At 40.5% G+C, this 96,305-nt stretch carries 77 protein-coding genes, 2 pseudogenes and 1 riboswitch; of the genes and pseudogenes, 59 read left to right on the top strand and 20 right to left on the bottom strand.

Annotation, left to right across the window (positions count from 1 at the left end; all coding sequences use genetic code 11):
• From N3I35_00845 to N3I35_00805, 9 genes are all read left to right on the top strand, one after another.
• Positions 1-1,404, top strand: a 1,404-nt coding sequence (locus N3I35_00845) for a hypothetical protein (GenBank protein MCX8128633.1), incomplete at its 5' end; no start/stop codon positions are given.
• Between the two features lie 12 nt (positions 1,405-1,416).
• On the top strand, positions 1,417-1,791 hold the full coding sequence (locus N3I35_00840; GenBank protein ID MCX8128632.1) for a hypothetical protein: 375 nt from the start codon (positions 1,417-1,419) through the stop codon (positions 1,789-1,791).
• Between the two features lie 74 nt (positions 1,792-1,865).
• The gene (locus N3I35_00835) at positions 1,866-2,306 is read left to right on the top strand and encodes a permease-like cell division protein FtsX (GenBank protein MCX8128631.1); all 441 of its coding nucleotides are present in this window, start codon (positions 1,866-1,868) and stop codon (positions 2,304-2,306) included.
• A gap of 562 nt (positions 2,307-2,868) precedes the next feature.
• Positions 2,869-3,105, top strand: coding sequence for a hypothetical protein (locus tag N3I35_00830; protein ID MCX8128630.1), 237 nt, complete (start codon positions 2,869-2,871; stop codon positions 3,103-3,105).
• On the top strand, positions 3,084-3,251 hold the full coding sequence (locus N3I35_00825; GenBank protein MCX8128629.1) for a hypothetical protein: 168 nt from the start codon (positions 3,084-3,086) through the stop codon (positions 3,249-3,251). Before N3I35_00830 ends, N3I35_00825 begins: the two co-directional genes overlap by 22 nt.
• A 167-nt stretch (positions 3,252-3,418) precedes the next feature.
• Positions 3,419-3,682 carry a PqqD family protein gene (locus N3I35_00820; GenBank protein ID MCX8128628.1) on the top strand — a complete coding sequence of 88 codons (264 nt, stop codon included), beginning with the start codon at positions 3,419-3,421 and terminating at the stop codon, positions 3,680-3,682.
• Complete coding sequence (locus tag N3I35_00815) at positions 3,682-4,803, top strand: radical SAM protein (GenBank protein MCX8128627.1); 1,122 nt, start codon at positions 3,682-3,684, stop codon at positions 4,801-4,803. Before N3I35_00820 ends, N3I35_00815 begins: the two co-directional genes overlap by 1 nt.
• Before the next feature lie 2 nt (positions 4,804-4,805).
• On the top strand, positions 4,806-4,955 hold the full coding sequence (locus tag N3I35_00810; protein ID MCX8128626.1) for a hypothetical protein: 150 nt from the start codon (positions 4,806-4,808) through the stop codon (positions 4,953-4,955).
• Between the two features lie 135 nt (positions 4,956-5,090).
• Complete coding sequence (locus N3I35_00805; protein MCX8128625.1) at positions 5,091-5,939, top strand: hypothetical protein; 849 nt, start codon at positions 5,091-5,093, stop codon at positions 5,937-5,939.
• Between the two features lie 46 nt (positions 5,940-5,985).
• On the opposite strand, the gene N3I35_00800 is transcribed toward N3I35_00805, so the two are convergent.
• Entirely contained in the window at positions 5,986-7,062 is a 1,077-nt protein-coding gene (locus N3I35_00800; protein MCX8128624.1) for a mannose-1-phosphate guanylyltransferase, read from the bottom strand.
• A 524-nt stretch (positions 7,063-7,586) separates the two neighbouring features.
• Between N3I35_00800 and N3I35_00795 the strand changes: the two genes are divergently transcribed.
• The 7 genes from N3I35_00795 (at position 7,587) to N3I35_00765 (ending at position 12,625) form a co-directional block, all read left to right on the top strand.
• A complete protein-coding gene (locus tag N3I35_00795; protein MCX8128623.1) occupies positions 7,587-7,850 on the top strand; it encodes a PqqD family protein in 264 nt (87 codons plus the stop codon).
• Entirely contained in the window at positions 7,851-8,987 is a 1,137-nt protein-coding gene (locus tag N3I35_00790; GenBank protein ID MCX8128622.1) for a radical SAM protein, read from the top strand. It begins immediately after the preceding gene.
• A 150-nt stretch (positions 8,988-9,137) separates the two neighbouring features.
• Entirely contained in the window at positions 9,138-9,281 is a 144-nt protein-coding gene (locus N3I35_00785; GenBank protein ID MCX8128621.1) for a hypothetical protein, read from the top strand.
• 76 nt (positions 9,282-9,357) lie between these two features.
• Complete coding sequence (locus N3I35_00780) at positions 9,358-9,507, top strand: hypothetical protein (protein MCX8128620.1); 150 nt, start codon at positions 9,358-9,360, stop codon at positions 9,505-9,507.
• Positions 9,508-9,588: 81 nt separating this feature from the next.
• Positions 9,589-10,464, top strand: coding sequence for a hypothetical protein (locus N3I35_00775; GenBank protein MCX8128619.1), 876 nt, complete (start codon positions 9,589-9,591; stop codon positions 10,462-10,464).
• A complete protein-coding gene (locus N3I35_00770) occupies positions 10,452-10,913 on the top strand; it encodes a S24/S26 family peptidase (protein ID MCX8128618.1) in 462 nt (153 codons plus the stop codon). Before N3I35_00775 ends, N3I35_00770 begins: the two co-directional genes overlap by 13 nt.
• Positions 10,910-12,625: an ABC transporter ATP-binding protein/permease gene (locus N3I35_00765; GenBank protein MCX8128617.1), complete on the top strand. Its 1,716-nt coding sequence runs from the start codon at positions 10,910-10,912 to the stop codon at positions 12,623-12,625. The genes N3I35_00770 and N3I35_00765 overlap by 4 nt, the downstream gene beginning before the upstream one ends.
• Here the strand turns inward: N3I35_00765 and N3I35_00760 are convergent.
• The 8 genes from N3I35_00760 to N3I35_00725 form a co-directional block, all read right to left on the bottom strand.
• Positions 12,594-13,808 (bottom strand): nucleotidyltransferase family protein, encoded by a 1,215-nt coding sequence (locus N3I35_00760; protein ID MCX8128616.1) that lies wholly within the window; start codon positions 13,806-13,808, stop codon positions 12,594-12,596. The two genes, N3I35_00765 and N3I35_00760, sit on opposite strands and share 32 nt — an antisense overlap.
• A 17-nt stretch (positions 13,809-13,825) precedes the next feature.
• Positions 13,826-14,842: a glycosyltransferase gene (locus N3I35_00755; GenBank protein MCX8128615.1), complete on the bottom strand. Its 1,017-nt coding sequence runs from the start codon at positions 14,840-14,842 to the stop codon at positions 13,826-13,828.
• Positions 14,843-14,874: 32 nt separating this feature from the next.
• Positions 14,875-15,738, bottom strand: a complete 864-nt coding sequence (rfbA, locus tag N3I35_00750) for a glucose-1-phosphate thymidylyltransferase RfbA (GenBank protein ID MCX8128614.1) — start codon at positions 15,736-15,738, stop codon at positions 14,875-14,877.
• On the bottom strand, positions 15,735-16,574 hold the full coding sequence (locus N3I35_00745) for a glycosyltransferase family 2 protein (GenBank protein MCX8128613.1): 840 nt from the start codon (positions 16,572-16,574) through the stop codon (positions 15,735-15,737). The genes rfbA and N3I35_00745 overlap by 4 nt, the downstream gene beginning before the upstream one ends.
• Complete coding sequence (locus N3I35_00740; protein MCX8128612.1) at positions 16,543-17,658, bottom strand: glycoside hydrolase family 99-like domain-containing protein; 1,116 nt, start codon at positions 17,656-17,658, stop codon at positions 16,543-16,545. The genes N3I35_00745 and N3I35_00740 overlap by 32 nt, the downstream gene beginning before the upstream one ends.
• Positions 17,659-17,820: 162 nt before the next feature.
• Complete coding sequence (locus tag N3I35_00735) at positions 17,821-18,987, bottom strand: glycosyltransferase family 4 protein (GenBank protein MCX8128611.1); 1,167 nt, start codon at positions 18,985-18,987, stop codon at positions 17,821-17,823.
• Between the two features lie 13 nt (positions 18,988-19,000).
• Entirely contained in the window at positions 19,001-19,912 is a 912-nt protein-coding gene (locus tag N3I35_00730) for a glycosyltransferase family 2 protein (GenBank protein ID MCX8128610.1), read from the bottom strand.
• Between the two features lie 29 nt (positions 19,913-19,941).
• Complete coding sequence (locus N3I35_00725; protein MCX8128609.1) at positions 19,942-21,069, bottom strand: glycosyltransferase family 4 protein; 1,128 nt, start codon at positions 21,067-21,069, stop codon at positions 19,942-19,944.
• A gap of 230 nt (positions 21,070-21,299) precedes the next feature.
• Here N3I35_00725 and N3I35_00720 point away from each other — a divergent pair, with 230 nt between their 5' ends.
• From N3I35_00720 to N3I35_00630, 19 genes are all read left to right on the top strand, one after another.
• The gene (locus N3I35_00720; GenBank protein ID MCX8128608.1) at positions 21,300-22,187 is read left to right on the top strand and encodes a metallophosphoesterase; all 888 of its coding nucleotides are present in this window, start codon (positions 21,300-21,302) and stop codon (positions 22,185-22,187) included.
• A 57-nt stretch (positions 22,188-22,244) separates the two neighbouring features.
• Positions 22,245-23,585 (top strand): biotin/lipoyl-binding protein, encoded by a 1,341-nt coding sequence (locus N3I35_00715; GenBank protein MCX8128607.1) that lies wholly within the window; start codon positions 22,245-22,247, stop codon positions 23,583-23,585.
• A 26-nt stretch (positions 23,586-23,611) separates the two neighbouring features.
• Positions 23,612-24,286 carry a Wzz/FepE/Etk N-terminal domain-containing protein gene (locus tag N3I35_00710; GenBank protein MCX8128606.1) on the top strand — a complete coding sequence of 225 codons (675 nt, stop codon included), beginning with the start codon at positions 23,612-23,614 and terminating at the stop codon, positions 24,284-24,286.
• 15 nt (positions 24,287-24,301) lie between these two features.
• Positions 24,302-25,009, top strand: a complete 708-nt coding sequence (locus N3I35_00705) for a CpsD/CapB family tyrosine-protein kinase (GenBank protein ID MCX8128605.1) — start codon at positions 24,302-24,304, stop codon at positions 25,007-25,009.
• Positions 25,006-25,848, top strand: a complete 843-nt coding sequence (gene rfbD / locus N3I35_00700; protein ID MCX8128604.1) for a dTDP-4-dehydrorhamnose reductase — start codon at positions 25,006-25,008, stop codon at positions 25,846-25,848. The genes N3I35_00705 and rfbD overlap by 4 nt, the downstream gene beginning before the upstream one ends.
• Before the next feature lie 74 nt (positions 25,849-25,922).
• Positions 25,923-26,978 carry a dTDP-glucose 4,6-dehydratase gene (gene rfbB, locus N3I35_00695; GenBank protein ID MCX8128603.1) on the top strand — a complete coding sequence of 352 codons (1,056 nt, stop codon included), beginning with the start codon at positions 25,923-25,925 and terminating at the stop codon, positions 26,976-26,978.
• Positions 26,979-27,197: 219 nt separating this feature from the next.
• Positions 27,198-27,752, top strand: a complete 555-nt coding sequence (rfbC, locus tag N3I35_00690; GenBank protein MCX8128602.1) for a dTDP-4-dehydrorhamnose 3,5-epimerase — start codon at positions 27,198-27,200, stop codon at positions 27,750-27,752.
• Between the two features lie 25 nt (positions 27,753-27,777).
• Positions 27,778-29,223, top strand: coding sequence for an oligosaccharide flippase family protein (locus N3I35_00685; protein ID MCX8128601.1), 1,446 nt, complete (start codon positions 27,778-27,780; stop codon positions 29,221-29,223).
• 33 nt (positions 29,224-29,256) lie between these two features.
• Positions 29,257-30,375: a glycosyltransferase family 4 protein gene (locus N3I35_00680; protein MCX8128600.1), complete on the top strand. Its 1,119-nt coding sequence runs from the start codon at positions 29,257-29,259 to the stop codon at positions 30,373-30,375.
• Positions 30,356-31,465: a glycosyltransferase family 4 protein gene (locus tag N3I35_00675; protein MCX8128599.1), complete on the top strand. Its 1,110-nt coding sequence runs from the start codon at positions 30,356-30,358 to the stop codon at positions 31,463-31,465. The genes N3I35_00680 and N3I35_00675 overlap by 20 nt, the downstream gene beginning before the upstream one ends.
• Positions 31,466-31,526: 61 nt before the next feature.
• Entirely contained in the window at positions 31,527-32,855 is a 1,329-nt protein-coding gene (locus tag N3I35_00670; protein MCX8128598.1) for an O-antigen ligase family protein, read from the top strand.
• Between the two features lie 138 nt (positions 32,856-32,993).
• Entirely contained in the window at positions 32,994-34,319 is a 1,326-nt protein-coding gene (locus tag N3I35_00665) for a UDP-glucose/GDP-mannose dehydrogenase family protein (GenBank protein ID MCX8128597.1), read from the top strand.
• Positions 34,320-34,391: 72 nt separating this feature from the next.
• Entirely contained in the window at positions 34,392-34,994 is a 603-nt protein-coding gene (locus tag N3I35_00660; GenBank protein ID MCX8128596.1) for a serine acetyltransferase, read from the top strand.
• A 26-nt stretch (positions 34,995-35,020) separates the two neighbouring features.
• Positions 35,021-36,742 (top strand): DUF4038 domain-containing protein, encoded by a 1,722-nt coding sequence (locus N3I35_00655; GenBank protein MCX8128595.1) that lies wholly within the window; start codon positions 35,021-35,023, stop codon positions 36,740-36,742.
• 265 nt (positions 36,743-37,007) lie between these two features.
• Positions 37,008-38,294: an MBL fold metallo-hydrolase gene (locus N3I35_00650; GenBank protein ID MCX8128594.1), complete on the top strand. Its 1,287-nt coding sequence runs from the start codon at positions 37,008-37,010 to the stop codon at positions 38,292-38,294.
• A gap of 356 nt (positions 38,295-38,650) precedes the next feature.
• Positions 38,651-40,732, top strand: a complete 2,082-nt coding sequence (locus N3I35_00645) for an Ig-like domain-containing protein (GenBank protein MCX8128593.1) — start codon at positions 38,651-38,653, stop codon at positions 40,730-40,732.
• An 87-nt stretch (positions 40,733-40,819) separates the two neighbouring features.
• Positions 40,820-41,527 (top strand): class D sortase, encoded by a 708-nt coding sequence (locus tag N3I35_00640; protein MCX8128592.1) that lies wholly within the window; start codon positions 40,820-40,822, stop codon positions 41,525-41,527.
• A 119-nt stretch (positions 41,528-41,646) separates the two neighbouring features.
• A riboswitch (cyclic di-GMP riboswitch) is annotated at positions 41,647-41,751 on the top strand.
• Positions 41,752-41,755: 4 nt separating this feature from the next.
• On the top strand, positions 41,756-42,571 hold the full coding sequence (locus N3I35_00635; protein MCX8128591.1) for a transglutaminase-like domain-containing protein: 816 nt from the start codon (positions 41,756-41,758) through the stop codon (positions 42,569-42,571).
• Between the two features lie 15 nt (positions 42,572-42,586).
• Positions 42,587-43,285 carry a tyrosine protein phosphatase gene (locus N3I35_00630; GenBank protein ID MCX8128590.1) on the top strand — a complete coding sequence of 233 codons (699 nt, stop codon included), beginning with the start codon at positions 42,587-42,589 and terminating at the stop codon, positions 43,283-43,285.
• Positions 43,286-43,292: 7 nt separating this feature from the next.
• On the opposite strand, the gene N3I35_00625 is transcribed toward N3I35_00630, so the two are convergent.
• Both N3I35_00625 and N3I35_00620 read right to left on the bottom strand, forming a co-directional pair.
• Positions 43,293-43,424, bottom strand: coding sequence for a hypothetical protein (locus N3I35_00625; GenBank protein ID MCX8128589.1), 132 nt, complete (start codon positions 43,422-43,424; stop codon positions 43,293-43,295).
• Positions 43,425-43,625: 201 nt separating this feature from the next.
• The gene (locus N3I35_00620; GenBank protein MCX8128588.1) at positions 43,626-45,020 is read right to left on the bottom strand and encodes a sugar transferase; all 1,395 of its coding nucleotides are present in this window, start codon (positions 45,018-45,020) and stop codon (positions 43,626-43,628) included.
• Positions 45,021-45,256: 236 nt separating this feature from the next.
• Between N3I35_00620 and N3I35_00615 the strand changes: the two genes are divergently transcribed.
• The 5 genes from N3I35_00615 to N3I35_00595 all read left to right on the top strand — a co-directional run bounded on the left by N3I35_00615 (position 45,257) and on the right by N3I35_00595 (position 50,282).
• Positions 45,257-46,510 (top strand): MFS transporter, encoded by a 1,254-nt coding sequence (locus N3I35_00615; protein ID MCX8128587.1) that lies wholly within the window; start codon positions 45,257-45,259, stop codon positions 46,508-46,510.
• 62 nt (positions 46,511-46,572) lie between these two features.
• Positions 46,573-48,357, top strand: a complete 1,785-nt coding sequence (gene hflX, locus N3I35_00610; GenBank protein MCX8128586.1) for a GTPase HflX — start codon at positions 46,573-46,575, stop codon at positions 48,355-48,357.
• A gap of 353 nt (positions 48,358-48,710) precedes the next feature.
• Positions 48,711-49,124, top strand: coding sequence for an NUDIX hydrolase (locus N3I35_00605; GenBank protein MCX8128585.1), 414 nt, complete (start codon positions 48,711-48,713; stop codon positions 49,122-49,124).
• 113 nt (positions 49,125-49,237) lie between these two features.
• A complete protein-coding gene (locus tag N3I35_00600) occupies positions 49,238-49,891 on the top strand; it encodes a YigZ family protein (protein ID MCX8128584.1) in 654 nt (217 codons plus the stop codon).
• A 16-nt stretch (positions 49,892-49,907) separates the two neighbouring features.
• On the top strand, positions 49,908-50,282 hold the full coding sequence (locus N3I35_00595; GenBank protein MCX8128583.1) for a CoA-binding protein: 375 nt from the start codon (positions 49,908-49,910) through the stop codon (positions 50,280-50,282).
• Positions 50,283-50,313: 31 nt separating this feature from the next.
• Here the strand turns inward: N3I35_00595 and N3I35_00590 are convergent, their stop codons facing one another.
• Positions 50,314-51,486: a HAMP domain-containing histidine kinase gene (locus N3I35_00590; GenBank protein ID MCX8128582.1), complete on the bottom strand. Its 1,173-nt coding sequence runs from the start codon at positions 51,484-51,486 to the stop codon at positions 50,314-50,316.
• 353 nt (positions 51,487-51,839) lie between these two features.
• On the opposite strand from N3I35_00590, the gene N3I35_00585 reads away from it, so the two are divergent.
• Positions 51,840-52,568: a YebC/PmpR family DNA-binding transcriptional regulator gene (locus tag N3I35_00585; protein MCX8128581.1), complete on the top strand. Its 729-nt coding sequence runs from the start codon at positions 51,840-51,842 to the stop codon at positions 52,566-52,568.
• A gap of 78 nt (positions 52,569-52,646) precedes the next feature.
• Here the strand turns inward: N3I35_00585 and N3I35_00580 are convergent, their stop codons facing one another.
• The gene (locus N3I35_00580) at positions 52,647-52,997 is read right to left on the bottom strand and encodes a helix-turn-helix transcriptional regulator (GenBank protein MCX8128580.1); all 351 of its coding nucleotides are present in this window, start codon (positions 52,995-52,997) and stop codon (positions 52,647-52,649) included.
• Between the two features lie 240 nt (positions 52,998-53,237).
• Here N3I35_00580 and N3I35_00575 point away from each other — a divergent pair, with 240 nt between their 5' ends.
• Both N3I35_00575 and N3I35_00570 read left to right on the top strand, forming a co-directional pair.
• Entirely contained in the window at positions 53,238-53,417 is a 180-nt protein-coding gene (locus tag N3I35_00575) for a DUF1858 domain-containing protein (GenBank protein MCX8128579.1), read from the top strand.
• Between the two features lie 42 nt (positions 53,418-53,459).
• Positions 53,460-53,978, top strand: a complete 519-nt coding sequence (locus N3I35_00570) for a nitroreductase family protein (protein MCX8128578.1) — start codon at positions 53,460-53,462, stop codon at positions 53,976-53,978.
• 103 nt (positions 53,979-54,081) lie between these two features.
• On the opposite strand, the gene N3I35_00565 is transcribed toward N3I35_00570, so the two are convergent.
• The 4 genes from N3I35_00565 to N3I35_00550 form a co-directional block, all read right to left on the bottom strand.
• Positions 54,082-54,669, bottom strand: a complete 588-nt coding sequence (locus tag N3I35_00565) for an exonuclease domain-containing protein (GenBank protein ID MCX8128577.1) — start codon at positions 54,667-54,669, stop codon at positions 54,082-54,084.
• Between the two features lie 141 nt (positions 54,670-54,810).
• Positions 54,811-55,050 (bottom strand): Ykof family thiamine-binding protein, encoded by a 240-nt coding sequence (locus N3I35_00560; protein ID MCX8128576.1) that lies wholly within the window; start codon positions 55,048-55,050, stop codon positions 54,811-54,813.
• Between the two features lie 72 nt (positions 55,051-55,122).
• The gene (locus N3I35_00555) at positions 55,123-55,350 is read right to left on the bottom strand and encodes a hypothetical protein (protein MCX8128575.1); all 228 of its coding nucleotides are present in this window, start codon (positions 55,348-55,350) and stop codon (positions 55,123-55,125) included.
• 520 nt (positions 55,351-55,870) lie between these two features.
• The gene (locus tag N3I35_00550; protein ID MCX8128574.1) at positions 55,871-56,053 is read right to left on the bottom strand and encodes an alpha/beta-type small acid-soluble spore protein; all 183 of its coding nucleotides are present in this window, start codon (positions 56,051-56,053) and stop codon (positions 55,871-55,873) included.
• Positions 56,054-56,254: 201 nt separating this feature from the next.
• Between N3I35_00550 and N3I35_00545 the strand changes: the two genes are divergently transcribed.
• Positions 56,255-56,395 (top strand): hypothetical protein, encoded by a 141-nt coding sequence (locus tag N3I35_00545; GenBank protein MCX8128573.1) that lies wholly within the window; start codon positions 56,255-56,257, stop codon positions 56,393-56,395.
• Positions 56,396-56,469: 74 nt separating this feature from the next.
• Here the strand turns inward: N3I35_00545 and N3I35_00540 are convergent, their stop codons facing one another.
• A complete protein-coding gene (locus N3I35_00540) occupies positions 56,470-56,691 on the bottom strand; it encodes a DUF378 domain-containing protein (protein ID MCX8128572.1) in 222 nt (73 codons plus the stop codon).
• A 278-nt stretch (positions 56,692-56,969) separates the two neighbouring features.
• On the opposite strand from N3I35_00540, the gene N3I35_00535 reads away from it, so the two are divergent.
• Positions 56,970-57,134: a hypothetical protein gene (locus N3I35_00535; GenBank protein MCX8128571.1), complete on the top strand. Its 165-nt coding sequence runs from the start codon at positions 56,970-56,972 to the stop codon at positions 57,132-57,134.
• Positions 57,135-57,270: 136 nt separating this feature from the next.
• Positions 57,271-57,498, top strand: a complete 228-nt coding sequence (locus N3I35_00530) for a transcriptional coactivator p15/PC4 family protein (GenBank protein MCX8128570.1) — start codon at positions 57,271-57,273, stop codon at positions 57,496-57,498.
• Between the two features lie 30 nt (positions 57,499-57,528).
• On the opposite strand, the gene N3I35_00525 is transcribed toward N3I35_00530, so the two are convergent.
• Together N3I35_00525 and N3I35_00520 are read right to left on the bottom strand one after the other, a co-directional pair.
• Positions 57,529-58,722, bottom strand: coding sequence for an amidohydrolase (locus tag N3I35_00525; GenBank protein MCX8128569.1), 1,194 nt, complete (start codon positions 58,720-58,722; stop codon positions 57,529-57,531).
• A gap of 463 nt (positions 58,723-59,185) precedes the next feature.
• Positions 59,186-59,617: a LysM peptidoglycan-binding domain-containing protein gene (locus tag N3I35_00520; GenBank protein ID MCX8128568.1), complete on the bottom strand. Its 432-nt coding sequence runs from the start codon at positions 59,615-59,617 to the stop codon at positions 59,186-59,188.
• A gap of 240 nt (positions 59,618-59,857) precedes the next feature.
• Between N3I35_00520 and N3I35_00515 the strand changes: the two genes are divergently transcribed.
• From N3I35_00515 to N3I35_00455, 13 genes and pseudogenes are all read left to right on the top strand, one after another.
• Positions 59,858-60,613, top strand: coding sequence for a hypothetical protein (locus N3I35_00515; protein MCX8128567.1), 756 nt, complete (start codon positions 59,858-59,860; stop codon positions 60,611-60,613).
• A gap of 393 nt (positions 60,614-61,006) precedes the next feature.
• Positions 61,007-61,924, top strand: a complete 918-nt coding sequence (gene ytxC / locus N3I35_00510; GenBank protein MCX8128566.1) for a putative sporulation protein YtxC — start codon at positions 61,007-61,009, stop codon at positions 61,922-61,924.
• A 688-nt stretch (positions 61,925-62,612) separates the two neighbouring features.
• The gene (locus N3I35_00505; protein MCX8128565.1) at positions 62,613-63,449 is read left to right on the top strand and encodes an Asp23/Gls24 family envelope stress response protein; all 837 of its coding nucleotides are present in this window, start codon (positions 62,613-62,615) and stop codon (positions 63,447-63,449) included.
• Positions 63,450-64,172: 723 nt separating this feature from the next.
• Entirely contained in the window at positions 64,173-64,502 is a 330-nt protein-coding gene (locus tag N3I35_00500; GenBank protein MCX8128564.1) for a hypothetical protein, read from the top strand.
• A gap of 77 nt (positions 64,503-64,579) precedes the next feature.
• Positions 64,580-65,551: a PfkB family carbohydrate kinase gene (locus N3I35_00495; protein MCX8128563.1), complete on the top strand. Its 972-nt coding sequence runs from the start codon at positions 64,580-64,582 to the stop codon at positions 65,549-65,551.
• 96 nt (positions 65,552-65,647) lie between these two features.
• Positions 65,648-65,830: pseudogene (locus tag N3I35_00490) on the top strand (alpha-amylase family glycosyl hydrolase).
• Between the two features lie 1,232 nt (positions 65,831-67,062).
• Positions 67,063-69,494, top strand: a pseudogene (gene fabD / locus N3I35_00485) (ACP S-malonyltransferase).
• A gap of 120 nt (positions 69,495-69,614) precedes the next feature.
• On the top strand, positions 69,615-69,857 hold the full coding sequence (locus N3I35_00480) for an acyl carrier protein (GenBank protein MCX8128562.1): 243 nt from the start codon (positions 69,615-69,617) through the stop codon (positions 69,855-69,857).
• A 35-nt stretch (positions 69,858-69,892) separates the two neighbouring features.
• The gene (locus tag N3I35_00475; protein MCX8128561.1) at positions 69,893-71,029 is read left to right on the top strand and encodes an acyl-CoA dehydrogenase family protein; all 1,137 of its coding nucleotides are present in this window, start codon (positions 69,893-69,895) and stop codon (positions 71,027-71,029) included.
• 112 nt (positions 71,030-71,141) lie between these two features.
• Positions 71,142-72,728: an amino acid adenylation domain-containing protein gene (locus N3I35_00470; protein MCX8128560.1), complete on the top strand. Its 1,587-nt coding sequence runs from the start codon at positions 71,142-71,144 to the stop codon at positions 72,726-72,728.
• Positions 72,729-72,741: 13 nt separating this feature from the next.
• Positions 72,742-80,190 (top strand): KR domain-containing protein, encoded by a 7,449-nt coding sequence (locus N3I35_00465; protein ID MCX8128559.1) that lies wholly within the window; start codon positions 72,742-72,744, stop codon positions 80,188-80,190.
• Positions 80,191-95,922 carry an SDR family NAD(P)-dependent oxidoreductase gene (locus N3I35_00460; protein ID MCX8128558.1) on the top strand — a complete coding sequence of 5,244 codons (15,732 nt, stop codon included), beginning with the start codon at positions 80,191-80,193 and terminating at the stop codon, positions 95,920-95,922.
• Between the two features lie 14 nt (positions 95,923-95,936).
• A partial coding sequence (locus tag N3I35_00455; protein MCX8128557.1) for a condensation domain-containing protein occupies positions 95,937-96,305 on the top strand: 369 nt, incomplete at its 3' end.

Raw genomic sequence — 96,305 nt, 5'->3', positions numbered from 1 at the left:
AACTTTGTAAGCGAGTACTATGATGGGGAAGTGTGGCTGAAGTCGAGGTATGGCAGCCTGATAGACAGTGCAAAGACTAATACCCTGCTTGAGTGGACCCAGAAGGCGATAAGCGGTACGATTACAAAGGGGACGGGTAATCCAGAGCCACTTGACGATGATGTATTTGCAGAAAAGGCTGGTATTATCCATAATGAATCTGATAGAATAAGTAATACAAGGGGGAGTTGGACTACAGCTGAACCAATAATAAATGAGTATTACAATAAAGTAGTTAATTCAAACGAGTATATTCAAATTGTAAGCTCTCAAAATTTTTTACAGAAGCTTGCTCCAGAATTAAATTCTCTTAAAACAAAGCCTGAATATATAAAGTTCAATATTGCTAGAAATATGGGCTTACCTTTTAGATTTAGTGGAGATTTCCTTAATGAAAATGCTATTGGTGAGGCTTGGGAAGGAATTTATTATACTTGCTTAGTTAGAAATGAATTGATAAAAAATGGAGAATATGAGAAGGCTGAAATTGTTGCTGAAAAAATTGAACAATATCTGAAGTATGGTACAATTTCTGGTTTCAGTGAGTATCTTACTGGCTTGATAGCAAGCACTGTGAAGGAAGATGTTAAAGGTGGGGCTAGACAGGTTATTCAAGGAAATTACTATGACAATGTTACTCTGTCTGGTACAATTGGTCAAGTGTTAACAGGGGTAATTGGAATAGACTTGCCTGGTGATATAAGAGATGTATCATATGATATAACGCATTGGGAATGGAGCAGAGAACATGGCACTCAGTTTGCATTAGATGTGGTTGGCATACTCCCTGTATTCGGTGTACTAAAGTATGGTGACGAAGCAAAAGTTCTAATTAAGGGTGGAAATATAGCTGATGCAGCAGCAAATGCAGCGTCAAGGCGTTCAATTAGGATAATTAATGCAATTACAGAGTTCTCTATGATGGATAGAGTAAAACAAATAAGGGGGCTATTGCCAAGCGATTTGAAAAAAGGAGGAACTGTAGCTTTAGCAAAAGTTGATATTTATGGACTTAAAAATGAATTTTATGCACATAATTTAATCGATGTACTTGATGATGCACGTTTAGCAAAAGATGCAGTTGCAGATATATCTGTTAAACCAACAAACCCGATTTTTCAAGCATGTTATGCAATGACATCTGACGGAAGAAGAACTTTAAGAGACATTGACTCTGAGTATAAGATACTTAACGACATAGCAAAGCAACTAGGTAACGACGTAAATGCAACAGGTACAATTAAATTATTCACAGAGTTAGAACCGTGTTTAAGTTGTCAGGACGTGGTGATTCAACTCCTTCAGAAATATAAAAATATAACAATTGAGGTTGTTCACAATAACAATGTGAGACTAGTACCTTAAAGGAGTGATTTTGTGAGAGATTATACATTGGCGGAAATAAAAGATTTTATCGGCTATACCTTTGAAGTGAAAATGCCAAGAAATTATTATAACAGTCCGATTGAAACAGGTACTGTTTGCTTTGATGCATATGAGGGTTCAATGTCGGAAGGATTAACAGAATATGTAGTTTTTTCTTTGATTATTGGCAAGAATATTCAAAAATACGGTAATAGAATTTTTATTGGTCAGTACAACATAGTTATGAGTGCGGTGGAAAAAGCACTTAATAATTCATCGGAATTACAATTAAACGGTGAAGAAAAAAATGAGATATCTGAGTTAGCCAAAGAATTAAAGGAATCATTACCAAAAATGATAATAGAGCATGACCCTTTTGCAAAATGATGGTTTACTCCCCGGTTAACTTATGTTTTCCGGGGAATTTTATTGTTTATTGAAGTCTAACAGGAGGAATTTATATGCTAAGCAAAATGAAATTTTTATTAATTTCTGTTTTAGTTGTTCTTCTTTCTCTTAATTTTACTACTTGCTTTAAAGATAATAACAAAGCTACCATAACTTCTAAAGCTACAACGCAAGAATTATCAGATGCAAATGTTGAATTATTCTGTAAAGTAGAACTGAAAGATGCAGAAGTTGATGCCCTTAAGATGGTATTAGATAATCACAAGAGTGTAAATACCTATAAATTAGTGACTAAGGAAGAACAAGTTAAAAAAGCTGCAAAATTATTTGGGAGTGAAAAGCTATTTGAGGGAGAGAATGCTACTATTCTTCCGGCCTCTTTTATCGTAAGATTAAGTGATGCAAGGACGGTAGATGATTTTTATAATGAGTTTAAAGCTGATTCAAGAATTGATAAAATTAAAAAAATAAATAAAGAAAATAAATCAAAATAGAAGATATCTTATTCTTAGTACTTTACAAATAGGTGGGAGACTCACTTAGAGTATTCCATCCTTGTTTTTGAAAATTTGTCCTATGCATCATTGCAGGTCATCAAATCTGCTATTTTACGCAAATTGCTACATATAGAATATAAAGCAGTACCTTTCAATATTATAACCCATTCAATTCCGGTCTACCCCAGTAGAATAAAGGGTTTTGCACAAACATATTACTATCTAGCAAAACCTATTACGGATTCACAAGTGCGGCAGTCCATGGAGAGTATTACAAGGGAGTAAAAAGGATATATATATCAATTCAGAATTATAGTAGGATATATATAAACGGGGCTGCAACCGATATAAAGAAATTGTTTGCAGGCGTAGACCGGAATGGGCCTTACTATGACACCATATATACATACTTTGCCAAGATATCGGTTATAGACTAATACCCTGCTTGAGTGGACTCAGAAGGCGATAAGCGGTACGATTACAAAGGGGACGGGTGAAGATACACCAATAGAATACCGTCCAGCAACAAGCATTGTTTCGCCAGTTTGGAAAACTAGTGATGCAAACTTTAGTGGATTGTGTTCAAACAATGCTATTAGAACTTAACTTTGGTTGGTATTTTGCAACTACTCAACAAGAAAGAGATGAATGGCTTGAGCTAAATAAATTGTTCCAGGAAGATATGTCAATCAATGATACAGGTGGAAGAGAAACAGGAATGTTTTTAGCAGGAATGCTAACGCCTGGGGGAATATTTAAAAATGGTGTCCGGTCATGGATTATAAAAGAGAAATAAAAGATGAAATAAAGAAACATCGTGGGAGGCTTATATGGAAGAAGTTTACTCAGGCGATGACGAGAGGATCTGTAACAAAAGAGTTTGGGGAGGCAAAATTAATAAGTATTACCGATTTAAAAATTGGACACTGGATAATAATGTAGGGGAAGTTATTTGAAGAAGCGATATATAGTGGACGATAAAGGCGATTGTCTGCATTGGAATAGATAAATGGTATTACATACAAACTACAGATATGTTATAATATGGGAATATAGACAGAAAATATATTTTTGCTTGGGGACTTAATTGTCGTTTAGGGGGAGTGCTGATGAAAATCAAAGACGGGTTCATGCTGAGGGAAGTCGCAGGGTCATGGATAGTTGTGCCTTTAGGGAAAAGGGTAGTAGAATTCAATGGGCTAATGACTTTAAGCGAGAGTGGAGCATCACTCTGGCGGAAGCTGGAAGAAGGCGCTGATGAGGATGAACTGGTTGATCTTGTTTTGAAAGAGTATGATATCGATGAGGCTACCGCAAGAGCTGATGTTCAGGAGTTTATTTCCAATATGCTAGAAAGAGGGCTTTGTGAATAGTGGGTATTTCATGGAGTCAACTGGGCAACAAACTGGTGAAGCAGGCAAAAGACAGGAAGGTACCAATAACTGGACAGTTTGAACTAACCGCACGCTGTAATCTTAAATGTAAAATGTGTTATGTCTGCCGTCCGGCTGGAGACAGAATAGCCATAGAACACGAGCTTTCTGCAAAGGAATGGATACAACTCGCCGGTGAGGCGCGTGATGCCGGCATGCTTTACCTACTGCTAACCGGAGGCGAAGTTTTTTTGCGGAGGGATTTTAAAGAGATATATGAAGAAATGTCAGGAATGGGTTTTGGTATCGAAATATATACCAATGCAACTATGATAACGCCGGATGTTGCGAAGTGGCTGGGAAAAATCCCGCCTTTAAAAATGGAAGTATCATTATACGGTGCTTCGAAGGAGGCATATTCAAAAGTTTGCGGATATGCAGAGGGCTTTGAAAGTGCCATACGGGGTATAGATTTCCTTAGGGAAGAGGGAATTACTCTGGAATTAAGAACAACCGTGATACATGATAACAGCAGTGACTTTGAGAAGATAGCAGAGCTTGCAGGAGACAGGGGGATAAAACTCGGCATTGTTAATTATGTGTCTCCACGCAGGGATGAACATAATAGACTGTCAGGGGTAGAGCGCTTATCTCCCCGGGAGTTAGTCGAGTATGAAATAAAGGTAGAAGAGTATTTCCGTAACAGGGCGGATGATATATCAAGCAGTGCGGGGACAGGCGGAAAAGCGTTTGCCGGCAAGTCGGATGATGAATCAACTGCTGCTGATGCACCAGTTAAAGAAGGTAACAGTCCGTTTTATTGTACGGCGGGCACCTGCGCTTTCTGGATTACTTGGGACGGCAGGATGCTTCCCTGCGGGTTGGCAGATTCTCCACACACTTTACCGTCCGAAAAGGGCTTCTACGAAGCATGGAGATATTTGCAGGAACTCTGTAACTCGACACCTCATTGCAAAGAGTGCAGGGAGTGTGAATTGAAGGATTACTGTATGACATGCCCTGCTGCACTGAAAAATGAAACAGGCTCATTTGATATACCTTCAAAATACCTGTGTGAACATGCAAGATTAAGGAAGCTTTATAAAAATAATAGGAGGTGAATATGATGAAAAAATATGTAAAACCAACATTTACATTTGTAGAACTATTATCGGAGGAAAGACTGGCAGACAACTGCTATAAAGACAGAAACAATGGAAGCAAGGACATAACCTGCAATATTACCAACAGCAGGCAGGGAGCCAGTTTCTAGGATAATCGCTTTGACTGTATATGCTGCTTGTACAGCTGCCTTAGTAAGTGTCGGGATGCAGGCAATATAAACGGACACGACTAAATAAAGACAACATGCTTACATCCCGATGAGATTTTTGGAGGACTGTTTTCCATGTTTAGAGCTGATATTGCAGGCGTCCTTATTGAAATAGAAGCCGACAATACATATATGCTGGGCCGGTTTGAACCATTTTTCACACAGAAGAGAGGAAGGCCGGATTTGAAAATCTCACTGAAAAGTATTGATAAAATTTATAGACCTAAAGGACAGACAACGATAGACGGTGGGGTAGAGTGGGCCATAGGAACAGATGGGAATAACAGCCTGTCTGCGTTTATTGGAGTGGATGATTGCGATAGGGTCATATCCAGGCTTGATGCAAATGAAGGTTGGAGTTGTGCGACAATTTCATATATTAAGGATAATCATCACAGTGAACGCGCGGCTACCGGTATACTGAGTGAAATATTATTCTGCAGCTGTATACCGTTTCATCGGGGTATTGTAATGCATGCAGCTGCTATAGAATGGAAAGACAGAGGTATTATGTTTTCTGCTCCTGGGGGGACCGGTAAATCGACCCAGGCAAATCTTTGGAAAACTCATATGGGAGCAAGGATACTGAACGGGGACCGTCCTGCGGTAAGGCTGCTGGACGAACGGCCTTTTGTATCCGGTACACCCTGGAGTGGGAAGACGCCGGACTTCCTGAATCATAGCGTCCCTTTAACAGCTATTATAGTACTGGAACAGGCAGTGGAGAATAGTATACGCACGCTCAGGTGCCATGAAGCTGTAGAACGGCTTATGCCAAGATGCTTCCTTACGTATTGTGGAAGGGAGCTTATGGAGAGAGCTATAGATATTTTAGGGAAAATTATTGAGATTACGCCTGTTTATCTGCTTAAATGCAAGCCGGATAAAGATGCTGTAGAGCTTGTGTATCAATATATAGGTTAATACGTTGCGTCAAGTGCATAAATCATCTTTCAAGCAGGAAGGAGAACTATATGTAATCCCCCATATCGCAGGACTTAAGTTTTTCTACCAGAGCCTTTACATCCTGTGCTTTTTCTTTCGGACATATAAGTATGGCATCGCCGGCATCTGCTATGATGAGATTTTCAAGTCCGATAGTTGCAATCAGCTTTCCGCTGCTATATATTATTGAGTTTTTTGTATCAAGTCCTATGTGTTTTGCCTTTACTATGTTGCCATTTTCATCCGTAGGAAAAATAAAACCAAGGGAGTCCCAACTTCCTACGTCGTTCCATCCGAATTCGCCCGGAATTACCATGACATCATCGCTTCTTTCAAGAATTCCGTAATCAATGGATATACTTTGCAGTGACGGGTAGATTTTTCCCAGCATCTCTTTTTCTGACTTTGTGCCGATATGCTCGTATATATTGTTAAAGCTTTTATAAAGCCTGGGCATATATCTGTTTATGTTGTCCAAAATTATAGAAGCCCTCCAGATGAACATGCCGCTGTTCCAAAGGTAATTCCCGTCTTCAAGATAACTCTTGGCAAGAGTAATGTTCGGCTTTTCTACAAATTCTTCCACCGGATACATAAAATCCGCTGTTTTGTCCATTTCCTTGTTGTAGCGGATATATCCGTACCCTGTCGAGGGAAAGGAAGGCTTGATGCCTATAGTTATTAGCTTGTCTGTTGTTTTTGCACTTCTAAAGGCACTATCCATAAGCTTGATGAATCTATTTTCATCCGAAATATAGTGATCGGAGGGAAGGATGCACATGACTGCATCTTCCGATTTTTTTCTGATAGTAAAGGCTGCATAAGCAATACAGGCCGAAGTATTTCTTCCCACAGGCTCATACAGTATGTTTTCCTTCGGGAAATCCTTCATTATCAGGTTGCCTATGATTTCACCCTGCTTTTCATTAGTAACTATATAGATGTTTCGAATGTCTATCAGTGGTAATAGCCTCTTGATAGTTTCATTTATCATTACATCATTTCCGCTTATATTCAAGAGCTGCTTCGGTTTATGCTGCCTTGATATGGGCCAAAATCTTGTACCACCGCCACCTGCCATAATTACTGCATATTTATCCATAATCAGTACCATCCGTCTAAAAATATTTTAAACACCATCCATAAAACTACTGGAAATATTATACATTAATGGCGGATTTTCATCAAGTCAAAGATAATAATACTTTATAAATATATAATAAGGGGAATATTTCCTCTCAAAAGGGCAATGATTAATCCATATAAAGCGGAAAGACAGACCTGGAAAATACGGTTACATAGCCGCAAAACCAGCCGCAGCAGCATTATTTCTCAAGACTTAATATTGCATGATTGGTAGTACGCAGATATAAACGGTAGTGTCAATAAAACTGTAAAATTTTAAAATTATCTTTATGAGTTTGTAATAATATGGTAATATAGTATTTATTAGTAAACAGCATGGTGCTTTTAGAAGAAAAATTCCTGTATTGTTCCGCTATATCCTAAATACGGGAATTTTATTTATACCAGGCAGTGAATGTAACCTGTAAGAGTATTCGTTAAGCTGATTCATTGTGCTAACCCGGGAGGCACAATACTTATTTTGAATTACGGAGGGTATAGATGCAGATTAAGAGTGGTTTTATGCTGCGCGAGGTTGCAGGATCATGGATAGTAGTTCCACTTGGGCAGAGAGTAGTTGAGTTCAATGGATTAATGACCCTGAGTGAAAGTGGCGCACTTATATGGAAGATGCTTGATGCAGGAGCGGAGACAGAGGAGCTGATCAGTATCATAACATCGGAATATGATATTGACGAGGATACAGCAAGAGAGGATATCCATGAGCTGATAGCGGCTTTGGAGCAGAAAGGATTGATAGAATAAATGCTTCATACATGGACGGAATTGACCAATAAACTGATTTCGGCCGCCAAAGAAAAGCGATTGCCGATATCCGGAGCATTTGAACTGACACCCAGGTGCAACCTCAAATGCAAAATGTGTTATGTGTGTCAGCCGGTAAACGATAAGCAGACAATGGCAAATGAGCGTTCGGCAGAGGAATGGATACGCCTTGCAAAAGAGATGCGGGATGCAGGAGTTCTATTTCTGCTTTTGACTGGTGGAGAGGTTTTTTTGCGTGAAGATTTTAAGGAAATTTATGAACAGATTTCCGAAATGGGTTTTATTATTCAGATTTATACGAATGCAACAATGATTACTCCGGAAATTGCGAAGTGGCTCGGAAAAAGGCCGCCGTCGAAGGTTAGTGTTACTCTTTACGGTTCGACACCGGAAATGTATGAAAAGGTGTGTGGCTTTGCAGATGGATATGAACGGACAGTACGGGGGATTGACCTGCTTATTGCCGAGGGAATAGTTGTAGAAGTCAAAACGACGGTAGTCAGGGGCAATAAGGATGAATTCAATAGAATTGCTGCATTTGCTGAAAAGAGAAATATTAAATTCGGGGTTGTCAACTATATTTCCCCGAGGAGAGAGGGATGCTGCTCAGACCCTGAAGGAGAGCGCTTGTCTCCGGAAGAACTGGCCGAATATGAGATGAGTATTACCGAATATAATAAAAGGAAGCATGGAGAGATAACGCTGGATCCGGCTACATACGATAATCTGGATGATTATGAGCAAAGCGGGAAATCAAATGGAGAACTATTGGCACCAAGTTCAGAAAAAGAGGATCCCTTCCGCTGCTCTGCAGGGAAATGCGGCTTCTGGATATCCTGGAATGGGCGGATGCTTGCATGCGGAATAATGAACAAACCGGAAACCTATCCTTTACAGACTGGGTTTTTACAAGCCTGGGAGGGACTGAAGAAGCTTTGTTCTGTCATACCTAACTGTGATCCGTGTTCGGAATGCTCTGTAAAGGAGTATTGTTCACGCTGCCCTGCAAGACTTCTAACTGAAACAGGTTGCTATGATAAACCTGCACCATATCTGTGTGAAACGGCACATAAGAGAATGGAGGTAGTAACCCGCAAAAACATTATAAATCTGTGAAAATCATAAATTTTCATCCAGACAGGTTATATTTGATTAAAGTACCTTATGCCCCTTTATACTTACCGGATGTATGGTCTATAACGACTGGTATGCTAGGGAACAAGGTGCTTTATATATAACATAAATCTACTAAAGGAGGTGAAGTTTATGAAAATTTACATCAAACCGGTCTTTGAGTGTATAGAACTCAGAACAGAAGAAAGGCTGGCAGGGAGCGTATGCAACGGTACCTGCCTAGTGGACACGGTAACTCCGGACGGGGTAGTGTTTACTGCCCATAATAACTTCTAGGGTACATGATTTAAAGTTGTTAATGTGAATTGATAACTTCATTAAGTCTGATTTTTTCATTAAGGAGGTGAATTGAGTGAAAGTCTATGTAAAGCCGGTTTTCCAATATGTTGAACTAAGAGCTGAAGAAAGATTGGCAGGAAGTCCCTGTGTACTGAAGGATGGCGCATGTACCATTGACGGTGGTAAAACAATATACAAATGGTGGGAAGGACTTAACGGCTAAAAGGAACAGGATGAAACTGCAATCCTGCCATGGTTTTACAGGGCAGGATTGTGGTATTTTTTCACGTGAGGAGGAATTGCTTTGTATTCGCAATATGAAGTTGCTGATATTACTATTGGTATTAATGGTGATAATTCGTATTTAGCAAACCGTATGAGTCCTTTTTTATCAAATGATAAAAAAAATTCCGATTTAAAAGTCGATTTCAAGATAAAAGAAAGTATCAATGTTCCTGACGGGGAACTGCTGATGGATGACGTAGTGAAGTGGTTCAGGAGACCTAGCAGTCAAGGCGGGTTTTCCGGCTACAGGCGCTCGGAAATAAAGGGTCATATAGTATCAATGTTTGATACTGATGAAGAGTGGAGAAATACTTCTATTACTTATGAAAATGATGCCAGTTACGGCTTTAATAATATAATTCCGGGAGAATACATTTCTTTTCATATTTTAGGTGTCTTATTCAGGAACCGGATACTAAAACACGAGGGAATAGTAATGCATGCGTCTTCCATAGATTTTGAGGGCAAGGGAATTGTGTTTTCTGCGCCGTCAGGGACCGGAAAGTCTACTCATGTAAGATTGTGGGAGACGTATATGGGAGATTCGGTAAGAGTTCTTAATGATGATTCTCCTGCAATACGCCTGCATGATGGAAGAGCCTTTGTTTATGGTACACCGTGGGCAGGGTCAACAGACAAGTTCATAAACAGGAGAGCGCCCCTTACAGCCATTGTTGTACTGGAACAGGCCCCGGATAATTCAATATGCAGAATTTCTGACAGAGAGGCTGTATATAGGCTTATGGCAAGATGTTTCCTACCTTATTTTGATAATAATATGATGAATCTTGCCATGGATTCTTTTGAAAGGATAGTTGCTGCAACACCTGTTTACTTGCTTAAATGCAGGCCGGATAGACAAGCAATGGAGTTGGTATACCAATGTGTGAAGTAAAAAGAGTGAAGGCGGGAGATATGTTTCCCGTGATATCAGAAATACTGCAGACAGATACTTCTGTGAAAATTACTGTAACCGGGTGGAGCATGTATCCCTTTCTTAGAGAGGGTGAGGATTGCGTAGAGCTTTCAAAAACATGCTTTGATTCCATATGCAGAGGAGATATCGTACTTATTAAGAGACGTACCGGAGAATATATACTGCACCGTGTACTAACAAAGAAAGCAGATTGTTTTTATATGGTAGGCGATGCACAGCAATGGATTGAGGGGCCACTGGCACCTGAACAGTTGACTGCTGTTGTGACTGCCGTCTGGAGGAAGGGGAAAAGAATATGTTGTTCTTCTACCTGGTGGAGGTTACTTTCTGCTTTATGGCTCCGGATGCTGCCATTCAGGTGTTTTATTATCAATACATACAGGCGTTTGAGGGGAGTTAGGAGATGAAACTGAAGAGTCATGGGTTGAAGGAGCTAATTAAAGTAGTAAAATGGGTAGGTATACAAATAAGGCCATTTATTTTTTCTCTGGTATTAATACTTGTAATAGGTGTCCTGCTGTCTGTATTTTCTGTAAGCTCGGCAATAGTATCGAAAGACCTTGTTGATTCCGCCGTGGAGAAAGATGCTGATAAAGCCATACGAGCAGTGATAATCTTTGCCCTCCTGATTATTGCACAAGTAGCGTTAAATGCCGGAGATTCAGTTTTGACAGTTTCCGTATCGGAGAAAATGTCAAACAATATCCGTCAGAAACTCTTTGAGTGCCTCGGAAAGGCTGAATGGATGAGCTTTTCCCGGTATCACAGTGATGATGTATTGACACGTATGACAAGTGATATCGGTGTAGTGGCAAATGGGATTGTCAGTATTCTTCCGGGTATGTTTTCCCTGGGTGTACGGTTAGTGGCAGCGTTTGCTACTTTAATATTTTTTGACCCTGTACTAGCTGTGCTGGCCTTTGTAATCAGTCCGGTGAGCCTGATATTTTACCGTTACTTCGGAAAAAAGCTTAAAAGACTGCATTTGAACATACAGGAAGCAGAAGGCAGGTATAGGGCGTTTATTCATGAATCAATACAAAACATGCTGATTGTGAAAACCTTCTGCCTGGAAGAGCAGAGCAGCCAGCAGCTTGGTAAGCTTCAGAGCAGCCGTGTGGGTCTAGTGCTGCGGCGAAACAGACTGGGTGTAGTTTCTTATTCGATGCTTTCCATAGGGTATTGGATAGGATATCTGCTTGCTTTTGCATGGGGAGCTATGAGGTTGTTTCAAGGCACAGCCACTTTTGGTACACTTACGGCTTTCTTTCAGTTAGTCGGGCAGATCCAAACCCCGTTTATCGGACTAGCCCGTACATTTCCGCAATTGGTAGCTGCCGAGGCTTCAGCCTGCAGGCTGATGGAACTTGAGAAATTACCGCGGGAGAGAGGGGAAGAAACACCTCTTGGCTGGGATAGAGCGGGTATAAGCATTGAAAATCTCAGCTTTGCATATGAAGATGATAAAACGGTGGTAAAGAATGTAAATTTTGATATAAAACCCGGGGAAATTGTCGCAGTTGTCGGGTCTTCCGGTGAAGGAAAAACTACAATTATACGTTTGCTGCTTTCACTGCTTAAACCTGCTAACGGTAAACTCTTCTTTTATGATGAGAATGGTGAAAAAGCTGAGGCATCAGCTTCAAACCGTACATTGGTATCTTATGTGCCGCAAGGCAATACTTTATTTTCCGGTACTATTTCCGAAAATCTCAGGCTTGGCAACATAAATGCAACAGAAAAGGAGCTGACTGATGCACTCCGCACAGCTTGCGCATGGGAGTTTGTACACGATTTGAAAGACGGCCTTGATACAAAAATCGGAGAAAGGGGACTAGGACTTTCCGAAGGACAAGCACAGCGTCTTTCTATAGCCCGCGCACTACTCAGAAAGACTCCGGTGCTTGTTCTGGATGAGGCTACCTCGGCATTGGATGCAGATACTGAGATGAAAGTACTGAATTCTATTAAGAGATTGAGTCCGGCCCGTACATGCATAATAATCACACACCGTCCATCGGCTTTAAAAATATGCAATAGGGTAATGAAGCTTGAGGATGGATGTATTTTTGAACATGGCGAAAAGCTTATTTCAGATTCAGCCAGTCAATCAGCTTAGCACGGTTGCCATAAAGCTCCGGTAGAGCAAGTTTGTCGGATATCGACAAATCCTTGCGGTACAGACTCCTGATAAGCCGCTGAATCCACGCTGCAGGCAGGAGTATGGGATGCCTTCTGGCATAATTGTATTTTTCACCAAGTTCCAGTGAAGATGGGAAAGCGAGCTTAAAGTAGTATTTTAGTTTTCCGGCTGATGGGTCGGAATTTTTATAATTTTCATCTCTAAGAAGCAAATTACCCATTTGCCTTACTGAGGTTTTGTTACCGTAGGTTCCCGATGAGAATACGTCATATTCCAGAAGCTGTATATACTTGCTGTCTCCATGGGTAAGTTTTTTTACAGGCTCCGGAACCTCCAGGTTGAAGAACTTGCTGCATACCTGAAGGATTGCCCATGTAAAGCGTTCCAATCTGCAGAACTTTGCCTTCTGGCAGAATAAGTCCCAGTCAATATCTTTACTTGCCGATTCGATAAGCAAGACCAGATCACAGAGCTGACGCAGACCAAAACCAGAATGCATTATGTGAACTGCCATGTGAAGACAAAGATGGAGTATGTGATCTTCAAGAGAAAGCATCAGAGCGGACCCACCGAGTCCGTCTGCCGGCACAGAATTTTCCCATACAGTTTTTTCCCATTTTTCAGCACCTTTTACAAATCTTTCATTGATCAGTGACCAGTGTACTTCTATAGGAAGACAATTTGGATGATTGAAGTGGATATGCACCTCGTTGTCGCTATCGGGGGTATATCCCATGGTTGTAAGTAAATCCCTCACACGGCCTAAATCTTCATTATGTACCAGAATATCGGCATCGCCCATTGTGCGGAGCTCAGGCTGAGGGTATAGTTTCCTGAGAATAAGCCCCTTCAGTGCAATAACAGAAATGCCATTCTCCTTGAATGCCTCGAATACTCTCACAATTTCCATGAAGCAATAACTCTGCATTGATGCAGCTACCAGTGCTGAACGCTGCCATTTATCCTGCAGCTCCTTACTCTGCTTTTTAAAAGCAGTAAGATTTTTCAGAGCAGGGTATAGCATAGCAGATATATCGTGAGCTCTGGCTTCCTTCCATAGAGCATTCCATTCTGCACCTTTTACTATACTCTCATCTGGCACTCTCTTCCGGAGTACGCAAGACAGAAGATCAATTATTATTTTTTGATTAACATCCATATATTTATCTCCTAACTTTATGCCAGAAGTTTTTTTTGTATATACTTATAAAATGACAGTAGGAAATACGATCTTTTTAAAATAAGCAGTGAGCTTATATATTTGCCTATAGTTTTCCGTTCACAGTGAATTCTGTCCATGCACTGCTCCACGAAGGGAAATTCTTTAAGCAAGAAGAATTCCGTGTTCAGATTCCGTATACTTGTATTTTCTTTACGGATTCTTGCAGAAAAAACATAGTCTATGCAATGGTAGGTAAGGTACGGATAAACTGCTTCTATTAAGTGCAGTTTCTTTTTTAGGCAGGCTTTTCTATAAAACTCATCCAATAGTAATAGAGAATCCTGCAAAAGCCGGGGATTTTTTATGTTTATAAAGGAATCTTTTCTGTTCAGATAAAAATGTAAGGGTATATCCAGACAGCAAATCGTGTTTGTAAACAGCAAATATTCCAGGTTGAAGAAAGCATCCTCGGCAAATGTAATTCTTCCGTCGAAGCTTATATCATTTTTTCTGATAATACCAAGCTTGTAAAGCTTGTTCCAGTTTTCATAACCATGTCTGTTAGGGAAATAGTAGTTGTACATGTAGTTATCAAAGCCTGTTTTTTCTAGGTGAATCAACTCCTTAGCAATACTAAATCTCGGGGGATGTACTCTGCCCTCACAGACACTTCTGGAATTGCATATTACCATGTCCGCCGAATTTTTTACTGCTGCACGGTACATGGATTCGAACATTTGAGGCTTTACCCAGTCATCAGCATCAAGGAAGCCTGCATATTCACCTTCAGCTATTTTCAGACCTGCATTCCTTGCCTGGCATATACCCTCATTTTCTTTATTTTTTATCAGTTTTATACGGGTATCGCTTTCTGCAAATTTATCAATGATATACTGGCTGTTGTCCGGGGAAGCGTTGTTTACTACGATTATTTCTATATCCCTTAGTGTTTGATTGACTACTGAACTGAGACATTTATGGAGGTAAGCTTCACTTTTATATACAGGAATAATTATTGAAACTTTGGGCATATGCTGTAACACCTTTCGTATATTTGAATAAATCAAACAGCAAGTTCTTTCAGGTAAGTGCCGTAATCTGTCTTATCCAGATTAGATGCTAGTGAAAGCAGCTGTTCCTTTCCGATAAAACCCTTTATATACGCGATTTCTTCCACACAAGCTATATACAGTCCCTGTCTTTTTTGAACTGCTTCTACAAAATTACCTGCTTCCAGCAGTCCCTGATAGGTTCCTGTGTCAAACCAGGCCATCCCGCGGCCCATGATTTCGACTTTAAGCTTGTTCCTTTTAAGGAACTCAGTATTGACATCTGTTATTTCGAGTTCTCCTCTGGCAGAGGGCTTAAGATTTTTTGTTATTTCAATTACTTCATTTGTGTAAAAGTATAAGCCTGGCACTGCATAGTGTGATTTAGGCTTCTTTGGCTTCTCCTCAATAGACAGAACATTTCCGTCCTGGTCAAATTCCACTACCCCATAGGCAGTCGGATCCTTAACGTAATATCCGAAAATTGTCGCTGAATCCAGACGTGATACAGCCTTATCAAGCGTACTGCTGAAGCTTTGTCCGTAAAAGACGTTATCCCCCAGCACTAATGCTACCGAATCGTTACCGATAAAGTCGCTGCCAATTATGAATGCTTCAGCGAGGCCGCGAGGCTGTTCCTGAACCTTGTATTCAAGCTTTACTCCAAGGTGGCTTCCGTCTTTTAGCAGGTATTTGAAAAGAACAAGGTCTCTTGGAGTAGATATAATCAATATTTCCTTTATACCTGCAAGCATCAGGACGGACAGTGGGTAATATATCATCGGTTTGTCGTATATAGGTAGCAGCTGTTTTGATACTGCAAGTGTCAAAGGATGAAGGCGGGTACCTGCACCGCCTGCCAGTATTATTCCTTTCATAATGAACTCATTTCCTCCTTGTGCTGATTATTGTTTATAAAATATAGGGAGTGAAATAACAGCTTAATATGTGACATATAGAACTTAAAGCAGCTGGATAAGTGGACTAGCGACATCTTTCCAAAGCTTTTTACACTATCCTGGCTATAGATATGAACAATGCTGGGACTATGGTAATACATTACCTTATAGCCTTCTTTGCGGATACGGTAACACAGGTCTACATCCTCAAAATACATAAAAAACTTTTCGTTCAGGCCGCCTACTTTCTGCAGTGCTTCCTTCCTCAACAGCATGAAGGCACCTAAAAACCAATCCACTTCCATAATTTCATTATGATCCCAATCCTTCATGAGATAGTAATGGTCCACTTTGTTTCTTACAGCCTCAGGAACAAATTTCTTTAAAGGAGTTCTGCACAGGAGTATATCAACAAAGCCTGCAAATCTCCTTACGGAATACTGCAAAGATCCGTTCGGATTCAGGAGTTTGCAGGATGACGCACCGCAGTCGGGATTTTGATCCATAAACCTGACCATTTTGTCCAATACATCATCAAACATAATTACATCAGGGTTCAGCAGTAAGATATATTTGCCGGAGGCTTTCGATATGCCTATGTTGTTTGCTCTGGAAAACCCCAGATTTTTGCTGCTTCTTATTACTTTCACATTGGGATAGCTGTGCTCGACTGCCGATGCGGTGTGATCCACCGAGTCATTATCTACGACAATGACTTCAAAGGCGCAGCTGCACCTGCTTTTATATAGGGAGGCTATTGTGTCTGTTACAAGATCCCTGTTATTATATGTAACTATTACTACTGAGATATCCATGAATTTTACCCTCTTTTCCTGTATTTGTTTCATTCACTAACCGCTTGATTTCTTCAAGATATGCGAATCCCGTGGAACAATCCGGCTCGAGATAAGCCCCTTCAGCCCACTCGTTCCATGCATTTATAAATATGTAATCTTCATTTATGTTTATTCTTGTTTTCTGCTGTGCAAGCTGTCTCAAATAATGCCCAAACTTTCCGGGAGATCCGTGCTTGAGAATGGTAGCTTTTTTGCCTTTTCGGGGTGAATTATCCCAGCCTGAAAATGCTCCCCTGAAGATGGTTTTTTTGCCATACACATTCCTTCTTTTGAGTATGATATTCCATATTGAATTGAAATCCAGAATATCCGGTTGACCCGTTTTTTTATTCAATAACCTTTTTATCTTGGCAGCCGGGCTTATTTCATGTTTTATCGTAAACATTGGCTCAAATTCCATAACTGCATCGGATAATTCAGTATTTGATACCTTCTGGAATGAGTTCAGAGTTTCAATAAGATATATACCTTGCAAGCCCGAGTTTTTTACTTCTTTGGTCCACAATTCTATCATCCTGTCAAGATCAGGGATGCTTGATGTGCGGTATATTAAAAAAACTGGCTTGTTGTCGATCTTTATATATCTTGGGTCTTTAAAGAATTTTATAAGATAATCTATATGCTCCTTCCATTCAGGTTCAGCACCATAAACTTGAGGCATCAGTACCTGTGTTTCTTTGCCTTCCCAGGCTCTTGACCAAGGCTCGTTTGCCCATGAAAGACAGAATGGAAAGTCCGGCTCCTTGTCCTCAAGAAGTGCTTCAATGGGCTTTTCCAGCAGTTTTTTTCCATTGAACCAATAATGATAGTAGCAAAAACCGTAAATACCATATTTTTTTGCTAATTGGGCTTGCCATACACGGGCTTCCCTATCGGTAAGGTCATAGTAATACTCATTGTAAGGTACCCGGGGCTGATTGTGGCCTTCAAATACCGGCTTGGAGTTTCGGACATTCACCCATTCGGTGAACCCCGTACCCCACCACTTGTCATTTTCAGGTATTCTGTGAAACTGCGGCAAATGCATTGCAATAATTTTCATCTTAAACACTCCGTTAATTATTTATATTAATAGTACAAACAGGAATTAATTACTTATTTTTACAGTAGAATTCAAAAAAATACAGCATTTCATTCAAATCATTTCTTTTATGCCGGCGCGACCGGGTTAACCAGGCATAAGGCTTTGAAATGCTGTACCGGATTATACGCTCTCATAAATCTTCTGATATTCTCTTGATATTAATTTCCAGCCGTCCAGGGCTGTTTTCATATATTTTTTTACATATTCCCTCTTTTCAACTAGCTGAGATGGCTCAGAGGCAATCCTGACCAGCTCGTTTTTCAGGCTGTGTGCATCAGAATGACGTACCATAAAGCCGGCAGAGGTTTTTTCTATATGCTCCTTCAGCCCTGCCAGGTCTGTAACCAGTACAGGTATTCCAAAAGAGTGAGCAAGATATATTACACCGCTTTGCGAATGAAAGTGCGTATAGGGCAATATTACAAGGTCAATATCCTTAAAACATGTATGGATTTCAGAGATATCCACATATCTGTTCTGCAGATCCACACAGGTTTCCAGCCCGTTATCCTTTAAAAAGCCGGCCAGGGTGTTATAGTATGAGGGATCTTCTGCTTGGCCGACAATTTTTACTTCAAGCATTTGCTTTTCTGCATCATTCATTTCTGCAACAGATTGGAGCAAAACCTCAAAACCCTTATTGGGACGCAATGAACCAAAGCAAAGACACCTTAGTTTAGAGGAGGGTTTATACTCCGCTGCCTGTGTTTTGGAAAAAGCTCCCGGAAGATAAACTTGTCCATGCTCAACAAATGCTACTTTTTTCTCCCCTCCTGTTTTTTGCAACAGCTCCCGGACACCTTCATTGGTAAACACAATCAGCTTGTTGGCTCTTACCAGTGCTTTTCTGGTGAGAAATCCCTGAAGCTTCATATAATATGTACCTTTATTGTAGTGAGGTTCCACGTCATGTATGTTTGATACAACCTTTACATCCCTGGGAAGAAGACTGTTTGCAGGCCCGTTGAGAAAGTAGTTTGACGAATAAAAATGGACTATATAGTTACTCTTATCTTTCAAAAAGTCAAGAAGTTTTTTTGTATTTGTATAGTACACATAAAATCTGTTTAGCAGCCAGACCGCTTTACTTTGCTTTTCTCTCTTCTTTATGGGTTCAAAAATCTTCGATACCTTAAAGTTTTTTTCAAAGCTGTCAAATTCATATTCCTTGTTTGTAAGCAGGTGTACATCTATACCCTGCTCTTTCAGTGCAGTACAAATAACAAAAGCGTGCAGCGCCCAACCTCCGAAGCCGCCGTCTTCTACTAGAAATATTTCCTTATCCAAAACTCTACCACTCCTATTTCTGTATTATTGCGTTTCTATTACCCATTCTTTTGAACATGAAGTCTGTATATGCATAAAAGAATGCTTTGAGCAAACCATAAAAGCTTGCGGGTTTCTTTAAAAGACATTTGACAAGCATTTTAACAGTCCTGTCCAAGCAGTATAAATAAAATCTGAAATTATAACTTGTACTGAAGTTTTTCTTAAAAAAGTAAAGCTTGTTTCTTTGCAGATAGTAATTTTTTAAAGGTGAATAGTTTGTATCACTGAATGATGCACTTTCCTTATGGTATATTACCGAATCAGTCAGTACCATGCACTTATAGCCGTGACGTCTTATCCTGAGACACAAATCCGACTCTTCCCAGAATAGAAAGTAATTGTCGTCAAATAAACCTATATCTTTAAGCACTTGTGTTTTGATTAGCATTGCAGCTCCGTTTACATAATCTGTTTCATATTCCTTCCTGCCGTTTTCAGCATCAGTATAAACTCTGAATTCATATTTTTCCATCAGAAGGGAGCTGTAAAGAAATTGTGTTTCTTCTTTATTAAAAAATGAATGGTTTACCGGGCCTACCACACATACGTCATTATGACTTTCGCTAAAATGGATAAGCTTTTCTAAAGCATCAGGCTCAAGGGTGATATCGTTATTAATGACGAATACATACTTGTATCCCATACTTATGCAATAGGAAAGTCCGACGTTATTGCCACCCGCATATCCAAGATTCTCCATGTTTTCAATAACCAATACATTACGAAAGCGGGCTTTGACGATTTCTACCGTATAATCTTCCGACTTATTATCCACCAGCACAATGTCATAGTTTTTATAAGTCTGCTTTTTTAAAGATTCGATGCAGTCTATAGTGTTTTTTATCCCGTTATAGGTCAGAATTATTATTGCAGTGTCCTTCATATATAAAAAATCCTACCCTCCTATAGAGACTAATTATTGAATACCGTTTTGAATTTGCGCAGCCACGTATCCCAGTTCAATTCGCGTTTGTACTTCAATCTTGATGAAGAACTGATATCCTCATAAATTCCTTCCTGAAAGAATTCAAGTATTTTATCTGCAAATTGCTTTTCGTCCGCTTCCAAAGGAAGCCTGAAACCGTTTATATTGTTTTCCACATAGTTTGCTATGCCGCCTGTATCATAAGTTATATTGGGCACACCATAGCAGGAAGCTTCACAAAAGACTATACCCGCACACTCCGCTTTTGTCGGCAGAATGAGGAAATGGGAGCTTTTCATTTCTGCTGTCAGCCTCTCTGCGTCTTTGGAATTGTTTTTATTCAGGAAACCTATTATTTTTACGCCTTCATCTTTGTAATGCCTTTCATCAGGGGCACATCCTATAATACTGATTTCGCATTCAAAACCGCGGTTTTTTATTTCATTTGCAGTTTTAACAGCTATACCGCCGCCTTTCCGCAAGTAATTTACGCCTATAAAAAGTAATTTCAGCCTGTCCTTTTCCTTTTGGAAGTCTTCTTCAAGAAATTGGTCGTCAATGTTGGCACCAAAAGGAATGACATATAGCTTTGATCTGTCTGCATGATAATTATTAACAGCACTTTCCATTGCCCAGTCCGAGCTGAATATTATCTTGTCTGATTTCATAATAGCCTGTGCTTCTATGTAATTACCCTGCCTGACATTCCATGAAGGAAGATTTGTATACTCGGGGTAATAGTCTATCATAGATGCAAAAGTAGCATCTGAAAGATAGATTATCGGAATTTTCGTTTTGGCAAAAGCAATTACCTGACACCCTATGGGGGCAAAGAGCACATCAAAGCAACTTTGTTTTGTCTTCAGATATGTATCAAGCTTATAACTCTTTAACTTTGCGTAAAGAAAAGTGTGCTCGGGCGATATGTTCCTTCCGGCTATTTTATTGTAAAAAAAGTACATTAACTTTAAGTACAAAAACTCTAGGAGATTATCTCTTATATATACACACTCAACTTCATACTCCTTTTCCAAAGTTTTAAACAGATAGAATAACGTTCCGGACCAGGACTTAATATCAGTTGTTTCCCGATTGCTTATAAAGCCGATTTTCATCCCCTGTATCACCTATTCCAATATCGTCAGTAAGTAAACATTTCATTCTGGGTTAGTTGATTGTAAATCAATTACTATTTGACAAACATTTCTAAAACATTTAAAATTATATCAAAACAGTAAAAAAATGGCAATGAAAATAACTTATTTACAGCAAAAATGTGTAATTGGTTTATTCTGTAGTTCAGGGAAATATTTAAGCCTATGATTGCGGGTTAGGAGATTTAAGTTTGCTAAAGCTGGTTATGCGGGATAGCTTAAAGTTAGCTAAACAGAAAAAAATGATGGTTATACTGGCAGCACTTCTTATACTGGTAATTCTGAATTTATACCTCAGCAACACCTGGGTTGAAGTAAATATATATAACATAAATCCGGATAAGCTTCCTGAGGAATTTAACGGGTACACCATAGTACAGCTGAGTGATATTCATTTCAGAAATCTGAGAGGATTAAAGAAAGACTTCATGGGAATCGCTGAAGAAAAAGCGGGCAAAATGGGTATAAGAATTGACTGCGTCTGTATTACGGGAGACTTGATAGACAACGGCAGGGGTATTATTACCCGGGTAGCCGATTATGTCGGTGAGATAGCAAAAAAATATCCCGTTTACTTTGTAGGTGGAAATCACGATTACAAGCCAGGGATAAGTGGCTTTGAAAAGCTTCTTTCAGATAGGGGTGCAGTTATACTTGAAAATGATGCTGTAAAAATAACAAGAGGCAAAGCCCATATGTGGATGGTAGGTATTTCGGACCATCAGTACGGGATGGATAGGCCGGATTTGGCATTTAGGGATGTTGCCATACAGGATTTCAGTATAACGATGATCCACGAACCTGTAACATTCAAAGAGCTGGCAAAAAACGGAGCGGATTTTGTAATGTCGGGGCATACCCATGCAGGACAGATCAGACTTCCATTTCTGCCTGTCCTATATTCCCCGGGACAAGGATTCTTCCCTGAGTATGGGTATGGTTTTTATACAACTGAGCGTCCCGATAATGCTAAGGCGGTTATGTATGTGAGTAAAGGAATCGGTTATACGGGCGACAGAATAGGAGTACGGTTTACAAACCGGCCGGAGATTGCAATGTTCATATTAAAGAAAAAATAAAATTTTATCTGACCATAAAGAATGATATTAGTGTGGTTAGATGCGGAGGATGATTGATTGAAGAGAAGTGTATTTAAGATAGTAACATTTATTATATTAATAATATTTGCTGTAGGATTGACAGGCTGTACGAGCCGTACCGCACCATCATTTTCATCACCGGCAGACAAGCCCGGTTCCATAGATGAAGACAGCCTTTATGAAGTCAAAGCAGGCACAATTTCTTCAAATGTATCCGGTGTAGGTGTTTTTGTTCCAGCCAGAGAAACCAGCCTATATTTCAGAGGGGTTTCCGGAGTACTTAAGACGCTTAATATAAAGCTGTATGACAAGGTGAAAGCAGGTCAGATAATAGCCGAGACTTATTCTGAAGATCTGGAATTCAGAATAAAACAGTTGCAAAGCAATATTTCCAAGACAAAAGAAAGGATATTCCAAATCAGGAACGATATTAAAAACGCTGAAGAAGCTGTAGAGCTGGCACTTATGGAGCTGAACACAGCTATGGAAGAGAAAAATAAGAGTATAAACGAAGAAATGGAATTTGCATTTGACGAGGCCAGCTATAACGAAATTGTAATGAATCTGAACAAACCGATACCAGCTGACCTTAAACCGAATCAAATAGAGGATGCAAAGAATCAGAAGGAAATACTGAAACAGCGGAAAGCACGCCTGGAAAAAATAAGGGAGCGCACCAGAAAGAATATTTTAAAGCAAAGAGAAGATCAATATAAAAAAGCTGTCATAAACTATAATTCTGCCAAGAGGAGACTGGAAAACACTACAAAAAACAGTGAACTGACAGATATGGATCTTGATACTCTCAAGAAAGAACTTGAGTATCAGCAGAAGCTGAAATCAAATTGTACTCTTAAAGCGAACCGGCCGGGAACAATTACTTTCCTGGATAAGGTAGCACTTAACGATTTTGTGGGAGAAAACTGGAAGTTTGCCAGACTTGTAGATCCTGGGGACCTGGTAATGAAATTTAATTCCGGTGATCTTGAGGGATATGAGTCTGGATTGAAACTTAAGGTTAAGATAAATGGAAAAGAATTTAGGGGGGCTGTCTATGAGCCGTCGCCAGGGGATCTTATCAAGCCTGAAGAGCCTGGTGTCAAAGTGAAATCCATGGTTTATTTCCTTGTTGAAAATCTGCCTGATGATATTCTTATAAATGAGCCTTATGAGGTATCTATCAGCACGGAGGAAAAGAAAAACGCGATTGTAATTCCCAAATCCGCTCTTAGAAGTAATGGCGCAAAATACTGGGTAGAACGCTACAAATATGGAGGCACTGAAGTTGTAGAGGTAAAAAAGGGAATAGAATCGGGCAAGAATGTTGAGGTGCTGAGTGGTATAGGGATAGGAGATAAGATTGTTGAGAGTTATTAAGTGAGCCGTCTGTGAGGGGGAGTTTAATGATAGATTTTCAAAGGTTGTTTAAATTACTGATCCGCAGATCCTGGATCATACTATTGTTATCAAGTCTGGCAGGGGGGGCTGCATGGTACTACTATACAAACAAAACAGTACCTTTGTATCAGGCAAATGCCTCTCTTTATGCACTAACCAGAAATTACAGCGATATATCGGGAAAAGTAAATTCAGACAGCTTGCTTGTAAACAGGATGCTGGTCAAGGACTACAGGGAGTTGATCAAAAGTTATAAGGTTACCTCCACTGTCGTGGAAGAGCTTGGACTTAATGATATACCTCCTGAAGCAATTGCAGCAAGGGTCAATATATCCTCGAAAAATGATTCGAATGTGCTTTTGGTTACCGTACTGGATACAAAGCCTGATAGAGCAAGGGATATTGCAAATTCTATCAGCAGGGCCTTTATTAATAAAATAAACGAGCTGACAAACGGAAATAATCTGAGTATTCTTGATGTGTCAAAAACCCCGGTTCTCCCAATAAACCTTGACCATAGAATGAAGATAATTACTGCATTTATGGCTGTGTTTTTATTATCTGTAACGGCAATATACTTCCTTGAGTTAACAAATACGAAGCTGCAAACTGTTGAAGAAGCTGAGAAAAGGCTTGAATGCAATGTAATAGGAATCATACCGAAAATGAGTATCAAATAGGAGATTAATGATTGAATGTCAATAATAGAATTTTACGAAAACCAAAACGCAGTTGTGCAGGAAGCATTATCTACATTAAGAACGAATATCAGTTTTGCGGGCAATAACAAAAAAATAAAGAAGCTGGCAATAGTAAGCTATAATGCTTCAGAAGGAAAAACAACTACTTCCATTAACCTGTCTATTAACTATGCGCGTGCAGGGTTTAATACGCTTCTCATAGATACCGATATGAGAAAAAGCCTTGAATATAAAACATACGGCGCAGATGTTGATACAGGACTTTCCACAGTAATCTCAGACAAGCTTTACATGGATCAGGTAGTACGGGCAACCAATATAGAAAATCTGTTTTTCCTGCCGAGCGGTCCGAAGCACCTGGACCCGACAGGATATTTTTCCAGCAATGAATTCAAGGAATTTTTAGCTAAAGCAGAAAAGGAATATGATTTTATTATACTTGATACTCCGGCTCTGGGAAGTGTGATTGATGCTGCTATTGTGGCTTCTCTTGCCGATGCGGCCATAATGATCGTTTCTACCGGCAGGATTAAGATGTCAGGCTTTAAACGTGCCAGAGACCAGCTGCTGAAAGCAAATGTGAATTTTTTGGGTGTAGTACTGAATAAAGTTAAGAAATCCGAATACAGAAAGTATTTTGACATATACGGATACTATTTTAAAAGAAGAATAAAAAAGAAAAAATGGAGTAAAAGAAAATGAAAATACTAGTAACAGGGGCAAATGGACAGTTAGGTAATGAGATCGTGAAGCAGAATGAAGCAATCGGACGGAATAATACATTGATACTTACAGATGTACATAACCTGGATATAACAAATGAAAAAGAAGTATGGGCTTTAATAAAGAACGAAAGGCCTGATGCTGTAATTAATTGTGCTGCATACACAAATGTTGACGGATGCGAATCCAATGAGAATATGGCATATCAGATCAATGCTATAGGGGCGAGGAATTTGTCCATATCTGCGTTTGAAGTCGGGGCTTCCATTATCCAGGTTTCTACCGACTATGTGTTTGACGGCAATACAAACCAGCCTCGAAGGGAATTTGACCATGTAAATCCTATGAGTGTATATGGCAAGAGCAAGGAGCTGGGAGAAAGACTGGTGAGGGAAACCAATCCGAGGCATTTCATAGTAAGGACTGCATGGCTCTACGGTGAGGGAAACAACTTTGTAAGAACCATACTGAAGCTGGCAAAAGAAAAGGATGAAGTAAGTATAGTCAACGATCAGATAGGAAGTCCTACCAGCACTAAGGACCTGGCAGCATGCATTCTGGATCTTACTGATACATATAATTATGGTACTTATCATGCAACCTGCGAGGGTTATTGCAGCTGGTATGATTTTGCAAAAAAGATATTCTCTCTAAAAGGTATAAATATAAAGGTCAATGCAATTACAACTGAACAGTTGGCAAGACCTGCACACAGACCCAAATACTCTGTACTGGATAATTTTATGCTTAACATTCATGGGATGAACCGCTTCAGAACATGGGATGAGGCAGTGGAAGAATACCTGAAGGCAAATTGATAAGCACTGATGTGTTTTTCATAACCTGATCATAAGAAAAATAAGTAACTATAAACTACGAGGATGGATGAATTATGAAAAATATACTTGTGACCGGTGGTGCCGGATTTATCGGAAGCAATTTTGTACTATACATGCTTGAGAAATATGATTATAAAATAGTTAACCTTGATGCACTTACATATGCAGGAAATCTGGAAAATCTTAAAACCGCGGAAGGAAACCCAAAGCATGTCTTTGTGCATGGCGATATTTGCGATACAGATTTGGTTGAGGGTTTGATGCAAAAATATGATTTTGACTATATTGTAAATTTTGCTGCTGAAAGCCATGTTGACAGAAGCATTGAAAACCCGGACATTTTCGTGAGGACAAACATAAACGGGACGTTAAGTCTGCTGAACGCTGCAAAGAATGTATGGAAGGTGGATGCGGGAAAAAGTGAAGGAAGAAAGTTCCTACAGGTGTCTACTGATGAGGTTTATGGTTCTTTGGGTGAATCAGGATACTTTACCGAGACAACACCTCTCGATGCCCATAGTCCATATTCTGCAAGCAAAGCCGGGGCAGATATGCTGGTGAAAGCATATTTTGATACATATGGAATGCCGGTTAATATAACCAGGTGCAGTAATAATTACGGTCCATATCAATTTCCCGAGAAACTTATTCCGCTTCTCATAAACAACTCACTTAAGAAAAAAAGCCTTCCGGTTTATGGAGATGGCCTGAATATAAGGGACTGGCTTTTTGTGAAAGACCACTGCAGAGCAATAGATATGGTGCTGCATGAAGGCAGGCTTGGAGAAGTTTATAATATTGGTGGTCATAATGAGAGGACAAACATCCAGATAGTAAAAACAGTAATAGGGTATCTGCATGACCATGTAGACAGGTCAATAACAGAAGGGCTGATAACCTATGTGGGTGACAGGAAAGGACATGACAGGCGTTACGGTATTGATCCGGAAAAAATCAGAAATGAACTGGGATGGCAGCCGGAAGTGCTATTTGAAGAAGGAATTGTGAAAACAATACAATGGTACCTTGACAACAGGGAATGGATGGAGCATGTAACGAGTGGTGAGTACGAAAATTACTACAATAAAATGTATGATAATGCAGGATAAATTAACACGTAGTACCTGGTGAATTTTATTACTATAACTAAATGCTGCGAGTACAAGATACTGATAAAGCCAGCTCAGGTCAAATCAGACTCCCTTCGTTCAGACAAGATTTGACTTCTCCTCGCTTGGATTAACAGTCTCTATATCCTCTACGCATACGCTCTACCCAAAAAATTTACCAAGCTGTCACAATACTAATTTTATTTTGGGGGTACAGTTTTGAATAAATTTAAACTTATAGAGACGGGTATAGACGGGTTGTGCATTATAGAGCCTACTGTCTTTGGAGATAACCGCGGGTATTTTATGGAAGCATACAATAAGAAGGATTTCAATGAAATTGGTTTGAAAATGGATTTCGTTCAGGATAATCAGTCAAAATCCAAAAAAGGTGTCTTACGGGGGTTGCATTTTCAGAAGCGCTTTCCGCAGGGAAAGCTTGTAAGGGTAATTTCCGGCGAGGTGTTTGATGTAGCTGTTGATCTTAGGAGAAACTCGGCTACTTTCGGCAAATGGTACGGTGTGCTGCTTTCAGCAGAAAACAAGAAACAGTTTTACGTTCCCGAAGGGTTTGCACACGGATTCCTTGTGCTGTCCGATGAGGCAGAATTCTCGTATAAGGTCACGGATTATTACCACCCGGAGGATGAGGGCGGTATTATGTGGAATGATTCAGAAATAGGGATAAAATGGCCGTTAGATGGAATCGGAAAGCCTGTTTTGTCCCAAAAAGATAGTTGCAACGCAGGATTCAGGGAAACAATATGCGGATGACTTGCAGCAGAGGAGTATATTATAGATGAACATAGCACTAATTAAAACTAAACAGAAGCAGAATTCTATAGTAAAAAACTTTTTATATGTAGTATTTTCAAATGGAATATCCTTTTTTCTATCGTTGGTTACGGGTTTTATCCTCCCCAAATCATTAGGAGTAGCTGAGTATGGCCACTATGTGCGTTTTGGTTTTTACTCTGGGTACAGCACATTTTTTCATTACGGGTTTAATGATGGTATTAGCATTCATTATGGGGCATATGATTATGACAAGCTTCCAAGGGCAAAATTCAGGATGTACTTTAGGTTTTTACTATATGTTCAGGTAATATCCGTTATTTCAATATTCCTGATTAGTTTTCTGCTTGTTGGTGAAAAAAGCAGCATTCTCATCAATGTGCTTATATGCTTTAATATTCTCATTCTCAACCTGTCGTCATACCTGGGGCAGGTAAATGACATAACCAGGCAGTTCCGCTTCAATTCGGTAACAGCAATAGTGACGAGGGCTTCCTTTGTAGCTCTGGCACTGAGTTTTATAATGTTCGGTATCAGGCTGCATACAGCTTTTATTGTTCTGCTTTTCGCTATAAACATACTGGAACTCGTTGTAAGGATATATTATGCCAGGGATATAATATTTGGCCCTTCAGAAAAAGTAAAAGGAAACTCAAAGGATTTGTTGCAGCTGCTAAAAAATGGATTTTTCCAGATGATTGGGAACTTTATAATTGTTTTATTGCTGGGAACAGGACGGTTTGTTTTAGACAGCAGTTTTTCGGTAAAAGAATTTGGCTTGTATTCCTTTGCAGTATCCATAGTAAATATGGTATCCCTTGTGCTTGCTGCAATCAGTAAGGTGGTTTATCCTTATCTGGCAAGAACCCGGGAGGAGGGGTATGGCCTTTTATTTGAAAGAATGCAGATATTTGTTATTAATATCTGTTTTATCCTTCTGACGGCTTCTTTTGCAGTAAAATTTTTCATTATTGTTTTCATGCCCGAATATAAGGGGAGTATCATAGTAATGCAGTTCCTTTTTTCCGCCTCGGTTTTCAATGCACAAATCGGTATTGTGTGTAATAACTTTTTCAAAGTTTTGAGAAAACAAAAGGAATTCATAATAAATAATGCTATAGCCTTATTTATCAATGCAGTATTTGTGCTGGGTGCTTTTGTTGTTTTTAAGGATATAGAAGCTATTGCCTTTGCAGCATGTCTGACTAATTTTTTCTGGCTTCTTCTCAATAATGCATTTTTCCACAAATTACTGGGCAACAGGTATAAAAAACAAACTATATATCAGGTTTGTGTAAGTATGTGCTTTTTTGCATCCAGCTATTTTCTGGACTGGTATCTTGGGCTTATTCTTTATCCTTGTGCTTTGCTATGTCTGATGCTGTTGTTCTTCAATTCGGATATAAAGCTGCTTTTAAGGAAAAGAGTAGATTATTTCAAGATATCGTGACTGGTATAGCAGATAAAAATATCGGAGGTAAAGATGATAGGAAAGAAAGAATGCAAGATCGTTATTTTTCACGAATATGATGCTCCGGAGCACTATAAGGGGTTATACAGCAAAGCAGAAGAGTATGGTTTTGATATAGATTATAATGTATTCCGGTATGTTAGACCCTTTATAAAATCTATATTTACCTTCAATTTTAAGAAGACGGCAACTGTTGTAAATAGTATGAAAAACCTCATTAAGTATATGATTGTTAAAAGTACTGACACCATAATAGTTGGTATAGCTCCATATAACCGGTATATGCATATTTTTAACCTGATGTCAAAAAAGAACAGGGTCATATATTTTACATCACAGACCTGTTGGGATGACGGTGAGGAAATAAAATGGAAGCGTGGAGAATTTACACGCAGTGTGTGGAGAAAATTTTTGAAGGATAGAGAGACATTCTGTGTTACTCACTTTGCGAAAGATGCTATAAAGCCATATACCGCTAATACATGTGTAGTATACCACTCTATTGACCTTGACAGGTTCATTATTAAAGATACAGATAAAAATACTGATAAGTGTACAAGAAATTTTATTTTTATAGGAAAACTGATTGACTGGAAAAGAGCCGATTGGATTCTTAAGTTTATGGCCGAGAATAAGCAACTTGATATTACTATGACTTTTGTCGGAAAAGGACCACTTGAGCAGGATGTAATCAAGGCTTCGGAGGTAGACCCGAGGATTATTTATCTGGGATTCAGGGACAGAAAATTTATTGAAAGTAATTTGCACAAGTATGACTATCTTATACTGCCAAGCAGGAGGGAACCGTTTGGAATTGTACTGATTGAAAGCATGTGTTGTGGAGTAGTGCCTATAGCATCAAACTGTGAAGGAGCGCAGACCGTAATAAGGAATAAGGAAAACGGTTTTGCGTTTGACAGACATAAGTATGACGAATTTTGCATCACTATGCATGAGGCAGCAAACCTGAAACGGAAAATATACAGCACTATATCGAAGGAATGTATAAGGACGGGCAGTCTTTTCGATAAAAAGGCGATCGGTGATTTGTGGATTGATTTTATTTGCAAAAAGAATTCATCGGCTTCTTACAGTTCGCTGGGAGGGATATATGATGGAAATATTCTTTAGCCCTTGCAGCCATCCCGGGAATAAGTATATAGAAAACATAACAAATGGCTTGAAAGAAAGAAATATACAGATAGAAAATTCTGAATTGTCTAAAGGTCTTATTGGTAAAGTATTGAGAATATCCAGGAGGGTTTTTGGCAAAAAGGTAAAAGTATTTCACTATAATTGGCTTCTTATGCTGGCTGCAGACAAATCCTTCAGGTCATATATAAAAGTTTTCACAATGATGGCTTATTTTAAGCTTCTAAAACTCTTTAATAAAAAAATAGTGTGGACCATGCATAATAAAATCCCCCATGAGTGTCACAACATGAAGCTTATGCTGCGGTGGAGAGGCTTTGTTATTAAGAATGCCAGCAAGATAATAATTCACTGCAGACATGAGAGTCTCGATATTTTAAAGGGTTACTTGACAGAAGAAGAAATCAAAGAAAAGGCTGTATATATTCCGCATGGAAACTATATAGGCAGTTATCCCAATTCCTGCAATAACCTGAGAGAGGCTTTGGGAATAGATAAAGGTGATATTGTATTCATGTTTGTAGGTCAGATAAGCAGGTATAAAAATGTAGATATCCTTATAAAAGCCTTTAGCCGGCTAAAAGAGAAAAATGTCAAACTGCTTGTTTGCGGGTGGACCTATGATCCATGCCTGGAAAAGGAGATCGAATCGTTATGCACAAAAGATAGCCGGATCATATGCAAAAAAGGGTTTATACCTGATGAAGAGCTGGTCAGCTACCTGAATACTTCAGATGTCAATGTGATGCCGTTTAGTAAAAAGAGCATGTTGAATTCTGGTGGTCTGATACTTTCGCTTTCTTATGGAAAGCCTGTTATTCTGCCGCACATAGGTATAACAAAGGATATGGGAGAGAAGGAATTTCTGTTTTGCTATGATTATCATGGTTCTGACGAGCATATCAGAAGTTTGCATAAAACAATGAAGAGGTTCATACGTGTATTTGAGGATAGATCCCATTACCAGGAACTGTGTATGGAGGGGTATGAATACCTGAAGGAAAATAATGGCTGGGATAGTATCATGAGCCAATGGGTGGACATGTATAAGGCATTGGAAAAAAGATAGTTTACATGTTGGGCTAGTTATTTATTGTGTGTCAGTAAAACGATCAACGGGATTTTAAATTATGTATGATAAGGTTTTTACGGGTATGTGTGAAGAACAAAAAGCTGAAATAAATTTAAGTGATTTAGCCGGGCAGGGTATGAACAACACACTGAATAGATTTCATTTGATGCTGTTGAGAATTTTTGTTGTACTTTATATGGGGTTGATATATCTAGTCCCCAATTTGTTTCCGGACAAAATAAAGTTTATTATACTTGCGGTAGTGGCAGTTATTTTGTTTTTTACATTCGTTTTTATCAGAGATCTTTTCTGTGAAAAGTATTTCTTCGGTGGAAATATTCTGTTTTTTATCTTGCTGTACATACAGGAAATTGTCATGAGTGTTGTGACATACAGACAGTCTTTTATTGATACGGTTACTGAAGGGAAATATTATCTTCTCATGCTTTCCTACTTCATTATGGCCTGTTACTTGAAAAAAGACGGAAATTACCACAAATTATATGGGATGATAGTTGTATTTTCTGCGGTTTTGTCGGTATTTTACATCGTATACTACCTTTTTTTATCATATTTTGATTTGCAGATACTTCCACTGGGATATGATGAGAGATTTGGCGGATACAGGGTCACCGCGTTTGCATATATTATAAATTCCGGTACTCTGCTTGCCTTAGGGGTATATCTCAATCCCGGATTTAAACTGAGGTACAGAGCAGCATGCCTGTTTGTTTTTGCGGCAGGACTGTTTGAACTGATTGTAGTTCAGAAGACAAGAGCTGCATTGGTAATGGAACTGGTATGTATTTTGTGCATGATTGTTTTTGCATTCAGGAAAAGAATCGGTAATCTGATAATTACGGGTATTGTTGCAGCCGTTATTGTAGCTGCCCTTGTAAATACTCCTTTGTTTAAATCATATATGGACTCTGTCAGCAACGAGGATACCAGTGTATCGGTCCGCCTTGAAGAAGTTGATTTTTACCTTTCACAGGTAAAGGAAAGTCCTCTTTACGGCATGGGATTTATAAAAAATATGGAAGATAGGGAAACATATGCATTACTGAGAGGGCAGGATAAGATGTTTTACAGGGAAGATGTGGGAATAGTCGGATTTGTAAACACATTTGGTGTTTTAGGCTTACTGTGGTACTTATGGTTGGTAATTAAATTGTCTGCAGGATTAATATTATCTTTCCGCCTGCAGAAGGGCAACTCACTTACGGGGCTGATAGGTGTGGCAGTCCTTATCATATTGTCTTCGGCGACACTGATCATAACAGATTCAAGCAGGATTGCCATTTTTCCTGTAATACTGGCGCTTATAGATTCTGTGTATGCAAAAAGCAGTATGAAAGAGCAGGCAGAGCATATTATTTATCCATAAGATTTTTCAGGCTGCCGCTACAGGTTGATTTTATATTTAGAAAATTTTGACTTTTACAAGAAGAATAAGTTAAAATAATGGTTAAAAGGAAAATTAAGTAATAAATGTATTGGAATATTAACTTTGTGGAGGGGTATTATGTTCCCGAGGGTAGCGATTTTTGGAACCGGCTATGTAGGTTTGGTTTCCGGTGTGTGTCTTGCCGATTTTGGCTTAAGCGTAATCTGTGCTGACATTGACGGTAAGAAGGTTGATTTGTTGAAAAACGGTATGGTTCCTATTTATGAGCCGGGGCTTGATGTATTTCTTGACAGGAATATTAAAGCAGGAAGGATTCAATTTACAACAGATTTAAAGTATGCCATTGAAGAGTCGGATGTTTTGTTCATAGCGGTGGGAACTCCTACCGGTGAGGATGGAAGTGCAGATCTGCGCTATGTATATAAAGTAGCAGAAGATATAGGCACTTATATGAACGGTTATAAGGTTGTTGTTGATAAAAGTACGGTTCCTGTAGGCACAGGGCAGGAAGTAAAGAAAATGATCAGAAAGGTGCTTGATGCAAGGGCTGCAGCTTATGAATTTGATGTAGTTTCAAATCCGGAATTTCTGCGGGAAGGCAAAGCATTGCAGGATTTTACCCATCCTGACAGGGTGGTAATCGGAGTAGAAAGTGAAAAAGCTGCGGAGATAATGAAAAAAGTATACAGACCTCTGTACCTTAATGAAACACCTTTTATCTATACAAATATTGAAACTGCAGAAATGATCAAATATGCATGCAATGCATTTCTGGCAACCAAGATAACATTTATAAATGAAATTGCAAACCTATGTGAAAAAGTAGGTGCAAATGTACAGGAAGTAGCAAAGGGTATGGGCAGGGATGGCCGTATAAACCCTAAATTCCTGCATGCTGGACCAGGTTATGGTGGAAGCTGCTTCCCCAAGGATACCAAAGCCCTTGTGAGCATTGCAGAAAAGTACAAAGTAACTATGTCTATTGTAAAATCGGTCATTGAATCAAATGAAAGGCAGAAACATCTGGTAACGCAAAAACTAACCGGTATTTTAGGGGACCTGAAAGGAAAAACTATAGGGGTTTTGGGACTTGCATTCAAACCGGAGACCGATGATATAAGGGATGCACCTTCTATCACGGTAATAAGGGATCTAATTAATAACGGAGCTTTAATAAGAGCTTATGATCCGCAAGCTATGAAGGAAGCAAAGAGGATGTTTGAGGACAGTTTTGAAAACATTACCTTTTGCAAGCATGCTTATGATACAGCAGAGGGTGTAGATGCAATCTTAATAATAACCGAATGGCATGAATTCAGAAATATGGATTTGATTCTGCTTAGAAAAATCATGAACAACAATATATTCTATGATACAAGGAACATCTACCCTAAGAAGGAAGTAGAGGAGATGGGCTTTACGTATATCGGAACAGGGGCTTAGTAAATTCGGATAAAACTATTGTGCAGATACAATGGGACAGATTAGGGGTTGAGTTAACTGAGTAGGGATAAATTGAAAAGGCTGTGGGCAAAAATTAATATCATAAGAACGATTCCGGCTATGATTGCTTTATGCATTTCCAGCGAGAAAGAACTGATCAGGAAAGATATTCTCCGCTGGGCGGTTGCTTATGAAAAGGAAAATGAAAACCTGTCTGTATGGGGTTATCTAAGCTGGTTCCTGCTTTATGAACCTCAATTCAGAAACCTGTTTTATCACAGGCTGAAAAGAGGAAATTTCTTGCTGCCTGTTCTGATTAAGATATTCTATCCTCCCATGAAATATCTATATATCTATACAGATTCCGGTTCGATAGGCCCCGGTCTGGTCATATACCACGGATTTGATACCATAATCAATGCCAAGAGCATCGGTGAAAACTGCACGGTATACCATCAGGTAACTATCGGACGTACTACAGGCTGCCCTATACTTGAAGATAATGTACAGGTTGCAGCGGCAGGCATTGTTGTAGGACCTATAACCATTGGAAGAAATTCTATAATAGGCTGTAACGCAACTGTAACAAAGAATGTACCGGAAAACTGTACTGTTGTAGGCAATCCTGCATATATTATCAAAAGAAACGGTATAAAGGAAAAAGTTAAGTTGTAAATGTAACTCTGTCGATGGAGGTTTATGTGAAAAAAGCATTTTTGTCAAAACTGATTTTCAGGCTTGTAATGTCCGCATTACTTATAATGTGTATTTCCGGTATAAGTATGTTTCAGGTCCCGGTACTGGCAAATACAGCTAAAAAAGAAGCTGCTTCATCCATTACAATGGAAAGTGGCAACGGCTATGGAATTGTAAATAAAGTTATAAAGAACATTCAACAATGGCATGTGGCGGAAGTTACACTAAAAAGTGGAAAGAAGTATGGCAATCCGTTCAAAGATGTTGAGATTTATGCAGTTTTCAGTGCTCCTGATGAAACTATTATAGAACTGCCGGGTTTCTGGGATGGGGGGAACACTTGGAAGGTAAGGTTCGCACCCACTCAGACAGGTACATGGACTTATACTGTTTACTGTACGGACAAGAAGAATAAAGAGCTTGATAATCAAATGGGAAAGATTGAGTGCGTGAAGAACACCAGTACATTATCTATTTATAAACATGGTTTTATCAGAGCAAGTAATAACAGAAGATTATTTTCTTATAATGACGGAACACCTTTTTTCTGGCTTGGAGATACCCACTGGGGTATGACGGAGAGCCTTGATAAGACCAACTATCCGAGGGCCACTATTCCAAGTCAGTTCAAGCATATTGTAAATGACCGGATAAAAAAAGGATTTACTGTGTATCAGGCATATCCTTCATCACTCGATAATAAATACTGGTGCAATAAATATGACAGGCTTAACCCGCAGGGTTTTAGAAACCATCTTGATAAACAGATACAGCACCTTGCGGATAATGGGATGGTGATAGCTCTGGGAATGGGTTGGTTTGGGGACCAGAGTTTTGCAGGACAGAAGGGCATGGAGCTGTTCGCAAAGTATATGGTAGCCAGGTATGCCGCATATCCGGTAGTGTGGTTTACGGCACAGGAAGTAGATATTAATAACAGGTATAATAACCCGGAAGTATGGAAAAGCGTTGCTTTGCTCATAAGAAGGTATGACGGCTACAAACATCCTCTTTCAGGACACATGCAGAGCCTGGGAGAACCGAAAACCTGGGGGAATGAACCATGGCATGATTGGTTTGCCACTCAGGGTGGTCATGGGGGAACAAGTAAAATCAGAACTAAGGAACATTACAAATCCTACTGGGATTATTTTCCCAGGAAGCCATATATAGAAACCGAAGCTATGTATGAAGGAGTAGATGCAGGAGGAGCGAAAGCCACGGCTAAGGATGTCAGAATTGCAGCGTATAAGGCTATTCAATGTGGAAGCTATGGATATACCTATGGTGCTGCAGGTGTTTGGCGGAACAAGTGGGATGCTTCAAAAGAGGACGCATATGACCACAGGACACCCTGGTATGTCGGTATAGATTTGCCGGGAGGAAGGGAGCTCGGGTTTTTAAAGGGGTTTTATACATCTCTTGACTGGTCAAGGCTTATCCCCAGGTTCAGTGACACCTCATGGGGGGAATTCAAAAACGGTGAACAGGCTGTTGTTTCTACAAATGCTTCAAAGGTGTATACGGTATATTTCTACAACATCGGGAAAGATACGGGTGTTTTGAAGAACATGGACTCCGGCAAGGTGTATACTGCAGAATGGTTCAATCCGAGAACGGGTAAGTATACGATAATAAACGATGGTATAAAGCCGGAAACTGGAAGATACAATATTCCTCAAAAACCTGACAACGAAGACTGGATGCTGCTCGTGAGGCAGATGTGATAAATCGGGATAAAATTCATTAATTGAACACAGTATGATAATTAAGTTGCTGATTATAGTGTATCAGCAACTTTTTTTGTATTATGTACAGTAATAACCGGAAGACAGCATTAATTGTTCACATAAATATACAATTCTGAATATATAGTAATATACGGTAATATAAAATACTCATATATCATGCATCAAAAAATATATAAATTCACTCCTGTATGGCTTAGATACAAAGAAGTTTTCTACTATTATCAGAAAAGGATGTGGATTTATGTCGGAATTAATTAATCTTGCACTAAGGAAGATTGTAAACGCAAGAACCAGCATTGAAGCGTACGGCTGGGGCAAAGGCAAACTGGTGGACGGAAGAGAAAAAAGTGATCTTTATTATGCGAAAGGATTCTCAAGTGGCCCCAATCCGGTTCCTGACAAAAATGAGTGGGTAGAGGTAGACTTGGGTGCAGACTGCAGCTTTAACCAGATAAAACTGTTTCCCCGCAGTGACATATTGTCAGTGAATGGCTTGACAGCAGGATTCCCTGTTGATTATTCCATACAGGTAAAGCCGGAAAATGGGGTTTATTCGGTAATCAGCAGTGTAACCGGACAGCAGGATCTGCAAGGGAACCCGCGGATATTCAGCTTTGAAACACTGAACGCAAGATATGTGAAGGTCAATGTAACGAAATTAGGTAACCCTCCCAAGGATGAACCCAGGGTATATAGATTCCAATTAGCTGAATTGGAGATATTCAATATACCGATCGGTGAGCCTGTACCGAAAAAAATGCTGGTTCATACAATTAATGTAGGGTACGGGGATTCTATTCTTATACAGACTCCAAATGGAAAAACAATGCTGATCGACTCAGGCAGGTATATTTCTCAGATAGAAAAACACCCGGTTATAAATCATCTGAAAGCAGTAGGAATAAATAGGATTGATACTGTTCTAAGCACTCATCCTCACACGGATCATGCCGGAGGACAGGTACAGGTACTGGAGTCTTTTGATTTCGGGAAAGTAATATTGCCCAGTACGGTTGAGTATCCCGCTACACTACGTATTTGCGAGAGAAAGGGCGCTGAATTGGTTATAGCAAAAACAGGAACTCAAATCGGGCTTGACCCCGACGTAACCATGAGTATTATAGCCCCTAACGGTACCAATTACTATGATTCAAACAACAAATCAATAGTGGTGAAAATGAAGTACGGCAATACGGGCTTCCTGTTTGCTGCCGATGCAGTACACCAATCCCAGAAGGAAATGATCTCTAAAGGGTATGATCTGAAATCTGATTTTCTTAAAGTTGCACACCATGGATTATGGGACAGTATGCTGCCGGAATTTTTCCAGGCGGTATCACCAAAACATGCAGTTATCTCCACAAGTGATCCTGTAACTAATCTGATGAATATTCCAACGGGAGCGGCCCTCCAACTAGCCGATGCGAATATTGAAACATATATTACCAGTTTATCAGGTACAGTAATAGCGACGTCCGACGGAAATAACATCGGATTTGATAAAAATCCTACCACACTAAGACCATAAAGCTGTTTGAGGCTAGTACTGGAACTTTATATATAAATCTATTGCGGGAACTCTGATATGGGTTCCCTACTTTCTTTTTTTATTCAGAAAAGAAACTAATCGGTATTGAGTGAATAAAAATAGATTAGGAGAAGTAAGGAGGTAGAAGACTTAATACAAAAGTGTATTGTTTGCAAGATAAACACTTGGAATAAAATGCTATAGAATTCAATGTACTATATGGGAAATGGTGGGACATATGTTAAAATGTTGAAGTGTATTGATGGTTAACCACGTTTTTCCAAAAACGAGGCTGAAAACAGAGGACTTACCTCTAGAGGAATGTAAGTGTAATACATTTTGGAGGGGGATATTTAATGAAGAAAGCAAGCTTGAAAAGGTGTTTTTCTTTTTTATTGTCAATCACAGTGTTTTTAACTTTCTTATTTGTCCCAATAAGTTTTGTCCATGCACAGACCTCATTAGTAAATGTAAGTGTAACTAGTGACGGAACAAATCTATGTGTAAAATTCACGCTCACTGACAACAGCTGGAGCATGACCCAGACTAATGTTGCTGCCGGGACAATAACCCGGAATAAAACACACAATCCTTCAATAAATGATTCATATACTGAAGTTATAAATTTCTCTGATGCAGGATTAACTAAAGGACAGACGGTAAGCGTACAGGCAAGTGCAGTTGTTCAGAAACCGGGGGACGGCCAGAGCGAAGATAAGGCTATAACTATTGTTAGTGATACCGGAACACAGGTCATGGACGATTGCGGTAACTGGGTATCGTCATCAGAAGCATGGATTTCGGATTCCTGGTGCTTGATTCCAAAGATATTTGATAATGCCAAGATGATATGGAAAAGTTTTAATGTAAGTGAACCTTTAAATGGAGAAATAGCAGAGTTCAGGAGAGAATTCAATATCGACGGCGATCCTGTATCGATGCAGATCGACATTACCTGCGACAATGGATATGAAGTAAGAATAAACGGCAATACTATCGGCTCGGCACAGGTTAGGGGGGACTGGAAAAACAGCGGCTTGACCAAAGAGTTTGTAGACCATAACGGATGGGAGATACCGGAAGTATACACTGTTAGCGGCAGTTTACTGAAAGTAGGAGCAAATATATTGGAAATAACAGGAGTAGACGAATATATGGGCTATCTGGATGGAGAGGAAGACGGTACTGTCGAAACAAATCCTGCAGGGCTTATATATAAGGCAGTAGTAAACTATAAAAAAAGCTCTTCCGGAGAAGGAACAAGAGAGACTCTGAATTATTCAATGGATTACACCATACCGGCAGAAAACCCGGAGAACAGAGCACCGGTTGCATCCAATGACAGTTATTCGGTTAATAAAAACGGTGTACTTACAATATCTGCGCCGGGTATATTGCTTAATGACAGTGATCCCGACGGAGATTCGATTACTGCAACTAGACTAAGCGACCCGGCAAACGGAACACTTGCCCTGAATACAGACGGTTCCTTTATCTATACCCCGCAGAAGGGGTTTACGGGTAGTGACTACTTTACATACCGCGTATGGGACACTCATGAGAGTTCCAGTGAAGCTGCTACTGTGACTATAAGTGTTAACAAGAATACTGATAATTCCGAAGAGTCGGGCGACAATACGGGAAACGGGCAGTATCAGAGTAATACGACACCGGCAAATAAGCCGCCTACAGCAGCCAATGACAGCTATACCACAGATCAGGATGAGGTGTTGAAGGTGGAGGTACCCGGAGTATTATCTAATGACAGCGATCCGGAGGGGAGTATTTTGGTTGCGGTCAAGGAAACCGACCCTATAAGCGGGACTGTTATAATTAACAAGGATGGCTCTTTCGAGTATATTCCCAAGGATGGATTTTTTGGCGATGACAGCTTTAAATATCATGTGACCGATACGAGCGGAAATTCTAGCGGTACAGCTACAGTAACAGTCGCTATCAGGGAAAAAGCTGCAGTTATGCAGGTTTTGCAGGACGAAACACCTACTGCAGTAGATGACCTGTATTCCATAAGTGAGGATGAGGTATTGAAAGAGAAAGATCCCGGTGTACTGTCCAATGACAGCAACCCTGAAGGGGGAGCTGTGATGGCAATAAATGATAGTGAACCGCAAAACGGAACACTTGCGTTTTATCGGGATGGATCTTTTGAATATACGCCTAACACAGGTTTTTCCGGTATTGATACATTTATGTATCATATAATTGATAAGAACGGTAATGTAAGCAATAGTGCCAAAGTTACTATAGATGTTGTTGCCAGGATTATTGAAATAGAAGATGAGCCTGTACCTCTTGATCCTGTGGAAGGTAAGGGAAGCCTTCCTAAAACAGGTGGTGTTCCTGCGGAAATATTCTATGGCTTAGGGACTGCAATAATAGGTATCGGAGTTTTCATAAGAAAGAAAAGCAGAATGTAATAAATCAACTGACGCAAGAGGATAAATTAAGAATGGAAATAATAGCTGGGTGTTCGCACCCAGCTATTATTTCCATATGGAGGAAAAATGAAAAAAATTTCAGTTATTCTGATTTCCATAGGATTAATCATAGCTTTGATTCCCATCGCCGGAAGGATTTATACAGGATATAGGCAGTCCCAGCTGCTTAAGGAGTGGGAGGAAGCAGCACAGGACCCGGTACTGGAATATGAAAAACTGCAGTCCGCATTTGACACCGGAACCTCGTCGGTTGATAAACCTGCTTCTCCGGATAACAAATACCAGAAGAAAGGGAATACGAGTGCCCAGACTAAGAATGCTGCTGAGAGAAAAGAGAGGGTTATTCCTAAAAAGGGTGAAAAGCCAAAACCGGAATTGAAAGTGATAGGGACTATAGAAATAAAAAAGATCAATTTAAAACTTCCGGTTTTTGAAGGAACCGGCCATGACAGCCTGAGCGTAGGAGCAGGACACCTGAAAGGCTCTGGAGATATAGGGGGGGCTGGCAACTGTGTTATTGCCGGACATAGGAACTATACCTTTGCACGTTTTTTCAGAAGATTGGATGAGCTGCAGGATGGGGATCAGATTGTCTTATACGCGGACACAAAAAAATACATATATGAGGTATATGAGCAATTGATTGTCTTTCCGGATGATATCAGTGTTTTGAAAGGAGATAAGAGTGACAGTATCCTGACTTTGATTACATGCCATCCGTACTACAACGCAGACAGGAGGCTGATAATCCGCGGGAAAATAATAAAAAAGTGAGATAATGGTATATTTTGTCCGGGAAATATCTTTATTATATTGTATAAATTCTTGCATTATAATATTATATATACATAATTGTATTTTTATGGAAATAGTGGATATAAATTTATGCTTTACAGCGATAAGGGCAAACTTGCTGAAAGGTAAGGACGCAAAACCATAGGGCCTTTCTACAACAGAAATCTGCTTATTGCGTTGGGAGTGGCAGCCTGGTTACCGAAGGGAGTGTTTTTTATCCGTAGAACTGGTATTGTATTGCTTATATGCGTTTATATCCTGCTCAATTTGACAAATACTGCGGTGCTCGCATCGGATGACAAGGTTGCGGTAAACCTTAATTCCTTAAAAAAGGGATTGGTTAAGATCAGCTGTACATCAAGCGGCAATAAGCGTATAAAGGTAATTATTCAAAAGGATGGGCATAAGTATACCTATGACCTGAAAAATGACGGTTCGTATGAAAGTTTTCCGCTTCAAATGGGAAATGGGGGATATAGGGTCAGTATTCTTAAAAATGTTAAGGAAAATAAGTATGCTTTTTTAAAGACGGAATTTTTGTCATTAGAACTGAATAATGAAAACGCCGTATTTTTAAATTCCATACAGAATATTTCTTGGGACAAGGATTGCAAAGTGGCAAAAGCAGCTTCAGAACTGACTAAGGGTCTAAAGGATGATGAATGTAAGATAAAAGCTCTTTATGCATATATCGTAGATAATTTTGACTATGATTATGACAAGATGAAAAAAGTAAAAGAAGGATATGTTCCGGATTTGAATGTTTTTATGAGGACTAGAAGAGGGATTTGCTATGATTTTTCCTCATTGTTTGCAGCAATGTCAAGAAGTGTAGGAATACCTGCGAAACTGATAAAAGGAAATGCGAAAAGCGTGACAGGATATCATTCATGGAATGAGGTCTATATAAAGGGCAGATGGGTAATCGTTGATACAGCAACTGATGCACAGCTCAAAGAGGGAAAAGATCTTTTTTTAGCAGAAAAAAGCCCTGAGGAGTATATAAAAGATAAGGAATACTGATGTTGAGGATTATATATGATAGACATTCACAGCCATATCATATTCGGTATTGATGACGGTGCAGTGACACTTGAACACTCTTGCAACATGCTGCGGGAGGCTCATAATTCAGGGGTAACCGCAATAATTGCTACACCGCATTACAAACAGGATATGTATGAAGCAGGATTGGTACAGAAAAATTGGGAAGAATTGCAGGGATATGCAGACTGTTTTAAGATAAAGCTTTTAGCAGGTTGTGAAATGCGAATGAATGCCTTTTTGCCGGAAATGGTTTCTGGGAAAAAAGAACTGGCACTTAATAAAACCCGGTTTATTCTTATAGAATTGCCGCCCGACAAGATTCCTTCATGCTCTGAGGATGTTTTTTACCGACTGCGGCAAAATCAGTTCACTCCAGTGATTGCACATCCGGAGAGAAACCGTACTTTGGCAGGAAATTTTTCGCTTTATAAAAAATGGGTTGAAGCTGGATACCTGATGCAGGTAGACTCAGCAAGCATACTTGGACACAATGGGTGGAAGGTTAAGGCTTTCACAAAAAAGATTATTAAAATGAAGCTGATACATTTTATTGCCTCCGATGCTCATGATGCTTATGATTACAGAGAATATACAGGCAGAGCCTATGAAAGGGTTGTGGGGTGGGCAGGACAGGAATTTGCACATAGTGTGTACTTTAAAAATGCAGAAGATCTGCTGATGAAGTGCTAAAATCCTGCTATTTTCTATAGTAAAATATAAAACTGACCCCGCTCAAAGACAGTAAAACAGGTAATAACAGCGCAAGTATCGCTGTTGTAAATAGTGTGATACTTCCATAAACTGCAGCAAAGATAACCTTATATATCATAATGGGCTCTCCTTTCGCTTTAGCTATATGTCTATGTCATATTGTAAAGGGAAAAGGCTGTAAAGATATTGTTTTGATAATTAATTGTTATGTATTATGTTTGATTCTTGAAAATTGTATTTGTATATAATATTATCCGTAATGCCATGATATGATACTAAAATTAGCCGTAATGTCAAAAAGAAAACTGCTGTGGAGGGTTTACATCGCCCCTTTTTTAGAAAATACTGTTTTGAAGGTTTTAAAGATTATTTTAATATCCAGCCAAACAGACCAGTTGTCTATGTACTGGGTATCTAGTTTTACAACCTCATCAAAATCTGTTATTTCGCTTCTGCCGCTTACTTGCCACATCCCGGTAAGCCCGGGCTTTATACTTATCCTCCTCCAGTGGTGGTTTTCATATTGGTTGACTTCGTCGCATGTAGGTGGTCTTGTACCAACCAGGCTCATTTCACCCTTAAGTACATTTATGAATTGCGGAAGCTCATCCAGACTGGAAGCTCTTAAAAATCTTCCTACATTTGTTATTCTGGGATCGTTTTTTATCTTGAACATCAGATTTCCACTCACTTCATTTTGTGATAGGAGTTGTTTCTTTCTGTCTTCTGCATCCACGGTCATAGATCTGAATTTATAAAGCTTGAATTTACGGCCGTTTATACCGACCCTTTCCTGACAAAACAATATCGGGCCACGTGAATCAATTTTTATTGCAGGTATTATGAATATAGAAACTGCGCTGGTAATCAGCAAGCCTACAATAGATCCTACGATATCAATCAGCCTTTTAGAAAACAATTGGAAGCTGTTGAGGCATACGGTGTGAAAAGTGAGCATCGGAAGAGTTCCAATGCTTGTCAGGCATGTTCTGGCGACTTTAAATTTGTAAAGATCCAGAACCATACTTATGGTAACCCCCATTTCCTCACAAATCAATGCGTATTTTTCAACTTCGCTTATATAATTTTTAGGAACAGCAAAAATAACCTCGTCGATGACCTTTTCCTTCAGAATTTCATCTAAAGCTATTAAAGTACCCAGTCTGATCTGGTCTTCAAGCTGTTTTTTGGAGTCTATACGGATATACTCAACTATGTTTATCAATATGTCTGTCTTTCCCAGGTAGTAAATGAATTTATCTGCAATCCTGCTGTTGCCGATAATGATTATGTTCTTAATACCGTTTTTTGAGTGTTTTCTTATTACAAATGTGTAAATATAACGTGCAATTACCAGAAGAGTAATGCAGGTTATTAAGAATGACATATATAGTATGCGGCTGAATGTATCTTCTTTTATGAAGAATATCATGGCAGCAATAAATAAACCTGAAAGCAGTGAAGAGAATAAAATATTCCGCAAAATCCGGTCATAATACATAAAGGTTGTATTGTTGTACATTCCTGAATTGTTCATTATAAGTATAAATAACGGTATGTATATTATGAGAATCCACATATATTCGTGTATATCATTCAGTGTAGTTATCTGATATGCTATAAGATACGAGAGCAGGTAGGAAAAGCCGACTATCAGAATATCATAAATATATAGTTGTACGTTTGCATGGGCTTGCTTATTTGATTTATGCATTTTTTCACCTTTTCCAGTTTGTCAAAACAATATAGTATATTTTTTATGAAAATATTATAGTATATTTCCTGGAAAAATTCTACAAATAATGTAAAAATATTGCAAATACCATATCCATCAGCTAATAAAGTTCAAGGTTATTTGGATGATGATTGAAACTTAGTGAAATTACAGGTGATTTTTTTACCTGTATATGATTTAATATATGTTATATATCTCGTTTGAAAGTGTACAATATGATGATTTCAAGTAGATTGAGGATAAAAGTAAAGGATTTCTTTCCTGCACTTAGGCATAGAAATTTCAGATACTACTGGTTTGGCATGATCGTTTCCTTAACAGGAACATGGATTCAAAACATAGGACTGTCATGGCTGATCTATTCTATTACAAAGTCGCCGTTCCTGCTCGGTTTGGCGGGTACCCTGCAATTTTTACCCATGCTGCTGTTGTCACTTTTTGCAGGGGCTGTTATAGATAAGCTGCCGAAAAGGAAAATATTGATACTGACACAGGGCTTATCCATGGTTACAGCTTCAAGTATGGGAATACTGGTATTTACCGGGCATATCAGATACTGGCATATACTGGTGCTTGCAACATTACTGGGACTGATAAATACTTTTGATATGCCAACAAGGCAGTCGTTTATGATTGAGCTGGTCGGCAGGTCTGACTTGATGAATGCTATCGCTCTTAATTCGGCTGTGTTCAATGCTGCAAGAATAGTTGGCCCTGCTATAGCAGGTATACTTATGGGTTTTGCAGGGATAGCCTTCTGCTTTATACTCAATGCCTTGAGCTTTATACCTGTTCTAATCGGACTTGTACGTATTGATACAGAGCCTGTCATAAGGCATAGAAGTGCCGGGGAAAGCTTATTGTATGAAGTACGGCAAGGGTTGGTGTATATATCGGGCAGCAGGATACTATACAGAAACATTCTTTCAGTAACTGTTATCAGCATATTTGCAATGAACTTCAGTGTTCTTGTACCTGTACTTGTTAAAAACATATTGAACCATGGTGAGATGGGTTTCGGCTTTCTTATGTCGTTTATGGGAATAGGTTCTCTGTCAGGTGCTTTGTTAACTGCTGTAAATAGTAAAATCAAACCGGGGAGACTAGTACTTATACTAAACCCTTTGTGTGTTGCAGTTCTTCTTGTAATGATAGGTTTATCGGGACATTATTATTTTACAGCCATATTGCTGGCTGCAGCAGGCTTTTTCATCACATCGTTTTTTACCACTGCAAACTCGACACTGCAGGTCAACTCAAAGGATGAGTTCAGGGGAAGGGTAATCAGTGTTTATACGCTGGTGTTTGGGGGTACAACTCCAATCGGAAATTTCTTTACCGGAAGTATTGCAGAAAAGCTGGGGCCGCAGGCAGGCTTTATCATTTGCGGTATTATCATATTGGTGTTCAGTGCTGTATTGCTTGCTAAGAAAGATAGGAATAAAGCCGGCATAGAGGGAAATTATTAAATACAAGAGAAATTTTAGCACACGGGGTGAGAGTTATTAATATAAGTGGAAATATTGAATCATTGAGGAAGTCCATAATTGATGAACTGGAAGGACTATATGAACTGGAAGTTGCCAAAGGTGATTTTTTGCCTGAGGAACTTGCAATAAAACTTGCTGATATTACAGGAAGAATTAATAGGGAAATTGCCGTATATATAAATAGAAAAGGCGGTATAGAGGATATAAGTATCGGTGATAATGCCACCGTATCACTGCCTGAGGTGGAAGGCAGAAGGGGTAAATCCAGACTGACGGGAATAAGGTGTATACATACCCATCCAAACGGGGACGGTATGCTGTCGGAGGTCGATATCAGCTCACTGCTGAAATTAAGATTGGATGCTATGGCCGCCATAGGCGTAAAAGACGGTCGCATTGTCCAGGTTTATGCAGCGATTCCCGTAAAGGCAGATGAAGGAAATTTTTGCAATGCAGATATATACGGTCCTTTTAGACCTGGCAGTCCGGAGATGAATTCCCTTTTCAACCTGATAGAAGATATTGACAGAAGCCATAAGGAAGTCCTGTTTGCGAATGAAACTGAAAAGGAAAGAGCTATTCTGGTTGGCTTGGAGAGTGCATCAGGTAGAATCCTTAATGGGAAAAGTGAAGGCGAAAGGTCTATCGGAGAGTTGGAAGAACTGGCGTTAACAGCAGGAGTAACGGTAGTACATACGGTGCTGCAGAAGAAGGCTTCAAAAGACCCGGCTTACTACATCGGAAAAGGGATGGTAGAGAACCTTTGCCTTCTCAGACAAGCTATAAATGCGGATTTGATTATTTTTGACGACGAGCTTTCCGGTGCACAGGTAAGAAACATTGAAAATGCAACAGGTGCAAAGGTTATTGACAGGACAGTCCTTATACTGGATATATTTGCACAGAGAGCCCGGTCAAAGGAAGGTAAGCTTCAGGTAGAACTGGCCCAACTAAAATACAGGCTTCCAAGATTAACGGGTCTAGGGCAGCAGCTTTCCAGGCTGGGCGGCGGAATAGGCACCAGAGGTCCTGGGGAAAAGAAGCTTGAGGTTGATAAAAGGCATATCAGAAGGAGAATTTCCTATCTGGAGCATGAACTGAAAAATCTGAGCACAAGGCGTGGTCTTGCGCGGGAGGGACGGAAGAAAGCGGATGTTCCTGTGATTGCTCTTGTGGGGTATACAAATGTAGGTAAGTCTACTTTGATGAACAGGCTTTGCAGCTCGGACGTCTTTGCAGAAAACAAGCTGTTTGCCACGCTTGATCCGACGACAAGGAGTTTTACCCTGCCTGATGGGAGAACTGCCTTGCTTGTTGACACTGTAGGTTTTATCAGAAAGCTTCCGCATGAGCTCGTAGAGGCGTTTAAGTCTACCCTTGAGGAAGCCGTTTTTGCAGATGTTCTTATGCATGTTGCAGATGCATCCTCAGAAGAAGCGGAAGAACAAATAAAGGTGGTCGATGAACTCTTAAGCAGCCTTGGAGCTATGGACAAACCAATAGTAATGGTTCTGAACAAGATCGATCTGATTCCTGAAGATTCAGCTCTTATTCCGGTCATAAAATCCGATATAAGCGTGTTTGAAGTTTCTGCAGCAGGGGGACAAGGACTGGATAAATTGCTTCACGGATTGGCTGCTATAGTTCCTAAAGAGGAAATGGAAGCCGTATTATTTGCACCATACAGTGACGGTTGGGTTTTGCCTTATATACATGAGAACGGTAAAGTAATCAGTGAGGATTACACTGAAGACGGTGTAAGAATAAAGGCTATAATCAAAAAGCCAAAAGTAGAGAAGTTAAGGAAGTATTTAGCAGAGAAATAGAGATGAATTACTTGAGAAATCTTTTATGGAAATTGTATAAAATCATTAATTGGTGTATTATAATATATATAACAGATGTTAATTCATGTTAAATAAATATGTGATATGCGTCGGATTGCAGTATTAGGCTGCAGACGTAAAATCCTCACATATCCCGTACCGGGATTCCGGTACGCTTTATGATCCGGTTCTTGCGCTTGTGCCTAAGCGGAATTTCCCTGTTTTTATGCTGTATCTGCACATAACCCACTTTTATCTTGGTTTCTCTGGACAGTAGTGTCTTGCAGAAACACTGACATGATTTGCATTATTAACCCGGTATAGTCAAAATTAAAATTGAAAGGGGTTTTGGTATGCTTGTTAGAAACTGTGCGGGTGGTGTGGTTTTCTCAGGTGAAAAGGTATTACTCCTTAAAAATGAGAAGGGCGAATGGGTACTTCCAAAAGGAATAATACGTAATGGGGACTTATCCAATGAAGTTGCTCTCAAAAGAGTAAAAGAAGAAGCAGGTGTCTCGGCAGAGATAATTTCTACAGCAGGACGTACTCACTATGAATTCTTTTCTGTAACACGTCAAAGACCAGTCTGTAATAAGATAACATGGTATATAATGAAATCCCTGAATGAAGAATATAACGTAAATAAACAAGAAAATTTTACTGACGGAGGTTTCTTTAAAATTGATGAAGCTCTTGAGAGAGTTACGTATAGTCAGGATAAATCTTTGCTGAATCTTTCCTTTCAAAAACTGAAGGATTTGGCTTAAGCTGAAAGCACATGCAATTATTCATTTGTCTATATAAATACTAATATAAAAATGTTAAAATAAATGATAGTGTAATCGTTTGCACTATCATTTATTTATTTCAGGTGAAAAGAATGAAGAACGAATACAGGACTGTTTTGAAGTCTGCTGTAGTAGAATATGAGGAGAAGAAGTCCAGGTTCATAGCATCAGTAAAACCCATAAATACTGAGGATGAAGCACTTGGATTCATAAGTGCACTAAAATCGAAATACTGGGATGCAACCCATAACGTTTATGCATACTATATTGCTGATAATAACTCGATACAAAGATTCAGTGATGACGGAGAACCTTCCGGGACGGCCGGAATACCCGTACTTGAAGTAATAAAAAGGAAAGGGGTCCGAAATATAGTTGTGGTGATTACCAGATATTTCGGAGGGACCTTACTTGGGGCCGCAGGTCTTATAAGAGCGTATGGGAAAAGTGCTGCAATGGGAATAGATGCGGCGGAAGTTATCAGGCGGCAGCTTTGCAAAGTAGTAAACGTAGTCATTGAATACACTCTGTTTGGGAAGCTGCAGAGCTTTCTCATATCAAAGGGATATATAATAAAAGATGTCATATATACTCAGGATGTGGAAATAATATTGTATATACCTGTTGAACAGGTTGAGACGGTTATGGAAGAAATACACGAGGTAACAAATACAAGATCCGTTGTTGAGGCAGGAGAGAACGTTTATATAACATTGAGTGAAGAAGGAAAACTGATAAACGGTTAATTAAGGAGGCAATAGCATGCAGGAAGAAATTATGCTGGAAAAGAAGGTCTGGGCTGTGGTAGGTGCTAATGACAATCCCGAGAAATTCGGTAACAGGATATATAGGAAGCTGAAGAATAAGGGGTATAAGGTATACCCGGTAAATCCGAATTATGAAGCTGTAGATGGAGACAAATGCTACAAGAGTCTGTCTTCCCTGCCTGAAATTCCGGAAGTTATAGATATGGTGGTTGCACCGAAGCTCGGTATGGGAATCATAGAGGAAGCTGCGGGGCTTGGAGTAAAAAACATATGGCTTCAACCGGGAACCCATAATTCAGAAGTTATGAAACTTATTGATGAAAAGGGACTTGTGGCAGTACAGGCTTGTGTATTAGTTGCGTTGCGCTAGGGAGATTGCCCTCTGTTATATTATAGCCATGCTATGCAACGGTATATATATCTGAAAACTCTATATTTATAGCTTCAATAATCTTTGTCTGATTTGAGTGGTTTAGCCCGGGGCAAATGCTTTCTTCGGATAGCTTAACGGGTATTTCTATCAGAAATTCACAACCTCTGCCCTCTTCACTGTTTATTGTTATGTTTCCATCGTGGAGTTCTACAAAGGATTTTACAAGGGATAAACCTATTCCCGTTCCTTCGGATTCACGCGTAAAAGTGTTGTTGACCTGCTTGAACCTTTCAAAAACAATGGACTGCATATACTCGGGTATACCAGGGCCGGTATCCTTCACTGATATGAATATTTTTTCATTCCTTCCGTTTATCGTAACAGATATCTTACCACCTACAGGGGTAAATTTGATAGCGTTAGACAGAAGATTAAGTATTATTCTTTCGATTTTATCTATATCAACCGCTGTGACGATTTCCTCAAATTCTGTATCAAATTCGAGAATAAGGCCTTTTTGCTCAGCATAAGAAGCGATTGACTGGGTCATTTCCTCAATCAGGTACACAATATTGCAATTCACCAGATTAATCTTTATATAGCCGGAATCAATTCTGGTTATGTCGAGGATGTTATTGATAAGCCTCACAAGTCTGTAACTATTCTGCTTAATAGTTTTGAAATGCTTGGACAGGTTCTTTTTGTCGTTTAGAATGCAAGAATTCTTGTGGTCTATGAGCTGTATCGCACCTAATATTACACTTAACGGTGTTTTGAGCTCGTGTGAAATATTGGCAAAGAACTCCGTTTTTATCCTGTTGTATTCAACAGCGTCGCTATAAAGATTTGATAGATTGTTTATCTGCCTGTTTTGTCTTTCTATTTCTGTCTGCAACTCTGATATGGTATTGTTAAGTTTGATATTCTCTCTTCGGTTATGAAATTTCGGCATCAGCTTCTTAAATATAATAATTGCAAAAATTACCCCTATAAAAAGTGGTAATGTATCAATAACATAATAAAACAAGAAAAACTCTCTTTTTCTTGCAGTCAGAAATAAAACTGAAATTTTCTCTGTGCTTAAGTTTTTTAAAGCGGCATTTAAAAATACTACCAATAAAATTCTTGAAAGAATATAAAACAATATTAAGGAAACTGCCAGGATTAATAAAGCGTGCTTTATTTTCAATTTTGATGACATATGATAACCCACCTTTGATCACTGCATTAGTGGTCTGTATTAACAATTTCTAAATATACCATAAAATACCATATATATTTTACATAAATTATTCCGCTATGTAAATATATTTTCCTTATTGTACAAGCTAATATTACCTTGTGGTATAGTATAAGGAAAATATATTCTGAAAATTTGTTTTCATAATTAATAAGATACTATAAATCTGAAAGCAAAAAAAACTTTATTAATTCAAATTTTAATATTATAATATTATTGCGCCACAGGCGCATGGTTCAGGGCAATGGGTAATATCCCTTGCCTTGATTCATAAACATACAGAAATGTTATGCTTTATATACAGGAGGTATTTTATGTCCGGGCATTCAAAATGGGCTAATATTAAACATAAGAAGGAAAAATCCGACTCCCAGAGGGGAAAGATATTTACTAAGCTGGGAAGGGAAATAGCTGTTATTGTCAAGCAGGGTGGGCCTGATCCGGCAGCAAACTCCAAGCTGAAGGATGTTATTGCAAAGGCAAAGGCAGCCAATATGCCTAATGATAATATCGAAAGAAGTATAAAGAAGGCAGCGGGGGATATAGACGGTGCCAACTATGAGGAAATAATATACGAAGGTTACGGCCCGGGAGGGGTAGCTGTAATTGTTGAGGCAATGACTGACAACAGAAACCGTACGGCAGGGGATGTCAGGCACTATTTTGACAAGTTTGGCGGGAATCTCGGACAGTCAGGTTCCGTTTCATTTATGTTCACCAGAAAAGGTGTAATACTCATAGAAAAAACCGATAAAACGGATGAGGACACCCTTATGATGGAAGCACTCGAAGCTGGTGCGGAGGATTTCAATGCGGAAGATGAATACTTTGAGATAACAACTGTCCCGGAGGATTTTTCAAAAGTGCGTGAAGCTCTTGAAGCAAAAGGTTATGAATTCATGGAAGCAGAAATAGAAATGGTTCCTTCTACCACAACGAAGCTTGAGGATGCAAAACAGATAGAGTTTATGGATAAGCTTATCGACCACCTTGAGGATCTGGATGATGTGCAGAACGTGTACCATAACTGGGAACAGGAATAGTAGGAAGCTTCTTTGTAATAATGATGTTGGAATTAAGTACCTTTCATTAGCTTAATTAATGAAATGGTACTTTTTATTTTAGTCTCTGGAAAAAATGCTTTCACTCTTAATATCCAAATAGAGACTCCCCCATGTGCACATTGCGTCCAGTACAGGTTTTATGCTTTCCCCAAAGCCGGATAGAGAATATTCTACCTTTGGGGGTACTTCCGTATAAACCTTTCTAACTATAAGTCCGTCATTTTCCAGGTCTCTCAATTGCTGTGTCAGCATTTTCTGGGTGGCTTTTGGAACGAGTTTCCGTAATTCTCCAAATCTTAACGTCTTATGCGATAAATGCCATAATATCAATGCTTTCCACTTTCCACCGATTAATTCAAGTGTTACCTCTACTGGACAGTTATACTTACTATCAATGCACTGACTCATATTACCAACTCCCTGTAAACAAATCGATTATTCTGATATGAACTTTCCTGGTTTCTTATTAGGTACTATAATACTTTAAGGTGCGTACTTGATAAAAATCACTCTATCGGATAATATTGTAGCATGAAATAGTAATGAAAAACAGTAATTATTGTTTTTGATTTACTTGTCTGACGTAACATTATGGCTTACGGCTGAGAAGAACATAAGAAGGGAGTGAAAAGATTGGTTTCAAAAGAAATGTCAATTACGGATGTTGTTGAAAAATATCCAGAGTCCGTTGAAGTTTTCATTAAGCACGGAATGCACTGCCTCGGTTGCATGGCTGCAAGGTTTGAAAACATAGAACAGGGAGCTGCTGCACACGGAATAGATGTGGAGCTTCTGATAAAAGACTTAAATAAGGCTGTTAATGCATAAATTTTATAGTAAAAGTTATAAAGTTTGAGGAGAGGGCCTTATATGAGTGTTTTGGAAATTGCAAAAAAGAGATATTCGGTGCGAAATTACCGGCCTGATAAAGTTGAAAAAGAAAAACTGTTGGAAATCTTAGAGGCTGGGAGGGTTGCACCAACTGGAGCTAACGCCCAGCCGTACAGGCTGATTGTAGTTCAGGAAGATGAGGGTCTTGGGAAAATAAAAAAGGCTGCAAATATTTTTGGAGCACCTTTGGCCATAATAGTATGCGGTGATCGTAACCAAGTCTGGAAAAGACCTTTTGACGGTAAAAGCATTTTAGACATTGATACAAGTATTATTACGGACCATATGATGCTGCAGGCTACGGAACTCGGGTTAGGCAGTGTATGGATATGCTATTTCAAGCCGGACGTTATCAGAGCTGAGTTCAATTTGCCGGATAACCTTGAACCGGTCAATATCTTAGCTATAGGCTATGCAAACGGCGAATCTGCTTCCCCGGACAGGCATGAAAGAACACGCCGTCCGTTAAGTGAAATCGTATCATATGAGAGATTGTAAAATAACATGTTAATATTAAAGCTGCTGCTTGATGCCAAACATTTCTTCATGCTGCAGCTTTGTTTTTTCTCAGATTTATAGGATAAACATAAGAGGAGGGGACTTATATCTTACTGCATAGGAATTCCCCGCTTTTTCTGCCGGATAGCATATTGATGTATTTCTCATCACATATATTGACAAAAACCAGGGCTGTATACTTTGCGTCTACATATGCCCTGTGAAGATCTTCCTCAGGCTTTATTTTCAATGCCTCAAGAGCTTTCGACAGGCTGTATCTATGGCCGGGCGGAGCTTCGTAGAGCTGTGAGAAATATTTTTGTATGTCAAATGTCTTTTTTATCCACTTTGCACTTACCCTGTTCAGCTTGCAGTTTTGTTTCAGGTGATGGATATCGTCTGGCCCCCAGCTGCATAAAATGCTGTCACATCCGCACCATTCTCTGAACCGGTTCAGGACATTCCTGAAGGAATCGGCTTCATTTATACTTTCCTGGGTTATTTTAGTTTTCCTTTTTATTAGAGGGAAGAGCTTACGGTGAATTTTAGGCTGAATATATGATTGAAATGAATCCGTAAGCTCTAATTTTTCATCAAGCCTGACGGCCCCTATTTCAATTACTTCATTTGGCAGCTTGCTTTTATATGCTTTGCTGTTCAGTTCAAGGTCAAAAACTATATAATACATCATATTTTCCTTTCAAGATCGCTTAAAACATATTATCCGCTCATAACTTAAAGGTCTCCCGGTTACAAGGAGACCTTTTTTAGTTCTATTATTAATGTACACTTTATTTGGCATAAATTCCATATGTTTTTTATTAAAGTTTATTTATTCTGCGGAGTTTGATATGGTTACGACCATACTTACTTCACTGCCGGTTTTTTCCGCTTCGCTGAACATTGATTCCAGACTTCTGAATATTTCTTCTTTTGTTCCTGATAACCTCGTATTCATGGAATTGACGTTAAAATCTACGTTTTTGTTGTCCAGTGCGTGTATGGAATTGTTAATTACCCCTGACGCATTACTCGTTTTCAAGGGGTATACAGCAACTTCAGCAGTAATCATTTTATCACCTCTTTTGCTATTTTATTTGCAGTACACCGACTAATTCCGGCAATATTCATAATATGAGTTGTTTCAGCGGAGATGGTCTTTTCTTTCCTTTATTTCATCTTCAGAGACAACATCTACATAGCACTCCTGAAGCTTATTCTCCGCAGAGCAGCTTTGCTGGTAAAACCAGAATTTTACCCTGTTTTCGATTTCGTTATCGCTGCCTTCAAGCTTGTGAGGGTATACAGCTACAAGCTTGTCAGTGCCTTTTTCCCTCAAGCCTACATTAACAGAGCCCTGAAAGCGTGTCATCGCAATTTCCTTTCTCTTAGAGTTTTCATAATATATGATTTGTATTTTTTCTGTGTTTATACAGCAGGAAATAATAGTTTCACCGGTTTGCTGCATGATTACAAATATTTTCCGGTATCAATACGGGCTTTTATTCTTTTTCTCGTCTTTTCAAATTGTTCAAACTCACGGAGGCTTGATATGTTATATCTGCTGCAGCACTTTTTACAGACTGATTTATTGGCCGAATAGCCCAACTTAACGCCTACTGCCTTATGTATCCGAAAAGAGCTTCTTAATTTTATCCTTTTACAATTTGCGCAATGTGGAAAAATGTCAGGTATAAATACAATAAAAACCAGGATAAGCAGTGAGATAAATAAAAATAAATAAATACTCATACAGACTCTGAAGAAGGATACTCTAGATTATTACTATTTATTGGGTAACGCTTTTATTCTTTAAACAAAAAATCCTAATGTGCTTTTTGTATTTAAAAGGGTTGTCGGAACCCAACAACCCTTTTGATATCTAAAAAATATTACTTGCTGTATTTATTTCCTGTATATGCCTCAAATACCTTTTTAACTATATTGCCACCTATTTTACCAGCATCCCTTGCAGCCAGATCCCCGTTGTATCCCTGCTTTAAATTAACGCCTACCTCAGAAGCTATCTCATATTTCATCTTGTCAAAACTGGTCTTACTCCTGTTATTTGCCACTTTTATAGCCTCCTTATAAGATATTCACTGATACCGGAATGAGATTATCAGTGTACTTTTATAGTCTGTATTTTTATAAAAAATATAACGGAAAGTTATTCTGGTTTATGCATGTTCTATCAAACACGGATGTAAATATTTACCTTGTTACACCATGAATATTCCAGGGAAAGTATAAATGATTTTGAGGAGGTGCTTAATATGAGTAATAAGATTAAGAGCATTAAGCTCACTGAAACAGATAAGAGGACTATATCTATGAATTCCGGTATTTGTACGGATTCACACGGCAAGGCTTGCACTGAGCCTAAAAAAATTGAGCGTAATGAAAGACTGAATTAGGCTCATGACTAGGATAATATCTTTTATTATAATAATAGCGTCTATTTTTTTAGACGCTATTATTATTGGTATGCCTAGCTTCTTGTTCCTTCAGGGACAGCTTCCCTGAAAAGCAAACTAATGCTGTACAAGCCTGCCAAGCCTACTAGGGTATATATTGTCCTGCTTACAAAGGAAGAGCTTCCACCAAATATTGCAGCTACAAGGTCGTATTGGAATAGCCCGAGAAGCAGCCAGTTTAGCGCTCCGATAATTACGATAACTAATGCCAGTCTGTCCAAAGGTGTTCTGTTCATTGTGCCAGCTCCTTTACTTATTTTTATTTGTAGTGTTTCCTATGACGTATAAAAAATTCGTGCTTTTTCATGTAAATTTATGCCACAATTTTCTTGCCTTTTCAGCATGCAACTTTATTTAGTATTAATACTCATTAAACCTTTTATAAATTAATACTAAAGTACTATTTACTATCTTTATGCAATTTGATATTATGTGGAAGAATAAATGGCACAATATATAGTATATTTGCGGCAACTTATAAAGGAATTGCAATATATATTGAGAGGTGTTTGTTGTGGACAGAGGTTTTTTAGAAAGCAAGGTCGACAGCTTGCTGAGGGATCTGAAGAAGTACATAGAAACCACTTCACTGTCAGAAAATGAGATACATGAACTAAAAACCGAAATTGATAAACTTCTGTATGAATGCCTTTACTATAAAACCAGATTATTGTCATAATTTTGCCGTTCTTTTATACGTGCCTGTTTTTAAGCTTATCTTTACCGGTATATTACTGCCGGTTATATGCTATACTAACTCATGGCACACATTTATGTGGTTATTTCTAGTACACTTTTCGAACGGAGGATACTGAATGTCAGATTTCTGGGATAATGAAGAATTAATCGGAAAAATTTCTAAAAACAACAGAGAAGAGGTACATATAAAGAAAGTAGAGAAAAAGGGAAAAAAATACGTTGATATCCGTGTGTTCTGGTATGATAGCAACAGTGATGAATTCAGACCTAGTCAGAAGGGCGTTACAATAGCTGCTGAATCTTTAGGGGAATTAAAGGAAATCGTAAATAAAATTGAAGAATAGGAAAAAAAGGCTCCGTTCAAGCGGGGCCTTTTATTTTTGGAGATAATCTATGGCATATTGTGCCATTATTTCTATCCCTGTCTTTATGCAGTTCTCATCGGGGTCGAATTTACTATTATGCAGGTTGTAAATTGTTTTTGTGTCAGAACTTTTACAACCCAGGTTAAATATAGTGCCTGGAACAGCTTGAGCGTAGTAGGAAAAGTCTTCTGCCAGCATTACAGGGTTTGGGTTGGTAACTATACTTTCTTTGGGAATCACTCTGGAAGCAGATTCTATCAGCTGATCCACCATTCCTTCATCATTTACTACGGATGGATAAGATACCCTGTAATCAAACTTATATCCGGCACCCATTACCCTGGTGAGAGATGCGGTAATTTCCTCCATCCGTTTAGATATAAGGCTGTCGATTTCCCGGTTGAATGTCCTGACTGTACCCCTTAATACTGCACTATCCGGAATTATATTATATGAACTGCCGGCATGAAAATAAGTAATGGACAATATGGCTGTATCCAAAGGATTTTTTTCACGGGTTATGATACTTTGAAAGAGATTTACCAGGTTTGATGCAATTGTTATGGGATCGACGGCTGTATGAGGCTCGGCTGCATGACCGCTTTTCCCTATGATGACAATCTCAAAATCACTGGGAGAGGCCATTGCAGGTCCCGGCCTTACAGAGATGCTGCCTGTATCCAGCAAAGGAGAAACATGTGTTGCTATTATTCCATCCACCTTTGGAGCTTCGAGGATGCCCTCATTAATCATTTCTTTAGCGCCCCCCAGGCCTTCTTCAGCGGGTTGGAAAATAAACTTGATATTGCCGTTAATTTCATTCCTCAAACGTGACAAAACCTCTGCAGTTCCAAGTACAACGGCCATATGAATATCATGCCCGCAGGCATGCATAATACCTTTGTTGCAGGAAACAAAACCTGATGTGTTCATTTCTTCTATAGGTAAGGCATCCATATCTGCTCTTATAGCTATTGTTTTTTTTGCTTTTCCACACTCCAGAACTCCGGATACGCCTGTTCCGGCAATGTTTGCTATAACGGGTATTCCAAGGTCAGTGAGGCAATCTTTAATTATTGCAGAAGTTCTATATTCCTTAAAACCCAGCTCAGGGTATTTATGGAATTCTCTTCTTAATGCAACAAACTTATCGAAAATTTCTGAAGATATATTTCTAATCTTTTCTGTTAACAAATTTATCACCCAGATATTAATATATAATAACCCGGTGGGACATGCAATGCCTTAAATAAACAATACCTTATTTTATGATGGGATGTTCTTGCATATCCTGTAGTTTGGATGCTCTAGGACTAAAAAAAACACAATCAGAAGCTGATGAAATTTGGTTTACAGTAATATTATCCAAAGTACATTTACCATCTTCCTGATGAATACAGTTTGACGAGCAGTTGATTGTTGTCAAAACAATACCTCCTGAATCATTAGAATGGTTATGTGCTAGCAATAGCTTTTCCAAAAAAAATGAAAATTATTAAAACGTTTTATCATATGATCGATAAATGAATAGCCGCGCCTGCATTTGCAGGCGCGGTTTATTTAAATAACCGGCGGTCTCCGCGGCAACCGGCAGTTAGTCCTAATATATGTTTATTGTATGGATTGTTATTTATGTCAAAATCAGCTTTATTTGGCAGTAAATAAATCAGAGCTGCTTGGTTACGGGAATTAATAATACTTTGTTTTCTTCCAGTTTAAAAACGTTTTTTATACTGTTAAGTTCACATATTTCTTCTATGCTGCAGTTGAATCTTCTAGCAGTTTTCCACAAAGTATCGCTGTCTGCAGTTACATATATTATGAATGTCCTGTCTGTTAATTGCTCAAGAATTTCGATAATAAGCTTTAGATTGCCTTCGAGGCTGCATCTTATGTTTTCGAGTGCTGTAATGAGGTGTGTTTCCTTTAATGCTTTTTTCTGTAAATCAAGACTGTTTATAAGAACGTAATGGCTGCTAAACAATTCGTAAAAATCTTGGGATAATTGACTAAAATGCCTCTGGCTATTGTTTTTTTCCAGATTTCTTTTTACCGTATCAAGTATGCTGCATATATATTCTTTATCTATACTTCTCACTGCTGGTGTCCTGTTGTAATTCCCGCAGAGTAGCCGCGTTTTCACTTCCTTTAATATTATATGTAAATCCTGCTGAATATGTGAAAACAATGTTTGTATAATTTCTTACAGCCAGGAAACAAGTGGAGATGATATAAAGGCTGTAAATTGATAAATCAAATAATACAAGATGCTGAGTTAGTCTGTTGAACCATTGTGGTGCAGGAAGATATGGGATAATATAAGATAGGAGGAATGCATATGAATTTTATCAAGATACCTAATATTCCTGCGGCACCTGTTAAGCGTGTGATTATTGATGGAAGAGCAGGTGCGAAGATAGAAGCCTCACTGAAGGAAAACGGGCTGGAAATAATCAGAACAAATGAACACAAAGGTTTATACGCTTCCGTATCTCATCATCCCGACATGATGCTGCATCACCTTGGAGAAGAATATATTGTTTATGCTCCGGGATTAAGCAGCTATATGATAGAAATCTTAAAAGACTACGGATTTATGCTTCTCAGAGGGCAGAGCAGGCTTGAATCAAAGTATCCGGGCAATATTGCCTACAACGCTGCAAGGGTAGGTAATGTTGTGTTTCACAACCTTAAATACACTGATCCAGTATTGAAGCAGGAGCTTGAAAAGAGAGGTGTCAGGCTTGTAGACACAAAACAGGGATATGCCAAGTGCTCAATTTCTGTGGTAAATGAGAAAGCTATAATTACAGGTGATAAGGGAATAGAGAAGGCTGCTCTGGAAAACGGAATAGAAGTTCTTTTATTAGAACAGGATGAAAATATTATGCTGCCGGGTATGAATTATGGCTTCATCGGGGGGAGCACAGGGCTGATCGGCAAAAACAAATGGGCGATCACAGGGAAGTTGGAGACTATAAAGTCATTTGATAAAATCTGTAACTTTCTGAATAAATATAATATGGAAATAGTCTCACTTTCGGATGAAAGAGTTATAGATGTCGGATCAATCATTCCTGTAGTACAGATGTGAAGTGCATAAATTTTTATCAGCTTTGCCGGCCGGAATGCCAGGTTAGTTAATTATAGAATGTATCAGGTAAAGGACTTTAATAGGTCCTTTTTTCTTCTGACTGAATACTATTAAAGTAACTAAACAAACCTTGTTACATATAATGTAACAGAAATGTAAATATATACTATACATAAAATCAATAAAACCTGCACAATAGATTAATATATATACGATGTGTTAATTTATGGATAAAAAAAGAATCGTTTACCTTCAGTGATGATTTTTATCTTTATAGCTATATATAGAAAAAAGTCACAAAAACAGGTAATACATGGCAAAAATTGCATGTAATCGTCACTGCATACAACAAATAGCGGAGACATATACTACACGTGAAGGGATGTGAAGTTGATGCGGTTTCTATGCATTGGAGTTAACGAATGCGCCGATGATGTAGTAGATCATTTAACTAGTGAATTACAGCAGCTGAAAAGCGATAATATAGATTACTCAGTAAACAAAGTTAATTCCGAGGGTTCGACTTCCATAATTTGCAGCATTACTAATGAATGTATAAAAAATGACATACCTCCCCAGTCATATGATATGCTAATGATTCATGTTTCAAATGTACTGGCAGACTATATAATAAGACAATATGAGAATAAGCTTCTTATAAGGATAATAAACAGCAACTATTGCTACTTTAACTCGGTTGAAAAAAAGGAGATACAAAACCTTGCATTACGGATAATCAGAAATGATGATAAGAACTTTTTAAACAGCTTGTTTCAAATCAGAAGGCGTAATGTTATTATCCGTAAACTGGTGGATTATTTTGAAAGTTCAGATAGCCTCATTCTGGATGGGTTTGTAAATTTCAGGTTAAAAGACTATATGAAGGATCTGGAGGAAATAGTTGATAAAGCAGTAGATGAATTTCTGATGGAGAGAGAATATAGGGAGTTTATCAGGCTGCTAAAATATTTTGTTGAGATACAGGATCCGAAATTTAATGTCATACACGTTATAGTGGGTTATGACAACAAGTATATACTTCTGGATGAAAATAAAATGGAAATTACAAATGAATGCATACAGGAATTTGTAAATGAGATATCAGAAGGCGAGATAAATTATGATGACCTGCTTGTAAGTTCACTTATCACCCTCGCACCCAGGAAAGTTGTATTACATTGTACAGGGCAATTTAAAAACAAGGAACTGCTGGAGACAATAAAAAATGTCTTTTCAGGTAGGGTAGGGGTATGTACCGGTTGTGAGATTTGTTTGATCAATATGGCTAAAAGCGAGAATAAAAGCAAGTAGATTTATAGTGGAAAGCTTTGTTTTTATAATTCATAAAGTAGGGGCTGAGATAGAAGCTTACCTACTTTTTTATTTGTAAGTATAATATCAGAAAATGCTTTATGAGACCACATCTCGAAAAGCAATAACAGTTAGCAATGTCATACACAATTTACCAAAATACCTGAAAGAATTACAAAATAGTACTATTTTCCTACATATAATTTTTTGCATACATATTGACAAGAAAAATTCAAATGATACAATATATCGTGTGATACAATATAATGTATAAAAAATGTAATTGTAACACATAATATTGAGTAGTTTAATTTTAGCTATTTACATCAGTGTAACAAATTTTTTGTATATTTAAGCTTTAAAGTTTGACTAAAGATAAATACTTGAGCTAGTTTCAGGCTGAGTTTAATGTACAAAAGATTTATATATTTTTACTAAAGATAAAATAAACAAAAAAGCAAATGAAAAAATAATTAAGAAACGAATGAAGAATTGTCCGGGGAATTAAAGAGAGTCTGTGTACTCTCTTTTTCCCATTTTTAGAGGCAAAAGTATACTCTGCCTGTAATACATTTTTATAATGTATATTTTTTATTATCGATTCGTATGTTAAAATAAATATTAATTGCATTGTAGTACATTTCTACCATTACCGCACAACTAATTGTGCTTGCCGGAGGTACGGAGCTTGAGAACTGTAGCATTTATTGGACCCAGTGGCACAGGGAAAAGTCACAGATCTTCATGGGTTGCAAGAGAAAGAGGAATTGAGTTTATTATAGATGACGGTTTGCTGATAAGGGGCAACCGTATTGTTGCAGGAAAGACTGCTAAAAAGGAAAAAACGAGGATAGGTTCCATCAAGTGCGCGCTGTTTACTGAAAACAGTCATGCTGAGGACGTGAAACGAGCAGTAAGCCTGTATAAGCCTGAAGCTATTCTGATCTTGGGTACTTCAGAAGGAATGGTGGATACAATAGCAAAAAGGCTGGAATTCCCGGCAATAACCGAAAGAGTGTATATTTACGAGGTCGCCAGTGAATTTGAAATAAAGCAGGCGATTTCTACAAGAAAGGAACAGGGGAAGCATGTAATACCTGTGCCTACCTTTGAAATAAAAAAAGATTTTTCAGGGTATTTTCTTGATCCTCTCCAGATTTTTAAAAGAAAGGGTAAGGGAAGTTATCAGCTCATAGGTGAAAAGTCTGTAGTAAGGCCTACGTTCAGTTATTTGGGGAATTATACTATATCGGATTATACTATTTACCAGATTATCGAGCATGTTACATCGAATATAGAAGGTGTAAGCAGGATATCACGGTTCAGAGCGGAAAACCACCCTGATGGGATATATATAGAAATGGATCTGGTTCTCATATATGGATACGTAATCAAGCCATTACTGAGGCAGATACAGGAAAAGGTGAGTGAAGAGGTAGAGAAGCTTACCGCACTTAACATAAAGGCGATGAATCTTGTTGCAAAGAGTCTGGTTGTGGATCATAAAAAGGTTTTAGAGTCGTAATATGCGTGTTGTGTCGAATACTAAAGAGCTTACAAATTCGTTTGTAGGCTCTTTTTTTATGCTTGGTTTTTAAAGAACAATTAAATTCTCATTAAGTGACAAATAAATCAAAAATATTGACGAATAATGTTGAAATTTTTGGATTTAAATCATATTGCCGGAAGTAGTGTCAAGATATATAATAGAGCCCTAACAAGTGTTTATAGATTTCACATCCGGGAGATGAAACCATCTGCGAAGTTTTCTCTCCCGGAACCCACTTCTTCCTTGCTGTGCCCTTGAAGCCCGCCGGAATATGTAAGCTTAATTACTTGCTTTCAAGCTGCGTAACAAACAACATATTCCAAGACAGGCTTCAAATAGGCACCTTAAGAAGGCGCCGTACTTGGGGGTTTGAAGTGCCCCATATGAAACCGACCCTGGCAGATGTAGCACGACACGAAGTTTGAACGCAGGTGACAGGCCCGGATGGCCTGTCAAGACGCGGTGCGACGGAGGAAGCATATCGCAGTCGTGCCTGCGTGAAAACAAGAGTTGCTGCATACAGATGCCGGAAGGTTTCATGGGGAAGGAAGGGAGTGCAAGAGGGAAACAAGGGTTAGTTTCCCTCTTGTTTTCATGGCATGATAGTGTAAAAAATGGAAGTTGTAGATTACATACCAAGGATACTATGGAAAATCAAGCTTTCCTCCAGGGCTTTTGGATAGGGGGTTTATCCTTGGTATGTTTGCGGAAGATAATGATACAGCTGTAAAAAGATTTATGGAATATAACGAAGCAGATAATGATGACAGATGTCTTGACGATGCAGCCAGAAGGCAATTGACTGATGAAGAGGCTAGGATTGAGATAGATAGAACAATTGGGAATTATAAGATTACAGATATTAAGAGCTTGCTCAAAGCGCAAAGGGATGAGGTAATTTTGAGGATAAAGAGAATAGAGGGGTTGCAACAGAGAAAATTGGCAAGAATTATTGGGATTTCTCCTAATATTTTATTAAACATAGGAAGCGCAAAAACCGTCCCTGTGCTTCTGACATTTTTCAAGTGAAATCTGTACATCAGGTTGAAGAATCTTAAGAAACTAGAAAGGAACCTTTTGAAATTTTTGGTTTGGAGGAAGTAATAATGTATGATATTTGTGCACTTGGAGAACTTTTGATTGATTTTACGCCTGCCGGATGTTCGGCTAATGGTAGAGATATTTTTGAAAAAAATCCTGGCGGAGCGCCTGCAAATGTGCTTGCAGCTTGTGCTAAACTTGGCGGAAGCAGTACGTTTATTGGAAAGGTTGGAGCTGACCAGTTCGGATTCTATTTGAAACAGGTACTTGAGGACAATAAGGTTGACACAAGCGGACTTGTTTTTTCAAAAGAAGTTAATACAACGCTTGCCTTTGTTCATTTAAGTGAAAACGGTGACAGGAGCTTCAGTTTTTATAGAAAACCCGGCGCTGATATTATGTTGGCACCTGAAGACCTAAATCTGGAATTGATTGATAATTCAAAAATTTTTCATATAGGTTCACTTTCTATGACGGATGAACCCTCAAGAAGTGCAACAATAAGGGCGTTGGATTACGCCAAAGAAAGAGGAAAGCTTATATCATACGATCCAAACCTGAGGCTGGCTCTGTGGAAAAATGAGAATACGGCAAAGGAATGTATACTGAGTGTACTTTCATATGCAGATATACTGAAGTTGTCGGAGTGCGAGCTGGAGTTCCTTACGGGAAAAACTGATCTATCGCATGGAACTGAGCTTCTGGCTGAGGCAGGTGCTAAGATAATAGTAGTCACTCTTGGAGAAAAAGGCTGCTTCTTCAAGTATAAACATGGGAACGGATATGTAAGTACGTATGATACGAAAGTTGTGGACACCACCGGGGCAGGTGATGCCTTCCTGGGCGGGCTGCTTTATCGTATCAGCAGTTCCGGATATGCCCTTGAGGAAATCCCTTTTGAAGCTTTCAGGAAGATCGTACTATTTTCAAATGCCGTTGGTGCAATTTGTGCATCAGGGTTTGGAGCAATTCCTTCCATGCCTTTGCTGGAGGAGGTAGAAAGATGTATGAAAAACACTCCTTTGCTTGTCTACTAGTGTACTAAATTTTATAAGTTTACTTAATATTGCATATACGCAATTATCAAACAATATTAGCACTAATTATGAAGAGGGAAACGGTATGAATTCGAAGGAATGCATATTCTTCCTTTCTTCACCTCGTCTGCCGACAGAGGATTTGCTCCCACCAGGTATGATATTGTATCTGAAGAATTCGGTAACTGGGAGGATGTTTCTGAGCTTGGCAAATCCTATTACCTGATGTTTGACTTCATGATTAACCGTGTTTCACAGGCATCACAATATTTTCAGGATTAACTGGCTAAAAAGGATAAGTCAACGATATTTCCGAGATGCATGAACATTACACTATACAGATGAAGCTTGCAAATAAAGGGTATTGGGTTTGCGATTTTGCAATAAAATAAATTGATTTTCCGGAATTTCAAATTATGATACTTACAAGCTGCTTTGCTGATACTGGGTAGTGTCCATGGATTCTTGGTTGCGGCAATCTGTTCGTTGCTCATCTCCTGTCCGTTATTAACAAAAACCATCATATCTTTTATTTTGGTCTCGCCTTCATCAGTTTCGATAAGCCGTTCCTTCAGATTGTTGTCCTCATCTAGGCTATTACGCCCTTCGTTTAACGACTTTTTTTATATGAAAAATATAGAATGGCAAGTAATGCCATAAAAGAAGCAAAACTGAATATAGCAAATAAATATGTATCCAAATGAACTCTTTTTCGCATATAATATTTCAATCCTTGCAAAGCATATAGACCATTTTGTATTGGTAGTTAATTTTGCTAAATATTAGAAACTGTTATTTAGGAGCAACATACTATTTGTGCACTTCTTATTGCTCAATGAATTTTGCGAAGAAACTCATGAATGTAAATGGTAACTATATACATTATTACAACAATAAAACAACTTTATTTAAGTATTGACAAATTTAGATATATGAAATAAAATAATACCATAAAAATATCCTGATTTGGAAATTATTGGGATTAAATGAAAGGTTAAGTTCAGATAATATTTAAAAGTACTGTTGGGGGAATAAAGGTTTTTTTGGAATGTATGATGAGCTTTTAAGTTAATAACCTGATACATATGCCTATGTGTACATGAATTTTCGTTTTAAAGAAAACGGCTTGCCCTAATTGTATTTACTACTGTAAAGGTGAGTCTTTTATTATACAACAAAAACTCCGGGATAAATATTCTTTTGATAAAGATAAACAGCTTAATTAGATTAATAAGTTGGCCTGGAAATTTTCATTCCTGAATACCGGACAGGCTGCCTGGGCAAATTATGTTACCCGGAAACCAACAAAAAGAATTTGTTTTTAGAAAGCTGATAATCATTTCAAAAGATAAAAACTTACAAGTCTTATGTAAAACAAGTTTGTTTTTATGTACTCAGTGTTCTTCACTTGATAAAACGGGCCCGAATAGGGTGGTATCTGAGATTAATTTTTCAAAAGCACAAAAAAATATGGTGGGAAAAAACTTCGGTTTTGAGAGGATGGGATAAATATGTCTACATTTGTTTTTCCCGGGCAAGGCGCTCAAGTAAAAGGAATGGGAGGAAAACTCTTTGACGAGTTTGAGGATTTGACAGCACAGGCAGATGAGGTTCTAGGATATTCGATCAAGGAACTATGCTTGGAAAACCCAGGTTCAAATCTGGCACAAACACAATATACCCAGCCTGCCATGTACATTGTAAACGCATTAAGCTATCTTAAGAAAATAACTGCTATAGGAAAGAGTCCGGAATTTGTAGCCGGACACAGTTTAGGGGAATATAATGCGCTTTTTGCAGCGGGAGCTTTCGATTTTGTAACGGGATTAAAGTTGGTTAAGAAGAGAGGCGAACTGATGAGCCATGCAAGTGGGGGAGGTATGGCGGCTGTAATCGGATTGAGCGAGGAGCAGATAGCAGAGGTTTTAAAACGTGAAGGGCTGCAGAGTATTGACATAGCAAATTTGAATACCCCGTCGCAGATTGTGATTTCAGGTCCTAAAAATGATATCAAGACAGCAAAGGAAGTATTCGAAAAAACCCCTGGTGTAAAAATGGTTACAGTGCTGAAAACCAGCGGTGCCTTCCATTCACGATATATGGAGGAAGCAGGGAAGGAATTTGGAGTCTTTATTGAAAGCCTTAAATTTAAGGAGCCGGATATGACTGTAATTTCCAATGTTGAGGCCAGACCTTACAAACAGAACAATATTAAATAAATCTTGTCAAACAGATTACTCAGCCTGTCAAATGGACGGAAAGCATCAGATATTTAATGGGTCTTGGAGAAACGGAATTTGTAGAAATCGGTACAGGTACCGTTTTAACGGGGCTAATCAAAAAGATACGAGATGAAGCAGTTCCACTGGTGATAGAAAAAAGTATTACTGAAAATATTGCAGAAAGGCCGGAAGCTGAAAACGGTCTGAAAGAAGTAAAAGTTCTAAAAACTGCAAATTCAAAGGGCAGTGAAAGGGAAAGCAGAAAAAGCCTGCAGATTGAAGATGCAATGAAAGAGGCATCTTGCACGGCAGATCTTAAGGAGAAGGAGACCCGTGTTGAACAAATAAAAGATAATGTAGAATCACTTGTGGAAATAGTACCCCAATCACTAGGAAGTTCAGAGTTTAAAAAGGCATATAACCTTAAGTATGGATACTTAGCCGGTGGTATGTTTGGAGGGGTTTCCTCCGGGGAAATGGTGGTTAAGATGGGGAAGGCTGGTATGATGGGCTTTCTTGGGACAGGCGGATTAGAACTTTTGAAGATAGAGGAGGCGGTCAGATTTATTCAAAAACAGCTTGCTGAAGGGCAGGCCTATGGGCTGAATTTACCATATAACCCCTCTGAACCGGAAAGGGAGGAAAGAGTGGTAGATCTCTGCCTTGCACTAAATGTGAGAGTTATAGAGGCCTCGGCATTTCTTACTGTTACCCCTTCTCTGGTCAAGTATCATGCAAAAGGTTTGAAAAGAGATAAAGCTGGAAAGATAATATGCACAAACAGAATTATTGCAAAAGTATCCCGTCCGGAAGTTGCGGAAGTACTCTTAAGTCCTGCTCCAGAAAGGATAATTAATAAGCTTTTTTCTGAAAACAAGATAACCGCTGAGGAAGCAGGTTTGCTAAAAGAAGTTCCAGTGGTTGATGATATTTGCGTAGAAGCGGATTCTGCAGGGCATGCGGAAAGAGGGGCGGCATGTGCACTGATGCCGGTCATGGCAAAATCGCGTGATGAAATAATGGAGAAATTTAGATATCGCAATAAAATCAGTGTAGGGTGCTCCGGGGGCATAGGAAGTCCTGAGGCAGCGGCTGCGGCTTTCATGCTGGGTGCCGACTTTATCCTGACCGGCTCGATCAATCAGTGCACTGCAGAAGCTTCCACAAGCGATGCAGTAAAGGATTTATTGCAGAAAATGAATGTATGTGATACGGAATACGTTCCATCAGAATACCTGTTTGAGATGGGAGCAAAAATACAGGTGGCAAAAAGGGGAGTATTTTTCCCCGCCAGGGCAAACAAATTATATACACTTTACTGCCAATACAATTCACTTGATGAAATAGATGAAAAAACCAGAAAACACATTCAGGAAAAGTACTTCAAGCGAAGCTTTGAAAAGGTATTTGATGAAATAAAACTTAATCTGTCAGAGCGTGAAATTGAAAGAGCGGAATCAAATCCAAAGCATAAAATGTCTTTAGTATTCAAATGGTATTTCGACTACTGCACTAAACTGGCTTTAAGCGGAAAAGAAAGCGATAAGGTGAACTACAAGATTCCCTGTAGCCCGGCACTTGGTGCATTTAATCACTGGATCAAGGGGACAGAACTGGAAAACTGGAGAAACCGCCATGTTGATGATATAGCAAAGAAGTTGATCGTTGAAACGGCGGTATTGCTGAATCAACGCTATTATTCCTTAAGGGGAGCTTCTTAAAGACAGGAAAATGGATATATTCCTTACAGGCCGGAAAACAGCGTTCCGGAAATTGTTTTTTTACAAACGGACAGTATACTTGACAGGCTAATGAATGAATTTTTATAAGGAGGAGTTGGAATGAGAGAAGAAATACATAAATACGTTTACACTAACCTGCTTAATAATGAGGTTCAAATTGATGACGACACACCACTTTATACTACATCCTTAATAACATCAATGGGACATTTGAAGCTGATTAATTTCATAGAACGGACATTTGATGTTTCGATTCCAATGAGCAGCTTAAATCTGGAAAACTTCGACACAATCAAACAAATAGTGCAATTCATTGAGGGTGTACAGGGGAACTCCGACTAGAGTTTATATTGTAGAAATGCGGGGAGGTAGGCAAGATGGATTTTAGCTGGACAAAGGATCAAAAAGTACTGAGGAGTCAGGCTGTAAAGTTTGCCCAAAACTCAAACAGGGCAGATGCAATAGAGGCTGATCGGAATTGTGAATTCTCAAAAGAATTATGGAGGGCATATGCTGATTTTGGCGTGCAGGGTCTGATAGTTCCTGGTGAGTATGGGGGCCTGGAGCTTGATATGTTATCCTGTATTGCCATAATGGAGGGTCTCGGATATGGAACTAACGATAATGGGATACTTTTTTCCATAAATGCTCATATTTGGAGTTGTGTCAAGCCCATTCTCACCTTTGGTACTCAAAAGCAGAAGGAAAAATACCTTCCGGGTCTGTGTAATGGAGAAGTCATAGGGGTACATGCAATGACAGAACCGGAAACAGGTTCCGATGCATTCAATCTGAAAACTACGGCTGTAGACAAAGGTGACCATTATGTAGTAAACGGCTGCAAGACGTTCATAACAAATGGTGATATAGCAGATGTCGTACTTGTTTTTGTAAGAGACTCCCAAAAAAAAGAGAACATAAACTGTCTTATAGTGGAGAAGGGCATACCGGGCTTTACTCTTTCCAGGAAAATAGAAAAAATGGGTTTGAGGACATCTCCCATGAACCAGCTCTTTTTTGAAAACTGCATAATACCCAAGGAAAATCTACTGGGACAGGAAGGGATGGGCAAGATAATTTTCAGTCATGCTATGGATGAAGAAAGAGCTTTTATCCTTTCAGCACAGATTGGAAGTATGGAAAAACAGCTTGAAACCTGCGTAAGTTATGCAAAAACAAGGAAGCAGTACGGGAGCATGATATTCAAATACCAGTCAATCAGCAATATGCTGGCAGATATGAAGGTCAGACTTGAGACATCAAGATTACTTGTCTACAAGGTTGCTTCTCTTAAGGCAAAAGGGGAAAATGCATCTCAATTCTCTGCAATCGCAAAGCTTTACGTAAGTGAGTCATATGTACAAAACAGCTTGTCTGCAATGAGAATCCATGGCGGGTACGGGTATACAACTGAGTATGAGCTGGAACGCCAGTTGAGGGATTCCGTAGGAGGATTGTTTTATTCAGGAACATCGGAAATCATGCACAATATTATTGCGGAATTATTGGACTAAAGCCATCCTAATAGTACTATTTTAACAGGTCAGAAAACAGGCCTCCAGAAATTGTTTCCCTTTAGCAATATAACATAGTACTACTAAATTAAGGAAAAGAAGGTGTAAAGTAATGATACTGCAGAAATACCTTGAAAACAGTGCACAGCGGTACGGTGAAAAGACGGCTGTAAGATATAGGGATGAGGCTGTAACTTATCGCCAATTGAATATGCTGGCAAATCAGGTTGCAAATACACTTATCTCACAGGGATTGGCTGTGGGAGACAAAGTAGGCCTTTATCTTTCGAAATCCATAGAGGCTGTGGCGGCTATTTTCGGAATACTGAAAGCAGGAGCGGTTTATGTGCCTCTTGATCCTGATTCTCCATTAGAACGTACACGATATATTATTTCAAACTGCAGCATCAGTACTATTGTAGTTGATGATTTCAAGCTGCAAAAGCTTGTAAAAAACCAAGAACTCTTTCCGGAAAAACTGCTGCTGTTGAATATGTCAAAAAAGCAGCCTGTACCGTCAGAAAATAAAAATGGTTGGAAGGTTTTAAGCCGTACAGAAATAGAGGATCACTCTATAAATACCACGGATGCTGAAACCCTCACGGAAAATGATCTGGCATATATTCTCTATACTTCCGGGTCTACAGGTCAGCCCAAAGGGGTTATGCTTACACACTTGAACGGAAGTGTATTCGTTGACTGGGCTGCTGATTATCTAAATTTAAGGGCGGATGATATATTTTCGAGTCATGCACCTTTTCACTTTGATTTATCCATTTTTGATATATTCGTATCAATCAAACTAGGAGCCACACTATGCCTGATTCCCCCGGGTATTTCATATTTTCCGGATGCTATTCTAAAGTATTTATATGAAAATAAAATCACTGTATGGTATTCGGTTCCTTCAGCCCTGATCCAGCTTTTATCCTTGAAGGATGACCTTAGGGCAAAACTGCAGTCGGTCAATACCTTGATTTATGCAGGTGAGGTATTTCCTTACCAGTATCTGAATAAGCTTGGAGAAGTGCTGACCGAAACAGACGTATACAATTTTTATGGCCCGACTGAAACAAATGTAATTACCTACTATAAGGTGGAGCTCCAAAAGGACAAGCCACTGGAGGAAAATGTTCCGATCGGGATGCCCTGCCCTTATGCTGAAATCCGCATAGTAGACGAAAATATGAAGCCGGTTCCGCCGGGTGGTGCAGGTGAACTGATTGTAAACGGAAGCAGTCTGATGTCCGGTTATTGGGGTGATGCAGAGAAAAGTGCCAGGGCTGTCAGAAAAGTAACCGGAGAAAAAGGAGAGGCTTTCTTTTATTTTACCGGGGATTGGGTTGCAGAACGCGAGGATGGGAGCATCATTTATATTAATCGCCGAGATAACATGGTGAAGACCAGGGGGTTCAGGGTTGAGCTGGGAGAGATTGAAACTGCATTATATAAGCATTCGTCAGTTCAAAAGGCTTCGGTTGTTGCCATACCTGATGAAAAAATAGGGCACCGCATAATTGCATTTGTTGATTTGAAAAAGGGTTCAAGGGTGTTGCCCGATGAGATGGAAAAGCACTGTGAACATTTTTTGCCTGCATATATGCTGCCTGAAAAAATTATTGTTTTGCAGGAACTTCCTCTTTCAGCTAACGGCAAGATTGACCGGGAAAAACTCAAAGAGCTTTATCAAAAGTTCTGACTGGAGGATTCAGATGTCAAAAGTGTTTTCAAAATCCAAAGTTGATATCGCTATTATAGGTATTCATGGGCGGTTTCCGCAAGCAGAGACTAGAAAACAGTTCTGGATGAATTTATGCGAAGGCAGAAATTGCATTGAAGGTATACCTGAAGAAAGATGGCATGGAATTTTTGGTGAAAATACCGGACCTTCCGATCCAAGTATAAAAAAATGGGGAGGTTTTATAAAGGATATAGATAAATTTGATCCCGGACTGTTTAGGATTTCTCCAAAAGAAGCAGCGGAAATGGATCCTCAGCAGCGCTTGTTCCTGGAGTCTGTCTGGACGGCTATGGAAGATGCCGGCTACGGCAATCACCGGAAAGAATCGGCTGGCAGGGTCGGTTTATTTGTTGGTGCCATGTGGCATGAATATTCGCTTCACAGCCATACATACAGTTACATGCAAAATAAATACGGCGGGCCGGGCTCGCTGATGTGGGCAATAGCCAACCGTACTTCATTCATAATGAACTTTAAAGGCCCAAGTATTGCTGTAGACACTGCCTGCTCATCTTCAGCCGTAGCAGTTCACATGGCTTGCCGGAGTTTACTTTCGGATGAGTGTGATATGGCTGTGGCAGGTGGGATTAATCTGAATACCCACCTGAGGAAATTTGATTATTTATCCCATGAAAACTTATTGGCTTCAGGGCCAAAAAAATCCTGCTTTCAGCCAGGGTCTGAAGGGTATCTTCCCGGAGAGGGAGTTGGGTCTTTGCTTTTGAAGCCGCTGCAAAAAGCCGTAAATGATGGAGATAAAATTTATGCAGTGATTAGGGGAAGTCATACCAATCATAACGGCAGCGGAATGTTTTTCCGGACACCTGATTCGGAAGCTCAATGCAGGCTGTTGTGCGATGCGTATAAGAAGAGTGGGATTGACCCCAGGACTATAAGCTATATTGAAATGTCTGCGTTTGGTTCGGAAATGGTGGACATAACAGAACTGGCAGGACTGAGCAAAGCCTTCCGGCAGTTTACTGGTGATAAACAATTCTGCACTCTTGGAACTTTGAAGCCGAATATCGGGCACCTTGAGGCAGCCTCAGGCATTGCCCAGATTATCAAGGTTTTGCTCCAGCTCCAGCACCGGAAATTGTTACCGTCCAGATTTTGCGACCCTGTTCCTGAAGATTTGTTTTTGGAAACAAGCCCATTCAGTTTACAGAGGGAGTTGAGGGATTGGAAGCAGCCGCAATTGAAGAGAGGAAGAAAAGCCGGGAATACCCCGCGAAGGGCGGGAATAAGTTGCTTCGGGGCAGGTGGCACCAATGTACACCTGATATTGGAGGAATACATTGCCCCGCAGGTTTTTTCAAATACTTCTGCTGCTGATTATGTGAAACGGGAGGAAAGCTTGATAATTCTATCAGCAGAACAGCCGGAGGTACTGGATGAATATTTGCAGAGACTATCTAGTTATATTAAAGAAAATACAGACCACACCGGGATAAACTTGCAGGATATGGAATACACCCTGCAGATTGGGCGTGAAGCAATGAAGGAGCGGATAGCTTTTATTGCATACTCACCGGAAGACTTGTCAGCAAAAATAGACCGGTATTTAAAGTCTGAGAATACCGAGATTGAGGTGTTCAGAGGTACGGCTGCGTCAAAAGTACGGGTTGCTGTCAGTGCTGAACAGATGAAAGAAGCTTCTTTGGCAGAGTTGGCCGCACACTGGGTAAGGGGAGCAGTGATTGAGTGGCGGCAGCTATATAAGGACAGCAAGCGTATGAGAATTTCACTGCCTACTTATCCTTTCCTGCGTCAAAGTTATTGGCTCAAGCACCATAATGAGACAGAACCGCATATAAAGGCTGATGCCGGGACAAATACTACTTTTCAGAGTCAGGAGAGCAGAACCAAGCAGCAGGTTGTGAGCTGCCTGAAAGAGTTATTGGCTGAAGAACTTGGAGTGTCTTACAAAGCTTTGGATGAAACAGAAATGATATGGAACTACGGGTTGGATTCTCTAAGTATCAAAAAACTTAATGCACAAATTAAAAAGAAATTCGGGAAAATACCGTCTACAGTGTTTTTTGATTGTCAGACTATATCGGAACTAGCTGATTATCTGATGGAGAACTGCAACAATGAAAAAATTTGTGCCATAGATATTGATTCAAATCAGAAAGAACCTGAGTCGTACATTTCCTGCTCAAATCAGGAACAGACTGCCGTACGAACATATAAAAAATCCGTTTCAATACAGGAAGATAAGTATGATACGACAGCAATCGCCATTATAGGCATTAGCGGCCGGTATCCCATGGCGGACAATATCTCGGAGCTCTGGGAAAACATAAAATCAGGACGCGATTGTATTACCGGAATACCGGAGGAACGTCTGGACTACTGGCAGCAGTTTGGAATAGAAAGCAGCATGAACAAATCAAGCTATGCCCAATGGGGCGGCTTTATAAAAGATTTTGATAAATTCGATCCTTTATTTTTCAATATTACGCCAAGAGAAGCGGAATTGATGGACCCTCAGGAGAGGCTTTTTTTGCAGACAGTATGGGAAGCCATAGAGGATGCCGGTTATGCAGGCCAGGGGCTGGGGTCTGTTTCGGGATGGGAAAACGCGCCTGTAGGAGTTTTTGTGGGAGCTATGTGGAGCGAGTACCAGATATTCGGGGTGACTGAAGCTCTGAAAGGAAATCTGATCAGTCCCAGTTCGGCTTTATGGTCAATACCGAACAGGGTTTCTTACTTTTTCAATTTTTCAGGGCCAAGTATGTCTGTAGATTCAGCTTGCTCCTCTTCTTTAACCGCAATTCATCTTGCTTGTGAAAGCCTGAAGAGAAACGAATGTGCAGTTGCCGTTGCCGGAGGCGTCAGCCTTTCCATGCATCCTGTAAAGTATGTTTATCTGAATCAGCGTAAATTTGCATCCAGCGACGGGAAATGCAGAAGCTTTGGTGAAGGCGGTGACGGGTATGTACCCGGTGAAGGTGTAGGAGCGGTTATATTAAAACCTCTTTCACAGGCGGTCAAAGACGGCGACCATATTTACGGGGTTATCCGAGGCAGTGGAGTGAGCCATGGAGGAAGGGCAAACGGGTATACTGTTCCAAACCCGAAAGCTCAAGCTGACCTCATCAGAAATGTTTTAAACAAGGCCCGGGTAAACCCCAGGGATGTAGGATATATAGAAGCTCACGGTACGGGAACGGCGTTGGGTGATCCCATAGAGGTAGAGGGCTTGACAAAAGCCTTTAGAACCGGAACACCGGAAAATCAGTTTTGTTCCATTGGATCAGTTAAGTCAAATATCGGGCACTGCGAAAGTGCTGCAGGTATTGCAGGTTTGACAAAGGTACTTCTCCAGATGAAGTACGGGCAGTTGATTCCCTCGTTGCACTCCAAGGTGCTGAATCCCAACATTGACTTTATTGATACTCCTTTTAAAGTTCAACAGGAACTTGCGGAGTGGAAGCGGCCTGTAGCCATGAATAACGGACAATTGAGGGAATGTCCCAGGATCGCGGGCATCTCGTCTTTTGGAGCAGGTGGCTCCAATGGTCACATTCTGGTTGAAGAGTACATTCAGGAACCGGACAGAAACAACTGGGTCGGTGACATACAGCAGCATCCTGTAATTATCCTCTTGTCTGCAAGAAGCAGCGAACAGCTTCACGAACAGGCCAGGAGGCTATTGGCTGCTGTACGGCAAAAGCAGTTCTCTGATTCCGAGCTGGTTAGTGTAGCATACACGCTTCAGGTAGGGCGTGAAGCCATGGAGGAACGCCTGGCGATGATTGTTGACTCTGTCGGGGATCTTGAAAGAAAACTTGGTGATTTCCTGAGCGGGCGGGGTAATGCTACAGATATCTGCTGCGGGCAGATTAAGAGCAGTAAAGAAGCTATGTCGGTTTTTACAGTTGATGAGGAACTGAAAGAGGCAATCGATAAGTGGATACAAAAGGGGAAATATTGGAGGCTTCTGGAATTCTGGGTAAAGGGACTGGCTATAGATTGGAACAAACTCTATGGCGATAAGCGGCCGATGCGTGTAAGTCTGCCTACATATCCCTTTGCAGGTGAGCGCTATTGGATACCCGGCAGTGCTATGCGGTGCGAAGCTGAAATATCCGGACTGCAAGTAGAAGAAGGTCATCAAGCGAAGAGAAAATTATGCCTGCTTGAGAAGAATTGGGAATTGTGTACAGCAGCTCCGACGAAGAACTTTTATAAAACTGTTGCAATATTGACAAAAAGTGAAACTGAGGGACTGGCAAGCCAGCTTTCTCAATACTTCAGCAGCAGCAGAATTTTTAACATAGCAGAACTGGAATCTCAGATAGGACAGCCGGAAGCCGTATGGAAAGAATACGACGGCTGTATTGATTTGACAGGCTGTGGAAGTGTGAAAACCGGCTTGTCTGTATGGATAGAATGGCATCAGAAATTAATTGAATACGGTCATAAGGATGGAATGATGCTGTTATGTGTAAGCAATGGCTTGGAATCGTACCGGAATAATAGGGTAGACTTGACCGGAGCGGTTAATGCGGGATTATACCGCATGCTCCAAAGTGAATACGGGCATTTGTCATCACGTCATATGGATTCGGATTTGGAAATTGGGGATAAGGCTCTTGCAGAGCAGATAGCATGCGAGTTCCTTATGGATTGCGAGGAGTCCGAGGTTTGCTACAGGGATGGAAAACGTTACAGGGCTTTTCTCAAGGAAACAGATGAAAGCATCAAAAAACATGAAGCATTGAAGTTTCCTGAAGGACATGTCCTGTGGATTACCGGCGGGACAAGAGGATTGGGCCACTTATGCGCAAAGCACTTTGTCACGAACTATGGCGTTAAACGGTTGGTGTTGACCGGACGGGAGAGTATTCCTCCGAAAGAGCAATGGAGTTCCTTAAAGCGCCAAAATACCTCCATTGCACAAAAAATCAAGGCCATAGAGGATTTGGAAATGCTGGGGGCACAGGTGCATACGGTTTCAGTTTCACTGACGGACGGAAATGCATTGCGTGATGTTTTGACAGAAGTTGAAAATACAATGGGCAAAATCGGAGGGGTTATACACTGCGCAGGTATCACCGATGCGGAAAACCCTGCTTTTATCCGCAAGTCCGTAACAAGTGTGGAAAGAGTCCTTGAGCCCAAGGTTTATGGATTGGACAAGTTATACGAAGTATTTTCGGACAGGCCTTTAAAGTTTTTTGTCCTGTTTTCATCCGTATCGGCCATTATTCCGACTTTAGCTACGGGACAGAGTGATTATGCCATGGGAAATGCATACATGGACTATTTTGCAGAAGCAAAAGTAAATTCGTATCCTGTCATCAGTATCCAATGGCCCAGTTGGAAAGAGACCGGTTTTGGCGAGGTAAAAAACCGTGCATATCTGCAGACCGGCCTGCTGAGCCATACGGACACTGAAGGTTTACAGCTTCTGGATTGGATTCTGTCCGCAAACACAAGTGCAGTGGTACTGCCGGCGGTGGTCAATCCGGATTTATGGAAGCCACACTGTCTGATGCAGCGCAGAATTGAGGGGAATATGCAGAAACCCGGTATGGCTGCCGGAAGAGTTGAAAAAGGTCCTGCTAAAAGTTCGGGTACGCTTTTACAGACAATTCAAAGATGGCTTGCAGAAGTGTTCTCAAATGAGTTAAAGCTACCTCCTGAAAAGCTGGATATGGATAGGACCTTCCAGGATTATGGAATTGATTCCATCCTAATGGCGCAGCTGACTAACACAATAAGCAAACTTGCAGCAGACAGCCTGGACCCTTCCATAATGTATGAATACTCCAATATCACCGCTCTTTCCGCATGGCTTGAGAATACTTATGCTGCAGAAATATCCAAAGCATTGGAAATACCCGGACAAGAGAGCCACGATTCAAATACTCGGAATTCAACAACAATTGAGCAGGTTTTTCCTGAAGCTCAGGCAACTGATGGTGAAAATTCCCGAATCAGAAGGGAACCAGGTACTCAGGACATTGCAGTTATCGGGTTATCATGCCGTTTTCCAGGTGCAGAAAATCTGGACGAATACTGGAACCTGCTTTCGGAAGGACGGTCTGCTATAAGCAGTGTGCCTGACGAAAGATGGGGGTATGCCGCTGATTGTTTTGCAGCATTGATTGATTACAATTTGTATTTCGATCCGAAATCCTTTCTTATTTCCGAAGAGGATGTAAGGGCTATGGATCCTCAAGCCTTAATAATGCTCGAAGAAAGCTTTAAGGCTTGGCATCATGCAGGCTATGGGCCTAATGAGATCAAAGGAAAATCCATAGGGGTTTATATAGGTGCAAGAAGCCAGCATTGGCCTGATGAAATAAGTTTCGGCAGGACCAGGAATCCTATTGTAGCTGTCGGGCAAAACTATCTTGCTGCAAACATCTCGCACTTTTTTGACTTGAGAGGGCCAAGTGTTGTCGTGGATACGGCATGTTCCTCTGCTTTGACCGGGATGAACATGGCAATCCAGGGTTTGCTCCTGGGAGAGACCGAGTGTGCAATTGTCGGAGGGGTAAGCCTTTTAAATACCGACAGGGCATTCAGGATATTCAAAAAGAGGGGAATTTTAAGCAGGGAGCCATACTACCATGTATTCGATAAACGCGCTAATGGAGTGGTACTTGGTGAGGGAGCCGGAGTGGTCCTGCTGAAAACTCTGAACAGAGCTCTAGAGGATGGCGACCGTATCTATGCAGTTATAAAGGGGTTGGCCATAAATAATGACGGGAGGACTGCAGGTCCGGCAGCGCCAAATATCCAGGCGCAAAAAGCAGTTCTGCAATCTGCCCTGGCTAAAAGCGGCAAAAAGCCGGAGGAAATAAGCTATATCGAAGCAAACGGATCCGGCTCGGAGGTAACAGACTTACTGGAGCTTAAAGTGATTCAGGCTATATATAATTCGCCGGGCAGGTCTCCGCTGGGAATAGGATGCATAAAGCCTAATATCGGGCATCCCTTATCTGCCGAAGGCATTGCGAGTTTTATAAAAGTTGTGTTAATGCTGCATTACGGGGAATTGGCCCCCTTTTTATCAGGTGATCAGCCGATGCCACATTATGATTTCAAGTCATCACCATTCTGCTTTTACAAGAAGCATATCAAGTGGCCGAATAGTTCCAAAGTAGCAGCGGTTAATTGCTTTGCAGACGGAGGTACCAATGCCCATGTTATTGTTGAGGCCTGGGACAATCAAAGCTTGTACCACATAAAGAGGCGGCCGCTACCATTACAGGAATGGAAAGGGTCTAGTATCCGCCCGACGGGAATAGCTGCTTCATCAGTGACAATTGAAGGTGATAATTTTATAACTTCTTATGAAAAACAGGGTAATCCGGTACATAACAATGTACCTTTTAACGAAAATCAGAAATCTGACAAAAAGATAAATGCCTGGAAGAAGAAAATAGTGGAGGTATAAATGCGAGATCAAATAGTTTTGGATTTTGACCATCCTATGATAAAAAACCATAAGGTATATAATCAGAACCTATTGCCCGGCATGGCTTACATCGATATGATATATCAGCTTTTCAGGGAGTATGGTTACGACTATACGAGGCTTGAGCTCCGCAACCTATCCTTCTATAATCCTCTGGTGGTTGGAAAAGATTTCAGCATTATCCTGGATGTTCAATGTACTGAAATAAAAAAAGGGCACTGGCAGGTAAAAGTGGAAGGCCAGGAACAGCGTAATGAAGATACCGACCTTGTAAAAAAGCTTTATATTACTGCTGAAATTCATGAAGGAGAGCCTGTCCGGTTTGATGAAACACTGGATTTGGATTCCATGCGGCAGTCTGCAAGGAAAGTAACCAGCATGGAAAAGTATTACCGCCAGTGTTTGAGCCACGATCTGGTGCATACCGGATTTATGAAAGCTGAAGGAAATGTATATGATATGGGTTCAGAGCTTCTGGCCGACATTTCTATTGGACCAAACGCTGCTTCCAGCTCTTCTGATTTTATGTTTCATCCGACCCTGATTGACGGCGGCGGAGTCAGTTCGGAAGGATTGTTTTCAGAAGGTGAAAAAAGGTTGTTTCTTCCTCTGTTTTATGAATCATTCCGTGCATCATCACTTTTTCAAAAACATTGTATAACTCTGATCAGACCCTCATCCATGAAGCGGAAAAAGGATATTACCTATTTAACAATGGAGTTTTATGATGAAAACGGAAGAAAAATAGCAGAACTTAAAAATCTAATATTCAAGCTCGTACGCGAGACCGGGCTGATTAATCCTGACTTGAAGGAAAATACAATGCCCGGAAAGGAGAGCCGCACACTTGCGGTTCAAAAGCCTGTATTCCAGCGTGGACAGAATGGCACGGAAACCGGTACGGCTGGTACTTCACCTGTTAAGACAGCTCAGAAGCTTTTAAAACAAATAATTTCAGAGCTGCTGCTCATGCCTGTGAATGAGATAGAATCAGACATGGGTTATTATGAGATGGGGCTGGATTCACCAAAACTGCTGGAGGTAGTGAAGGTAATAGAAAAAATGCTTTCCATACAGCTTTCACCTACGCTGCTGTTTGAATATGCAACAATTACGGAACTGGCAGATTACCTGTCAAAAACCTATCCCGAAAAGCTAAGTCAAGATAAAACCGTCATACAGCCTCAGGACAGCCATATGCAAGAGAAGGCATCCATGCCCGAAATAACAGTATCCCAGGCTGAATATGCCGGAAAAGAACCTGTACTGCATGAGGATGTTGCTGTAATCGGTATGGCGGGACGCTATCCCATGGCAAGAGACCTTAATGAGTTTTGGAATAACCTGCTTGAGGGGAAAGACTGTATAACTGAAATCCCAGAATCCCGGTGGAACTGGAAAGAGTACGGGGGGATAAAATCCCCTACAGGGAGGAGTATATCTATCTGGGGAGGGTTTATTGATGACCACGACTGTTTTGACCCACAGTTCTTCCATATCTCGCCAAGGGAAGCAGAACTGATGGACCCTCAGGAGCGGTTGTTTCTTGAAACCTGTTGGGAAGCAATGGAGGACGCGGGATATACTCCGGAAACACTGGTTTTTCCAAAGGGCCCGGATAAAAGAAGGCGTGTGGGGGTATTTGCTGGAGTCATGCATAAGGATTACAGTCTCGTAGGAGCTGAAGCTCTATCCAGGGGGCAGGTATTTCCACTATCTCTCAATTATGCACAAATAGCGAACAGGGTTTCCTATTTCTGCAATTTTCACGGGCCAAGCATGGTCATTGATACCGTGTGTTCTTCTTCTCTTACGGCAGTTCATATGGCTCTGGAAAGTATCAGGCACGGGGAGTGTGAAGCAGCTTTTGCGGGGGGAGTGAACCTGTCGCTGCATCCAAATAAGTATATATCTTACGGGTTGGGAGGATTACATTCCAGTGAGGGTTATTGCAGGGCTTTTGGCAAGGGGGGCGACGGATATGTTTCAAGCGAAGGTGTTGGTGCAATCCTGCTAAAGCCGTTAAGTAAAGCGATCCAGGACAGGGATCACATTTATGCAGTTATAAAGGGAAGTTCAATTAACCATGGAGGAACTGTTAGTGGGATTATGGTTCCCAGTCCTGTCGCTCAGGCGGATATGATAGTTTCATGTTTTGAAAAAACCGGAATCAATCCCAGAACCATAAGTTATGTGGAAGCTCACGGGACAGGCACATCACTGGGTGACCCTATAGAGATGCAGGGATTGGTTAAAGCTTTCAGTCATTATACAGGGGATCGGCAGTTTTGTTCCATTGGCTCGGTAAAATCAAATATTGGACATCCAGAGGCAGCTGCGGGTATAACCGGGATAATTAAGGCAGTTCTTCAGCTTTACCACAGGACTCTTGTGACCTCCCTTCATTCTGAGGAGCTAAATCCTTATATTGACTTTGAACAATCTCCGTTTTATGTACAGAAAAAAACGGAAGAATGGAAACAGCCTGTTGTTTTGGAGGACGGGCGGCAGATAAGCTTTCCGAGACGATCAGGAATAAGCTCTTTCGGAGCTACCGGCTCAAATGCGCATGTGCTTCTGGAAGAGTATGTAAAATACCCTGCAGCAGTAACGGTTAAGAAAGACGGTCCCGTAATCATACCACTTTCAGCCAGGAATAGAGAACGGCTAAATGAATATGCTAAAAAACTTATCAGATTTTTAAATGGGATACATGCCGCTAAAAATCAGGCAAGTATAAAAGGGGATAATACAGAAGGACTACATAGAACTCTGAAAAACAGAACTGTTAAAATTCTTTCTCAGATACTCCATATGGAAGAGGAAGCATTTGAAGGCGAATCGGATTGGGGCGAGTTAGGCATCCAACCGTTTCAGATTGTGAAAATACTGGAAGGCCTTCAGGAAGAATTTAAGGTGGAAATCAATATTAGGGATATAAATGAAGTAGGCTCCACAGACTCCTTTGTAGCCAATATCATAAATAACAACAGAGCTGCGTTTAAACCTGCTCATAATGTTTTATGTGAAGGGTTCGATATGGAAGAAGAGCCTGATATATGCCTGATTAATCAGAATATAGATATAGTAAACCTGGCTTATACTTTACAGGTAGGGCGAGAAGCCATGGAAGAAAGAGTTGCATTTATCGTCCGTGATGATCAGGAACTGATAAACAAACTGACTGCCTTTGCGGAAAACATGGAACCTATTGAAGGCTGTTGGCAGGGGCAGATAAAAAACAACAAGGATACTATAGAAGCCATAAATGAAGATCCGGAAACCCGGAAACTTGCCGATGAATGGATTGTTGAAGGTAGCCTTGAGAAAGTAGCTCAATTGTGGGTCAAAGGTTATGCTCTGGACTGGAACTTGCTTTACGGTGAAAACAAGCCTGAACGTGTCAGCCTGCCTACATATCCCTTTGCAAGGGAGCGCTACTGGATACCTGAAGGTAATATAAAAAGACAGCATGTATTTAATGAATCAGCCTGCCTTGACATGGGGAAACAGGACGAAAAAATACAAGTCGTCCCGGAAGAAAAAGTGCAGGAGCCCTATGAATTGATGACATTTGAGGAAACATGGGAGGAGCAGGCACTGCATGAACTAAATAAAGTTGATATAAAAACTCTTGCAGTTTTCAGCACGGATTGCAAAAAACGGCAGGAAATTGCTGATATGGTTAGGGATATCGATAAAAGTGTTGAACTTGTATTTATTTCACAGGGTCCAGAGTATAAACGGGTATCACGGCAGCAGTACGTCATTTCAAAAAGCAGCCGTGATACATATGAAATGGCTTTTAACAGCATAAAGAAAGACTATGATAATGTGGATGCAATGCTATACCTGTGGGCACAGGAGGATAAGGACTGCATATGGGATTATTCATGCATTGTATATATATTGCAGGCCATTACGGCTTCCAAATTGAAGCCGGCAAGACTGTTATTGGCCGCGCATTTCGACAATTGGCTGGAACGCTGCTACCTTGAATCATGGATCGGGTTTGAGCGTTCATTAGGACTTGTTTTGCCCAATGTAAAAGTTGCATCGGTATATATGGATTACTGCGGCAGAAGTATTGAAACATCCATAAAGGAATGGATGAAGTTGCTGTGGAGAGAGCTTGAGGCAGGGAGCCCACAAAGTGTCCTTTATAAAAATGAAAAACGGTTTGAATATCGCATGAAGCAGACAGAGATAAATAAAGGCGGCAGGATATTGAGAAAAGGAGGAACCTATCTCATTACCGGCGGATGTGGAGGACTCGGATTCCTCTTTGCTGAGTATCTTGCAAAAACACAGTCGGCAAATCTTATTCTGACAGGCCGGTCTCCTATGAGTGAAAAAATCCAATCTAAAATCAATCACCTGGAAGGCTTGGGCAGTAAAGCTTTATACATACAGGCAGATGTATGTGATTTGAATGGAATGGGAAAAGGGCTGAAACTGGCGGAAGAAAGATACGGAAAGCTCCATGGGGTAATACATGCTGCAGGAGTAGAAGCGGGAAAAAGTGTATTGGAAAAGGAAATCCTGAGCTTCCAGAAGATATTGGAGCCAAAAATCAAAGGTACGCTTGCGTTGGATGAACTGCTCCTGGATGAAAAATTGGATTTTGTCTGTTATTTTTCATCATCTTCAGCAATGCTGGGGGATTTCGGTTCATGCGATTATGCTGTGGGCAACCGGTTCCAAATGGCCTATGGGGAATACCGCAACCATTTACATAGCGGAGGACAGCGCCATGGTAAAACGGTCGTAATCAACTGGCCTCTTTGGAGAGATGGCGGAATGAGCGTGGGAGATGAAGAAAATACAAAAATGTATCTCAAATCCAGTGGACAGAATTTTCTTGAGGCTTCAGAGGGGTTGGATATATTTGAATCCTTACTGACCGAAAGTAAGGCACAGCATCTGGTTCTGGTGGGACAACCCTCCAGAGTGAAACGCTTCTTGGGTATAACCGGGGAAAAACCCGGAATACCTTCTTATACCGTTCTTGCTTGCCAGGACATAAGAATACATGCCGGACATGGCAGCAAGGCTTTGGAACAGTGCCTTGAAGATGATATAAAAGGGATTATTGCCGGATTGCTTAAATTGCAAAAGGAAAAGCTGGGTAAGCAAACAAACTTCGCAGATTTTGGGTTTGACTCCATAAGCCTTTTGGAATTTGCTATCAAGCTTACAGATTATTATGGAATAGAAATTACTCCTGCGGTTTTTTTTGGTTGTCCTACAATAGAAAAGCTGGTTCAATTCTTTTTGAAGGAACACAATGCAGCAGTTGCAGGGTTTTATAAAGAGCATTCCATTGAAAAAAACAGCGAGGAAATAAATCCGGCTATCCTGAAAGCAAGTGATACTAAGGTTCTGAAAACAAATGAATATCCACCTGTAAATGACCTGGGAAACACTTATGAACCAATAGCAGTAATAGGAATGAGCGGTCGTTTTCCGGGTGCCGATACGGCAGCACAGTTATGGAACAATGTAAGGGATGGAAAAAGCTGCATTACAGAAATCCCGGAAAATCGCTGGGACTGGCGTGAGTATTACGGAGATCACCGGCAGGATGAAGAGAAAACCAATTCCAAATGGGGGGCCTTTCTCTCAGATGTTGACAGATTTGATCCCCTGTTCTTTGAGATTTCCCCAAAAGAGGCGGAACTTATGGACCCTCAGCAGAGGCTGTTTTTGCAGGAAGCATGGCACGCTTTTGAGGATGCGGGATATATGGGCAAACGTATTAGAGGAATGTCATGCGGGGTTTATGTCGGCGTCGAGGAGAGCCAGTACGGATCATTCAACGATCAAGATGGCAGGATAAACAGCAACCAGAATGCAACACTATCTGCGCGGATTTCATATTACCTGGATTTGAAAGGGCCTAATATGGCATTGACGGCTGCATGCTCCTCGGGACTTGTAGCTGTTCATCAGGCATGCCAGGCTTTGCACCAGGAAGAATGTGAAATGGCTCTGGCAGGTGGTATAAGCCTGCTGCTTTCACCAATGTTGTATGCAGGTTTCAGTAAAGCCGACATGCTTTCTTCAGATGGGAAATGCTATGTGTTTGACCGGCGCGCAAACGGGATGGTTCCTGGTGAAGCGGTTGCTGCCATTTTACTTAAGCCGCTGTCAAAAGCCATACGTGACAAGGATCAAATTTACGGCTGCATTAAGGCCAGCGGTGTGAATTATGACGGGAGAACAAATGGTATAACTGCTCCAAACCCTTTCAGCCAGGAAGATTTGGTCAGAAAAATATATAAAAAGTATAATATAAACCCGGCTGATATCGACTATGTCTTGTCTCACAGCATAGGGTCAAAGCTTGGAGACTCTATTGAAATCCAGGCATTGAAAAAAGCCTTCGGGACTTACTCAGACAATAAACAGCGTAGTATTATCGGCTCTATAAAACCATTGATAGGTCATACCTTTGCTGCTTCCGGGGTAGTTGGCCTGATAGTAATGCTGATGGCAATGAAAAATAATACTATTCCGTCTACGCATAATTATGAAGCCTGCAGTGAATTGATAAATTTTGCTGATAGTCCGTTTAATATATGTAAAGAAAATAAACCATGGAACTCCAGAGTTGGTCGTGCCAGATTGGGAACGGTCAGCACTACGGGAATAAGCGGAACAAATGCCCATACAGTTATTGAAGAGTATATCGGGCAAGCTGAGGCAGATCCGGAAAATCCCGCTGGCCCTGTATTATTTGTGCTGTCTGCAAAAAGTATGGAACGGCTGAAAGCTTATGCAGAAAGTATCCTGGATTTTGTAGAATCCTATGAAGGCCTTAATATGACAAAGCTGGCATACACCTTACAGGTTGGGCGTGAAGCAATGGATTACCGCTTGGCGTTTTTGACTTGCACAAAAAGTGAACTGCGAAATAGCCTTCAGGGATTCATTAACGGCAACAAGCAGAAGGAAGTGCTGGTATCACAGCTTAAGAGGGAAAAGAACGGTATAAGCTTCCTTGAAGCAGATGAAGACATAGGAGTATTGCTGCAAACGTGGCTGCAGGAGCGAAAACTGGATAAACTTGCAGAGCGGTGGGTTAACGGTCTGGATGTTGACTGGGAGCAGCTTTACGGTGAAGACAGACCGGGATGCATCAGCCTTCCAGTGTATCCTTTTAGAAAGGATCGCTACTGGAAAGCCGGGTTTAAAGCTGTTCATCCGGACAGCAGCGCTGCAGGAAAAGAAACGGACCACTGTCTGCATCCGCTGTTGCACAGCAATACATCAAGCTTCTATGAGCAGCGGTTCAGTTCTGCCTTCAGCGGGAGGGAATTTTTCCTGTCCGAACATATGGTGAAGGGCCAAAAGGTCTTACCCGGAGCTGCCTGTCTTGAAATGGTGCGGGCGGCAATAGAGCAGTCAGCCGGAGAGAAGGGAGCAATCATATCCTTGCAGGATATTGTTTGGGCAAAGCCGGTTATTGCAGGAAAAGGAGCGTTAAGGGTATATATCGGGCTTATGCCTGACCAGGAAGGACAGATTTCCTTTGAGATATGCAGCAAGCCTGAGGCGGCGGACGCGGAGCGGATAGTCTACTGCCAGGGCAGTGCAATATGCCATAAGGCTGAAGAAACAGCAGCCTGTGATATTCAGGAAATAAAAAACAGGTTTAGTCAAATACTTGCATCATCGGACAGGTTTTATGAGATTTTCAGGCAAATGGGAATAGAGTATGGTCCGGGACACAAGGGAGTTGAAACGATTTATGCCGGTTCTGAAGACGGATGTCAGAATCAGGTGCTTGTTAAGTTATCCTTGCCACCTTCTGTTTCGGGCACGCTGGGGAACTTTGTGCTTCACCCGTCACTGTTGGACTCTGCCCTGCAGTCGGTAATAAGCTTTTATATCAGGCCGCAATCTGAAGGAATCAACAACTCCATTGAGCTAATCCTGCCGTTTGCCATGCAGGAAATAGAAATATACGGCGGATGTTCGCGGGAAATGTGGGCACTGGTAAAGCTTTATGGCAGTAATGGTACGGGTGACGGAATCAGAAAATATGATATTGATATGTATGATGAAGCAGGAAGAGTATGTGTACGCATGAAAGGCTTTTCCACAAGAGTGGTGGGGAATTCAGGAGATTTGATTGAATCACCTGAAAGCCGTACATATGAAGAAGATAAAAAATATGTAGAAGCAAAAGCTGGTGCTGTAGTTTCCTATGAAAAGGTTGAAGACAATAAAGTTTTACCGGAATTATCACAGGATTCCGTGATGGAAAAATCCGTCGGCTACTTTATGAAATTGATATCATCCGCCATCAAGCTTCCCGTCAGTCAGATGGAAGCAGATGCACCAATGGAGAAATACGGAATAGATTCGCTGATGGTAATTAATCTTACCAAACATCTTGAAAAAATATTCGGTTCACTCTCAAAAACATTGTTTTTTGAATACTATAGCATCAAGTCGCTTACGGAGTATTTTGTCAAGAACTACAGGGGACAACTCGTTAAGATACTGGGAATTGAAGATAAGGCTGTACTGACGGAGAAGCCCGAATATCAGGGTTTGGGAGACACTCTGCCAAAACCGGATTCAAGGAAACTCAGGCTGATGACCGGCAAGGCGAGTGGAGAGGGAAGAAGAGAAAAGGAAGAAAGTGGAGCATTGGACATTGCTGTAATCGGAATTTCAGGAAGGTATCCCGGCGCACGGAACCTCAAGGAATTTTGGACAAATTTGCGGGATGGCAGGGACAGTATTGTTGAAATACCAAAAAACCGGTGGAATCACGAGCTATACTTTGACAAGGACAGGAACAGACCCGGAAAAACTTACAGCAAATGGGGAGGATTCCTTGAGGGAGTAGACCTCTTTGATTCGCTGTTCTTCAATATCTCCCCACGGGAAGTTGAAAAAATGGATCCACAGGAAAGGCTGTTCCTCGAGTGTGTCTATGAGACCATGGAGGATGCCGGGTATACACGGAAGACATTTGGGTCGCATTCCGGGTCCGGAATGGGGGGAAATGTAGGGGTATACGTAGGAGTAATGAATGAGGAATACCAGTTCTTTGGTATACAGTCACAGGCACAGGGCGGGACGCTTGCCGTTCCGGGGAATCCTGCTGCTATAGCAAACCGTGTGTCTTATTGGTGCAACTTTAACGGGCCGAGCATGGCCGTAGACACCATGTGTTCGTCTTCTCTTACAGCTATACATCTGGCATGCCGGGGTATTGCCAATGGCGAATGCGAGGTAGCCATTGCAGGGGGCGTTAATATCTCAATTCACCCAAATAAATATCTGCTGCTCTCACAAAGCAATTTTGTATCAAGCAAGGGACGGTGTGAAAGCTTTGGACAGGGGGGGGACGGATATGTTCCCGGCGAAGGAGTCGGAGCCGTTCTGCTAAAACCTCTTTGGAAGGCTATTTCAGACAGGGATCATATTTACGGAGTAATCAAAGGCACATCCGTTAACCATGGAGGAAAAACAAACGGATTTACAGTTCCTAATCCTAACGCACAGGCAGGTGTCATAGCCCAGGCTTTCAGGAAGGCAGGCATAAACCCGCGTACAATAAGCTATATTGAGGCCCACGGGACAGGTACATCCCTGGGAGATCCTATAGAAATCACCGGTTTGACAAAGGCTTTCAGGGAATATACCAAAGAAAACCGGTTTTGCGCCATAGGGTCGGCAAAATCCAATATAGGGCACTGTGAGAGTGCAGCCGGCATTGCAGGGGTGACAAAAGTCCTGTTGCAGCTTAAACACCGGCAGTTAGTACCTTCACTGCATGCTGAAGTACTGAATCCGAACATAGACTTTTCGAACACACCGTTTGTCGTACAAAGTGAGCTTTCCGAGTGGAACCGTCCTGTGGTGGAAGTTAATGGGGAAAAGCGGGAGTTCCCAAGGATTGCAGGCATTTCATCCTTTGGCGCAGGGGGCTCCAATGCACACGTTGTCATAGAAGAATACATACCGGAGGCTTCCGGCACAACCCAGACTGCAGCTAAGACAAGCAACCCCGCAGTGATTGTGCTGTCCGCGAGGAATAGATCTCAGCTTCTGGAGCAGGCAAAACGTCTGCTGTCTTTCATACGGGAAGAGAAAATACAGGACAGCAGCCTGGCTGATTTTGCCTTCACTCTTCAGGTGGGGCGCGAGGAGATGGAGGAACGTTTGGCCTTTACCGCAGCATCCTTCGGTGAGGTTGAGCGGAAGCTGAATTCCTTTATAGATACCAATGACAGTAATGAAGAGGTTTATTTGGGGCAGGTACAGCACAATAACGAGACTATTGCGGTATTCACTGCAAATGAAGATCTGAAGGAGGTTATTGAAAAATGGACAGTACAGCGGAAGTACGATATGCTAATCAGTCTCTGGGTCAAAGGTTTACAAGTGAATTGGGATATTCTTTACAGCAAAGACAAACCCCATCGTATCAGTCTGCCTGCATATCCTTTTGAGAGGGAGAGGCACTGGGTACCCGCAGCTGAAAACACGACGGAAATAAGCACCTCTTTACCTTCATCTGCTCTTAAGACTATTCATCCATTGCTGCACCAGAATACTTCGGATTTGCTGGAACAAAAGTTCAGCTCAGTATTTTCAGGTAATGAATTCTTCCTGACAGACCATATTGTAAAAGGGGTAAGTGTCCTGCCCGGTGTCGCATGCCTTGAGATGGCGGGAGCGGCTGTATTACAGGCCGCAGGAAGGTTGATTGAAGGACACGGAAAAGGATTTTTCCTTAAGGATGTTGTCTGGATCAGACCAGTCACAGTAGGCGAGGGGCCGGTAAACATAGATATCGGGCTTTATCCTAGAAATAACGGTGAAATCGCCTATAAAATCTTTAATGGGGAAAGTAAAGATGGAGCCGGGGAGATAATATACAATCAAGGGTTTGCTGTTCTTAACGAAATTGGGGAAGCACGTTATGTGAATCTCAGGGAATTAAAGGAAAAATGCAATAGAAGCAGTATTCCAGCGGAACAGTGCTATAAGGCCTACAAATCAATGGGGCTGGATTACGGTGCCGGACACAGGGGAATAGAAAATATTTATTTAGGAAATGATCAGGTACTGGCAAAGTTGTCCTTACCTTCTTCAGTATCACATACCGGAAACCACTTCTTATTCCATCCGAGCCTTGCAGACTCAGCCCTCCAAGCAACTATAGGTCTGACAATGGAGGTCAGTGAAGGTATCCAGCCACTCCCACAGCCTGAATTGCCCTTTACCTTACAGGAGCTGAAAGTATACGAAAGATTTACGGATGAAATGTGGGCTTACATCAGATACGGTGACAGCAGTGAAAAAGAAACAGGTAAAAGGAAATTTGATATTGATATATGTGATAGCGCAGGAAAAGTCTGTGCAGAGATAAGGGGAATTTCACCGAAAAGGCTGGAGGGAGAAATTCAACCTGTAAATTCCCGGAAGCAAAATACAAGTACTGATTTAAATACTGTTCCTGTTGGAAATGTCATGATGCTTCCCGTATGGGACAGATTTCCCCTTAAAAAGGAAGAGCCATTTCCTTTATTGACGGAACAGGTTCTGGTAATCGGAGGAACTGACAGGGAACGTGATGCGATCAGGGGTTTTTATAAACAGATATGTGAATTGGATATTGAGACAGAAGACAGTACTGATACTATTTTACATAAACTTAAAGCCTGCGAAGAGATAAACCATATTGTATGGATTTCTCCATACAGTGAAGTAAAATCGCTGGATGAAGACAGAATAATTGATGAACAGGACAGGGGAGTAATGCAGCTTTTCAGAATAGTTAAAGCAGTGCTCCGTCTGGGTTATGGAGAAAAGAAGCTGGGATGGACAGTTATCACTATTCAAGCACAACCCATTCTGGATACTGATTCGATAAATCCTACTCATTCCGGTATTCACGGATTGGTAGGTTCCTTGTCCAAGGAGTATCCGGGCTGGATGATGAGGCTTGTTGATACGGAAGCCGGAAGTGATCTGCCTGTCAGCGACATATTTGCCTTGCCTCCGGATCGTCAGGGGCGTGCCTGGGGCTGCAGGAACAAGAACTGGTACAGACAGCAGCTAATACCTGTCCAAGCTGCCCGGCCGGTCAAAAGGATGTACAAAGAAGGCGGAGTATATGTGATAATCGGCGGTGCAGGCGGGATCGGAGAGGAATGGAGCGAATACATGATCTGCGCTTATAAGGCACAGATAATCTGGATCGGCAGGAGGGAAAAAGACGGGGCTATACAGGCAAAAATCGATCGGTTGGCGGCATTTGGGCCTGCTCCGGTATATATTGCCGCCGATGCTGCAAGTAAAGAGTCGATGATGCATGCCTATGAAGAGATTAAAAGGTCATACCCAAGAGTTAACGGAGTAATACATTCGGCAATGGTATTATCTGGACAGAAGCTTGCGGTTATGGGTGAAGAGGAGTTTAAAGCATCATTCATGGCAAAGGTAGCCGTAAGTGTAAGGATAGCTCAGGTATTTAATAAAGAGGCGCTGGATTTTGTGCTGTTTTTTTCTTCTATAATGTCATTTGCCAAAGCACCAGGACAAAGTGACTACGCATCCGGATGTGTGTTTAAGGATGCGTTTGCAGGATGGTTATCCAGAGAGTGGCCATGTACGGTCAAAGTAATGAACTGGGGGTATTGGAAGTCTAAAGATAAATGTATTTCCGGCACAGAACCGCAGATGGTTCAGACATACCGCAGACTGGCTGAAATAGGTGTAGGCCTTATTGAGCCTCCGGAGGCAATGAATGCTCTGGAGATACTACTTGCCGGATATGTAGACCAGATTGCCTTTATGAAAACGACAAAATCCCTGACTATAGAAGGGATGGATAGCAGGGAATTGTTTGTTATAGATGAAAACGGCGAAATTAAGCGCCGCCAGCAGCTAAATGGAATTTCGCAACAGAAGGGTATAAGTGTAAATGAGTCAGGAAAGCAGAAGTTAAAGGGAGACTGTCCGGGAGAATGCTTTGAAGAGGCTGCTGATGATTTCCTGAAGGCTGGATTTGTAGAGTACCTTAAGAAGACTGTTAGTGAAGTATTGAAGCTGCCGGTGAATAGAATCAAGCAATATGAGGCTTTTGAAAAGTATGGTATCGATTCCATTATCGGAGTCCAGTTGTCCAATAAGCTGGGTGAGGTATTGGAGGATATAAATAATACATTGTTTTTTGAATTCCAGACTATAGAAGCCGTTGCAGGACATTTTGTAAAAACCCGGAAAGATTCACTGATAAGTTTGCTGGGTTTAAGAGGCAGGGAACCGGAAGAGGGTTCTTCATGCGAAGATGAATTATCCAGTGGGTTACTCAAAAAAGAGTATGGAGAATTCTCCGGTTTGAGATTTATTAAACCGTTGTCAGAAGGTGTAAAGGAAAGTCAAAGATTACAAGCTTCACAGGAAGATATAGCGATTATCGCCGTTAGTGGGCGTTATCCGAAGGCAAATACGCTGGAAGAATTCTGGAATAATTTAAAGACAGGCATGGATTGTATAACAGAAGTACCGGAGGACAGGTGGGATACCAGTACATACTTTGATGAAGACAGAAACAGGTCCGGGAGAACATACTGCAAATGGGGAGGCTTCATAGACGGAGTGGACGAATTTGATCCCCTGTTTTTCAACATGTCACCCCGGGAGGCTGAAGTTACGGATCCACAGGAGCGCCTATTCCTTGAATGTGTCTGGAACCTGCTGGAAAGCGCGGGATATACCCGTGAAGCCATAAGGAGCATATATGAGGGTAGAGTCGGAGTTTATGCCGGTGCCATGTATCAACAATACCAGGCCCTTGACTCGGATATTGACAGGGAATCCGTGGTTTCCCTGGCTTCGTACAGTTCCATAGCCAACAGGGTTTCTTACTACTTCAACCTTAATGGGCCCAGTATTGCTGTAGATACTGCTTGTTCATCGTCGGCAACAGCTATCCATATGGCTTGTGAAAGCCTGCACAAAGGGGACTGCAAGTTGGCAATTGCAGGCGGTGTCAATCTTTCCATCCATCCTAAAAAATACCTTGGTTTAAGCCGGCTTCAACTGATAGGCAGTCATGACGGCAGCCGAAGTTTTGGGGACGGAGACGGGTATATTCCTGCTGAAGGGGTAGGAGCTGTCCTGCTTAAGCCGCTCTCCGAAGCGCTAAAGGACAAGGATCCCATACTTGCAGTAATCAAGTCCACGGCAGTTAATCACGGCGGGCGCAGCAACGGATACTCGGTTCCAAATCTGAATGCCCAGGCGCAGTTAATTGAAGATAATTTCAAAAAGTCGGAAATTGATCCGCGTACGGTCAGTTACGTTGAAGCGGCTGCTGCAGGGTCTGCATTGGGCGATCCTATTGAAGTTGCAGCATTGACTAAGGCTTTCAGAAAGTTTACGGAAGAAACCGGGTTCTGTGCAATAGGAACAGTGAAATCGAATATTGGTCACGCAGAGGCGGCATCAGGCATATCGCAGCTGACCAAGGTGATTTTACAGATGCAGCATAAGAAACTGGTACCAGCCATAAAGATAAATTCATTGAATCCTAATATAAATTTCGATAGAACGCCCTTCTATCTGACACATAGTGTCCAGGAATGGAAACGTCCCAGGATAAAAAGGGGCGGAGAAGAGCAGGAATATCCCCGCCGGGCTGTAATAAGCTCTTTTGGCGCGGGAGGTTCAAATACCCATTTAATCGTAGAAGAGTTCATTCCTGAACATGTTGAAGAAAAGACAAGTCCTGTGACTCATACACAAATTGTTGTCTTTTCGGCGAGGAATACCGACAGGCTGCAGGCAGTTGTCAGACAAATGCTGGAATATGTAGAGAAAAGGCCGGAGTTGTTACTGGCGGACTTGGCGTATACCCTCCAGACAGGAAGGGAAGAGATGGAATTCCGGCTAGCTCTGGTGGTGAATACACAGAAAGAATTGATAGACGGAATGAAGACATACCTGAATCAGAATGGAAAAGATGTGGAAACACAATCTCCAGTTGTATGTTTTACAGGGGATACGGAGAGGGAATACAGGATTTTTGAAAATGCGCCAGACGGTGGGTCAGATGATAACACTGTATCGAAGCTGTTGAAGGAGACCAATCTAAAAGAGCTTGCACTTTACTGGGTCAAGGGTGGGAAAGTTCCATGGCAGCAGCTGCATGAAGGAAATAGTGTTCGCAAAATACCGCTTCCTACCTATCCTTTTGCCAGGGAACGCTGCTGGATTACCGGAAGTACGGGTGAATACGGCAGAAATGATACCGCCCCGGCACCAGTAGAGAATAAATGGGAAATTCAGGCTGAAGCAGCAGGGGATGCTGACAGCAATGTTAAGGACTATATTACCCGGTTTTTAGCCCTGGAGCTAAAGGTTGACCGGAGCAAAATCAAGGTGGACAGGAATATACACGATTACGGTGTGAACTCAATTACAGCCATGAAGCTTATACGCAGTATTGAAGAAACATATCATGTACAAGTTACGGGAAGGGAAATTATCAAGCATACTACGGTTAAATCCCTGGCAGGGTATATTACAGAAAGGCTGAAAGGCGCAGAAAACGGAAACGCTCCGGACAGAACCGGAGTAACCGGAAAAGAATATTCAGATAAGGATATAATGCAGATTCTGGAAGAGTTCAAGCTTGGTACATTGTCACTAGAGGAAGCGAAAGAACTCGTATAATAAGGAGGTCCAAGATGACAAAGGAAAGCATTCTCATTGAATATAGAGAGGGTAAGCTGACCATAGCTGAGGCACAGGAGAAACTCAGGGAACTCAGCAATCAATCTTCCCGGAGACCACTTTCAGAGGGACAGAAGGGGCTGTGGATGCTGCAGAAGATGTCACCCGGCATGAGTGCATACAATGTTCCCATATGCTTCCGTACCGGCGGCAAACTTGATGTTGAAAAGTTCAAGCAGGCCTGCTTCTTTGTCCGGGAGCAGCATCCCGTATTAGGGAGTGCAATAGTCGAAATAGACGGTGTACCTTATCAAGCCGTGCAGCCGTCCAGCCCTTTGGATTTCCGCCAGGAAGACATATCACATCTCAAAGCCGGGGAGATT

This window comes from Clostridia bacterium (assembly GCA_026414765.1).
Classification (GTDB): Bacteria; Bacillota; Clostridia; order Acetivibrionales; family DSM-27016; genus SKW86.
Note: the sequence above shows the minus strand (reverse complement) of the source record. Positions and strands in the feature narration are given on the sequence as shown.

Coding starts and splice junctions, on each gene's coding strand:
- N3I35_00790 (MCX8128622.1), top strand. CDS start 7,851: ATGCTTCATACATGGACGGAATTGACCAATAAACTGATTTCGGCCGCC.
- N3I35_00745 (MCX8128613.1), bottom strand. CDS start 16,574: ATGGATATCTCAGTAGTAATAGTTACATATAATAACAGGGATCTTGTA.
- N3I35_00555 (MCX8128575.1), bottom strand. CDS start 55,350: ATGACACGCTTTCAGGGCTCTGTTAATGTAGGCTTGAGGGAAAAAGGC.
- N3I35_00800 (MCX8128624.1), bottom strand. CDS start 7,062: ATGGATAAATATGCAGTAATTATGGCAGGTGGCGGTGGTACAAGATTT.
- N3I35_00825 (MCX8128629.1), top strand. CDS start 3,084: ATGGATTATAAAAGAGAAATAAAAGATGAAATAAAGAAACATCGTGGG.
- N3I35_00595 (MCX8128583.1), top strand. CDS start 49,908: ATGCAGGAAGAAATTATGCTGGAAAAGAAGGTCTGGGCTGTGGTAGGT.
- N3I35_00615 (MCX8128587.1), top strand. CDS start 45,257: ATGATGATTTCAAGTAGATTGAGGATAAAAGTAAAGGATTTCTTTCCT.
- N3I35_00705 (MCX8128605.1), top strand. CDS start 24,302: ATGTCAATAATAGAATTTTACGAAAACCAAAACGCAGTTGTGCAGGAA.
- N3I35_00475 (MCX8128561.1), top strand. CDS start 69,893: ATGGATTTTAGCTGGACAAAGGATCAAAAAGTACTGAGGAGTCAGGCT.
- N3I35_00590 (MCX8128582.1), bottom strand. CDS start 51,486: ATGTCATCAAAATTGAAAATAAAGCACGCTTTATTAATCCTGGCAGTT.
- N3I35_00645 (MCX8128593.1), top strand. CDS start 38,651: ATGAAGAAAGCAAGCTTGAAAAGGTGTTTTTCTTTTTTATTGTCAATC.
- N3I35_00670 (MCX8128598.1), top strand. CDS start 31,527: ATGTATGATAAGGTTTTTACGGGTATGTGTGAAGAACAAAAAGCTGAA.
- N3I35_00755 (MCX8128615.1), bottom strand. CDS start 14,842: ATGCCCAAAGTTTCAATAATTATTCCTGTATATAAAAGTGAAGCTTAC.
- N3I35_00470 (MCX8128560.1), top strand. CDS start 71,142: ATGATACTGCAGAAATACCTTGAAAACAGTGCACAGCGGTACGGTGAA.
- N3I35_00830 (MCX8128630.1), top strand. CDS start 2,869: ATGCAAACTTTAGTGGATTGTGTTCAAACAATGCTATTAGAACTTAAC.
- N3I35_00770 (MCX8128618.1), top strand. CDS start 10,452: ATGTGTGAAGTAAAAAGAGTGAAGGCGGGAGATATGTTTCCCGTGATA.
- N3I35_00680 (MCX8128600.1), top strand. CDS start 29,257: ATGATAGGAAAGAAAGAATGCAAGATCGTTATTTTTCACGAATATGAT.
- N3I35_00785 (MCX8128621.1), top strand. CDS start 9,138: ATGAAAATTTACATCAAACCGGTCTTTGAGTGTATAGAACTCAGAACA.
- N3I35_00685 (MCX8128601.1), top strand. CDS start 27,778: ATGAACATAGCACTAATTAAAACTAAACAGAAGCAGAATTCTATAGTA.
- N3I35_00725 (MCX8128609.1), bottom strand. CDS start 21,069: ATGAAAATCGGCTTTATAAGCAATCGGGAAACAACTGATATTAAGTCC.
- N3I35_00515 (MCX8128567.1), top strand. CDS start 59,858: ATGAATTTTATCAAGATACCTAATATTCCTGCGGCACCTGTTAAGCGT.
- N3I35_00620 (MCX8128588.1), bottom strand. CDS start 45,020: ATGCATAAATCAAATAAGCAAGCCCATGCAAACGTACAACTATATATT.
- N3I35_00565 (MCX8128577.1), bottom strand. CDS start 54,669: ATGATGTATTATATAGTTTTTGACCTTGAACTGAACAGCAAAGCATAT.
- N3I35_00675 (MCX8128599.1), top strand. CDS start 30,356: ATGATGGAAATATTCTTTAGCCCTTGCAGCCATCCCGGGAATAAGTAT.
- N3I35_00630 (MCX8128590.1), top strand. CDS start 42,587: ATGATAGACATTCACAGCCATATCATATTCGGTATTGATGACGGTGCA.
- N3I35_00810 (MCX8128626.1), top strand. CDS start 4,806: ATGATGAAAAAATATGTAAAACCAACATTTACATTTGTAGAACTATTA.
- rfbB (MCX8128603.1), top strand. CDS start 25,923: ATGAAAAATATACTTGTGACCGGTGGTGCCGGATTTATCGGAAGCAAT.
- N3I35_00580 (MCX8128580.1), bottom strand. CDS start 52,997: ATGAGTCAGTGCATTGATAGTAAGTATAACTGTCCAGTAGAGGTAACA.
- N3I35_00500 (MCX8128564.1), top strand. CDS start 64,173: ATGTTTGCGGAAGATAATGATACAGCTGTAAAAAGATTTATGGAATAT.
- N3I35_00605 (MCX8128585.1), top strand. CDS start 48,711: ATGCTTGTTAGAAACTGTGCGGGTGGTGTGGTTTTCTCAGGTGAAAAG.
- N3I35_00480 (MCX8128562.1), top strand. CDS start 69,615: ATGAGAGAAGAAATACATAAATACGTTTACACTAACCTGCTTAATAAT.
- N3I35_00495 (MCX8128563.1), top strand. CDS start 64,580: ATGTATGATATTTGTGCACTTGGAGAACTTTTGATTGATTTTACGCCT.
- N3I35_00795 (MCX8128623.1), top strand. CDS start 7,587: ATGCAGATTAAGAGTGGTTTTATGCTGCGCGAGGTTGCAGGATCATGG.
- N3I35_00765 (MCX8128617.1), top strand. CDS start 10,910: ATGAAACTGAAGAGTCATGGGTTGAAGGAGCTAATTAAAGTAGTAAAA.
- rfbD (MCX8128604.1), top strand. CDS start 25,006: ATGAAAATACTAGTAACAGGGGCAAATGGACAGTTAGGTAATGAGATC.
- N3I35_00740 (MCX8128612.1), bottom strand. CDS start 17,658: ATGAAAATTATTGCAATGCATTTGCCGCAGTTTCACAGAATACCTGAA.
- N3I35_00560 (MCX8128576.1), bottom strand. CDS start 55,050: ATGATTACTGCTGAAGTTGCTGTATACCCCTTGAAAACGAGTAATGCG.
- N3I35_00835 (MCX8128631.1), top strand. CDS start 1,866: ATGCTAAGCAAAATGAAATTTTTATTAATTTCTGTTTTAGTTGTTCTT.
- N3I35_00820 (MCX8128628.1), top strand. CDS start 3,419: ATGAAAATCAAAGACGGGTTCATGCTGAGGGAAGTCGCAGGGTCATGG.
- N3I35_00625 (MCX8128589.1), bottom strand. CDS start 43,424: ATGATATATAAGGTTATCTTTGCTGCAGTTTATGGAAGTATCACACTA.
- N3I35_00805 (MCX8128625.1), top strand. CDS start 5,091: ATGTTTAGAGCTGATATTGCAGGCGTCCTTATTGAAATAGAAGCCGAC.
- N3I35_00665 (MCX8128597.1), top strand. CDS start 32,994: ATGTTCCCGAGGGTAGCGATTTTTGGAACCGGCTATGTAGGTTTGGTT.
- N3I35_00600 (MCX8128584.1), top strand. CDS start 49,238: ATGAAGAACGAATACAGGACTGTTTTGAAGTCTGCTGTAGTAGAATAT.
- N3I35_00540 (MCX8128572.1), bottom strand. CDS start 56,691: ATGAACAGAACACCTTTGGACAGACTGGCATTAGTTATCGTAATTATC.
- N3I35_00730 (MCX8128610.1), bottom strand. CDS start 19,912: ATGAAGGACACTGCAATAATAATTCTGACCTATAACGGGATAAAAAAC.
- N3I35_00545 (MCX8128573.1), top strand. CDS start 56,255: ATGAGTAATAAGATTAAGAGCATTAAGCTCACTGAAACAGATAAGAGG.
- rfbA (MCX8128614.1), bottom strand. CDS start 15,738: ATGAAAGGAATAATACTGGCAGGCGGTGCAGGTACCCGCCTTCATCCT.
- N3I35_00530 (MCX8128570.1), top strand. CDS start 57,271: ATGTCAGATTTCTGGGATAATGAAGAATTAATCGGAAAAATTTCTAAA.
- N3I35_00465 (MCX8128559.1), top strand. CDS start 72,742: ATGTCAAAAGTGTTTTCAAAATCCAAAGTTGATATCGCTATTATAGGT.
- N3I35_00585 (MCX8128581.1), top strand. CDS start 51,840: ATGTCCGGGCATTCAAAATGGGCTAATATTAAACATAAGAAGGAAAAA.
- N3I35_00570 (MCX8128578.1), top strand. CDS start 53,460: ATGAGTGTTTTGGAAATTGCAAAAAAGAGATATTCGGTGCGAAATTAC.
- N3I35_00575 (MCX8128579.1), top strand. CDS start 53,238: ATGTCAATTACGGATGTTGTTGAAAAATATCCAGAGTCCGTTGAAGTT.
- N3I35_00460 (MCX8128558.1), top strand. CDS start 80,191: ATGCGAGATCAAATAGTTTTGGATTTTGACCATCCTATGATAAAAAAC.
- N3I35_00760 (MCX8128616.1), bottom strand. CDS start 13,808: ATGGATGTTAATCAAAAAATAATAATTGATCTTCTGTCTTGCGTACTC.
- N3I35_00710 (MCX8128606.1), top strand. CDS start 23,612: ATGATAGATTTTCAAAGGTTGTTTAAATTACTGATCCGCAGATCCTGG.
- N3I35_00640 (MCX8128592.1), top strand. CDS start 40,820: ATGAAAAAAATTTCAGTTATTCTGATTTCCATAGGATTAATCATAGCT.
- ytxC (MCX8128566.1), top strand. CDS start 61,007: ATGCGGTTTCTATGCATTGGAGTTAACGAATGCGCCGATGATGTAGTA.
- N3I35_00650 (MCX8128594.1), top strand. CDS start 37,008: ATGTCGGAATTAATTAATCTTGCACTAAGGAAGATTGTAAACGCAAGA.